We start from the raw sequence: 115,343 nt of genomic DNA, 5'->3' as shown, positions 1-115,343 counted from the left end.
TGAAGAAGCGAAGATCACTGCGTTCAACCGTGTACACCGGGGCTCCGGCCTCACGGCGGAGCAGGCGACGACGGCGCACCTCGGCGAACGGAATCCGCAACGGTGAGATCGACGACCAGTTCGCTTCCCTGGCAGTGCGGAGGTTCTTGCGAGCGTGCGCAATCCGGATCGGGCTGAACGCCACCTGGAAAGCCACAGCGAACTCGCCACCGACAAGACCGGGGTTCTTCGTCGCTACCCGCCAGACCATTCGCGCGATCGCGAGCGGAACGAGGGTCAGCCAGTGCAGCAACACCAGGGCGGTCCGTGCGTAAACGAGCCGACGGTACAGCTGAGCACCGCGGGTCTGACGCGCGCGCTTCCGGTAGGCGCTCGCGCGCCGCGAGCGCGACGGGCCGGCGATGCCGTCGCCTGCCGTGAATACCAGCGCTGACGGCACGACAACGACGCGGTGCCCGGCCAAACGGACCCGTACAGAAAAGTCGAGCGAGTCGTCGGTCGAGCGGAAGGCGGTATCGAAACCGCCGACTTGCTCCCACACAGCGTGACGCACAAGCATGCCCTGGGGTGCAACCCCGAGAACGTCGGACTCGGCGTCGTGCTGGCCCTGGTCGAGCTCTTCACCGACGAGCTCGACGGTTGCGCCGAGTGGCGTGAGGGCCTGGCCGAGGGACACAATGGTGACGCCATCCCTGGCGTCCATGACCTTGGGTCCGGCAGCAGCGACGGAGGGAGCAACCTCGAGTGCGCCCACGAGGCGTTCGAGCGCATCCGGTGCCGGCGTGCTGTCCTGGGCGAGTAACCAGAGGAATTCATCGGGCCCGCCCGACTGAGGAATGATGCGAACACCTTCTGCGAGTGCTGCACTGAAGTTGAGCCGGTCCCCCGCCTCAACGATCCGGTCCACGCCTGCTGCCTCAAGCGCGTGCTTCGCGGACGCCGGAGACGCGCACGCCACGGCGATGATGGCATCGGGGCGTCGCGTCTGGGAGGCCAGGGCGTTCAGGGTGTCCTGCAGGTGGCTTGAGCCGTTGGGGCCGGTGCCATCGTGCACGACAAGGATCGCAGTTACTCGGGGAAACATCGCGTCCAGACTATGTCGGCCTCAGAGACGACAGGGCCGATGGCCTCGGCGTGGCACGGATTCGCTGCTCAACGGCAGAGTTTTCGGGAGCCTCAATCGCGAGCACCCGGAGGGATGGAAGGTTAGACGGCGCGCTTCTTGAGCTTGCGACGTTCACGCTCAGACAGGCCGCCCCAGATGCCGAACCGCTCATCATTCTCGAGCGCATACTCGAGGCACTGGGTGCGGACTTCACAGCTCGTGCAGATGCGCTTGGCATCGCGAGTCGAGCCGCCCTTTTCGGGGAAGAATGCTTCCGGATCGGTTTGAGCACAGAGCGAGTCGGACTGCCACGCAAGCGGGTTGTCGTCTTCGACCGGCTTGCGAACACCAGGAACTCCGAGTTGTACCGGATCAACGAACCAGTCCTCGGGAACACCAGAGCGATATTCAGGCGCCATATCTCTCTCCCCACTTGTTACCCGTGCGCCACGCGGCGCTACACATAATTACACCTGTGTAATTCGGGTACGTCAAGTCGCAGATAGTAAACCCTCAACCCCCAATGGAGGGTTCACCGAGTGTTTACCGGCGTGTCGCGAGCCGACTCAGGCCTGAGACCGAGCGCTCCACGCGCTCGACACCATCTCGGTGAGAGTGTGGCGCATGGTCCAGTCAAGGTCGCGTGCCGCCAGTTCTCCGGATGCCACGATACGCGCGGGATCGCCCGCACGGCGCGGAGCGACCTCGGGCTCGAACTCGATGCCCGTGACGTCGCGCATGGCGGTCATGATTTCGCCCACCGAAACTCCGTCGCCCGAGCCGAGGTTGTAGACCGGCTCGATCGATTCGCCGGCGTCCAGGCGGCGGGCAGCCGCGACGTGCGACCGGGCCAGGTCGGCGACGTGAATGTAGTCGCGCACGCAGGTGCCGTCCGGTGTTGGGTAATCGTTGCCGTTGATGCGCGGGGTGCGCCCGTCGAGCAGCGCTTCGAAGACGAGGGGGAAGAGGTTGTGCGGGCTCGTGTCGTAGACGTCCGGGTAACCGGATCCGACGACATTGAAGTACCGCAGCGAGGTGTGGGCAAGGTTCTGGGCCACGCCCTGGTCGTGGAGCAGCCACTCACCGATCAGCTTGGACTCACCGTACGGGGACTGCGGGTTCTTGGCGGTTGCCTCGGTGACGAGGTCAGTGTCTGGGGTGCCGTAGACCGCAGCGCTCGAGGAGAAGACGATGCGACCCACCCCGGCTTCTTCCATGGCCCCAAGCAACGACAGCGTGCCGGTGACGTTTTGCGCGTAGGTGTGCAGGGGACGCTGCACTGAGACGCCGGCGTACTTGAACCCGGCAACGTGCACGACACCGGTGATGGAGTGCGTGCGGAGTGTGTCGAGGACAAGCTCGCCGTCGAGGATGCTGCCGCGAACGAAGGGAACACCTTCGGGCACGAACGACTCGTGACCGCTGGAGAGGTCATCAAGGATGACGGCGCCGATCCCCTGCTCCGTGAATGCGCGTACAACGTGCGCTCCGATGTATCCGGCTCCGCCAGTGACCAGCCAGGTCATGTTGCCTCCTTCGTGGGGCGCTTTCGCACCCGCAGAAAGCCTAGGGCACGAGCGAAAGCGGAGCGAGTCGGCGGGACCCGCGGAGCGGGACGGTCACGAGGGTCGAGGCACTCGGCGCTCGGGCATAACTGGGTGGAGCGTCACCCCGACCCGGTACGAACGGCGGAGGCACTCGCTGCGCCGGCAGGAATGGCTGAAACACCATGCTGCTCGGGCACTAACGGCGAGGCGTACGTTGCTCGGGCAGGAACGGCTAAGGCACCACACCGCTCGGGCAGAAACGGCGATAGCCCCCGCTCGCTCGGACGCTAATGGCGGAGGCGCTCGCTTGCTCGGGCACTAGTGGCGGATGCGTTTGCTGCTCGGACACTAAGGGTCGAGCCAGCGGGGCTGCTCGGACATAAAGGGTCGGGCAGCTCACTGCTCCGTCAAATTGGGCGAGACATTTGAGTTTTTTGTAACCCATAGTGACGGAGCGACGACGTGCTCAACCACTAGTGACGGAGCAACGACGTGCTCACCCCATAGCGACGGATCAACCAGTCGAAGGGCCTCGCGCTCGCGTCCGGGCGGCGTGGCGAGTGACGGTCGTGCACTGAGGACTCGGCCGATAGCGGTGACGCCGAGCGAGAGGAACGTCCGTGCCACCCACGACCCGGGCCGCAGATCGGGCGAGCGATCAGACGAGATGTCAGGCGCCGAAGGGGCGCCAAGCGCCTGGTGTCCGTCGTGGCCGCAACGCAAAGAACGCCCGCCCCGCGCACCGGGCCACGCACACCGGGGCGAAAGGGGCCCGGGCCGCGCAGGACCCGGGCCGTACATCAGACACGAAATCAGGCAAGGAAACGGTACTTATCCATGGGTCCCGCTGTGCGGGCCGGAACGCGACGATAGCCGTCACGGCGAAGGGCGATCACGCTGGCGGCCGTCGCAACGAGAACCGCGGCCAGGATCAGAATAAGGAAAACCAACATGGCAGTAAATCTAGGTCTTGGTGATTCCTGCCACTAGTGGCAGACTTGCCATCATTCGATACTTTTCTGCCAGACCGGAGCATCCGCCATGTTAAGAAAAATCGCCCTCGTCGCCCTGCCCGACATGGCGCCCTTTGAGTTCGGCGTGATTTGTGAGGTCTTCGGGATCGACCGCAGTGACACCGGCGGTCCCGAATTCGACTTCCATGTCGTCACAGCCGACCCGGGACCGGTGCGCACCAAGCTGGGCTTCGATATCGTGGTGCGCGAGGACCTCTCGAGTGCGGCCGACGCCGACCTCATCGCGATCCCCGCGTACTCGGTGACCGGAGGCAACCCTGACCCCCGGATCCTGCAACTGCTCCGCGACGCGGTCGACCGAGGAGCCTGGGTGCTCTCGGTGTGCAGCGGAGCGTTCGCGCTGGCCGAAGCCGGCATCCTCGACGGTCGGCGCAGCACCACACACTGGATGTACACCGACCAGTTGGCGCGCGAGTACCCGCTCACCGACGTGGACCCTGACGTGCTGTTCGTCGAGGACCGCGGCGTCATCACCGGAGCGGGCACGGCCGCCGGCATCGACGCTTGCCTGCACCTCGTGCGAAAGGAACTCGGCGCCGCGGCCGCGAACGTCATCGCTCGCCGGATGGTGGTTCCGCCCCAGCGCGACGGTGGACAGGCCCAGTTCATCCAGGCGCCGGTGCCCGAACGGCAGAGTGACTCGTTCGCGGCCGTCACCGACTGGATGCTCGAAAACCTGGCCGACGACCTCACGGTCGACGTTCTCGCCGCGAAGGCACTGATGTCCGAGCGCACCTTCGCCCGTCGGTTCCGGGCCGAACTCGGGGCGACGCCGGCCGCGTGGCTCAACCGGCAGCGGCTGATTCGCGCCCAGCACCTGCTCGAGCGCACGGACTACGGCCTCGAGCAGATCGCCGCCGAGAGCGGGTTCGGCTCATCCGCCGTCATGCGACACCACTTTCTCAAGGTCCTGCACACGACGCCATACTCCTACCGCCGCACCTTCAGCTGTGCCGACGGCGACGCCGAAATGGTCGGCTAGCTAGAGCCGCGTCGTGGCGAGGAACAGCTCGCCAGCGCCCGACACCGTGAGCGGCCCCTCATCCGGCGTGACATAAACGACATCGCCGCGGGTGAGGACACGGCGAGCGGATGTTCCGGCGAGCGTCACCTCCCCCTCCGTGATGATCGCTATGGCGGGGCCCGGCAGCCCGAGGCGTGATGACTCACCACCCAGCCCGGTCACGTGCACCAGTTCAAAATCGGGAATGTCCGGTGCGAACCGCGCCGCCCCGGCCCCGGCGGGCTCGGGCTCGAGGTAGGGAATGGGCAGCGGGTGAAAGTCGAGCACGCTGAGCAACTCGGGAACGTCGATGTGTTTCGGCGTGAGTCCGCCCCGCAACACGTTGTCGCTGGCAGCCATAAGTTCAACGCCGAACCCACGCAGGTAGGCGTGGATATTGCCGGCAGGGAGGTACAACACCCCGCCGCGGCGCAGGGTCACGCTGTTGAGCAGCAGCGACACCACGATGCCCGGGTCTCCCGAGTAGAACTCGGCGAGCCGATTCACTGTAGCCACCGCTGGCGTGATCGGAGCGGATGCCGCTGCCTCCGTCACGGCGGACACCAACGCGGTCACATCGTCGGTGAGCAGGTGCTCGACGAGCGCGCGGAGCGCATCAGCGTCTGGGCCGGTCAACCGCGCGCGGAACTCCCGCAGCTGGTTGGTAGCCGCAGCGTCGAGACCGGGTACGTCGAGCAGCCGGTCGACGTCGTCCGCCGCGTCGGCCACAGTGCGGAACCCGCAGAGCGCATCGAACGTGTCACTCAGTGCGACGATGAGCTCGGGTTTGTGGAACGCGTCCTTGTAGTTCCGGTTCGGTGCGTCGAGCGGGATGCCCGCTGCGTTCTCCCGCTCGAACCCGGCGAGCGCCTGCGCCGGCGACGGGTGCGCCTGCAGCGAGAGCGGTGCGTCGGCAGCGAGCAGCTTGAGCAGGAACGGCAGCCGAGGTTCTCGCAAGCCGGCGGCGGCCGGGTCGGCGTCAATCCAGGCGGCCAGGGTGTCCGCTCCCCCGGTGAGCTCCGGCTCCAGGATGCGGGCGGGCGAGCCCGGGTGCGCACCCAGCCATAGCTCAGCCTCGGGTCCGCCAGACGCCTCGGTGCCGAGCAGTTCGGCAATCGCGGTGCGGGAACCCCAGGCGTAGTCGCGCGGAGTATTGGTCAGAGGAATGAACACAGCGAATCCTTCAGCAGAGAGCACGGCATCGAACGCTCACGCAAGGATCGAACGTTCATCGACACCCTACAAGGGCCGAGGCGGAGCATCCGTTCTGAATTGACCCAAACCATAAGCAATTGCGGGCCGCATCACGCCCTCCGTAGGCTGCGAGGCAGAGCGCGACAGCGCACGGCCGACCACAACGCAACGGAGCATGAATGTCGTTTGAACCCCTCGCCAGCGATTTCTACGGATTCGAGACCCTGCTCACCGAGCAGGAAAAGGACGCCCTCATGCGGGTGCGCGCCTACATGGAAACCTCGGTTCGCCCGGTGATCAATGACTTCTGGGAGCGGGCCGAATTTCCGCACGAGCTGATCGCTTCCTTCCTCGAAACGGATGTCGCCCGCTACGCATTCGACGAAGTGGCGCCATTCGACAACTCCGCGGTGTTCCGCGGACTCGTCGCCATGGAAATGGCGCGCGTCGACGCCTCGATGGCGACGTTCATCGGCGTGCAGGAGGGCCTCGCGATGGGCTCGATCAGCGTCTGCGGGTCACAGGAGCAGCGTGGCGAGTGGCTGCCGAAGATGGCGAGCGGCGAGGTGATCGGCGCGTTCGGACTCACCGAGCCGCTGTCCGGAAGTGACAGCGCCCGCGGGCTTCGCACGACCGCGACCCGTGACGGCGACAGCTGGACGCTCAATGGCGCCAAGCGCTGGATCGGCAACGCGACCTTCAGCGACGTGACCATCATCTGGGCGAAGGACACCGCGGACGGGCAGGTCAAGGGCTTCATCGTCCGCACCGACTCCCCCGGCTACTCGGCCACGAAGATCGAGCGCAAAATTGCGCTGCGGCCCGTGCAGAACGCTGACATCACCCTCGAGAACGTCGTTGTGCCCGAGAGCATGCGGCTCGCGAACGCGAACTCGTTCCGCGACACCGCCAAGGTGCTGCGGTTGACCCGCGCCGCGGTGGCCTGGTCGAGCGTCGGAGTATCGATTGGGGCATACGAGGCGGCCGTGAACTACGCCAAGGAGCGCGAGCAGTTCGGCAAGCCGATTGCCGAGCACCAGCTGATCCAGGACCTGCTGGCCAAGTGCCTCGGCAACATCACCGCCTCGATGGCGATGTGTGTCCGGGTGTCGCAGATGCTCGACGAGGGCACCCAGCGCGATGAGCACTCGGCTCTCGCCAAGGGGTTCTGCACGTCGAAGATGCGCGAGACCGTCGGATGGGCACGCGAGGCGATGGGCGGAAACGGCATCGTCCTCGACTACGAGGCGGCCCGGTTCTTCGCCGACGCCGAGGCGTTGTACTCCTACGAGGGCACGCGTGAGATGAACTCGCTCATCGTCGGTCGGGCGATCACCGGCAAGGCGGCGTTCGTCTAGGCGGGTGGCGCGCGGCGGCGCAAGGATTTCGCGCTCAGGCACGGATCCGGAGGCGGTGAAGCTCCGTGCCTCGGCGCTTTCTCCGTGTGCCAGTGCGCCAGGAGACGTGCCGGGAGACGTGTCGGCAGACGTGCCGGGAGACGTGTGAGCCGGATGAGCGCGAGCCGCGCGGGCTGTGCGCCGCAAAGGAGCTCGGGAGGCTACCCGGCCAACTTCTCAACGATTGAGGTGATGCGGCGCTGCCGCGTGGCATCCGTCTTCGCTGTTTCAATGTTCGTCACGTGCGCCTTCCTGGCGCTCGGTGAGAGCTTGTCGAAGGCGGCGAGCGCCGACGGCTCCGCGGCGAGCGCGGTCGAGAAATCGTCGGGCAGCTCAACGGTGCGCGGTTCGGCGTCGAGGGTCAGCTCGACCTCAATCGCATCGCCGCCAGCGATGCCGGTCGCCGCGCGTTTGTCCGAGCTGAACGGGATGAGGAACTTGCCGCCCATCGGCGCGACGGTGCTGCGGTAGGAGTAGCCGTTGACCACTACGGTGACCGGTGGCCGCTTGCCGGCACCGAGCCCGGTCACGACCTCTTCCGGCACCTCGATCCCGGTGTTATTGCCGCTCTGAAACATCGTCGTCGAGAATTTCATGGCCCGAGTATGACATCGTGCGCCGGTGTTTACCACCGTTCAAGCAGGCCTGTAAAGCCGGGGCGAGGTGGGGCGGGTGGCCGGTACAGTTGCGGTCCGGGCAGCACTCTGCCCGCACGCTGCGACGGGAGGGAGCGCACAATTTCACGCATCCGACTGCGCCAGGGCCGCCACTTCGTGATCACCTGGGGAATCTCCGACACCTTTGGCGGCATGACCGGCGCGTTCCTGCACCGGTCCCGCGCGTTCATTCGGCTCGGGGGCGTCAACGTCGATGTGCTGACGTTCGACGCACGCCCGGACTATCCGGCCGTTGAGCGCCAGCTGCGTGCGGGCGGCAAGCTCATCGATGGCATGCGGCTCGTGAACCTGTGGGACTGGCTGCGGGATCATCCGGCGCCCGAAAAATTTGCGCGCGCCGAGGCATCCGTTTCGCCCAGGCTTCGTGCCGTCTTTGAACCGCTCGAGGTGACCGAAGGGTACTTTGCCGGGCGGCGGGACGGTGTGCGGATGAGCCTCACCCGGTACGCGGATGACGGCGTTACCGAGCTGCAGGTTGACCACTACCGGGCGGATGGCACCCTCGCGGTGAGCGACCGGCGCGACACACGGCAGCGTGGGCAGCGCGGTGGCCGCTCGATTGTGCTCTGCGATCGTGACGGGCAACCCGTGAAGGCGTGGGATGGTGCGTGGGCGCTGTATCGCTGGTGGCTTGACCGGATGCGCGACCAGCAGCCCACGACGATGATCGTCGACAGCAAGACGAGCGCGCGGTTCATGGTCGGCTATCGGCGCAAGAACACGCTGATCCTGCACGTTGTGCACGCGTCGCACCTGCAAGGGTCGAATGGCAGGGTCGTGCGTGGATCCCGAGCGGCGGTTTTCGAGAGCCCGGAGTCGTTCGATTCCCTGGTCTTCCTCACCGAGCGGCAACGAACCGAGGCGCTCGCGTTGCTCGGTGATCGGGCGCAGACCGCCGTGATTCCGAACGGGCGTGTGGTGCCCCGGGCCTCAGCGGCGCCACCCGCTCGCGACGTGCACGCCGGCATCATGCTGTCGGCGCTCGAGAAGCGCAAGCGCGTCGATCACTCGGTGCGTGCCGTTGCGTCGGTTCGCTCCGCGGGAACGCTCGTCACGCTCGACATCTTCGGCGACGGACCGGAACAGTCGCGGGTCGAGGCCGCTGTCGCGAAGGCGAACGGCGGGATCACCCTGCGTGGTTATGATCCGGATGCCAGTTCGCACCTGTCCGAGAGCTCCTTCCTTCTCCTCAGCTCGAGAAGCGAGGGTTTCCCGCTTGTGCTCGTTGAGGCGATGGCTGCGGGCTGCCTGCCGATCTCCTATGACATCGCCTACGGCCCGGCTGACATCATTCAGGACGGCGTGAATGGGTTTCTCGTTCCGCCGGGCGACGTCGCCGCCCTGGCCGCAGCGATCGAACGGCTCGTCGGCCTTCCGGCGGCCCAGGTCGAGGCGATGCGCCGCAACGCCATTCGCACGGCGGCGGCCTACTCCGACGAGGCGATCACGAAGCGATGGGCTCGCGAATTTGATCGTGCCGCGAAGCGACGCGGTTTCCTGCCCGCCGCGCCAGTCGATGCGCTGGCATTTCGACTGCGACGTGGAATAGCCAGGCGATGGCGAAACTGGCGGGGATCGCGATAGCAGCGACGAGCGGCCACTGCTCGTCACCGAGCAGGAACGCCACGCTTGCCAGCACGGGCACGTGCACGAGATACAGGCTGAACGAGATCCGGCCGAGCCAGAGCGGCAGCCGCGCTGACAGCATCCGTCCGGCCAATGGCGAGCCAATCGCCACAATGATCAGTCCGGTCGCTCCGGCACCGGCGAGGCCCCAGAGCGCCGCACTGAGTGTTGACCCGGCTGGAGCGAACGGGCGGGCCAGCCAACTGGCCACCAGAAGAACAGCGGATGCTACGGCGAGAGCCGCCCAGATCAGCCCGCTTCCGCGGGCGGTGCGGCGGGCAGCCCACGAGCGCAGTGCGGGCAGGTTGACCGCGAGCATCGTTCCGAGGAAGAAGGTCGGCAGGTAGACGAGCGCGTCGACGTCGAGCACTCGCCCGGCCACCATGAGCGCGATCGAGACCACCGCGGCGAGTGCCCGGTGCCGCCGGACGGCGAGCCCGACAACGATGAACACGGGAAGCAGCACGGAGAACATCACTTCCCAGCGCAGCGACCAGAGCACGTTCACGATTGTGTAGGTCTCGGGCAGCAGCGACGACTCCTCGATCACCTGGCTGACCGTGACGCTCGAGGCCACGCGGTCGGCCAGCCAGCTGTCTGGGGTGATGGCGCCGGGCAGCCGGGGAACCAGGGTGATGAGCGCCACCGCGAAGAGCACTGCCGCGATCACGGGCAAGTAGAGACGCAGCAGTCGGCTCGGGTAGTAGCGGAGCCAGTCGAAGGAGGAGGAAAGCGCCGGAAGCGAGACCACGAGCCCGCTGAGGACGAAGAAGACGAGCACAGCTTCGCTTCCCGCGGTGAGCGGGCGGAGCGGCGACTGGGTGATCCACTCCCACAGGCCCTCTGTCTCTTCGAGCCGCGGCCGGGCCATCAGGGTCAGGTGATAGAGCAGTACGACGACAGCGGCGACCCCGCGCACCCCGTCGAGGGCGTGCATGCGTTCGGCTTCCCCAGTTCCGTGACCCATCCCTCCACGGTATGTCGAGGTAGCTGGGAGTTCGCGGGGTTGCGTTTCCCGTGCCCCGGTGGCAGGCCCGCTTATGGCCTCCGTCGGCGGACCACGAGAAGCACAACACCGAGAATCACGAGCACAGCGGCGACCCCGACGAGAGTGAGAATCGCCGCGTTGTTGGCGCCGCTCTCGGACAGCGAGCTTCGGGTTCGATGCTGGGCGCCGGGGTCGGCGGTTGCGTCGCCCGGGGCTGCGGTCGTCGGCGTCGGGTTCGTCACCGGCGGCGTGGCCGGGCTGGTGGGCGGCGACGTTGCTGGCGGTGTGGTCGGGATCGTCGGTTCGACCGCGAGGCTCGATACCCGCACGTAGTCGAACGTCGAGGTGAACCCGGCTCCGGCCATCGACACCAGCCCGATGCGGGGTGTGACACCGAGCGGGGTGGTCCAGGTGCCCGACTCGTCCCAGGTTTCGCCGTCGAGGCTCGAGTACCCGGTGTAGAGGTTCTCGGTGTCAGTGTGGGTGCGGACAATGCGGAGGATGGTCGCCTCCCCCACCGGTCCGCCGACGCTGTTGCCGTAGACCGGGTAGCCAGCCGGCACCGGGCTCTCACGTTTCGCGAATTCGGTTTGACGGGTTTCCCAGATCGACGACACCGCGTGCTTAATGAAGTTGCCGTCGTCGCTGTAGAGCACGATTCCGCCCTGCACGTAGTTCTGGCAGCAGCCCTCGGCGGGGACCGAGACCGAGAGCCGGGTCTCGACGACATAGTCGCCCACGGGCGCCGGTTCGGTAAGAAGGCCAGCCGCACCCGGGTCAGGACTGAGATCAGCGGCCTGGGTATCGAAGCGGAAAGTGCCGTCCGCGACCCCGTAGGTGGCGGCATCCGGTTCGCGAATCCACGACCATTGTGACGACAGCGACGCCCCATCGAACTCGTCGGAGAGAGCGGCAATTGGGTCGCCCGGCTGCGGCATTTCGACGGGAAGCAACGCTGGCGCTGGGGTGTGATCGGGCTGGGTGGCGGGAGCCGGTTGCGGAGTGTCGGACGGACCGCGACCACCGTTGACCGTCGGCCAACCACTGGCCCAGTCGATGCGGTCCATCAGCGCGGGCCGCTTCGTGTAGGTGCCACCCTCGACGAGGTACGGGTCGGTGCGGTCGACCGCGTGGTAGACGATCCAATCGGTTCCGGCCAGGTCGGTCACGATGGTGTTGTGCCCGGTGCCGATCCAGCGGTTGCCGTTCTGGTGCAGCACCGGGGTACCGCCAACGCGGCCGGCGAGAAGTGACGTGCCGGTGCGGTCCAGGAACGGCCCGGTCGGACTGGTGGACCGGCCCGCGAAGACGCCGTAGCCGGTGAGTGGCCCCGCGCAGCAGTTGGTGGCCGAGGCCAGCAGGTAGAAGTAGCCGGCGCGCTCGACGACATTGGTGCCTTCGTAACGGTTGGAGATGGCCACTTCGACCTGGCTGGCCGGGTCGGTGGTGAGCCCGTCTACACTCAATTCCCGCACCGACAGTCCTCCGAAGTAGCTTCCGAAGTAGAGGTAATTCTGGCCGTTGGCCGTGATCACCTCAGGGTCGTAGACCCAGCGTCGATCATTCGGGCTTCCTGCAGGAATTATTGGTTCAACGACCGGTGCCCCCGCATCCGTCCACGGCCCGGCTGGACTGGGCGCGGTGGCGACGCCAATGGCAGAGCCACCGTTCTCACCGTCGGCATCGACGGTTTCAGTGGCTGTGTAATAGAGGTGGTACTGGCCGTTGAGATAGACGACGTCGGGCGCCCACATGTCTCCGTTACCGATCCAGGCCGGCTTCTGCGGCAGCGCCTCGGCCACGAATGTCCAGTTCACGAGGTCGGTTGAACGGAAGGTCGGGATGCTGTAGAACCGCAGGGACCCATCGGGATTGGTCTCGGTGGAGTCGAGCGCGTCTCGCGTGCAGAAGAGATACCAGGCCGGGTCGGCGGGGTCAGCGGCACGAATGATGTCGGGGTCGGCGCACTGCTCGGATGGGTCACCGCTCGGCAGGGTGAGGGTGAGTGGATTCGAGTACGTTCCGGTGTCGGCAGCTCCGGCAGCGCCCGCTGGGACGAGGCCGATCAGGAGCACGGCTGCAGCAACGCCGGCGGCCAGGGTCGTTCTTCTCATTCTTCCTCCACGGTGAGGTGTGAATCGCGAGTGGCATTCATGATGCCCGAGGGTGGTGCGTTTAGGGAAGGCCGACGACGGGAGTGCTGCCGTTCCAGCTGAGCGGAAGAACGTTCATACCGCGGTAGACGATGGCCGGATCCCACGAGTGGAACACGATATGGTCGGTGCCGTTCGGGCCGGACACAATGTCTTGACCACCCGGCCCGATGTAGCTTTCGTTGGTGAGCGGGCTTGAGAGAAGTGGTCCGTCGGCTTTGGTGTACGGACCCGTCAGCGCCGGTGCGCTTGCGTAGCCGGTGGCGTAGGAGTATCCGCCGTAGTCGTTGGCCGAATAAAAGAGGACGTAGGCGTCGTCGTGCTGAACCAGGACAGGCGCCTCGATCAGCGCGCCCTCCCAGTCCTCGGTCTGCGACAGCAACCGCACCGGCTCCCCCGTCACGGATAACCCATCGGGACTCAAGGTTGAGAGCTGCAACCAGGTGTCGAGACCACAGCAGTTGCCGTCGTTCTTCCAAACCAGGTAACGGGTGCCGTCGGTGTCGGTGAAGCTCGACGCATCGATCGCACCGCCTTCGGCGAGCGGACAGATGAGCGGCGTCTCACTGGCCGAGACGAAGGGACCGGTCGGAGCATCGGCGGCCGCCACACCGATGCATTGCTGACCCGATTGGGCTTCCTGTGCGGTGAAGTACAACGCGAACCGGCCATCGGCCAGTCGAGTGACATCCGGCGCCCAGGTGCGGCCTTCCTCGGCCCAGGCGGGAAGCTCGGGAAAGGCGTCTTCGTCGGCGAGCTCCCACGACTCAAGGTCGTCGGAGGTCGCGAACTGCACATTGGCGATTCGACTGTTGGTCGCGTACGCGTAGTAGGTATCGCCCACGGCGAGCACATCGGGATCCGGGAAGTCCTGGTCGATCGCGAAGGCCGCCTGCGTGACGCCAGCGTCGGTCGCGTCGTCGTTTCCGGGTCCACCCGAGCAGCCCGTGAAGATCAGCGCCCCAGCTGCGGCGAGCGCCACGACACCAGCCCTTCGGCGCGGGAGCGACTCCGCGAGGCGAGACACACTCGCGCCACGGAGCCGCTCGAGGCGGACCATTAGCCCTTCACGCCTGACGAAGCGACGCTCTCGACGATCTGTCGCTGGGCGATGGCGAACAGGATGAGCACCGGCACCGAGGCGATGACCGCGCCGGCCATCACGATCGAGAAGTGCGTGGAGTACGCGCCCTGCAACTGGGACAGTCCCGGCTGCAGCGTGAGGTTTTCCGGGCTCAGTAGGACGTAGATCGGCCAGAGGAAGTCGTTCCAGTTGGCCAAGAAGCTCAGCACCGCGAGGGTGGAGAGCGCCGGCTTCGACAGCGGAATGATGATCTGCATGAAGATGCGGAAGTCACCGGCACCGTCGATGCGAGCGGCTTCCTCAATCTCCATGGGCAGCCCCACAAAGAACTGCCGGAGGAAGAACACACCAAAGGCACTTGCCGCTCCCGGGATCGAGATGGCCCAGATGGTGTCGAGCCAGCCGAGGTTCTGCACGATGAGGTAGTTCGGGATGAGGAAGATCACCGGCGGCACGAGAAGTGTCGCGATGATCAGTCCGAAGACCAACTTCTTGCCGCGGAACTCGAGTCGAGCCAGCGCGTATGCCGCCGCCGAAGCGGTCACCAGGATGATGATCGTCTGCAGAGACGCCGCCAGGAAGCTGTTGAGGAGCCAGCGGAAAATCGGCTGCTGCCCGGACGACAGGGTGGCGTACGCCTCGGTCGAGAACGGGTTCGGGAAGATGCTGTACGGGTTCGTGATGACGTCACCGTCGGTCTTGAACGAGGTGATGAGCACCCAGACCAACGGAAGGACAATGATGAGGGACACCACGACGAGCACGGCGTAGAGCACCATGCCGCGAACCGTGCGCGGCCGAAAGCGACGTTTGCCTGAATCGTGACGAATGGCATCCGTTCGATCATTATTCGGACCGGCGGAATCGCCGTCGCGGGGACGAGTGGGAGTTGAAGTAGTCATCGTCGTCCTTACTCCGCGCGCTCGCGCTGTAGACGGAAGTTGATCACGCTAATGACCGCCAGGAAGAGGAACAGGATGTAGCTCATCGCCGATGCGGCGCCCATGTTGCTCTGGCCGAGGCCCTGGTCGGAGATGTACATGATGGCCGTGCGGGTTGCGTTGCCCGGACCGCCCTTGGTGAGCAGGTAGGACTGGCCGAACATGTTCGCCGACGCGAGGATTGTCGTGGTCGTGACGAAGAGCATCACGGGGCGGAGCCCGGGCAGCGTCACGCTGAAGAACTTGCGGATGGTGCCGGCACCGTCGAGAGACGCGGCCTCATAGAGGTCAGCGCTGATGCCTTTGAGCCCGGCCAGGAGGATGACGGCGTTGAAGCCGAGGGTCCACCAGACGGTGACACCGACGAGCGATACCCAGGCCCAGGGGACGTCAACCGTCCATGGGATGTCGGTCGGCAGGCCGATGAAGCCGAGCAGGTTGTTGAGCATTCCTGACTGGGTGTCGAGGATGTACCGCCAGATCACGCCGATGACTGCGACACCGAGAACGTATGGTGCGAAGAAGATCGCGCGGAAGACGGTGCCGCCCTTGATCTTGTTGTTGAGAAGGACCGCCAGGAGCAGCGGGACCACGAGCATGACCGGCACGCTCAGCAGCGTGAAGATGCCGGTGGCGCCCATGCTCTGCCAGAAGTCACCGAAGGTGATCGAGCCCGGGGTGAAGAGGTCGATGTAGTTCTGGAAGCCGATGAAGGACTGTTCGGCCTTGAATGGGCTCCAGTCGGTGACGCTGATGACCAGTCCGAAGACACCAGGAACGATGACGAACACCGTGAACAGGACGAGGAACGGCGCAAGGAACAGGTACGCCGTGCCGGTGCGGCGGGGTACCCCCGTCGCCCCGACGCGTGAGCGCCGAGACGACGGGGGTACCGCTACACCGGGTGCGGCCGGATTGGGACCGGCAACAGCGCTGACGGAATTAGTCACCGTACTTGGACTTGTTCTGCTTGAGGACTTCGTCGGCCTTCTTGGCCGCGTCGTCCAGTGCCTGCTTCGGGTCCTTCTTACCGGTGACCGCCTCGTTGAGCGCGGTCGTGATGAACGCGTTCGCTGCGGTGATACCGGGGGCGCTGGTCTCGAAGTGCGCGTATTCCAGTGAGTCGAGGAACGGCTGCATGTTCGGGTACTTCTCGACCAGGGCCGGGTCATTGCGGACCTCGTTCGCTGCGGGAAGCTCACCGGTCTCGGCCCACCCGGCCGAGTTGGCGTTCATCCACTTGACGAACGTGGCGGCCGCGGCCGTCTTGTTCTTGTCCTGACCCTTGTTGTTCAGGAACATCCAGTGAGTCGAGCTCGACCAGACAGCTTTCTCGGTGCCGATCTGCGGAACCGGAGCGGCGGTCCAGTCGATGGAGTTGAATCCTTCGTTGGTGGTCTGCCAGATGCCGTTCCAGTTGAACGCGGTCTTGCCGGCAAGCAAGCCCTTGATGTTGCCGTCCTGCGCAACGTTCGCGGGGCTGTAGCCGTTCTTGATCAGGTCGGTCATGTGAGTGAGCGCCTGAACTCCAGCGTCGGAGTTGAAGGTCGCCTTCGACACGTCCTTGTTGTACAGGTCGCCACCGAACTGCCAGAGCAGCGACTCGAACTCGAAGGTGCCCGTGAAGACGTAGCCGTCGACCCATTCACCCTGGATCCCCGCTGTCTTGAGCGCGTCGAGCGCCTTCATGTAGCTGTCACGGTCGGTCGGGACGGTTGCCGGGTCGATGCCGGCCGACTTCAACACGTCGTTGTTGATGTACAGGCCGAGGGGCGTGACGCTCCACGGGATTCCATACTGGGTGCCGGCGTAGTTTCCGGCCTCCATGAGTCCCTCGGGGAAGTCCTCAGCGCTGTAACCGAGTGCCTTCACGATGTCGTCGCCTTTGAGGAGTAGGCCCTGGGCTGCGTAGGTTGCCACGTCGTCACCGTGCGCGACGGCGACGTCCGGCCCCTTGCCTGCCTTCACGGCAAGCGGCAGCTTCTTGGAGATGTCGCCCCATTCCTGAGGGACGTTCTTGACCACGATGTTGTCGTGCTCGCTGTTGAATTTCTCGATGAGCTTCGGCACGAGCACGGGGGCTGCGCCACCGGTCCACCCGTTCCAGAAGCTGATCGAAACCTTCGGGCCGTCGTAATCTTCACCGGAAACGGATGCGCCTCCGCCGGTGCTGCCTGACGACCCGCAGGCGGTGAGGGCCAAGCCGACGCCAAGCGCCAGTGTCGCCGCAAGTGTCTTGCGGGCGATTCCCTTTCTCATGAGTACTCTCCTTTGAGTTTTACGCCCAAGGGGCGGTGCACAGGGTTTACGCCGTCGAGATGACAGGCGCGTTCTGAGAATTTACAGCGCTAGAAGTCTGTCGTCAAGGGCTCCACTTTTTGCCCGTAGCGGTAATCTGGTTTTCGCCGATGTTCCAGGAACGAATTCTGGGGCGGGTGCGACGCCGGCGCCGCTTACCGCCGCACCGAAAACCGGGAGGAAGCATGGCGCGGGTTCGTCTGCAGGATGTCGCGGAGCACGCTGGAGTGTCGATGAAGACAGTCTCCAATGTCGTGCATTCGCACCCCAACGTGTCTGAGAGTATGCGCGAGCGCGTGCAGCGAGCCATCGACGAGCTCGGTTATCGCCCCAACGCGATCGGTCGGCGCCTCGCGACCGGCCGGACGGGGCTTCTGGCACTGGCGTTTGCCGACGTGCGCCTGCCGTATTTCTCCGAGCTCGCCAATGAGGTCTCGAAGGCCGCCGCAGCGACGGGCTCCGGCTACCGACTGCTGCTCGAGGAGACCGAGGGAACGATCGAGGGTGAGCGCGCTGTCCTCTCGGCAAGCGAAGCAGGCCTTGTCGACGGGATGCTGTTACAGCCGTCACAAATGTCGTCTCGCGAGATCGCCGAACGACATGGAGATCTGCCCATGGTGCTCCTCGGTGAAGGACCAGCACCGCTCACCGTTGACCGGGTCATGATCGACAATGTCGCGGCCGCAACGGTCGCGACAGAGCATCTCGCCAATCTGGGTCGCACCCGGATTGCCTTCGTCGGGCACGAAAAATCCGCGATGTCGTCCACCTCCCGCCAGCGCATCATGGGATACCAGGAAGGCCTTGAGCGGCGCGGGCTCCCCGTCGAGCACGACCTTTTGATAGACACGAATGCCATTACCTCGCACGACGCTGCCCTCGCGGTTGGTGCGGCTCTCGACCGCGGCGTCCGGTTCGACGGGTTGGTCTGCCGGGATGACCTGGCCGCGATCGGTGCGCTTCGCGCCCTTCACGAGCGCAACATCAGCATCCCTGATGACGTCGCCGTAATCGGGTGGGACAACATCGCCTTCGCGTCGACGACGTTCCCGAGCTTGTCCTCGGTCGCCCCAAACACTCAGGCCCTGGCGCGAGTCGCCCTGGACATGCTGGCTGAGCGCATCGAGGGATTCGACGGAATCGGACGGCACCGCATTGTTGACTTCGAGTTGGTGCTCCGGGAGAGCGCACCCGCCGCTTTCCCGACCGAGGAACCCGATCTCGCAGCAGCGACCGTATCGGCGTAGCGTAGCCTGCCCTATCCGGCGTCGGGAAAGTACAAAGTTTACAGCGCCGTAAATTACCGGCATGATGTCTGCATGAGCACCAACGACGCCGCCCTCGATGACCAGCCAGCCCGAGCCAGCCGCCAGGACGGCAGCTACCCCCGTCCGCAGCTGATGCGATCCCGCTGGGCTGACCTCAGCGGAACCTGGTCGTTCGCGTTCGACGACGCCAACGAGGGCCTCAGCAACCGCTGGTTCGCCGAGCCGGCCTTCGACCGCGACATTGTGGTTCCGTTCCCCTTCGAGTCCGAGGCGTCCGGCATTCACGATCCGTCCTTCCACCCGGTGATCTGGTACTCCAGGGAACTGACCGCCGATGACCTCGCGACGGCGGGCTTCGATGCTGGTGAGCGGCTGCACCTCCACTTCGGCGCCGTCGACTACCGGGCGCAAGTGTGGCTCAACGGCATTCACCTCGGCGCACACGAGGGCGGGCACACGCCGTTCTCGTTTGACGTCACCGATGTACTCGATTCCTCCCGCGCCACCCAGCTTCTGGTTGTCCGCGCCGAAGATGATCCACTCGACGTGTCTCAGCCGCGCGGCAAGCAGGACTGGCGGCTCGAGCCGCACTCCATCTGGTACCACCGCACATCGGGAATCTGGCAGCCGGTCTGGCTCGAATCGACCAGCGACCTCTTCGTCAGCCTCCTGCACACCACACCGAACGTGCCCGAGGGCACAATCACGCTGCGCGTTGACCTCAATCGACGCCCGTCTTCAGGCGCGCGGCTCGACGTCGTTGTGTCCTTCGAGGGCACCGAGCTGGCTGCCGTGACCGTGACCCCGGGCGACATTTCCAGCACTCTGACCGTGGGCCTCCCCCTGCAGACGAACGGCCAGGCCTACGAAGAGCTCTTGTGGTCGCCCGAACATCCGCGGTTGCTCGACGTGACAGTGACCGTCCGTGAGGGCGTCGACTCAGCCAGCCGCGGCACCGCCGTCGACACCGTGCATTCCTATCTCGGCCTGCGCTCCGCGACCGTTGCGGGCGGGCGCTTCCTCCTCAACGACCGCCCCTACTACGTGCGCAGCGTGCTCAACCAGGGCTACTGGCCCGAGTCGCACCTCGCTGCCCCGAATGCCGCCGCGCTCAAGCGCGAGGCCGAACTCATCAAAGAACTCGGCTTCAACGCCACTCGCGTGCACCAGAAGTTCGAAGACCCGCGTTTCCTCTACTGGGCCGACGTCCTCGGCCTGCTGGTCTGGGCCGAGACGCCGGGAACGTTCGAATTCAGCCCCCGAGCCGTCGCACGAATGAGCTCCGAGTGGACGGCGGTGATCGAACGCGACCTGTCGCATCCGTCCATCGTCACGTGGGTGCCGCTGAACGAGAGCTGGGGTGTTCAACACATCGCCCACGAACCGCGCATGCAGGCCTACGCGCAGTCACTGGTCTCGCTCACCCGCGCGCTCGACCCGTCACGCCCGGTGGTCTCGAATGATGGGTGGGAGCACGTCGACTCCGACATTCTCAGCATCCACGACTACGAGTGGTCAGGCGAAGTCCTGCGCTCGCGTTACCTCGATCGCGAGACCTGCGAAAACCTGCTGGCCGGAATCGGACCTGCAGGACGGCGGATGCTTCTGCCCACCCAGCAGATCGGCGAACGTCCGATCATGGTCACCGAGTTCGGCGGCATCTCGTACGCGTCGAAACAGGTTCCGGACGACGCGTGGGGGTACTCAACCGCCACCAGCTCGGAGGACTTCGTCGACCGGCTGGACGCGGTCATCGGCGCGCTTGACGCCAGCTCGGCCCTGGCCGGTTTCTGCTACACCCAGCTTGTCGACACTTTGCAGGAAACCAACGGGCTCCTCGCCGACGACCGCACGCCGAAGGCGCCGCTCGAGACGCTGCGACGGGTCATCACTCGGTCCGGCACGAGCGCGTAGGCCCGGGCAGCGGGCGCGCCGCCCGCCACGGAGAGGCGCGAGCCCCCACGCGATAACCTGTAACCCATGACGACGTCCACCGTGCTGCCGCCCGTCGCGCTCTCCACCGAGCGCCTCTGGGCCACCGGCATCGGTGCGCTCGCGGTGTTCGTGGCGTTCGCGGGCGACGGCATCCGCAATCTCGTCACGATGTGGGGATTCGGCGCCATCGCCATCCTGGTCGCGATCGGGTGCGTCGTCATGATGCTGCGGCTGAAGCCGAAGCTCGACCGGTCGCGGCTGCCCAAGGTGCTCATCGCCTTCCTCGGCTACGCCGTGCTCTCGGTTGCCTGGTCGGCGTACCCGTCAGCGTCGCTCCTCACCCTCACTGGAACGCTCCTCACGACGATTGTCGGCGTCTACCTCGCCCTGGCCCTGACCTGGACCGAGGTGGTGCACGCTCTCGGCGTCGCACTCAAGTGGGTGCTGGGGCTGTCGATCCTCTTTGAACTGTGGGTTGCCCTCGTCGTTCGGGCACCGGTGCTGCCGCTGTTCGTCGACTTCGGCGGGAAAGAGCCTCCGCTGCTCGCGATGTGGTCGCGCAACGTGTTGCTCGAGGGCGGACGCATCCAGGGCATCCTCGGCAACTCCAACCTGCTCGCGGTCGTCGCCCTGCTCGGCATTCTCGTGTTCGGCCTGCAGCTCGCCGCCGGAACCGTTCGGCGCAGCTGGGGCATCGTCTGGCTGGCCCTCGCGGCAATCATCTTCGTCCTCACCCGCTCGAGCACGATGATCCTCGCCGCGGTCGCCGCCGCCATCGTGCTCGCCGCCGTGCTCCTCATCCGTCGCAGCACGACACCACGGGCGCGCAGCGGCGTGTACGTGGGGCTCGCCGCAATCGGCCTCGCGGGCATCCTCTTCGTCACGGTGTTCAGCAACGTCTTCCTGGCGCTGTTCGGCAAGAGCAGCGACCTCACGGGCCGTTTGGGCATCTGGGACAAGGTCATCGGCCTCGCCCAGGAGCGCCCGTGGTTCGGTTGGGGCTACTCCAGCCCATGGATCCCCTGGGTCGAACCCTTCGACGGATTCATCGTCCGCCGCGGTGTCGAGCAACTCCACGCCCACAACGCGTGGCTCGACGTCTGGCTGCAGCTCGGCGTCATCGGTGTCGTCCTGTTCGCCGCGGTGATCGTGTCACTCACCTGGCGCAGCTGGTTCGCCGCTGTCGACCGGCCGCGCTTCGACCTGCGTGACGACCGGCCATACACGGTGCTGTCCATGCTGCCGATCCTCATCGCCGTCGTGCTCATCGTCCAGTCGGTCGCCGAGAGCCGCATCCTCATCGAATCCGGTTGGGTGCTCGTCGTCGCGCTCGCGTTGAAAACGAAACAATATCCCGTGATGGATGCCACGAAGCGGCCTGACCTCTCCCCCGAAGCCGCCGTCGAAACGGACCGATGACTTCTCCTCGCCCGTTGCCGCACCCGGTCTTCACCGCGCTTGTTCGCGGGCTCGGCAGCGCCCAGGCGGCCGCCGCGCTCAGCCTCACCATCTTCGGCGTCGCATTCGCGACGCCCCTCATCCGGTCAATCCTCGGCTGGAACGGGCTCATCGGCGTCATGGTCGCGCTCGTCCCGGTCGCGATCCTCATCGTGATGGCGCGCTGGGACACCATCGAGTGGCACGGGCTCCTCCCGATTTCGATCCTGGCCTTCATGGGCTGGTGCCTGCTGTCCACGTTCTGGACCGACCACCAGTGGGTCACTCTCTCCAGTGCGCTCTACCAGATTGCTTTCGCCTTCCTCGGGCTCACGGTCGCCCTGACCCGAGACCTGATTCAGATCGTGCGGTCTGTCGGCGCGGTCCTGCGGACGCTGCTCACCGCGTCGATCGCGGTCGAGGTGTTGTCCGGCCTCATCCTCGACATGCCATTCCCGTTCATGGGCGTGCAGGGATCCATCGCGATGGGCGGCCCCATCCAGGGCGTCTTCGGCACCCGCAACATGCTCGGGTTCATGGCGCTGATCGCCGTGGTGACGTTCATCATCGAGTGGCGCACCCGTGCCGTGACTCGGCCCGTGCTGATCTATTCACTCGCGGTTGCCCTTGCCTGCCTCGGCCTCAGCCAGTCCCCCATCACCATCCTCGTCAGCTTCGCTCTCGGGCTCGCCGCTCTCGCGCTCTACGGCCTCCGCCAGGCGCCCAAGGAAACCCGCCGAACCCTGCAGTGGGCGCTGGCCGGACTTACCATCGTCGTACTTTCCGTCACGTACCTGTCACGACTGCGCGTCCTCGCGCTCCTCAACGCCGGCAGCGAGTTCGAGTTCCGGTACCTGCTCTGGTTCCAGACCTGGAAGCTGGTTCCGGTCAACCAGCTCGAAGGCTGGGGCTGGTCAGGGTTTTGGCAGGACGTCGCGCCTTATACCTACATCAACAACTCGCTCGTTCGTGACCACGAGACGGCCCTGAACGCGTTCCTCGATGTCTACCTGCAGGTCGGACTTGTCGGGCTGCTCGCGTTCCTCTCGCTGCTGGTCTTCGCCTTCGTCCGGTCCTGGCTGCTCGCCTCGAACCGCCGCACAGTTACCTACACGTGGCCCGCACTCGTTCTGGTCGCTCTCATCGCGACGAGCGCTGCCGAGAGCTTCGTCCTCGTTGAGGCTGGCTGGCTCCTCCTCGTGGTGTGCACCGTAAAGGCGTCGCAGAACATGAGCTGGCGCACGCGTCTCCGCACCGGCCCGAAACCGCCGGTCCCCGTCGAGTAGTCCGAGCTTATTTCGGTTGGAAAAGGTCTCGCAGAATCTCGGTGTTACCCTGGCTCGTGAAACGGGCGTAGTCGCCGCTTCGAGCTTCTTTCAATACCGGCAGTATCCGCGCAAGACGGTTCTCCGGCAGGTCCGCCCGCATCCGCTCGATGCGCAGCTTCCCGCGCACGGCGGTGAGATCAGCGGGCTTCACGGCGTCGCCAAGCGAGGCAAGTTTTTCAACGAGGATGCCTGTGCGGACCGCAAGATCTCGGTTGCGGTCGCCGCGCGGCTGAAGCACGCGCCGGATCTTGTGACTCAAGCTCGGCTCACGTGCCCCAATTTGATTGCCACGGTGCTGGCGGTAATCAATGAGCGGTTCCTCGAGAAGATCAACCGTGCCCACGGCCGCAGCAAGAATCGTGAGCCACTCATCGTGCACCCACTCAACAGGGAATGGTGCAGCGACGTCGAGTAGGGAGCGCCGGAACGCCATGGTGGCACCGGTCGCCACGTTGCGACGCAGGAGGGTCGAAAACCCATTCCCTGCATGAATCGCTTGGCGATCCGCCGAGCTGATCTCGAGCGCATCGAACAACGAGTACCCGAGGGGCTCCCCCGCTGCATCGACCATCCGCGCATCAGAAAACAGCAGGGTGAGGTCGGGCCGAGCTTCGAACTGAGCGACCGCTCGTTCGAGCCGCGTGGGATGCCAGATGTCGTCCTGATCGCAAAGCACGACGATGTCACCGGAAGTAGCGAGCACAGCCTGTTCGAAGTTCTTGCTCACACCAAGAGCAACCCTGTTCTCAATCACGCGATACGGCAGGCCGGAAGCGATCAGAACTCGGTGAACTTCGGTGATGGTGTGATCCGTCGAGCCGTCGTCTGACACCACTAATTCAGCTGGTCGGGTACTTTGGCTGATGATGCTACGCAGCTGTTCCTCGACGTATCTAGCACCGTTGTACGTGCAAAGTGCAACCGAGCTATCGACCAACTAGATCGCTCCTGCCCGATGAAGCTCGTGCGCGCGCCATGCCGACTCTACGATCTCCTGCACTCCTAATCGGGATTGCCATCCGACGGCGGATCGTATGCGGTCAGGCGACGCGACAACCCATGCCGGGTCACCCTCGCGTCGAGGAGATACCCTCGGCACGATATTGGACTTCGCGACAGACAAGATGGCGGACACCATTTCCTTCACGCTTGTTCCAGTCCCACTACCGACGTTGAAGGTTTCGTGACCGACGTCGCCCCGGCTCTGGAGATAATCAAGCACCGCAGTGTGTGCTTCAGCTAGATCCTGAACATGAATGTAGTCCCGGATGCACGAACCATCCGGCGTTGAGTAGTCATCACCGAAGATCACAGGGGCCTCGCCTTGGTCTATCTTTTCGAAGACCATCGGCACGAGGTTCAACACGGCTCGGTCACCGAGCTCCGGACTTCCAGCGCCCGCCACGTTGAAATAGCGCAGGCTCACAGCGTCCAATTCGAACGCAGCACACGCCCGCGCAATCAGTTGCTCGCCCACCAGCTTTGTCTCACCATAGGGGTTGATCGGAACCGCGGGAGCGTCCTCAGCGATCGCCGCGCCTTCCGTCGATCCGTAGACAGCCGCTGAAGAGGAAAAGACTAGCTTCGCTACTTGGGCAACCTCCATAGCCAACAGAAGGTTCGCCAGCCCTCCTATGTTTTGCTGGTAGTACCAAGCGGGGCGATGAACCGATTCGAGCACTTGCTTACGGCCCGCGAAGTGGATGACGGAATCAATCTCATGCTCCTGCAGCAATGAAACTATTCGATCGACCGAAGTTGGGCTGTGCAAATCGAGCTCTTCAATGAGCGTCCCTGGCACGCGCTCGCGATCGCCGGTTAGAACGTCGTCAACAATGACGACCTGATCTCCGCGGTCCTTTAGAAGTTTAACTACGTGCGATCCGATATAGCCTGTCCCGCCTGTCACAAGAGTATTCACTCTTCGAGTGTACGAGAATCAACCTCGACCCCATCTTCATCAGAGCGTCCATCGCGATTCTCTCGGTTTAGTCCCGTACGCTGGAAAGGATGTCCACGGAGGCGAGAGGCCTACACACTTGTCTATAGCTCAGTCCAATACGCAGGCGACCCGCTTGCTTAGGGTCACCACTATTGTCCGACGCATTTGGGTCCCCCTCCTCCTCATCGTCGCCTCGTTCGCCATGTCGTGGACCGTGACAGCGAATCACTCCGACGCCATGTCTCCGGTCGACGAGTGGGTCTATGTCGACTATCTCGAAAAAGTCCCGGAACAGGGCATCGTTCACCAAGGTGAAGAGATAGGAGAAGAGGCACTCGATCGGATGGCCTGCGACGGGGTGAAACCGTACGGGCCCATGGGCGCGCCATGCGGTGGCGACTACGACCAGGTCGAGAACTTTCCATTCGCAGGCATCACTTCGGCCGACGCATATACGCCAATCTACTTCGCGGTAACTCGCGTAGTCGGCGACGCGATTCACACCGTAACTGGTATCGATCAGCTAGACGGTTGGCGTCTCACGGGATCGCTGTGGCTCGCAGGCACAATGATCCTCTTCTACTGGCTCTTTCGCCTCTGGTCAGTTCCGAAGTTGACGACCCTCGCCCTCGGACTTGCAGTGGTCGGTTCCCCCTTCGCGTGGTGGACATTCACCTACGTCAGCACGGACGCTCCTTCGATGGCGGTCAGCATTCTCATGCTTGTGGCGGCAATGAAGTTGGTTCGCGGGCAATGGTCTGGCTGGTGGCTCGTTGTGTTCTCTGCCCTAGCCGTTCTCATAAAGATCACCAATATCCTTGGGGTCTGCCTCGCCGCGCTTTACTTACTCATTACCTGGATCACGGAGTGGAAACGAACTAACTGGACCGGGATCCGTACACGGCGCCCCGATTTCGTTGAGAAGTCGTCCTGGGCGTTGCCCGGCTTCGGCATCGCCGCCCTTCTTGGAGCGGGGATTGTCGAGGGATTGTGGCTCGTCATCAGGAGTCTGCAATCTACGGGCGATGTTGCCGAACAGGGTGTATCGATTCCGCTCACGAAGATCGAACTGATATCACAGGTGGCAAATTTCCTGCCGGGCACTTTGACTTCGAACGTGAATATCTCGGGGTCAACCTCCTTCGCTTACGCGATCCCCTCTTTTATAGTCGCACCGTTGAGCTGGATCTGCATTGCTGGAGTGATAGGCGCCTTCTGGAGCGCTCGTAAAAATGACGCTCAGAGCAGCATGGTAGTTTCAGTGGCCTTGGCATCATTTTTCTTCGCACCGATGCTGGCGTTAGTGCTTTACATCGCAACGGGGAGTTACTTCCCGCTTCCGCCACGCTATGGGGCGTCCATCCTCGCGGGCATTCTGCTCCTCGCTGGAATAAGCATTCGAAATCGATGGGCCACGTGGATCATCCTCGGGTATAGCGTCGTGCTAATTGGAATTGTCATGGCGACAGCCCCTACCTACGCGCCATAGGGAACACTTGCTCGGCCAGCGATGCGCGGCGGCTACACTTCGCGACGAGGACGGCTAAGCCCGCGTGGATCCTGCCGATTGCGGGGAAACCACACTGAACGCTCCACCCACTCATGCGGACCACAAGTGTCGCGCGTGAAGACACGAGAACGTGACCAAGCGCTCTGGCACTTTATATCGTCGGAAGGCAGAAGAACGAGAACGTCAACGGGAGCGATCCCGCACTGGATCGATAGTCGGTCTACCGCCGCTCACTCCCGCGGCCGGTGTGGCCGGGGGCGTCCGCCAAAGCAACGGCCCTGGCAAGTTGCGTAAGTTCACGCTCCATGTGGCGATTCCTACGAGACGCCGCCAAGGAATTGCCGATGAAGACAACTATGAGACCGTAAAGCAGGAGATCCGTTCCACGTCCCACGCCGACCGCGTTGGCTATCTCATTTATGAGCTGTGGGAACACCACAGCGACGACAGCGACTGCAAACAAGCCAATCATAGAGAGCCGTCGCAGCGCCAAGTGGCGTGCTCCGCTGCCCGGAAGCATCAGAAAGACTGCGAATATCGCGAGCGCCGCAATCAGCGCAATTTTGATGATGATCTGGTTGTCCATGTCTGCGCCCTACTTGAAGATCAAGTCGTTGAGGATGTTGACCAAGTTCCACACGGACTGGCCTTTCGCCCGCGAATAGTCGGTATAGATGATATGGACTGGATGTTCCGCGTAGCGGAGCTTGTTCTGCCCGATCTTCGCCACGATCTCTGAGGCATGGGCCATGCGATTCTGTTCGATCTGAATAGCGCTTGCAGCCGCCCGGTTCATGGCTCGAAGGCCATTGTGCGCATCGGTCAGACGAACCCCTGTGCTCACGTTCTCGAATACAACGGCGAGCTTCAAAACAATCTTCTTGATCTTGCCTGGCTTCGTCCGGCCATCCAAAAAACGGGAACCAATGATGATGTCGAGCGGCTCGTGAGCGAGCCGCTCGACCATGGCAAACGCGTCCTCTAGACCATGTTGTCCGTCTGAGTCAAAGGTAACGAAGAACTCGGCGGATGGGTCGCGCATCGCGTACTCCAGCCCGGTCTGAAGAGCCGCTCCCTGACCGAGATTTATGGGATGTCTAACCACAACGGCGCCGCCGGCAATTGCCTCGGCAACCGAGTTATCCGTGCTTCCATCATCGACGCACACGATGTTCGGGAACACCTCTACAGCTTGACGAATGACGTCACGCACTACCTGAGCCTCGTTGTAAAGCGGCACCACCAGCCAGGATCGATGAGCAATTGTTTCTTGAATGGTGCACTCCTGAGGGTCGAGGACGGGCTGCGTCCAGTTTACGCGAGCGGCGGCAGCGGCTAGCGTGCCCGGAGGTCGGCCACAACGTTCAAGTAGTCACGGCCCCGCTCGCTCCACGACCACTTGCCGAGCATTGTGAGATCGACCTGGGGAGCGGGCCTCGTCAACATCGACTTCATGGCAGCAGCTAAAGACGAAATGTCTCGCGCATCAACCTTGGTGATGGGGGCACCATCGGCAATCAGCTGATCCAATCCTGGAACGGGATACGAAACGATTTGTCCCCCTGCAGCAATCGATTCCAAAAGTGTGGTCTGGAATCCTTCGGACAAGATCGTCGGGTTGACAAGAATCGCGCCCGCGAGTTGTTTCCTAACCTCATCGGGGCGGACCTGACCGTGAACTCGCGTAATTGACCGCAGTCCTAGTTCGTCGATGCGCGCATTGAGCCGCGCCCGGTCGGGTCCGTCACCCATGATATCAATTTTGAATTCTGGAACGTTCGGCTGCCGCCGAACCCTCGCAGCAGCATCCACAAAATCGTCCCATCCCTTGCCATCAACAAGTCGACCCAAGAAACAGAAGGACGGTTTAGTAGCAACTGAGTCGATGTAACCGGCCCAATACCACTCGGCGAGGTCAATCGCGTTATAGAAGAGTCGTCCCTCAACTCCAGCGAGCCTTTTTGCGAAAGCGACTACCTGTTCGGAGACTCCGAGGACGCCATCCGCACTGCGTAAGACCCATCGTCCGACTGTTCTGTCCACCACCCGGCTCGCAATACTGACCAACAGCGAGGAAGATCGAACGAAATCGGACCCATGCTCGGTGTGCAGCAACGGTACTCGCAGCCGCTTCGCGACTCGGGTACCGACTGCGGACATCGGAAAAAAACGTGTGTGAGTGGAAATCACAGTAACCATTTCGTCCTCAAACAACTGGGCAATTCGCCTTGCCGAGCGCAGCGCCGGAAACGATATCACTCCCGCAACAGGAAAGTGCCGTCGTAGCCGCACAACGCGGACTCCGTTCTCTACATCATCGCTGGCAGTCTCCGAGAGCGCGACCACACTCGCTCGGTTGCCAGCAGTTACGATCTCTTTCGCAAGGTGGAACACATGGTTTTCAACCCCGCCCACGCTCGGAGGGTAGTTGTTGACGATGAAGAGGACGTGAATTCCCGAAGGAATGTGCTCGGTCTTTCCTAACTCCATTACTACATGACCAATCTGAGTCGGAACGAGGGCAAGCCGTCAACACCATTTCGGCGGACCGTTGATTGTATCGAATTTATCGACACTGAACCCCCAGCGACGCTTGATAGAATTTTGGGTTTGACCTCGCCCCTTTAGGCGGGCGGCGTCTCGGCTTAGGAGTTGTGTCAGTGGTCTCAGGTGTTAGCGTAATAATCCCAACCGCGAAAGTCGACGAGTGGCTCGATGACGCGGTAAATTCCGTCTTGGCGAGCGGCGGCATTCGCGTTCAGGTGATTGTTGTCCACGATGGGATAGAGCCGGATCGAACTAGAGATTGGGCCGCCGACCCTCGCGTCACGATCGCACACCACCGGGAACGCAAGGGGCCATCTGCTGGCATGGTGACCGGTCGCCGGTTAGCTACTTTCAGTTATATCGCACGACTGGATGCTGACGATCTTTCCTCCCCTGATCGCTTGCGTAGCCAGGCCGCATTCTTGGACGAGCACCCGGCGGCTGTCGCGGTGGGGACTCGAGTCACGCGCATAGACGAAAACGGCCGGTCTACAGGCGAAGTTCGCGGTCCATCTGGACCTGACATCCGATCACATTTTCTGCTCAGCAACGTGTTGGCTCATTCTTCGTTGATGTTCCGTCGTGACGTGCACGACCGCATTGGCGGCTACGACGTTTCGCTCAGACAGATGGAGGATTACCTATTTCTGCTTCAACTGTCTCAACACGGGCCGGTGGCAGTTCTCCCCGATTTTCTCGTCAAATACCGGGTGCATAGCTCGCAGGCGAGCCGGGGCGCAAAGCCCTACGGCTCGCATATTCGTCTAGTGATGCAGGAACGACGTGCGCTCAGTCGGAAACTAGGGGCGAACTCGCTTGTCTCATGGCTGAAGAACGGCGCATGGGTGGGCCTCCAGTACGCCCGATACTTCGGCCCGATGCGTCCAGGGCACGAGCTATGAGCGTCTCGCCAGCAAACCTATTCGCCTAATCCAGTGCGGCAAGAGAGCCGATTTTGGGAACTCGGTTACGCCGGCCCCGACCGATCATCAGCAAGCAGACGAGGTGAATGAAAACGCCCGACACTGGTCCGAGGGTCAGGGCTAACACGGCCCTGGTGGTCAAGTCGCCAGACAAGTTTACGGAGAGTAAAGCGACGACCACCGCACCGATCCAACCCAGGGCGTAACTTGCGTGAGCCCCGCGCGCGAGGACCGCCGGACCCGTAATGTAGAGCGCGGATATTGCGCCGGCGGCAGCCACCAACGACGCCAACACGCCGCCATCAAGGGCGAAAGCAGGCCCGAATAGCGTCTTAAGAATGCCCGGACCGATCCACCAAGCTAACACGGCACCCACAGCACCGATCCCCGCAAGCACGCCTGCCAGCGTCACCACTAATCTCCACTGTGCAGCCGCTTTCTTCGCAAATTGCACAACCAGGAAACCTTGGAAAGCACTCAACGGCATCAGTAACGGCGCGCGCGTGAGCGTAATGGCGAGGATGAGTGGCGCCAGCGCACGTTGCTCGCGGTCAGTTGCGACGATAGCGAGCAATAGCGGGAATCCTGTGATGAGCATGGCCGAACCAGCAGACGCCGTCATCGTCCGTACGACGTTCCAGGAGAGAGTGCGGTACCGGTCGGCAAGTGCCATCGAACCGCGAATGGACCTATGGAACAAGACGCCCGCGACCACGAGGGTGACCGGCAGTGGTGCGACGACCATCCAGGCCAACCAAACCGGATCATCTGTCCAGAGCAGGGCCAGACCGACCGTCCCCAGCCGAAGCAGGCCGTCCAATCCGATGATGAAAGCCACGCCTGTCCATGAGTCACTACCCGCGAGACTGCCATTTACAGTTGCCATGAAGACAAACACGCCGACTCCAAGGAGCAGCGGCAGCGCTAGAGGCAGGTACGCGCTGCCCAGTCCAGAGGGCGCCCATAATGGCAAACTCGCTGCTACGATCACGACGACGGCAACCGACGTTCCTGTGGCGAAACGCCATCCCGATGCGTACGACGCCCCAGGCATGTGATCAGAAGTCGCGACGGATCGCGTCACCTCTTGTTGAACGCCCGCAAGGCAACCAATAACGAGGTAAAGTGCCGACCAAAAAACCGCGAAAACCGCATAAGCATCGGGGCCGGAGATTCTCGCTACGATCCACGTAACGATGAGGCCGGAAATGCCAGCGATCACAGACGCGATTGCAAGCTGGCCAGCGCTCGATAGCCGCGTCACTGTTTGTTCATCAATCTATTGGGAACGACGGAATAGGCGTGAGATCGACAACCTTAGGCCTGCGTAGCGTCGCTGCAGCCGCCGCGTTCGGCTATTTTCGAACAGATCGATTTCTGCCTGCTTTTTCCGATTATCTTCCTCGAGAATCTCGATTGTCCTTCGGGCATCATCCAACCGATGTTCAGAGTATGCCAGCACGAGATCACGATCCCCAAGGACCTGCTGCGCTTGTTGAAGAAGAATACGGTCTCTCGGAAGAGAGGGCACTTCCGATTCGGGCGGGGCGGTTTCCTGAGCCCCGGCACCGCCCAAAAGGTCGCGATATGTTCTAAACGCCTTCTCGATAGCGCGGCGGTCTTCCGCGACCTGTGGCCGGAAATCGAACTTCTCGTTCTCAAGGCGGCGAAGCAGCGTCGTCAGTTGACCTTCATTCGCAACCACGTGATCGGCGAGCTGCCGATCGTCGAAATAGTAGTGAGCCTTCTTCTGATAAACAGAGGCAAACGGGACATTCTGGCTATAGGCGAAAATCGACGCGTGAAGCGAGGAAACGACGACGTACTTCATTTGACCGATCACGGAATGAAGTTCGAGAGGCTCTAATTCATCCAAAACCACCGAATTTGACCAGTCAAACGGCAGAGACTTCATGAAAGATTTGTCTCCGTTGTAGTGAGTGAACGGGATAAACACTTTCTTGTGCGGAATGGCATTGATTAGAGGCGCGAGACGATCGATCAGACGCAGAGAGTGGGGGACCAAATGGATTCCGACCACCGGCTCATCCTTCTCTACCCCGGGGATTTCGAAATGGGGGCTTTCGAGCATCGTAGTGGCGCATGGCATGAGTTCTGCGCCCGGTACGAACTCTTTCAGCACTTGCAGCTCGCGACTAGAGCGCGCCGACACGAAAGCGTAATCATTCAGATACCCAAGATCTGTAGCTGACGTCCAGACGCCCGCTGCGTTGAGTATGTGGTTCCCTTTCCGGCGGAAGCGGTCGTAGAAAGGATCCCCCGTTTCACGGATCAGCTCGCCGCCGCCGATTACCAGCGGTCCGACGTCTCGATCCGAAAAGGGGTCCACGACCGACGAACGGACCCCGAGCCCTTCAAAAAGTTGTTGACCCGCGATCCCAATCGCAATGTCCCCGGTGTTGGGACTAATCGAGTCGTATAGTAGGTTCGCGTGCTCAGCCATGTAATCCTTCGGATACTTGAAAGCGCGGCGACAGGCGAATGAGTCCGTGTCCGACGTCGTCGCGAGGAGATTCAAAAGAGGTCGCGCCAGCAACGCGGTGAAATGTCCGTCCCGCCTGGTCGCCAAGTCCGACGTTAACGAGGTACTGACCCGCACCCAGACGGAGGTCTGGTATCACGACGGATAGCCGATGCCGTCCTCGTGTGTTCGGAAGGGCCACAGAGGACTCGAATGTTGTCATGCTGTAAAGCTTCATCCCCAGCGAAGTTTCAATTGATAGGCCCACGCCCCAGCTCGGCTGAGGATCATTGATCTCAACCTCAAGCTGAATGGTTACTTCATCCCGTGCCGAGTTGCTGATCACCGTTTCTGCAGCTCGAAGATAATATTCCGGAACGCCGCCCGCAGTCGGCTCCGTCTCGGCCACGACCGATTGTTTGCGGTCAGCCTCATATCCCGCGCGTAGGATACGAAGGCCATTAGCCGGATCGCCGTCGTGTTGAATTTCGCCCGCGTGCAGCACGACGACCCGATCGCAAAGTGCGCCAACCTGCTCGGCGGAGTGACTAACCAGAATTATCGTTCTGCCTTCACTCTGAAACTCTGCAATTTTGTCCATGCATTTGCGCTGGAACGGCTCGTCACCAACTGCGAGGACCTCGTCGACGAGAAGCAGATCGGGGTCGACGTGAACCGCCACCGAAAACGCAAGACGGACGTACATACCCGAGCTGTAGAACTTCACCTGGGTGTCGATGAAGTCTTCGATGCCAGAGAATCCGATAATAGCGTCAAAGTGTCGTTCTGTCTCGGACCTAGAGAGACCAAGGATCGCGGCGTTGAGATACACGTTTTCGCGGCCCGTAAGGTCAGGATGAAATCCGGCGCCGAGCTCGAGAAGCGCAGCCATCCTCCCGCGTCGCAATACGTGCCCCGTCGTCGGCTGGATTATCCCGCCTACGACCTTCAGCAGGGTACTCTTCCCAGATCCATTGTGACCAACAAGACCCACGGTGGAGCCGGCTTCGACATCAATATCAATGTCTCGGAGTGCCCAGAACTCATCCGCGTGCTTCGGTTTTGCGGCGTTCACAAGTCGCTCTTTAATCGATTTGTCTTTGTGCATGACGAACCGTTTGGAGACGCCTTGAACGCTGACAATAGTGGGGTGCAGAGTAGTCATGCTTACAGCTCCTGTGCGAAGTCGCCCTGTACGCGCGAAAAAACACGCTGACAGAGCCAAACAAAGACGATCCCGACGGCAAGCGCGATCCAGAGTCGAAGATCTATGTCCGTGGGCCAGTTCAAAGCTGTCGAATCTCGTGACCCTGATAGCCAAAACGCTTTTTGCATTCCGAGCACTCCGAGAGTGATCGGGTTGAGCAGGTATATCTGTTCAATAATCCCACCCTGCAGGAACTTGTGCACATACGAGAACGAGTACACGATGGGCGAAGCCCAGAAGAGAACGACCAAGGCGACTTCCACGAGATGTTCCAGATCTCGGAAGTAAACATTCAGACCGCCGAGCAAGATGGCTAAGCCGGTGCCGTACAGCAAAATCACAAGAAAAGCCGGGACGGCGGTGGCGAGATTCGCGGTCCACGGGAATTGCCCCAGAACTAGGGTCGCGCCGATCAGGATTACGAATTGAACCAGAAAGCTGAAAAGCGCGCTACCTACACTGCTCAGCGGGAAAATTTCGCGCGGAAGGTAGACCTTCTTGACAAGACCGGAGTTCGAGATGATCGACGACGTTCCACTCGACACGATTTCCGTGAACAGAGTCCACGCCGTCAACCCGACGAACACAAAGATCGCGAAGTTTGGAATGCTCCGCGCCACACCCAAAATCTGACCAATAGCGAAATAGTAGATGAGTAACTGAGCGAGCGGGCGGACCAGACTCCACAGGATTCCCAGCGCGCTGTTCTTATAACGCGCCCTTAATTCACGCTTCACCAGCAACGAAAGGAGACCCCGTTGAGCCCAGATCGCTCGGTAGGACTGCGTGGTCCCACGGACGAAACCTTCGGACCGCCCAAAGGCTTCTAACGGCTGTGCCGCGAGACTCCGGGCACGCTCACTTGAAATCGAACCGGCCATACGCTGCTTTCCGTTATAAGTAGAACTCCCCAATTGTAGGCGATGCCCTCCTGCACATTGGCTGCGGTGTGTATCCAGGCACCAGTTCGCAGATAGTATTCAGGGAGGTCAACGCCTGAGGAGGGCGAGGTCTTCAATCGTGCTGCGAAATGGACCTTGGCATGACCGCATGAACTGAGGGAAAAATGCGCGCTCGAACTGCCCGCGTCATTGCGTTGTTCGCGATGACCATACTCCTGTGTGCCGGATTTGTTGCATCGCCATTTGCTTCGAGCGGGACGCCTGCTGCGGCTGCTACCGCCTCGAACTTCAATCCTGCGAACATCATCAGCGATGCTGTGTTCTTCAACGGAGCTGATATGGATTCGGCGGGCGTGCAGGATTTCTTGAACAAGCAGTACCAAGGGTGCACATCCGGTTACACGTGCCTCAGGGACTTCAAACAAACCACTCCGGACCGCGGCCGCGACGCGATGTGCAATAACTACTCCGGTGGAGCAAACGAGAGCGCGGCAACGATCGTTTCGAAAGTCGGCTTGGCCTGCGGCATTAATCCAAAGGTTCTGCTGGTCACACTCCAAAAAGAACAGTCCCTTGTAACCCACACAAGCCCTTCGCAGGCGAGGTACAACATAGCTATGGGCTATGCGTGCCCAGATACAGCCGCGTGTGACGCCCAGTATTTCGGCTTCTTCAACCAAGTTTACAAGGCCGCGTGGCAGCTGAAGAGATATGGCAACCCGGCTGGCACGTCTGAATATTTCACATGGTTTCCTGTGGGAAAGTCGGCTCCCGTCCGATATCACCCGAACGCCTCATGTGGGTCGGCATCGATCACCGTCCAAAATAAGGCCACTGCGGCCCTGTATTACTACACTCCCTACCAGCCCAACGCGGCCGCCCTGAACAACCTGTATGGCACTGGAGATTCTTGCTCCGCTTACGGGAACCGAAATTTCTGGCGGATGTTCTCCGACTGGTTCGGGGACCCGACCGCGGCATCAAACCTCGTCCGCACTGCAGACAACCCGACCGTGTACCTCGTATCGGATGGCACGAAGTACCCGGTCCGCGACTACTCCATGCTGGATGCGCTCTACCCACTCGGAACGGTCGGGTACGTTTCACAACAGTTCCTCGACTCGAAGTCGACCGGCGCAGACATGAAACGCATCGTCCGATCTGCTTCGGGCAAGGTTTATTTCTTCGATGTCGGTGCCAAGTTCCAATTTATGACTTGCGATGATGTCCTCGCTTATGGAGTGGATTGTGGCTCATCAATTCTTCTCACAGACAGCCAGCTGGCCGCTTTCCGTAATTCGCAGTCGATGACGCGCCTATTCGAGACGACCACCGGCAAGAAATTCCTTATTGAGGGAGGAAAGAAGCGCGAGGTGGCAGACCAGGCTTCGCTGGCAGCGGTCGATCACCCCGACCGAAGCATGGTGTTGTTCGAGGCCGCGATCGCGTACCTCCCCTACGGGTCTCCGATCGTGCGAAACTCTGTATTCGCTAAGAAGAGAGGCGGCGACTGGCAGGGCTTCCTGAGCGGAGCAACTATTTCGCCCATATCCTCCGGAGTGGCCACTCAGACCGGCCTGCAAAGCGCTTTTGACCAGGTCGTGTTGGACGAGCAAAGCATCGGAACTTTCACTCGCGCTGGCGCAATCTCCGGTTTCGTCCGAGACGGGTCCGGGCAGACTTTTGTGTTGACTCAGGGCGGACGCTTGAAAGTCGCCGCAGCGTCCTATCCTGGCATCGAGTTCGTCGGTGCTCCCGCCCCGTTGCTCAGCAAGCTTCCCGTACTGGCAAGCGCAAATAAGAAACACTTCTTGAAGGGGGTGTCGTCGCCGTCTGTCTACCTCATCGAGGCCGGCGTCAAGCGGAAAGCATGGAGTTGGGCCGCAATTTCATCTGCGGAGAAGTCCACGGATGTCAGCAGCGGGATTTGGACGGTAGCCGATGAGACTGTCGCATCTCTCTCAGATGGTCGGCCGCTCCTGGACCCCGGAACGCTGGTCAAACGAGCTTCATCTCCGCGTGTATTTCTAGTAGACGGCTCGACGCGCCTCCTCTCGATCATGTCTTTCGATGTGACGATGGCGCTCGGCCTTGGGGCTTCCGTTACGACGATGCCGGACGGAGCTTTGGACAGCTTTGAACAATCCAAGTCCCTTTTGTCGCCGGCTGTCACCTGCAACGGACGTTCTCTCGTGGGGCTTGACGGGAAGCTCCTGCCGACGGATGCTGCCACTCTTTCTGCCTATGGTTGGGTGTCCACCACGTTGGATCCCAACACCTGTGCTCTGATGAAAGTGCAGGAGCAGCCGCTTACCAAATTCCTCCGCGGCCCGGACGGCAAAATCTACTGGGTCGATGGCGGAAAACGGCACGCGCTCAACAGCTGGGCTGCTCTGGTGACTCTGGGCGGTGTCGACAAATGGATTCAGGCGAGCCCGAGCGCGTTGAATCTGATCCCTCTGGGAGATCCCATCTCATAGACAGAGTGATGAAGGGGCCGGAGCTTGATTGCTCCGGCCCCTTCATCATTTTTGCTAGTTTCGCCGAGCACACAACCTAATATCAGCCCATTCCAACGGGTTCTCCTCTTAGCTGGGGGCCAGGTCCCTAGGAACTCGAACACGCACGCAGCGACCAGGACTATGCAGAGGCAGGCGTCATAAGAGCACAGTCTCGACGCTGAACGGGCGTTAGGCCGATTACCGAAGTCCCAGGTCTTACTTTTTCCGAGAGTGTTCCAACGAGCCTGAACGCAACTTTTCCTCGTCGAGCAGATCCACCGTGGTCGATTTTCGGTAGCTGCTCCATTTGCGAATTTGGAAGGCGGGATTGATTGCGAGCCAGTACAGACGCCGTTTCCAGCTGTATTCAGGGTCGCGTGCGATCCTCACGGTGTCGCCTAAGATGCCACGCAAGGTCAGGCGCACCTGATCGCGCGTGGTCATCACCGGGATGGTAGTACCAATGCCTCGAAGGCCGACCGTCTCATCAAAGATACGTTTGCCATACTCGCTCAGGGTGAGATCGTTCGAATGCTCGACCGCTCCTCGGGGAGCATAGGCCTTCATGTATCCGGCCAGTACCACGTCCTTACCAAAAAGCTGGTCCTCGGCATAAGGCACATCTCGGTAGGGGATGGTCTCGACTAGGAAACTTCTTCGTGCTACTGAATTCACGTCCGAGTAAAAGCTCACCGCTCCGAGGACACCTTCGTCCTTGATGAATTCATCGTTGTAGAAAACAGACGTGCCAAAGTCCGGGCCAAAGCCGGCGAACATGCCTTGAATTTCGTACTTCAGCAAGGGGAAACATCCTGCTCGGGGAACTTGCTTGCCCATGACGGCAACGATCTGCGGAGACATGGCAAACGGCGCGATCAATTCCCGCGCCCAAGTTGCCGTAAGTGGTATTGCGTCATGAGTCAGAAACGCTACATATTTGCCCCGCGCCAGGTTAGCGGCGAGGTTTCGCGTTCGACCGTGTCCGAACTCGCTGTTGGGGATCTGATGTAGGCGCACCTCTGGGAACTTCCGGACAATGTCCAATGTGCCGTCCGTCGACCCAGAGTCCACTACGAGCACTTCGATGCCGCCAGATAGATCCTGATGCTGGAGCTGCGAAAGAATGCGGTCCAAATAGGTTTCACCGTTATACGTCAGCACAGCAACTGTCAGCAACGGCTGGGTTTGTTTCACCGAATCAGGCATGAGCGCCCTCCAAGATTTCTCGCCATGTGGCGTCTACACCCGCGTCGAGCCGTGTGAGCTGTCGATGGCCAAACTCGTTTGTCAGCCGAGACGTGTCGAGGACGACCTTGTCAACGAATGTGCTCGGCTTCGGACGGACGTCCACATCAAAGTCGACGCCCGTGACGCGACGAAGAGATTCGAGAATTTCAGAGACGGTCTGGCCTTCGCCACTGCCTAAGTTATATAGCCGGTGGCGAGTAGGGGTTTCCACCATTGGAAGAATCATGCGAACCAAATCTTCTACGAAAACGTAGTCGCGAATCATTGTGCCATCACCGTATTGAAGAACCGGCTGCCCCATAGAAATCTGCCGAAGCGCGATGGGAATGAGACCCTGCCGCCTGTTGGGGTGTTGTCGAGTTCCGTACGGATTTGAGATCCTCAGGATTGTGGATTGCAGACCATGGCGGGTTTGGAAGTAGCTCAGGTAATGCTCAATCGCGAGCTTCCCAATACCGTATGGCGAGATAGGCAGGGCGCGATCGTCCTCGGAGTAACGTTCTTTCCCCTGTGGACCGTAAATAGCGCCCCCGGTCGAGGCGAAGTAGAAATGGTCGACTCCAGCTGCGACACACGTTTCCAACAGTTCGACGGTCTGGGCGATGTTCGTGCGAATGTCCAGTGTGGGATCGCTTTCCGCGGTCGCCGGTGATGTTGTGGAGAGAAAATGGAATACGATCTCCTGGCCAGCAACGACTTCCTCGAGATCCGATCGGCTCAAGAATTCACCACGAACCAGGGTCACGTCCTCCGAGCGAAAAGTCGGCTTCTGAGAACTGAACCGGTCGAAAGCGGTTACTGCGTGCCCGGCGGACGCCAATGCGTCCACTAAGTGGGAGCCGATGAATCCGTTTGCTCCGATTACGAGTGCCCTAGCCACGCATTGCCCGCTCGAGTGCGTCATTGAACTGTGTTCCAGAGTCTTCCCAATTTACATTGGCAACAGACGCTGCCATTGCGACGGATCGATCGACGGCGTCGGGTCGATCCAAAACCTCGACAAGGCGCCTCGCCAAAGCTTTCGGGTTCGGCTGAACGTACTCGATATAAGGATTGTTCGAAACCATACGGTTGTTGGGACCATCATTGACTACCGGTGCCACTCCGCTTGACATTAACTCCAGCGGAAGCAAAGACATGTTGGTGAGTGACAGGACCAAACCGGCGGCGCATCGGTTATACACGGAATTGAGCTGTGTGAGGTCGAGGCTTGCTAGGTTCCGGTACTTGAACGGAATATCCCAGTTCGAGACGTCCCATCCCGCCAGGTTGATAGTGATATCTGGCCGCATCTGCGCGAAATCGGTAAGCGCTACGATGCCGAGCTCGAACGCACGGCGCGCTGTCACAGGTCGGGCATAGAAAAAGACTTCATTGCGCTTGCGTAGATTTGTGACCGAGTAGTGCGACTTATCAACAGCGAAATTGAACGAGTCGCAAACCATCCCATACTCGGTGCTGAGCTTGTGAGAAAGCCAGCCGCCAGCAGTAATACCGTGAAAGCCGAACTTATAGGTGTTCTCTGCAAGAATCGCCTCGGAACCGAGCGGATAAAAGCTGGGCTCAAAATCCTGCACAAAATAGAAGCGACGCGCATTTGAAGGATCGAGGTAGGCGGGGTACGCCGTCTCCCATCCGGTAGCGAACAAAGCGTCGGTGCCGGCTTTGACACCGACGCTTCGGTCGTAGTTCTGCATCGTCGCCGCGACTTTCGCGTACGCAGTTGATTCGGCGACCATGGCCTTCGTGTCGCGAATGCTCGGGGCGAGCTCTTGAGTCGTATAGAAGTAGATCGAGCACTTATGACCAGCGTCTTCCGCATACTTGATGAACCGAAAGAGGTTTTGGTGCCCGCCGCTTTCACGCCCGGGAGGGGACATTATCCAAGCGATCTCCAGAGGCCGGTCAGTAACCGTCACGGGATTGGCGAGCCTCGGTGCCGGTTCGGTCCAATCGACAAGGGCTGCGTCCTGAATGTCTACCAACATCCCACCAACCGAACCGTTGTTTTTTGCGACAGTCTGACGAATCAGCATTGACGACAATTTTGCGAAGACACGTCCCGTGAATGTAGCTAAGCCTTCGTCGCGGACCAAGCGCCAAGATCGTCGTGCTGTCCTCAGGATGTTGACCACTATCTTCGATGTCCTCACTGGTAGAGGGAGACCACACGGAATGCGCGTTAACTAGTCGCCCAGCGCAACAGTTTAGCAACGCCCGCACGCATGAGCCTGAAGGTACGCCCCGCGGTGCTAACAGGGCGCGGCTAGACTTGAGCGGATGTCAAACACGCCTATCGAGTCGACGGCTATCGTCACCGTGACCTACAACTCGGCTAACCAGCTTCCAGCCTTCCTCGAATCCGTGGCCGACTCCGAAACCGTCTCGCTTCCTGTTTACGTCGTTGAGAACGACTCGCCTGCCAAAAGCGAGACCGCTGAAATTGCAAAGGCTCATGGTGCTCGTTTCATCAGTTTGCCGAGTAACCTTGGGTATGGTGGAGCGGTGAACGCTGCGGTTCGTGAACTTGATCCCGCAGTTAGTTTCGTGTTGATATCCAACCCGGACGTAGCGTTTAGCACGGGCCTGGTCAGTGAGCTGAGCGCTTGGTTGGCCGAGCACCCATCAACGGGAGCAGTTGGGCCGCGAATACTCAACACCGATGGCACGACGTATCCGTCAGCCCGGGCGTTGCCTTCGTTGCGGACGGGTGTCGGCCACGCTGTCTTCTCGCGAATTTGGGAAAGCAATCCTTGGTCACGTCATTACCGGGCAGAGGGCATTACCAACGACGCAGCGCGGCACGCGGGCTGGCTTTCGGGATCATGTTTGATGGTGCGCAGGACCGCCTTCGATGCCGTAGGTGGTTTCGACGAAAGCTACTTCATGTACTTCGAGGATGTTGATTTGGGGTATCGCCTAGGAAAAGAAGGTTGGAAAAATGACTACCTTCCTACAACGGCAGCAACCCATTTCGGGGCACAGTCAACCTCTTCTGATCCCTCGCGAATGCTCCATGCGCATCACGAAAGCGCACTCCGTTACCTGAACCGCAAGTACTCGCAGCCATGGCTGGCACCACTCCGCACCGCAATCCATTTAGGGCTGAGTGTCCGCTTAAAACTAGTCCTGCGGCGCGGACGGCTCTAAGGCGTTTTCGCCGCGGCCAGCAGAGTCTGCAGATAGGCTCCGTACCCACTCTTGACCAGGGGAGCGGCCAAGGTAGCGAGCTGACTGTTGTCGATCCATCCGGCTCGCCAAGCGATTTCCTCAATGCACCCCACTTTGAATCCCTGCCGGTCTTCTATGACGCGCACGTACTCGGAGGCTTGCATCATGGACTCGAAAGTCCCCGTGTCAAGCCAAGCCGTTCCTCGGTCCAACACCTGAACTTGAAGCTTGCCGGCGTCAAGGTAGCGCTCGTTCACCGTTGAAATTTCGAGTTCCCCGCGGGCACTTGGCTCAATCGTCTTCGCAATCTCCACCACCGAGTTGTCATAGAAATAGAGACCCGGAACCGCGTAATTGCTCTTCGGCTCTTTCGGTTTCTCTTCGATAGACTTCGCGACAAATTTGTCGTCGAACTCCACCACGCCGTAGGACGTCGGGTCGGCTACGTGATAGGCAAAGATTAAAGCGCCGTCGATGTCTCCATGGTTACGAAGCGCAGAGCCAAGGCCCGTACCGTGGAAGATATTGTCCCCGAGCACCAATGCGACGCTTTCATCGCCAATAAATTCTTCACCGATGATGAACGCCTGAGCCAAACCATCCGGTGAGGGCTGCTCCGCGTACTCAAGACGGATGCCAAGGTCGCTGCCGTCTCCAAGCAGGGCTCGGAACTGGTCGTTGTACTCGGGCGTCGTGATGACGAGGATTTCCCTGATGCCCGCCATCATCAACGTCGACAGCGGGTAGTAAATCATGGGCTTGTCATAGATTGGCATCAACTGCTTCGAGATGCCCTTCGTGATCGGCCACAGTCGGGTTCCCGATCCTCCGGCCAGAATGATCCCGCGCATATTTAGTTTCCCCTCCGAAGCGATTCATAATATGCCCTGCTGACGTCCCACTCTGGGAGAAGACCGTCCGCCGCGGCCTCGATAAGACCCGGAGCGTCTGTGTCTTTCGCTGACAGTAGAGGCGCGCCAGCTTCCGCGGGAAAGACAAGTCCAATTTCCGCATCTAAGGGGTTGATTCCATGTTCGCGGTCGGGCCGATAAACGTCGCTGACCAAATAGGTCACGGTGGCGCCCTCCGTGAGCGCCACAAAACAATGCCCTAGTCCTTCAGACAAGAAGATCGCTTTGCGCTCGATATCATCGAGAAGAACGGAATCCCATTCGCCGAAAGTCGGGGATCCCACGCGGATATCGACGACGTAGTCGAGCACGGCCCCATGTGTCGCGGTGACATACTTTGCCTGGCTTGGCGGGACATCCGCGAAATGGATCCCGCGGACCGAACCCCGCTTAGATACCGAAGTGTTTGACTGCGCAAGCTGGATTGATCGCCCTGTCGCTTCCTCAAGCTTGTCGAATCGGTACCATTCGAGGAATGTGCCTCGATCATCTCCGAATTGTTGGGGCGTGATTTCGTAGCTATCTGGGATCTTCAGTTCGCGGATCTGCACTCGGGCAGTCTACCAAGGCGCTGAATACAACGCGTGAACGTCCGTCGTGAGCAAATAGAATCAATCCGACCCTCACAAAGGAAATATCGTGCGCTATCTCATCACCGGAGCATCCGGAATGCTCGGCAACGACTTGCAGCTTGCACTCCAGGGCCGGGAGGTCACTGCTTTAGGAAGGTCCGACCTTGATATAACCGACCTCCACGCCGTTCGGCGTGCGGTCGCCGGACATGACGTGGTCATCAACGCTGCCGCCTACACGAAAGTAGACGATGCGGAATCGCATGAAGATTCTGCTTACGCAGTGAATGCGGTCGGACCGAAGAACTTAGCGGGCGCGGCCCGGGAAGCATCGGCCAAGTTTGTCCAGATCTCGACTGATTATGTCTTTCGGGGCGACGCCTCGTCTCCCTATACGGAGGACGCCCCGCGGGACCCGTTGTCCGCATACGGGCGGACGAAGGCTGCGGGCGAGGTCGCTGCAGTCGCCGAGCACCCCGGCGGCACGTTCATTGTTCGTACCGCTTGGCTGTACGGGAAGAACGGTCCGAATTTCGCAAGCACGATGATCCGTTTAGCCGAAGCGCACCCTACGGTCAGCGTGGTCAACGATCAGATCGGGCAGCCGACATGGACTGCAGATCTGGCCGAACGGATCGTAGCGCTCGTTGAATCACAGGCCCCGGCAGGGATTTACCATGCGACGAATTCAGGAACGGCATCGTGGTTCGACTTCACGAAGGCAATCTTCGAGGAGGTCGGACTCGACCCAGAACGCGTGCAAGCCACAGACTCGTCAGCGTTTGTTCGCCCAGCACCACGCCCTGCCTATTCCGTTTTGGGGCACGATGCCTGGACCGCTGCCGGACTCGCTCCGATGAGGCATTGGCGTGAAGCCCTCGCTGAAGCTGTTTCGACTGGGGCGGTCAAACGCCCCACCCCAGCGGAATAGGAGAACGTCATGGCAACAACCCTTCGAATCATCGTGGATCAAATGGTGACGCCCCTTCCCAACGGAATTTCTCGATACGCGGAAGAGCTCACACGGGCATTAATCCAGACGGCTCCGAAGGGGTGCACGGTCGAAGGGATCGTTTCAGCGTTGCCGCCGGAAAAGATCACTGCCATAGAGGAGGCGCTGCCTGGCCTCGCCGAGCTGCACCGGACTACTCTCCCCAGGCGCGAACTCTCCGCTGCATGGCAGCTTGGAATCGTTCCCTCGTTTGGGACGGGGATGATTCACTCCCCCAGCCTTCTCGCACCCTTGCACCGGCATGACAGGGAATTCGATGCAACGCAGATAGTGGCGACCATCCACGACACCTTGGCCTGGACACATCCGAAGTCATTCACACCGACGAGCGTTGCGTGGCACAAGGCGATGCTCAAAAGGGCAAAGAAACATGCCGATGCAATCGTCGTCCCGACTCACGCCGTGGCTGAACAACTGTCAGAACTCGCCGACTTCGGCGACCGGGTGCGAGTGATTCCGGGCGCCGTTGCCTCAGGACTGAAACTGCCAGCCGACGCGGAGTGGCGAGCAAGCAAGTTGGATCTGCCGAAGGATTACATTCTCGCGGTCGGTTCGCTCGATCCGCGCCGTGGCATTACGCCGCTGATCCATGGCTTGGGTGATGCTGGCGCCCCGGACTTACCTCTCCTCGTCCTCGGCCCTGACACATGGGGCGAACTGTCGCTCGCGGTTGTGGCTGACGAGGCCGGACTGCCCGAGGACCGCGTACGCGCTCTCGGATATCTGTCTGATGAGGATCTCGCGGTGGTACTCGACCGCGCTTCGGTATTCGTCTACCCCAGTCTTCAGGAAGGCTTCGGCCTTCCCCTCATCGAGGCGTTCTCCTTCGGAACTCCTGTTGTGCACTCTGACGACCCCGCTCTGATGGAAGTCGCCGGCGGTGCTGGAATCGCTGTTGAGCGAGGCAAGAAGGGGTACGGCGAGCGGCTGGCCGACGCTGTGGCTTCTGTCCTCTCTGACTCTGAGCGCGCGGGACGGATGCGGATCGTCGGTCAAGATCGTGCGCGAGCGTTTAGCTGGCGCGATTCGGCTGAGCGCGTTTGGGCGCTGCACGCCGACCTGTAGCGTTGTGAGCCCGCCGGCTCCCTTAGGAGAGCTGACTCGACGCTGGTGTAGCGAGCTCTCGAATCAAACGTTCGAGAGCGGCCAACCCGGCGGACCCGGCGATCTCGTCACCGATTCGGGCACTCGCTTCGCGAAAGCGCTGGTTAGCGAGAACCTCGTGCACCCCCTCCCGGATCTGCTTTGGGGTAGGCCGGTTTGTTCGCAGGTTCACTCCGACACCCGACCATTCGACGCGCGCGGTGACCTCAATCTTGTCCTCCGTCTTACCGGCGACGACAAGCGGCACGCCATGTTCCATTGCGAAGTGCACTCCCCCGTACCCGCCGTTGCTTACGTAGACGTTCGTCAACGGCAGCAAGCGTTCGTAGGGCAGATACTCCGCTGCACGAACGTTCGTGGGCAAAGGCTGAGGCAGCGTGAATACAGGGCGACCGCCCGTGCTCACCACAAGGAGCACATCTTCGTCCTCGAGCGCTCGCATCGTGGGTGCGATCAGTTCCTCGTAGTCCTTGTTCGCCACCGTCCCCTGGGTCACGTGGACGACGGGTCGGGTCCCATCCAGGTCCGACCACCAGGTCGGAAGCGGCCCGTCAGAGGATGTGGTGCGCGACACCGGTCCGACAAAGTGCACGGTTGAGAGCAGATCCCGCCGCGGGTATTCGAACGACGGAACGGTGAATTGGACAATGGCATCCGCCAGTGAAGCGCCGTTCATGAAGAAGGCAGACAGTTCCTCGCCGGTCAGCTGTTTTACGACCTGCTCCGCCTCTTTCTGCAGCGAACCAAAAAAGCCTTTCTCGGCAACGAGCCTCAGCACCCGATTACGCATCCGCCCGAGCGGGCCTTCCATCGGGAGAACGCCAAGCCCGAACGGCGCGGTGTCGACACTGGTGAGACCGAGCGGAATGATCCCGAGGTTAATCACCGGCGGCCGCGATGTACGAGAGAGCAGGGCAATCGCGCCGACGAACATGCTCTCCACCAGCACGACATCGACGTGCTCTGCAGCGAGAGCATCGTCAACCGCGGCCAGCTGGGCGCCGGCCGGCTGGAGGAAGATCGTTGACAGGTCGTACCGGATCCCGTCCGGCCCGGATCGTCCGACGCGACCGGGAAAGGCGGCGTCCATATCAGTGTCGTCGTAGTCGGCTTCAGCGGGGAGGGGCAGGTACGTCGCGCCCGTAGCCTCAACGGCCGCTCGATAACGAGCACCGGTCAGAAAGCGAACGCGATGGCCGTGCTCGACCAGAAATCGCGCGACAGCGAGCAGCGGGGTGACGTGGCCGTGGACAGGAGTACTACACAGAAGAACGGATGCCATGAGAGACCTTCAGAGTGAGCTAACGTTGAATGTACTGTGAAAGTATTCACTACCTCGGAAGGATGGTCAATATGTCGACTGCCCCGACTTCTTCGTCGCGCTCGTACACGTCGTCGCTCCGCTCTGAGCAAGCTGCTCAAACGCGGCAGCGCATTCTCGATTCCGCGGCAGAGTGCTTTGCCACCAATGGGTATGCAGGGACTTCTCTCGCCGACATCGCTCACGGGGCGGGTGTCTCCGTCGAGACCGTCAAGCTGAGCGGGCCTAAGCGCCAGCTGCTCCTGAGCGCGTTCGAGCAGCGTTTCTCGGGCTCCGAGGGGCGCGAGCCGCTCACGGATCGTGCAGACGCACGCGCCGTACTGGAAATCGCCGACAACGACGAATTCCTCCTCGCTCTTGTCCGGTTCATCGCCCAGGCCAATGCCCGAACGAGCGGGCTGTGGAGCGCCTATGTCAGCGCTGCCACGTCCGACGCGGTCATTGGCGAGTCGTTGTTGGAGCTGCTGAAACGTCGACGGAACGAGTATCGGGCGGCGATCACAACGTTCGACGATCGGAGAATGCTCTCGACAGACGTCAATCGGCACGAACTGGCCGACGCCTTGTCTTTCTTGATGTCGCCCGAAAGCTACGCCGAGCTCGTCGAGCAGGCCGGCTGGTCGACCAAGAGGTACGTGGACTGGCAGGTGCACGCGATCCGACGAATCGTTCTCGAGGCGTAGGCGACGCCCCTTCTATCCGGCGGGGGTCTCCGTCGGCGTCGGCGGGTACAGATCGGCCCGAACGAGTTCGCGAATCGCCGAGAAGTCCGGATCGTCCTGATCGACACCGTTGGCGGGCGTCAGTTCCACCGAGCTGACCGGCTGCTCCTTCGACTTCATCGCAAGGTTCGTGAAATAGCCCAGCATGTCCTGGGGCACATCCGTCTTCACCACTTGGGTTCCGGCTTGGGCGATCGCCTGAAATTTGGTCAGCACGTTCGCCGGGGTGAACTGCTGCAGGATGGCCGTCTGGAGCTCCCGTTGACGGACCATACGGTCGAAGTCACTGGTGGAGTGCCGCGAGCGCGCGTACCACTGCGCGTGATAGCCGTCGAGCGTCTGCTCACCCGGTTCAATCCACTCCACCACGCCGACGAGCTGCTCGTCGCCGCCGATCGGCAGTCGCTTGTGGACGTTAATCTCGACGCCACCGAGCGCATCGATCAGGTCAGCGAAGCCCTGCATATCGATGAGGGCGTAGTACTGGATGGTCAGCCCGGTGACACCTTCGGCTGCTTCCTTGGTTGCCTCGATACCCGGTGTTGAGCCGGTGTCCTTGGCGTTCGGGTAGAGGTCCTGGTGCCGCAGCTCCGCCTCCGTGTACACGGCGTTGAGCTTGCACGCGCTCACGTCACACTTGCGGAAACCGTCAGGGTAGAGCTCGCCCATCGGCGACCCCTCGGAGAACGGGACCTTTCGCATGTCTCGCGGCAGCCCGATCATGGTCACGCGCCCGCTATCCGCGTCGATCGAGACGACGGAGAGGCTGTCCGGTCGCAGCCCGTCGCGGTCAGGCCCGGCGTCGCCACCGAGCAGAAGAATGTTGTAGCGACCGTCGACGGGCGGAACGGAGGCCGCTCCCCCACCAAAGATCGAGTTGAGCGTTCCGCGTGCCACCCCGGCGTAGTACGCCCCAGCAGTTGCTGTGCCGACGGATGCCACGAGCAGAATGACCGTGAACGCCGCGATCCAAAACCGTGAATTGGGCCGCGCGCGAATGAGTCGCACCAGCCGAAGCGTGTCGATCGTGAGCACCAGCCAGAGCACCGCATACCCGGCCAACAGCGCCTGCGCGGCCGTGAGCGCGAACGAGTTTGTCACGATCGACAGCGTGGCCGTGCGCCAGAGCGAGTAGGCGACGCCGACGAGCGCAGCGAGCAGCCACATCACCAGGGTGGCGCCGAGGCCGAACCGGCCGAGCTTACGGTTGCCCGCGAGCACCTGGGTTGAGCCGGGAATGAGGAAGTTGAGGACGACGAGCCACCAGGCTCGCCGGGTCATCAGTGCGGGCGCCCCCACGTCCGGGTAGCGGATGGGGCTCGCGGTATAAACGCTCATAGTTTGAGGTGAAGAGCCCGATTCTTGGCCTCCACCTGAACGGCGAGGTCAGCCTGGTACTCGGTCATTTTGTCGACAAGTGCGGCGTCGGCGATGCCGAGCATCTGCACGGCGAGGAGCGCGGCGTTCTTGGCCCCGCCGATCGACACGGTGGCCACCGGTACGCCAGCGGGCATCTGCACGATGGAGAGCAGGGAATCCATGCCGTCGAGCCGAGCGAGAGGAACCGGAACCCCGATCACGGGAAGCGGAGTCACCGCAGCGAGCATGCCGGGCAAGTGCGCCGCACCGCCTGCCCCCGCGATGATGACCTGCAGGCCGCGAGCGCGAGCATCCCGACCGTAAGAAATCATCTTTTCGGGTGTGCGGTGCGCGCTGACGACCTCGACCTCGTGGTCGACGCCGAATTCGGTGAGCATTGCCGATGCATCGGCCATGACCGACCAGTCGGAGTCGCTGCCCATAACGAGGCCGACGCGCGGGCGCTCTGAAGCGGAGAAAGGCATGGGGTTCATGTTAGGTCTCAGTCCTGAAAAAACGCCGCTGCGGCACGCGCCTGGTAGACAACATCATCGAGGTCATCTCCACCGGCGTTGATATGTCCGACCTTGCGACCCGGCCTCGGGTCCTTGCCGTAGTTGTGGATCTTCACGGTCGGGTGGGTCGCCATGGCCTCGGCGTAGCGGTCGGCCAGGCTGCCCTCGGTCGGGCCGCCGAGGATGTTGACCATCACGGTGTGCGGGTCGCGGCAGCCGGTCGCACCGAGCGGCAGGTCGAGCACGGCACGCAGGTGCTGCTCAAACTGGCTTGTGGTGGAGCCGTCCTGGGTCCAGTGCCCGGAGTTATGCGGCCGCATGGCCAGTTCGTTGACGAGCAGGCGGTCGTCTGTGGTCTCGAAAAGTTCGACAGCGAACACCCCCGTCACTCCCAGACCGGATGCCACGTCGTTCGCAATCCCTGCGGCCACGTCCGCAATCCGCCCGGCTGATGCCGGGGCCGGGGCGATCACTTCGGCACAGACGCCGTCGCGCTGCACGCTCTCGACGACCGGCCAGAAGACCAGTTCACCGGAGGGGCGGCGGGCCGCCAGTTGCGCGAGCTCGCGCCGGAACTCGACGAGCTCCTCGACCAGGAGACCGTCGGTTGCACCGTTCTCGGCAACCGCGGCGAACCAGTCGCTCGCCTCGTGGCCGGCCGACACGACGCGCACGCCCTTGCCGTCGTAACCGCCGCGCGGGGTCTTGAGCACGGCGCGGCCGCCGTTCTCGTCGAGGAACGCCTGCAACTCGTCTTCGGTCGTCACGCGCGCCCAGATCGGAACGGGCAGCCCCAGGTCACTGAGCTTCTGGCGCATGAGCAGCTTGTCCTGGGCGTAGAGCAGGGCGTCTGGACCCGGGTGCACGGGCACTCCCCGCTCGACCAGCCGGTGCAGGATCTCCTGCGGCACATGCTCGTGGTCGAACGTGATCACGTCGACGTCCTCGGCGAACGCCAGCACGGTGTCGAGATCGCGGTAGTCGCCCACAGCGGTCGCCGCGAGTGCGGCAGCCATCCCGTCGGCCTCGGCGAGCACCCGAATGTCGATGCCGAGGTTCACAGCGGGTGGGATCATCATGCGAGCGAGCTGCCCGCCGCCAATTACGCCAACACGAACCACGGGTCATCTCCAACGGGATAGGGCGGGATAGGAAGGGCGGGCTGTCGCATAAACTGCCTACGCGCATCTATCTTCCCGCATGCGCGAGTGAGCGCCCAACTTGAGGACAGTGATGAGCCCAGCACGCGAAGGCCGCCTGGCCGGCCTCATCCTGCAGCTCGCCCAATTCGGCCTCGTCGGCGCCGCCGGGTTCCTCATCGACATCACCGTGTTCAACGCGCTCCGGCTCACCGTGCTCTCCCCCGAGGTGCTGCACACCGGCCCGCTGCTGGCGAAAGTCATCTCAACGGTGCTGGCGATCGCGGCCAACTGGCTCGGCAACCGCTACTGGACCTTCCGCAACCATCGCCAGGCCTCGACCGCCCGCGAGGGCATCGAGTTCTTCGCGGTGAGCCTCGTCGGCATGGGCATCGGTCTGCTCTGCCTCTGGGTGTCGCACTACGTGCTCGGCTTCACCTCGGTGCTTGCCGACAATATCGCGGCGAATGTCGTTGGCCTGGCGCTCGGCGCCGTGTTTCGATTCACGCTCTATCGGTACTGGGTTTTCGCACCGAGCCGACAGGCATCCGCTGGTGTGATGGTGACGGATGCGTCGGCGAATCAGAAAGCGGTCGTCGCGGTGCCCACCGAACCGGCGTGAGGCGACAGGACGACCTGATTCTTCTCGACGAGGTCGTGCAGCGTCTCCAGCACGGCGTTGGCGCCAGGCACATCGCGGAGCACGAGTGGTTTCTCAACGCCTGAGCTGATCACGATGTCGCCGGAACGGAACGCGCTCTGCAGCCAGGTGCGCTTGAGGGCGATGTGGTAGCCGCGGCTGTGGAAGACCTCGCGACGTTCGCGCACGAAGAACCCACGGCGCACGATGATGCGGCGAGTGGTCAGGGTGCTGCGGCGGTTGAGCCACAGGATGTAGGGCAGGAGCACGAGGAAGAGGAAGGCGAGGGTCGCCAGGATGCCGATGAGGGTGTGCTGCCAGCGCTCGGTGAAGACACTGAACGAGTAGAAACTCACGCCGGGCAGCGCGATGAAGATGAGCGCGGGCCAGAACAGGATGCGGGCGTGCGAGCGCAGCCGGGCGACCACCCGTTCGGTGGGAACGCTCGGCCGTGAGCCAATTTCCGGCGGCATGCCACCGGGAGCGTTCGGAGAGTCGACCATGTTCCATTCTTATCATTTCGCGGCACCGAGTTTCGCCAGCAGCGCCGCCGGACGCCTGATCGGTGGGGACTCGGATGTGCACGATGGTCGGTCGTGTCGACGTGCCAGGTTTCTTCGGTTGACGTGACTCTTGCCACTGTGTCGCCCGGCAGACATACTTTGCCAATGGCGACCGACACCCCGAGACGCACTTCCGTTCGAGCCGCCGACAGCGACGCGGGCCGCCGGGCGCTCGAGTTGCTCGTGGCCGGCCTCCGGCTCGTGTTCGCGGCTGCCACCGTGGCCGCCGTGTTCTCGACCTTCGCCCGGACGGCGTCACGGGGCCCGGTGAACCCGTTCAACTTCTTCGGCTACTTCACCATCCAGTCAAACCTGCTCGGCGCGGTCGTGCTTGGCACCGCGGCGGTTGTCGGACTCCTCGGCATGCGCCAGAGCCTCGGGCTGCAGCTGGCACGGGCGTCGATCACGAGCTACCTGATCGTCGTGGCGCTCGTCTACAACACCCTGCTCACCGGGCTCGCCGGCGGCGTGGATCTGGCATGGGCGAACACGATCATGCACGTCGTGTTCCCGCTGTATTGCCTCATCGACTGGGTGCTCGTCGCCGATCGGCGAGCGCTTCCGTTCCGGTTGCTGTGGGTCGTTGAGTTCTATCCGGCGGTGTGGTGCATCGTCGTGCTGCTGCGCGGCGGGCTCGACGGCTGGGTGCCGTATCCGTTCTTCGATCCGGCACAAGGCTACGGAACTGTCGTGCTGTACGTGCTCGCCATCGCGGCCGCGTTCATCCTCGTTGGGGCGGCCGTGTTCGCGGCGTCCCGGCTGCGGGTGCTGGGCTCAGAGCCCGTGCTGGGTGCGCAGGTGGGTGATGTCCCCCGCCGAGATCGGCGTGAGGTCGGGTGAGCCGTCGGCCTGGACGACGATCCGACCGCTCGCGTCGATCCCGCGAGCAATGCCGGTGAGGATGTTGCCCGCCGGCAGTTCGACCTGCACCCGTTCACCCACCGTCGAACAGGATTCGGTGACCGCTTTCTGCAGGCCGCTGGACGCGGCATCCCCTCGCGCATCGAAAAGGGACTCGAGCAGTGAGGCCAGTTCGGTCAGGTAGTCGGCGAGGACGCGGTCGGCGTCGGGGTCCGGCACGCCAGCGATGACGAGGGAGGTCGCCGTGGGAACGGGGAGGTCCTCATCGACGATGCTGAGGTTGACGCCTGCGCCGATCACGACGGCACCGGTTGCCGGGTCGACGAGTTCGGAGAGCACGCCGCAGATCTTGCTTCCGTCGACGAGCACGTCGTTGGGCCACTTCACTCGGGCGGTGGCGCGGTCGCCGAGCGTCGCGTTGATGGCACGCGTCATGGCGAGGCCCGCGGCAAGCGGCAACCAGCCGAGCGCGTCGAGCGGGAAAGTGGGGCCGGGGCGCACGAGTACCGACACGGCCAGCGAGGTGCCGGGTGGGGCGGTCCAGTGTCGCCCCAGTCGTCCACGCCCCGCGGTCTGGGTGCCGGTCACCACGACCGAGAAGTGCGGCTGCTCGGCGGGTCCGCGGCCGGCGCGAGCGACGAGTTCGTCGTTGGTCGACGGGCTCGACTCGAGCACATCGAGCTGTGATGCGACAGCTGAAGCGAGCGGGAATTCGGCCGGAAATGTCGTCATGTCCCTCACAGTACGCGCCGACTTCCGACAAGGCGACACCCGGCGCTCTGTAGACAATCACCAACGGTATGGCCCTATCCGTGCACAGTAGAGTGAAACAGTGATCGAAGACGCAGCAGATTTGACCGATTCCGACGCCCCCGACATGTACACGACGGCGGGCAAGCTGGCCGACCTGAAACGGCGTTACCACGAAGCCGTGACCGCCTCCGGCGAGGCGGCAATCGCCAAGCAACACGCCAAGGGCAAGATGACCGCCCGGGAGCGGATCACCGAACTGCTCGACCCGGGCAGCTTCGTCGAGCTCGATGAATTCGTTCGGCACCGCACCCACGCCTTCGGCATGGAGAAGTCACGGCCGTACGGTGACGCCGTCGTCACGGGAACCGGAACTATCCACGGTCGCCAGGTCGCCGTTTACTCGCAGGACTTCACCATCTTCGGTGGGTCGCTCGGCGAGGTGGCCGGCGAGAAGATCATCAAGATCATGGACCACGCGCTCAAGACGGGTGTTCCCATCATCGGCATGCTCGACTCCGGCGGGGCCCGCATTCAGGAAGGCGTCGTCGCGCTCGGTAAGTACGGCGAGATCTTCCGTCGCAACACGGCCGCGTCCGGTGTCATCCCGCAGATCTCGATCATCATGGGCCCGGCGGCCGGTGGCGCGGTCTACTCCCCCGCACTCACCGACTTCGTCATCATGGTCGACAAGACCAGCCAGATGTTCGTCACGGGGCCGGACGTCATCAAGACGGTCACCGGAGAGGACGTCGGCATGGAGGAGCTCGGTGGTGCACTCACGCACAACACGCGTTCCGGTGTCGCCCACTACCTGGCCAGCGACGAGTCGGACGCCCTCGACTACGCCCGTACCCTCATCGGCTTCCTCCCGGACAACAACCTGGCCGAACTGCCCGAGTACGAGAGCGACGTGGAGCTCGAAACCACAGACTCCGACCGCAAGCTCAACACGATCATCCCCGACTCCCCCAACCAGCCCTACGACGTGAAGACGGTCATCGAGCACGTGGTCGATCACGCCGACTTCCTCGAGGTCCAGCCGTTGTTCGCGCCGAACATCGTCATTGGCTTCGCGCGGGTCGAGGGTCGCACGGTGGGAATCATCGCTAACCAGCCCAACGCCATGGCCGGCACGTTGAACATCGAAGCCGGGGAGAAAGCGTCACGCTTCGTGCGCTTCTGCGATGCGTTCAGCATCCCGATTCTGACGCTTGTCGACGTGCCGGGTTACCTCCCGGGAACCGACCAGGAGTGGACCGGTGTGATTCGTCGTGGCGCGAAGCTGCTCTACGCCTACGCGGAAGCCACCGTGCCGCTCGTGACGGTCATCCTGCGCAAGGCCTATGGCGGAGCGTACATCGTCATGGGTTCGAAGCAGCTCGGTGCCGACATCAACCTGGCCTGGCCCACCGCGGAGATCGCGGTGATGGGTGGCCAAGGTGCCGTCAACATCCTCTACCGCGGCGAGATCAAGCGCGCTGAGGCTGCAGGTGAAGATGTCGCGGCCGTGCGCACCAAGCTCGCGAACGAGTACACCTACAACGTGGCCAGCCCGTTCCTCGCCGCAGAGCGCGGCGAACTCGATGGGGTCATCGAGCCCGCCGCCACCCGTGTGGCCGTGATCAAGGCGCTGCGGTCACTCAAGGGCAAGCGCGCCAACCTGCCGCCCAAGAAGCACGGGAACATCCCGCTGTGACCGGCGAGCGGAGAAGTGCCGCGCGTCACGACGAGTCCGCGCGGCCGTCGGACGCGTTCTCAACAGAGGATGGGACCGAGCGCGGGCTCGACGTGCGGGTGTTGCGCGGCTCACCGACGCCCGAGGAGATCGCGGCCGTGACCGCGGTGCTCAGCGCCGCCGTGGTTGAGGAAGCCGCCAAGGCACCGGAACCCCACCGGGCGCCGTCGGCGTGGCAGCGGTCGCAGCGCTCAATGCGCGAGCCGCTCACGCCCGGGCATGGTCGCTGGCGCTGAGGTTCACGGCTCCTTGGTGGAGGCGAACGGGAATCTATCGCACACGGGCCGGTTCTCCGGTCCCCCAAAGAGCCGACTAGTAACCGCTTGCCAAGACCTGCACAATAAATAACGCAGGTGTCTCTCCATTCTTGAGAGTTACACCACCAGATAGTTCGCCTGACTAGGGTAAGGGGCGGGTATTTGGGGGCGGGTCAGGTCACTATTCGGGTTAGTGCCCTGACCCGGGGCTTCAGAAGGGCCGGCTCACACGAGTCGGCCCTTCTGCTTTAACCTGGGTCGCAGATCGAGTCGTCGCTTGGTGTCGGCTGGCTCAGGGTGCGTCAGCTGGCGCTAGCGTGCGTCGGCGGACTCCATGCGCGGAATCTCCAGCCACAGCCGCACACTATCGCCCGGCTCGGCGGGGTCCGTCGACGGCCCCAGCGCCACGAGCGTCACGGCGACGTCGGTGTCGGACGGAGCGGTCCGGATGATCATTTTCGTGGCCTCGGTCGAGTCGACCGCCTCGGCGACCCGGTCAAGGATGCGGGTGAGTTCGTCGTCAGGCAGGCCGTCGATGGTGCCCTCGTCGAGGAGTGACACCGTCGTGCCGCGTCGACGAGCGGCCAGCACGCTGTCGCGCACACCGTCATTGAGCAGCCCGCGACCACGGATTTCGTCACGGAGCCCGGCTTCAAGCACCCGGCTTTCCACCCGCTGCTCTTCGCTCAGCTCGCCACCGGAGAGGATGATCTCGCGGAGCATCGGGAGGGCCCGTACAGCGGTCTGGTCGAGACGGCGACGTCGCTCCCCCTGATGCGCCTCTTGCGCGGTCTGCCACTTGGCTGCTTCCCGCTCAGCGGTCGCGAGGTTCTCAGCATCGCGTGACACCTTCACCAGCGACCGGGTGAGCACGCTCGCGATGATGACCCACATGAGGCTGCCCGTAATGCCGATCTGCACGCTCGTGCCGACGCCACACCAGACGATCGACTGAACGGTGAGGAAGATGACGCCGATCCACCCCACGAGCTCCTGGCGGCGCACAACGGCGATGGTCATCAGTGTGCCGATCGCGGAGACGTGCCAGGTGGCATAGCCGTTGTTCACTAGCGGGTCGAGTTCACTCGTGACAAGCAGCGGGACGCTCACGGCCGTGGCGAGGTTGAGGGCGGCCAGCCACGCCGGCATCGCGGTCGGGCTCGTCGGCCAGAGGCTGATCACCGTTGCCACGAGGTACAGCGCCATTGCCGCGATACTCGGCCACGGAGATCCCGCCTGGCCGAGCGTCATGATGCCGCGGACGACGTGGTAGAGCGAGAAGGCGGCCGCGAGGGCGAGCATGGCCCAGCGGTTGAGGGAGATCACGATCGGGCTCCCTCCTTCGCCCGGGCTTCAGCGGGAGTCCAGCGGATGCTGATCCGCGTGCCCTGGCCCGGCGCCGAGTCGAGATCGACGGTTCCGCCAACGGCGACGACGCGTTCGATGATCGACACTCGCAGTCCGAGGCGGTTCGGCTCGATTGACTGCCGGTCGAAGCCGATCCCGTCATCGCTGACCTCGAGTTCGACGCCGTCACCATCGCACACCGTGACGGTGACCGACCGGTGGACCGGCACCGAAACATCCGCCCCGCCCGCGTGCTGAGCGCTGTTGGCCATCGCTTGCGTTGCGGCCAAGTAGAGATTTTGGGCGACCGGGTACGCGATCTCGAGGTCGGTGTTCGAGTCGAGGGTGATGTCGAACGGCACGTCGAGCGCTGCGGCATAGCGCTCAAGGCCGGAAACGAGGCCACGCAGGGAAGCGGTTTCGGCGGCGTCGGTGATCGGCTCGTCCATGGTGGCCAGACGTTTGATAGCGTCGCTGGCCATCGAGACGGCCAGCGCGGCTTCCTCGGGGCGACGCGCGCGATCGGCGGCCTGCAGCGAGGCAAGCACGGTGTCGTGGATGAGCGCGTCGACCTCGATGCGCTCGACCTCGCGGGCGTGCTGTCGGATGGCATCGTCATAGCGGGCGAAGGCCGCGATGCGGGCCGTGTCGACGAGCTTTGCGGCATGGCGAAAGGTCATGAGCAGTGCGAAGATGACGAGCCCGATCATCGACCCGTAGAGCGCGTTCTGCAGCGCGATGTCGGCGCGGACAATGCGCCAGGACTCGTCGAGCACCCCGGTAACGCCATAGATGGCGGGGGTGACGAGGATGTACGCGACGGCGATCGCTGGCCGAAATGCCTGCGATGCTGAGGCGCAGGCGATGGCGCAGAGGTACCAGGTCCACGGTTCGTCGGCGTCGCCTGCTGTGCTTCCCCCTGTGGCCAGTGGCCAGAGCGCGACTCCGACCAGGTAGACGATGGCGAACACGGTGTTGGCGATGCGCTGGGCGCGCGGGTTGAACCAGAGCAGGATGACGATGCCCAAAATGCCGAGGAACGCGACCATGTACGCGGTGCCGATCACACCGGGTGCCTTGACGCCGGCTCCGAGCGCGATGCTCAGCGTCTGGGCGCCGAAGACCAACCCGATGATGCCGATCGATGTGGCGATGAGCTTCTCGATGCGGGCGAGGCTGAACCGAGAGTCGGTCGTGGTGCGGCTGAGTGTGCTGCGGTCGAGACCATCGAGCACGGCTCCCCGGGGGACCGGGGAGAACAGCGGCCCCGGGCGGACCGGTGGGTCAGTTGTCATCGCCCGTGTTGAGCTCGGGCAGGATGCCGTCTTCAACAGCCCTGCGCAGCAGGTCAACCTTGGTCGGTGCCGGTCGGCCAATCTCGACGTACTTGCCGCGGATCCGGTCGAGGTACTCCTTGACCGTCGACTGGGCGATGCCGAGCTGAACGGCGACGTCTTTCATCGGAAGGCCGGATGCGTACAGGTGCAGCACATCGCGTTCACGCCGGCCGAGCTGCGCCCGCGAAAAATCGCCGTCAGCGTCGATCGCGCTCGCCCATTCGAGGTTGTTGAGCGCCTCACCGCTCGCGACGGTTTCGATGGCGGCCACGACAGCATCCGTTGGGGCAGATTTCGGAATCACGCCGGCCGCACCTGCGGCGAGCGCCTCACGAACGGAGGCCACGCGATCGGCGATGGAGTGGATGAGAACCGCGGACCCCGAACCGTGCACGGCCCGAACGTTGTCGGTGATGTTGCTGCCGTCGCCCAGGTTGAGGTCGAGGACGACGACGTCGCACGCGACACCGTCTGACTGGTCGAGGAACTCCTGCACGGTCGACGCGCTGTGCGCGACGGTGTGCCCGGCCGACTCACAGACCGCACGCAGGCCCATTCGCACGGACTCGTGATCGTCAATTACAGCTATGCGCACCACTGGGCCAATCGTCGAGAAACAGCGTTGGAACTGAGCTTAGTCCCGCGTGAGCAGGGCCACCGATTCGAGGTGGTGGGTGTGCGGGAAGAGGTCGAACGCCCGCAGCGAGGCCAGCGAGTATCCGAGCGGCGCAAAAAGCCCGATGTCTCGAGCCAGCGCGACCGGGTCGCAGGCCACGTAGACGAGCTGGGCCGGCCGGAGCTCGGCGAGGCTCGACACGACCTCCTTGCCGGCGCCCGAGCGGGGCGGGTCGAGAACGACGGTGGCCGCTTCAAGCCGGCTGCGGTCGGCAGCGCTCGAGTTGGCCACGAGGGAGCGGAGGTACGCGTCCACCCGAGCGGTGACGCTCTGCGCGCCGATCCAGTCGGAGAGGTTCTCGCTGGCGTGGTCGGTCGCCCGTGACGAAGACTCGACGCTCGTGATGCGGGTGGTACTGCCGAACTTGTCACCGATCGCAGCGGCGAGCAGGCCGACTCCACCGTAGAGGTCGAGGTTGGCGGCACGCGGGTCGAAGAGCGCCTCGTCAACGGTCGACTGCACGACCTCGGTCAGCAGTTGCGCAGCCGAACGGTGCACCTGCCAGAAGCCGCCCTCGTCGAGCTGGAACTCGCGGTCGCCGACGCGCTCGACGATGGTCTGGTCGCGGCGGTGCGCCACACTCGTGCCCTTTTTCACGGGCTCGCGCACCACGATGCGGGCACCGTCCGTGCTGCTCGGCGCGACGATGTCGACGGACTCTGCACCCCGGAACAGCTGGTCGAGAGGGGCAGCGGATGCTACGGCGTCGGTCGCGAGCGGAAGGTCGCCCACCGGAATCACCCGGTGCGACCGGGCCGCGTACGGCCCGACAACACCGTCGGCGTCGACGTGCAGGCTCACCCGGGTGCGCCAGGCCAGGCCCTCACGCTCGTCGTCACCCGGGGCGGACTCGACCTGGACGTCGCTCTCGACGCCCGCAAACCGCTGCAGCGCGTCGGCGAGCACCTGGCGCTTGAGCTCACGCTGGTGCCCGAGCTCGATGTGGCCGAACTCGGCACCACCGGCGCGGTCCGACGGGTCAACGTCGATCGACGACGACGCCCAGACGTGCGACTGGCGGTGCGGCGACGCGTCTAGCACCTCAACGGTCTCGGCACGCCAGAAGCTCTTCTTCGAGCTCTCGGTAATGCGGGCGCGCACCCGCTCCCCCGGAACGGTGTCTGCGACGAAAACGACCCGGCCCTCGAGCCGGGCCACGAACACACCACCGTGGGCTACGTTGGTTATCTCAAGCTCGACATCTGCGGGGGTGTTCGTTTGTACATTCACCCCTGAATCGTCCCATGGATGCTGCCGGCCCGCACATCCGGGCCCGTCGGGCACACAACCCCGCTGGAGTTTCGTTGCAGCTGTACCTCGCATCCACCTCCCCCGCCCGGCTCATGTTGTTGCGGCAAAGCGGCATCGAACCGGTGCTCGCGCCGAGCGAGCTCGACGAGGACGCCGCCGTAGCTGCGGCCTCGACGGCCGGGCCGCTCTCGGCCGATGAGACCGTACAACTCCTCGCCCGCGCCAAGGCCGAAGCTGTGGCCACCGCGCACCCCGAGTTTGACGGCCTCATCCTCGGCGGCGATTCGGTCTTCGTGGTCGACTGCACCATTTATGGCAAGCCGCATACACCCGAGGTGGCCCGCGAGCGCTGGCAGACCCAACGCGGTCGCACCGGTCGGCTCTACTCGGGCCACTGGCTCATCGAACAGACTCCGGGCGCCGAACCCCGCGCAGTCGGAGCCCTCGCGCACGCCGACGTCACCTTTGCGTCTGACATCTCCGATGACGAGCTCGACGCCTACATCGCCACGGGCGAGCCCCTCTTCGTCGCCGGCGCGTTCACCATCGACAGCCTGGGTGCCGCGTTCATCGACTCGATCGCGGGTGATCCGTCGACGGTGGTCGGCTTGTCGCTGCCGACGCTGCGACGCCTGGTGCGCGAGCTCGGTCATTCCTGGCCGTCGTTATGGAACCGACCGGGCGCTCTCTAGGCGGCCGGGCGCTGGCATCCGCTCGCCTTTTTGCAAGAACGGATGCTGTGTGACGATTTTGTAGGAATCCGCACTTTTGTAGGCATCGCCAGTGCATTGCCGTGCATTTTTGTGTGCACCGACCAAATCGGACGCCCGGTTGGGTTCTAGGCTAGGGAACTGTGTCGCGTATAACGAAGGTTCTCATAGCAAACAGAGGCGAAATCGCCGTTCGAGTGATTCGCGCGGCGCGCGACAGTGGGATCGCCTCGGTCGCCGTCTACGCCGACCAGGACCGGGACGCCCTGCACGTTACCCTCGCTGACGAGGCGTACGCGCTTGGCGGCTCCACGAGCGCCGAAACCTACCTCGTCATTGACAAGATCCTCTCTCTCGCCCGCCGCTCCGGAGCAGACGCGATCCACCCCGGTTACGGCTTCCTGGCCGAGAACGCCGACTTCGCGCGGGCCGTCATCGGCGCCGGCATCACCTGGATCGGCCCCTCTCCCGAGGCCATCGAACAGCTCGGCGACAAGGTTTCCGCACGCCACGTGGCGCAGAAGGTCGGCGCCCCGCTCGCCCCCGGAACGCTCAACCCGGTGTCCGGGGCCGACGAGGTGCTCGCGTTCGTTGAGGAGCACGGGCTGCCCGTCGCCATCAAGGCGGCATTCGGCGGCGGCGGTCGTGGGCTCAAGGTCGCCCGTGAACTGTCCGAGGTGCCTGAAGCGTTCGAGTCCGCGACCCGTGAGGCGATTGCGGCGTTCGGTCGGGGCGAGTGCTTCGTCGAGAAGTACCTCGACCAGCCGCGACACGTCGAGACCCAGTGCCTCGCCGACGCGCACGGCAACGTTGTTGTTGTCTCCACCCGCGACTGCTCGCTGCAGCGTAGGCACCAGAAGCTCGTGGAAGAGGCACCGGCGCCGTTCCTCAGCGACGAGCAGGTTGAGCTGCTCTACAGCTCGTCCAAGGCCATCCTCAAGGAGGTTGGCTACGTCGGCGCCGGCACCTGCGAGTTCCTCATCGGCAAGGACGGCACGGTGTCGTTCCTCGAAGTCAACACACGCCTGCAGGTGGAGCACCCGGTCTCCGAGGAGATCACGGGCATCGACCTGGTGCGCGAGCAGTTCCGTCTCGCCGAGGGCGGCACGCTCGACTACGACGACCCGAAGCCGCAGGGCCACTCCTTCGAGTTCCGCATCAACGGTGAAGACCCGGGCCGCGGGTTCCTGCCGCAGCCGGGACCGATCCACGTGTTCAAGACGTTCGGCGGACCCGGCATCCGCCTTGACTCCGGCGTCACGGCTGGCGACGAGATCTCCGGCGCGTTCGACTCGCTGCTCGGCAAGATCATCGTCACCGGCAAAGACCGCACCGAAGCGCTCGAGCGCTCGCGTCGCGCCCTTGATGAGTTCGAGGTCGCCGGCCTCCCCACCGTCATCCCGTTCCACCGCAAGATCGTGCGCGACCCGGCGTTCACGGCCGAGGATGGCACCTTCGGCGTCTACACCCGCTGGATCGAGACCGAGTTCGTCAACGACATCGAGCCGTGGAACGGTGAAGCCGACGCTCCCAAGCCGACGATGAATCGCCACAGTGTTGTCGTCGAGGTCGAGGGCAAGCGCATCGAGGTCAGCCTGCCGACGAGCCTCCTCCCCGCCGCGGCCGGGAGCCGCCAGCTCACCGCCGCGCCGCGTCGGCACGGCGGCAGCGGCGCGGTGTCAAGCGCGACCGGTGACTCGGTGGCCTCGCCCATGCAGGCTACGGTGATCAAGCTCGCGGTGGAGGCCGGCCAGCGCGTCGTCAAGGGTGACCTCGTCGTTGTGCTCGAGGCCATGAAGATGGAGCAGCCGATTACGGCGCACAAGGATGGCACGATCGGCGACATCAGTGCGACGGTTGGCACGACGGTGTCGAGTGGACACCAGCTGCTGACGATCACCGACGCGTAGATATACATACACACATTCGCAGAAGCCGGTTCCGCCCAGGGGGCGGGCCGGCTTCTGTCGTTCACCGATGGGGCTCCACGGCGAGACTCCCCACCGTGTTATTCAGACAGAACCGGTCGCTTTCCTCCGCAGTCGTCCAGCACGACGGTCGGAGTCTCGTTGGTCAGACACAAACGGTCGTTGGCTCAGATTTGCTCGGACGGAAACGGCGGAACACCCGATTGCTCGGGCAGAACCGGTCGTTCGCCCCCGATTTGCTCGGACACAAACGGCGAGACGCCCATTGCTCGGTCAGAACCGGTCAGTCAAATCGACCTCCTCGGCCACAAACGGTCAGTCGCCCAATTGCTCGGTCATTTTGGGTCGAGTTTTTGCTCAAAGTCCAGCCCGAAATGCCCGAGCAACGATGGGGCGACCGTTACTGGCCGAGCAACAGCGCGAACAGCCATAACTGGCCGAGGAATAGGCCGCACCGCCGTACCTGCCCGAGCAACCATGGGGTCCACCGAAACAAGCTAAGCAATGGGACGCAGCGCCAGTTGGGGCCGAGCGATAACCGCGCTTTTCGCCCCGAGACGTTGGCAGTGGCGAGGGACATGTCTCGCCCGAAGCGCAGAGCCCAGCATTGAGCGTGAGCAGCGGGCTTCGACGCCAGCTGTCAGCGGACGCAGTCGTCCAGCGGCTCACTGTTGTCGCGGTCGAGAAGCGCATCCGACCAATCGATGAGTTCAGGGAGGAACTTCGACTTCGGTTGCAGGATGCGCAGGTGACCGTAGCCGGGATATTCCGCCCACCGCACCCGTTCGCCATTCGCGCACTGCTGGGCGACGAAGTCCCGCTGCAACGAGGTGGGCAGCACCTCATCCTCAGCACCCCATGCCACGAACAGCGGTGTGCCGAACGGGCCGGTGGCCGCGTTCTCCTGCAATCGACGACCCAACGCTCCATCGGTGAGATCACCGACATACAGCGGTCGGTCGACCTCCACACCGAGCGCGGTGAACACTGACACCAGCACCCCCGGCTCGGTCGGACACCGCTGCGTCATCTCGCGCACGAGCAATCGACCGCTGGTCGCGACATGCTCACGCAGGTCGATCTCTGCGTAGGTCTCCGAGTACGGCACAAGGACCCAGGAGATCAGCAATGTCAGTTGCGGGGAGGCGGAGCCCCGGGTGAACTCTTCGCCGAGCGCATACGGGTCGGCCGCAGGCGCCAGAGCAGCCGTCCCAAGAATCGTTAGTCCCGGCGTGTACTCCTCGGCAATCTGCGTCGTCCACAACGCGGCATGACCGCCTTGGGAGTGACCCCATACGAGCGTGTCTGGCGACAGCACAAGGTCCTCAAGTTCGCCCGCTGCCAGCACCGCGTCCAACGACGATCGCGCTTCACCGCGGCCGATCAAATAGGGGAACTTCCCGGGCGCACCCTGACCGGAATAGTCGGACGCAACAACGACCCATCCACGATCGAGCGCTTCTTCCACGGCCGGGATGTCCCACTCGGTTGCCGCTTTCCTCCGCAGGCTCGGGGCGCAGGCTTGCGCGACACCCGTGGTGCCGTGATTCCAGATCACGACCGGCCGGGGACCCGGTGGCGGATCGGTGGGACGAATGACCAGACCGCTCGCAACCGCATCCCCGCCGTTGGCGTCCCGCGTCGTATACAGGATTCGTTGCACCGTCCCGCCCTCGGGAATTTCACCGGCGTAGTTGTCTGAGCGGATGAGCCTACCGTGACCATCCGGGACGTTGGACGGCGGGTAGTAGAACGCGTCGACGACGATCGCACCGCCAGAGAGCCAGTCGTTGACCCACCAGCCCGCCGAGGCCGTGATGACGAGGACGAGCGCGAGGACCCCGCGGCCACAGTCGGCCAGCAGGGTTCGCCGGCGGTCGACCTTCGGCGACGGTACTGGCAAAGCTTCCGGGCTGGCCGCCCGCGCCCATTCTCGGCCACCGCGGACCAGCAACGCGGCTCCGAACCCAATTGTGCGCACGCCAAAGACGACCGCGACCACCAGCAGGGTGGCATCCGGCCAGCTCAGGGACAGGAACCCGAAGACCATTTGGGCGCCACCCCAGCAGGCCGCGAGCACCCGCTGCGTGATCCGGCCCCGAGACACCGCGTCACCGAAGGAGGCTAGGCCGCCGACGAGGAGCAGCAGCGCGAGCGCCCTCGGCAACAACTCGAGGCTGCGGCCAAGCCAGACCAGCACAACCACGCCGCCGAGCACCCACAGCACGGCGAGCGGCCACCGCCACCACCGGGGTGGCCAGCCGTCGGCGAGCAATGTGGCGATGCCGGACACCACGGCGCTGATGCCGACGTAGAGCCCGAGCAGGAACAACGAGGTGAGCGGCCGTAACACGATGAGTGCCCCGAGGACAGCCACGGCCAGACCGACGATGAGGATCACGGCGGGCGGCGCAGAGGCAAGCAGCCGCGGCAACGCGCTGAGGTGCCAGCCGCGCCATCGAGCGGGAACCCGAGCGGTCACCCGCCGAGCGAAATCCTGGCGACTAGCCATCACGAGACATCGACGTCGTGAAAATTAGTGGACGATGTGCATGGCCTTTGCAGCATCAGTGATGCTGCCCGACAGTGACGGGTACACCGCAAACGCGCGCGCGACCTCGTCGACGGTGAGCCGGTGCTCAACCGCGAGGGCGAGGGGGAAGATGAGCTCACTGGCCTTCGGCGCCACAATCACTCCACCGATGACCGTGCCGGACCCGGTGCGTGCGAAGAGTTTGACGAAGCCGTCCTTGATGCCCTGCATCTTCGCGCGCGGGTTGCGCGAGAGCGGCAGCTTGTAGATCTCACCCTGAGCTATGCCCTCTTCGATCTGCTTCTGCGTCCAGCCGACCGTGGCGATCTCGGGCTGCGTGAAGATGTTGGCGGCCACGTTGCGCAGTTCGGTGGGGTTCACGGCATCGCCCATCGCGTGGAAGATGGCTGCGCGACCCTGCATTGACGCGACGGATGCCAGTGGCATGAAATTCGTGCAATCTCCGGCCGCGTAAATGTTCGGTATCGAGGTGCGAGCCACCCGGTTCACCCGAATGTGCCCGGACTCGGTCATCTGCACACCGGCCTCTTCGAGGCCGATGCCGGCCGTGTTGGGAACGGCACCGACCGCCATGAGGCAGTGGCTGCCCTCAACGGTACGGCCGTCGGACAGGGTGACGAGCACACCGGTCTCCGTGCGCACGACGCTCTGCGCGCGGGACTTGTTGAGCACAGTCATGCCGTTGCGCTTGAAGACCTTCTCGATCACGGCCGCGGCATCGACGTCCTCGCCCGGCAGCACCTGGTCACGGCTCGAGATGAGGGTGACCTCGGAGCCGAGCGCCCGGTAGGCCGAGGCGAACTCGGCACCGGTGACGCCCGAACCGACCACGATGAGGTGCTCGGGGTTGGATTTGAGGTTGTAGAGCTGGGTCCAGCTGAGGATCCGCTCGCCGTCGGGCCGAGCGGATGGCAGTTCGCGGGGGCTCCCCCCCACGGAGATCACGATGGTGTCGGCCTCGATGCGGTCGAAGTCGGTGCCCCGGCCGCCGCCCTCGGTGGAGACGATCACGGCGTCACGCCCGTCGAGGCGACCGTCGCCCTGGACGATGCGCACCCCGGCGTGCTCGAGGTTGGCACGCATGTCTTCTGACTGCTGCCGAGCGAGGCTCAACAGCCTCTTGTTCACGGCCGCGAGGTTGACGGTGACTTCAGGCTTCACGGCCTTGCCCGCGTCGTTGCGGTTGAAGAACTGCACACCGAGTTCGGGTGCGCTGCGCACGGCGTTCGTCGCCTCGGCCGTAGCGATGAGGCTCTTCGACGGAACGACGTCGGTGATCACCGCTGCGCCGCCGACACCCTGGCGTTCGATGAGGGTGACCTCGGCGCCGAGCTGGGCTCCGGCCATCGCGGCGTCATACCCGCCTGGTCCGCCTCCGAGTACAGCGATCCGGTGTTTGCGCTCGAACTCGTAGGTCATTACTCCATTCTCTCAGGTGAGGAGAGCTCAGCCAAAACCGTCACACACCGGCGCAACGCGCCAAAACGCACCCCTCTCGCTCACGCGCGCTCAGCCGTGGGCTGGCGCGACGCATCCGTTGGAATATCGGTCGAAAAGTGTGGCGGCGAATAGGATGGCGGAATGTCAGAATCCACAGTGAACCCGCTCGACGACCCGAGCGCGAACCCCTTCGACGTCGCAGCAACGGCCGCCGCGGAAATCGCCGCAGCGACGGGCTTCGCCCAGCACGACATCGCCCTCACCCTGGGCTCCGGCTGGGGCAAGGCCGCCGACCTGCTCGGCGAGACGATCGCCACCATTCCCGCCGACGAGATCACCGGGTTCTCGAAGCCCGCACTCGACGGCCACGTCGGAACGCTCCGCTCCATCCTGCTCGAAAACGGCAAGCGCGCGCTCGTCATCGGCGCCCGCACCCACTACTACGAAGGACACGGCGTTCGCCGGGTCGTGCACAGCGTACGTACCGCTGCGGCGACCGGCGCGAGCACCATGATCCTCACCAACGGCGCCGGCGGCATCAAGGAGACCTGGTCACCAGGAACCCCCGTGCTGATCAGCGACCACATCAACCTCACCGCCGACTCCCCGCTCGAGGGCGCGACCTTCGTCGACCTCACCGACCTCTACTCCAGCCGCCTGCGCGACGTTGCCCGCACGGTCGACGCTGACCTCGACGAGGGCGTGTACTGCCAATTCCGCGGTCCACACTACGAGACGCCGGCCGAGGTGCAGATGGCGAAGACTCTCGGCGGCCACATCGTCGGAATGTCGACCGCGCTTGAGGCCATCGCCGCCCGCCAGGCCGGCATGGAGATCCTCGGCATGTCGCTCATCACCAACCTGGCCGCCGGCATTCAGAAGACGCCGCTCAGCCACGAAGAAGTGATCGAGGCCGGCCGCGCAGCCGAGCACCGCATCTCCGGCCTGCTCGCGAGCATTGTGGCGGCGATCTGATGGCCGATATCGAAACAACGGATGCCACGGGCACCGAAAATCAGGACGTCATCACCACCGCACGTGCCTGGCTCGCGCAGGACCCCGACGCCGAGACCCGCGCCGAGATCGAGGCCCTGCTCGCCGCCGTTAACGCCGGCTCGGCCGACGCCGTCGCCTACCTGCACGACCGGTTCGACACCCGGCTCGCCTTCGGCACGGCCGGACTCCGCGGCCGAATCGAAGCCGGGTCGGCCCGAATGAACCGGGTGCTGGTCTCGCAGGCCGCCGCCGGGCTCGCCGCCTACCTGCTCGAGCGTGACCCGAACCCGAGCATCGTCATCGGCTACGACGGTCGGAAGAACTCGAGCGTGTTCGCCCGCGACACCGCCGAGATCATGGCCGGCGCCGGTGTGCGCGCCGTGCTGCTCCCCCGCCTGCTGCCGACGCCGGTCCTCGCGTTCGCCGTTCGGCACCTCGATGTGTCGGCCGGTGTCATGGTGACGGCAAGCCACAACCCACCCGCAGACAACGGCTACAAGGTGTACCTCGGTGGCGACGATCAGGGCTCGCAGATCGTGTCGCCCTCCGACGCCGACATCGCCGCGCACATCACCCGGGTGGCTGCCGAGCGAAACGTGCTCGAGCTGCCGCGGAGTGACGCCTTCGAGACCGCGGGCGACGACGTCCTCGACGCCTACGTTCGGGAGACCGCCCGTGTGATGACCGCAAAGCCGGTCGAGCTCAACGTCGTCTACACGGCGATGCACGGCGTCGGTTGGGAGACTTTCTCCCGCGTCGCCGCTGAGGCGGGCCTCACGACGATCACCCCGGTCACCGAGCAGCAGTTCCCCGACGCGGCGTTCCCGACCGTGTCGTTCCCGAACCCCGAGGAACCGGGCGCGCTCGACCTCGCCTACGCGACGGCTCGGGAGGCGGGCGCGGAACTCATCATCGCCAACGACCCCGACGCCGACCGGCTCTCGATAGCAATCCCCGATGCCTCGAAGGCCGAGGGCTACCGCCAGCTCTCCGGCAACGAGGTGGGCTGGCTCCTCGGCTGGCGCGCCGCCGTGAACAACGCCGAGCAGCCCACCCTGGGCGGCGCCCTCGCCTGCTCGATCGTCTCCTCCCCCGCGTTGGCCGCTGTGGCCGAGGCCTACGACCTCGACTTCGTCGAGACCCTCACCGGCTTCAAGTGGGTCTCCCGCGTTCCGAACCTGCTGTTTGGTTACGAGGAGGCCCTCGGCTACCTCGTTAACCCGACAACGGTGCGGGACAAGGACGGTATCTCGGCGGCGATCGACTTCCTCTCGATGGTCTGCTTCCTGAAAGACCAGGGCGTCACGGTTGAACGTGCGCTCGAGGCGTTCGCCGAGAAGTTCGGGTACTTCGCGAGCGACCAGCTCTCGCTCCGGGTCACCGACCTCAGCGACATCGCGACGATTATGGCTCAGCTCCGCGCCGAACCGCTGCAGGAGCTCGGCGGCGTGAAGGTCGACGAGATCGATGACCTCTCCGACGGGTTCGGTGAGCTCCCGCCCACCGATGCACTCCGGTTCCTGCTCGCCGACGGTTCACGCGTGATGGCCCGGCCGAGTGGTACCGAGCCGAAGATTAAGTTCTACCTCGACGTGCAGCGTCCGACCGAGAAGCGCGCCGAAGCATCCGTCGTTCTGGCAGCGATCAAGGACGACCTGGCCGCGATCGCGAAACGCGCAACCGCCTAACTACCGAACCGGGCGAGAGCTCGGCGGGGTGCTCTAACCGAGCGCCTTGTCGAGCTTTCGCTCGAGCTCCTCAAGATCAAAGTAGTTCTCGATCACGACGATGTCGGCGAACGTCTTGCCGATTTTGTCGACGAGCTCGGGTGAGGTGAGGATGACTTGCGCCTGCGCGGCTGACGTGGCAATGCTGGCAACATCGGATGCCGTCACCTCCGCATCGATCCCCAGTCGGTCGAGAACCCGCTCGGCATTCACCTTGAGGATGCCCGACGTACCGACGCCGGCTCCACAGATGGCAACAATTTTCACGCGGCAGCCTCCTCGGTTGCGCCGAGAACGGCGCGCACGGCGTCGGGGGTGGTGGCAGCGGCGACCGCCGGGATCGCCGAGGCGTCATTGAACACGTTGGCGAGGGCCGCGACACTGGTGACGTGGCTCTCGGGAGTGGTGACCGCGAGGCCGAGGATGACGCTCACCGGGTCGTTGTGCGGGTGCCCGAACGGCACCGGGGTGGCGAGTGTCACAACCGCGAGCCCTTCACGGTGCACGTCATTACCGGGACGAGCGTGCGCGAGCGCGAGCCCGGGCGCGATCACAATGTACGCGCCGAACTCCTCGATCACGTCGACCATGCGGTCGGTGTAGCTCGCGTCGGCCACTCCGCTGTCCACCAGGGCCGCACCGGCAAGCCGAATCGCCTCGCGCCAGTCTGCAGCGCTTTGACCGAGGGCGATTGCGGAGTTGGGCAGTGGGGGCAGTGTCATCGTGAGCTCGTTTGTTCAGCGGGTGGGAGTTCGATCAAGACCAGTGTCAGGCTACTCGCACTACCTGAAAAAACGGGTGCGAGCGGAGCCTGACTAATTGGGTGTCGCTCAGCCTCGCGCCGACTCGAAACCCGCTGAGATGATCTCGGCGAGTTCCTCACGGTCTTCGAGCGGGAGGAAGGCTGCTGCTGCCGCGTTCTGCTGGAACACCTCGAGGTCGTCGAGATCGTAAGCGAAAGCATCCGTCAGCAGGCTGATCTCACGGGTGAGGCTCGTTCCGCTCATGGTGCGGTTGTCGACGTTGATGGTGTTGCGGAAGCCGAGCTGGTAGAGCAGGTCGAACGGGTGGTCGACGAGGCCGGTGCCCCACTGGGCGATGGCGCCGGTCTGCAGGTTGGACGAGGGGCTGAGCTCGAGGGCGATTTCCCGGTCCTTGACCCACTGGGCGATCGGGCCGAGCGAGACGTAGATGCCCTCGTCGTCGCTGCGCTCGATCGTGATGTCTTCGGCGAGGCGGACGCCGTGGCCGAGCCGGAGGGCGCGACCGTCGAAGAGGGCGCTGTCGATCGAGTCGAGGCCGTCGGCTTCGCCGGCGTGCACGGTGACCGGGAAGTGCTCCTTGGCCAGGAAGTCGAAGGCCAGGCGGTGGCGGCTGGCTGGGAAGCCGGCTTCGGCGCCGGCGATGTCAAACCCGACGACGCCGCGGTCGCGGTGGCGAACGGCGAGCTCGGCGATCTCGAGCCCGCGGTCGGCGTGACGCATGGCTGTGATGAGCTGGCCGACCTGGATCGAGGTGCCCGCCCGCTCGGCGTCGTCGATGGCCTGGTCGATACCGTCCTGCACGGCTTCGACGGTCTGGTCGAGGCTGAGCCCCCGGGTGAGATGCTGTTCGGGAGCCCAGCGAATCTCGCCGTAGACGACGCCGTCGGCGACGAGGTCCTCAACGAACTCGCGCGCGATGCGGGTGAGTCCCTCTGTCGTCTGCATGACGGCCGTTGAGAGGTCGAAGGTCTTGAGGTAGTCGACGAGGTTGCCTGCATCGCATTGGGTGAGGAACCACTCAGCCAGGCGGTCAGCGTTCGACTCGGGAACGTCGTAACCGATGGCATCCGCAAGTTCAATAATGGTTTGCGGACGCACGCCTCCATCGAGGTGATCGTGGAGCGAAACTTTGGGGAGGCTCGCGATGTCGACGCCGTGCGGAAGCTGGTACTCGTTGGCTGAATTCACCCGACCAGACTACCGCGCCAGCGGACCTGGGACAGGGCGGATTCGGCCGGGCACACGCGCTTAGGCTGGGGACATGCCCCAGAAGATCATCCTCGACTGTGACCCCGGCCATGACGATGCGATCGCGCTGCTGCTCGCGCACGGGAATCCGGACATTGACCTCGTTGCGGTGACAACGGTGATGGGTAACCAGACGCTCGAGAAGGTCACCCGGAACGCGCTCTCGGTGGCCCGGGTCGCCGGCATCACCGGTGTGCCGTTCGCGGCCGGGTGCGTGCGTCCGCTCGTGCGGCCGATCGAGACGGCACCGACGATTCACGGTGAATCCGGGCTCGACGGGCCGGTTCTGCCCGAGCCCGTTCTGCAACTCGACGACCGGCACGCGGTCGACCTCATCATCGACACGGTGATGGCCGCTGAGCCCGGCAGCATCACGCTCGTGCCGACCGGTGCGCTGACCAACATCGCGCTCGCTGCGCGGAAGGAGCCGCGGATTGTGTCGCGGGTGAAGGAGGTCGTGCTGATGGGCGGCGGAGTGGCCACCGGCAACTGGTCGGCTACTGCGGAGTTCAACATCGTGATCGACCCGGAGGCCGCGCACATCGTCTTCAACGAGAGCTGGCCCGTGACGATGGTGGGGCTCAACCTCACCCACCAGGCGCTCGCAACGCCTGAAGTGGCCGAGCGCATCGCTGCCGTCGGAACGGCCCCCGCCCGGTTCGTCGGCGAGCTGCTCGAGTTCTTCGGGCACACCTACCGAGAGGCTCAGGGGTTCGACGCTCCTCCGGTGCACGACCCGTGCGCCGTCGCCTATGTCATCGACCCGAGCATTATGACCGTGCAGCGGATGCCCATCGACGTTGAGCTCCGCGGATCGCTCACGCTCGGCATGACGGTCGCGGACTTCCGGGCGCCGGCACCCGCTGACTGCAGCACCCAAGCCGCGATCGACCTCGACGTCGACCGTTTTTGGGACCTCATCGTCGATGCTCTCGAGTGGATCGGCGACCCGGCGTAGGGTGCGAGGGCGACGAGGTCGGCTGGCTGCGCCGTGACATCCGCTCGTCGTACTCCACAGAGGCGGGTGACGCTGATGTTCTCCGCGGATTGCGAGGAGCGGATCGCTCGCGTTTGCGGGTGAGCAGAGTGGGATGATGACGTTTCGGCGACCGCTCCCTCAGAATTTGCCCCGCTCGTTCTCGGTGAAAGATGCGTACTCGAATGGTCTGTCGCGCGGGCAATTGCGCAATGCTGAGTTCTATCGACCATTCCGTGGAGCGCGGATGGCCCCGGGGGTTAGCGTCACCCTGCTCGACCGATGTGTGGCCTTCTCGAGCCGCACGGCCCGGCCACACGCGTTCAGCCACGCCACCGCCGCGCTGCTGCATGGGATGCCGTTGCCCGAGACACTGGAGTCGGGTCCGCTGCACGTGATGTTCGAGCCGTCGGCCCGCGCTACCCGAGCGATGGGCACGATTGGGCACAGTGCGACCCTCCGGATCGACGACACCGTAGCGCTGCAGGGAATTTATGTCACGAACGTCGAGCGCACCTGGTGCGATCTGGCGTCGATTCTGGGGTTTGCGGATCTCGTGGCGGCTGGGGACAGCCTGCTCTGGCACAAGAACCCGGCGACGACCCGGGAGCGGTTGCGCGAGACCGTCGCGCAGTACCCGTCGCAGCGGGGACGCGTACGGATGCGAGCCGCACTCGAGGCGCTCAGCGATCGCTCGCGGTCTCGGCCCGAGACTTTGGTTCGGCTCGCGCTCGTGGCGAGTCACTTGCCGAATCCAGAACCTAACTATGGGGTTCGTCTCGAGATCAGTGGACGGAATATCGAGATCGATCTTGCCTATCCGGAGTATCTGATTGGGCTCGAATATCAGGGGGACCACCACCGAACGGACCGTCGGCAGTGGCGCAACGACGTGCGGCGAGGGAACGATGCCGTCGACGAGAACTGGAGCATGGTGTACTTCACCGGCGATGACCTTGTCGACCTGGACAATGTCATCGTTCGGACCGAGCGTCGATTCCGTATGCGCGGATGGCCCGGGCCGCCGTCCATACCGAGCGCGGGTGGCTCGGCGGGTTCGAGGCGTCGTTAAGGGTCGTTCGCCGGTTCGAGGCGTCGGTTGGGGTCCTACAGATCGAATCGAAGAACCCTTATCGACGACTCGATGCCCCCCGCGCCCTGAGCGACGTCTGGGCGCGGCGCATCAACGGCCGGTGGAGGCTCGGTCCATTGGTCGATAAGGGCTGATCCTCGAATTGAGCCGTCGATAAGGGTCCCCTCGATGCGAGAAAAGAGCCCTTATCGACGGCTCGATCAGCGAATGACCTTTACCGACGAATCGACCGGCGCGCGAGGCGCTAGTTCACGAGCGGTCGGCTCGAACTACTCGATGCGGGCGCGCACCAACGGCTCAGGCGTGAACGCGGTATCGGGAGCAGCCAACTCGAACGCACCCTCGAGTGCTTCGAGCGCGCGCGGGAACCGCCCAGCGTCGTCGGCCGAGAGCGTGAACAGCGGGTCTCCCGCGCGCACAACGTCGCCCGGCTTGGCGTGCAGGTCGATGCCCGAGGCGTGCAGCACCGGGTCCTGCGCACGAGCCCGGCCAGCGCCGAGTCGCCACGCGGCAATGCCGAAGGGCAGCGCGTCCTGTCGGACCAGGATGCCGTCGGCCTCAGCGGTCACGGTGTGGGTTTCGCGCGCCATTGGGAGCGCCGCGTCGGGGTCGCCGCCCTGGGCGAGAATCGAGCGACGCCAGGTGTCCATGGCGCGACCGTCCTTGAGCGCTTCCTCAACATCAGCGTCCGGCTGGCCAGCGAGGGTCAGCATCTCGCGCGCGAGCGCAACGGTGAGTTCGACGATGTCGGCTGGACCGCCACCGGCGAGCACCTCAACCGACTCGCGCACCTCGTTGGCGTTACCGATGGCACGTCCGAGCGGCACGCTCATGTTGGTGAGCAGCGCCGAGGTCTTCACCCCGGCGTCCTGGCCAAGCGACACCATGGTGCGCGCGAGCTCCTCGGCCTTGGAATAGTCCTGCATGAACGCGCCGGAGCCGAACTTCACGTCGAGCACGAGCGCAGCGGTGCCCTCGGCGATCTTCTTCGACATGATGCTGGAGGCAATGAGCGGGATGGCCTCGACGGTTCCGGTGATGTCGCGCAGTGCGTAGAGTCGCTTGTCGGCCGGAGCCAGTCCCTTGCCCGCGGCGCAGATGACACCGCCGACGTCGCGGAGGATGTCGAACATCTGCTCGTTGGAGATGTCAGCGCGCCAGCCGGGAATCGACTCGAGCTTGTCGAGCGTCCCGCCGGTGTGGCCGAGCCCACGGCCCGAGAGCTGCGGAACGGCGACACCGAACGACGCGACGAGGGGCATGAGCGGCAGGGTGATCTTGTCACCGACGCCACCGGTCGAGTGCTTGTCGACGGTGGTCTTGCCGAGGCCGGAAAAGTCCATGGTCTCGCCGGACGCGATCATCGCGAGGGTGAGGTCACGGATCTCGCGACGGCTCATGCCGTTGAGAAGAATGGCCATGGCCAGCGCGGCCATTTGTTCGTTACCGACATATTCACGCGTGTATGCGTCGATCAGCCAGTTGATGGCATCCGTCGTTAATTCGCCTTTATCGCGCTTCGTGCGGATGAGGTCAACCGCGTCGAACGCCTCGAGCGTTGCATCAGTCATTGTGCGTTTCTCCCGCGTATTCGTTCAGGGTGCGCGGGCCGAAGGCGTCGGGCAGGACTTCGTCGATGGTGCGGATGCCGGAGACGGTTTCGAGCATCATGCCGGGAACGGCGTGCTCGAACAGCAGCTGGCGGCAGCGGCCGCACGGCATGAGCGTGTTGCCGTCGCCGTCGACGCAGGTGAAAGCGACGAGCTGTCCGCCACCGGTGAGGTGCAGCGTCGACACGAGCGCGCATTCGGCGCACAGCGTCAGGCCGTAGCTGGCGTTCTCGACGTTGCAGCCAGTGATGATCCGGCCGTCGGTGACGATCGCAGCGACGCCGACCGGAAACTTCGAGTAGGGCACGTATGCCTTGGTCATGGCATCCGTCGCCGCTTCGCGCAGCGCGCCCCAGTCGATTGAATCTGTCATTCGTTTACGCCTTTATATATGGTTTGCCGGATGCTGCGGGGCCGCGTACGTATCCCACCAGGCCGGCGACGGCGAAGATGGTCACGACGTAGGGCAGCATGAGGAGGAACTCGCTCGGAACGCCCGAGCCGATCGCGCCGAGCACGTTCTGCAGGTTCGTGGCGAACCCGAAGAGCAGCGCGGCAAGGGTGGCCCGGATGGGGTCCCAGCGACCGAAGATGACGGCGGCCAGGGCGATGAAGCCGGCACCGGCGGTCATTTCCTTGGTGAAGCCACCGACGCTACCGAGCGTGAAGTACGCGCCACCGAAACCGGCGATCGCGCCGGCGAGGGCGACATTCCAGAACCGGGTGGCGTTGACCTTGATGCCGACGGTGTCTGCCGCCTGCGGGTGCTCGCCGACCGCGCGGAGGCGCAGCCCCCATTTGGTGTGGAAGAGCGCCCACCAGACGACGATCACGGCCACGTACATGAAGTAGATGATGACTGTCTGCCGGAACAGGACAGGACCGAGGATGGGGATTTCGCTGAGGATCGGGATATTGATCCGCGGGAACCGTGGCGGCGAGTTGAACAGCGGCGTGTTGCTTGTGAGCACCGTGGAGTACAGGAAGCTCGTGAGTCCGGCGACGAGCACGTTGAGAACGACACCGACGATCACCTGGTCGACGATGTACTTGATGCTGAACGCGGCGAGCAGGAAGCTGACGAGCACGCCGGCAACCATGGCCGCCACGAGGCCGACCCAGGCATTACCGGTGACGGATGCCACGAACGCCGAGAGGAAGGCGCCCGCGAGGAGCTGCCCCTCAATGGCCACGTTGACCACACCGACGCGCTCGGAGATGACACCGCCGAGGGAGCCGAAGATGAGCGGCGCGCTGAGGGCGACGGTGCCGAGGAGGAGACCGGTGACCGGAATGCTCTCGCCAGCGGCGGCCCAGGTGAGGAACGCCCACATGAACGCGGCTGCAAAAATGATCGTCAGCCACAGCGGAACCCGCTTGGCCTGGCTGGACAGCCAGGTGGCATAGGCCGTGATGGCGAGAAGCAGAACAACGACGACCACACAAGTCAGTCGGGTCGGTGCGTCGATCGCCGGGAGCTGAATGACATCGGCGTCGGACGAGAGACGGAAACGGCTGGTGCCGTCACGCCCATTCACGACGAACAGGATGATCGCGATCAGGCTGAAGATCGCGTACGCGATCGGGGCCTTCCAGCTCTTGATCGTCGCCGTTTCCAGGCTGGCGGAGACGGATGCTTCGGCGGTTGTCGAGGTCATTTCGCCGCCACCTCCTTGGAGACGTTGAGCTTGAGCTTCGTGGACTTCTTCCCCTGGGGCAGGAAGAACACCGCGCGGATGAGTGGGGGCGCCGCAATGAAGAGAACAATGAGCGACTGCACAACGGTGACGATGTCGATCGGGATGCCCTCGGCAGCCTGCATGGCGAAACCACCGGCTTTAAAGGCGCCGAACAGCACACCGGCCGCGAAGATGCCCCACGGTCGGCTGCGACCGAGCAGGGCGACCGTGATGGCGTCGAATCCGATGCCCGCGTCGATACCGGCCGAGAACCCGGTGGTCACCGTGCCGAGCACCTGCATGACACCGGCGAGGCCGACGAGACCACCGGAGATGAGCATGGCCTGCACATAGGTGTTCTTGACGTTGATGCCGGCAACCCGTGCGGCGTTCGGGTTCTCACCGACGGCACGGAACTGGAAGCCGAGGCTCGAGCGGTTGAGCAGCCACCACGCGAAGATGGTCGCCGCGATCACGAAGACGAAGCCGAGGTGCAGGTTGTACTTCGGGCCGAGAATGTCGGGGAACACCGCCGTGTCCATCATCGGCGGCGACTTGGGGTTGACCGAACCGGGGGCCTGCAGCAGGCCGGGCGTGCGGAGCATCCAGGAGATGAGATAGAACGCCACGTAGTTGAGCATGATCGTGAGGATCACCTCATGCGCGCCGGTGCGAGCCTTGAGGAATCCGACCAGCCCGCCCCAGATCGCTCCACCGGCGATACCGGCCACGACGGCGATCACGAGGTGAACACCCCACGGCAGTTCGAAGGAGAAGCCCACCCAGCCGGCGCACGCAGCGGCGATGAGCATCTGGCCACGGCCACCGATGTTGAACAGGCCGACGCGGAAGGCGATACCGATACCGAGCGCAGCAGCGATGAGCGGAGTAGCGAAGGTGAGGGTGTCGGTCAGCGGCTTGATACCGTCGACGAAGGAATCACGCCGGAAGTTGTAGATCGCACCCTGGAACAGTGCTCCGTACGCACCGGAGACGGCCTGCCAGACTGCGCCCAAGGTGTCGCCGGGCGCCGCGAAGAAGTAGCCGGATGCTTTCTGCACGTCTTCGTTGGTGACCGCGATGAGCACGGCACCGATGATCAGGGCGAAGACCACCGCGAGGATCGTGATGACGAAGTTGCCGTTGAGGATCTCGGAGAGAACCTGGTTGCTCCGAGGCGTTTCCGGCTTGGCTGCCTTCTGCGGTTCGTTCGCGCTCGGTGCCGTTGTCGCTGTTGTGTCGCTCACGCGGCCACTCCCGTCGGGGTTTCCCCGGCCATCATGAGGCCGAGAATGTCCCTCGGGGTGTTCCCGGGGACGATCCCGACAATGGATCCTCTGTACATCACTGCAATCCTGTCTGCGAGAGCGACGACCTCGTCGAGCTCCGTCGATACGACGATGACCGGAATGCCGGCATCGCGGGTCGCGACCATCCTCTTGTGCACGAATTCGATCGATCCGACGTCGATACCGCGGGTGGGCTGTGACGCGACGAACAACTTGAGTTCGCGGCTCAGCTCGCGAGCGAGCACCACCTTCTGTTGGTTACCACCGGACAAGCGACCGGCCATCGTGGTGATCGACTGGGCGCGGATGTCGAACTCGTCTTTCTTCTCCTGCGCGAACTCGGCCAGGTAGCCGAGCTGCAGGTTGCCGTTCTTGACGAACGGAAGCGAATCAGAGCGGTCGAGCATGAGGTTCTCGGCGATGGTGAACTCGCCAACGAGCCCATCCTCGGTGCGGTCCTCGGGGACGAACCCGACGCCAGCATTGAGAATCCTGCGAACACTGAGGCCGGTGAGCTTCTCACCATTCAGCGAGATCTCCCCGCTCACGCGCGGTTGGAGGCCCATGATCGCCTCGGTAAGTTCAGTCTGGCCGTTGCCCTGCACTCCGGCGATGGCGAGGATCTCGCCCTCGTGCACCTCGAAGCTCACGTTGTTGACGACCTTGAGGCCGAGCGGGTCGATGACGTCAAGATTGCGCACAACGAGGCTCGCGGCACCGGGACGAGCGGTCTCCTTGTGAACGGTGAGCTCAACGGCTCGACCGACCATGAGGGCAGCGAGTTCCGAGTTCGATGCCGTCGGCGACGCTTCGCCCACAACCTTTCCCAAACGGATGACCGTAATGCGGTCGGCCACTTCGCGCACTTCCCGCAATTTGTGGGTGATGAACACGATCGACGTTCCCTCATCGCGCAGCTGGCGCATGATGTTCATCAGCTCGTCGGTCTCCTGAGGCGTGAGCACAGCCGTCGGCTCGTCGAAGACGAGTACCTTGGCGTCGCGGGAGAGCGCCTTGATGATCTCGACGCGCTGCTGAACGCCGACCGGGAGGTCACCGACGATCGCGTCGGGGTCGACGTGGAAGCCGAACCTCGCGGAGATTTCGCGCACCTTTGCGCGAGCGGCGTCGAGGTCGAGCTTGCCGGCCAGTCCGGTCTGTTCGTGTCCGAGCATGACGTTCTCGGCGACCGTAAAAACAGGGATGAGCATGAAGTGCTGGTGCACCATGCCGATACCGGCGCGCATCGCGTCGCCGGGGCCAGCGAAACGCTGGACTACGTCGTCGAGCAGAACGTCTCCCTCTTCAGCCTGGTAGAGGCCGTAGAGAACGTTCATGAGCGTGGACTTACCGGCTCCGTTTTCGCCGAGGAGGCAGTGAATCTCTCCGGGTTGAACCACCAGATTGATGTGATCGTTGGCGACGAGAGATCCGAATCTCTTCGTGATGCCGCGAAGTTCGAGCTTCATGGGTGAATCCTACGTTCATACAGAGCGGGGAGACCAACCGAAGCTGATCCCCCCGCGCTGGGAGTGATGTGAGTCGAAAATTACTCAGCTGCCGGCGACGACGGCGAGGTGACCTTGATGGACCCGTCGACGATGCCTGCCTTGATTTCATCCAGTTCAGCCTGGAGCGTGTCGTTGACCTTGCCCTCGAAGTCGTGGAACGGCGCGATGCCGACTCCATCGTTCTCCAGCGTTCCGACGTACGGGGTGGCGTCAAAGTTGTCTTTGCCCGCTTCGGTAACGACGTCAAAGACACCGGACTTCATCTGCTTGAGGATCGAGGTGAGGAAGAGCTCGTTGCCCGAGTCAGCGGTCTCGTACAGGTCAGCGTCAACACCGATCATCGCGATGTCCTTGCCAGAGTCTGCGATGGCCTCGATGGCGCTGAGGAAGATCGGTCCACCGACCGGGAGGAGCACGTCAGCGTCCTGTCCGATGAGGGTGGTTGCGAGCTGCTTGGCCGTGTCGTTGGCCTCAAAGCCACCGGTGAACGAACCGGTCTGGCCAGCGACGTCCCATCCGACAACCTTGACGTCCTTGCCCTTCTGCTCGTTGTAGTACGCAACACCGTCAGCAAAACCATCCATGAAGATGGTCACTGTTGGGAACTGCATGCCACCGAAGGTGCCGACAACGCCGGTCTTCGAGTAGTCCGCAGCGGCGTAGCCCGCGAGGAAGGCAGCCTGAGCCGTGTCGTAGATGATCGGCTTGACGTTGTCGAGCTCGATCGAGTTGTCGTCGAGCATGACGAAGTCCACGTCGGTGTTCTCTTCAGCAGCGGCCTTCGTGGCGTCGGCGAGTGCGAAGCCGATGGTCGCGACGAGGCTGCAGCCCTGGTCGACGAGGCTCGTGATGTTCGGAGCGTAGTCGTCTTCGGTGTCGCTCTCGACCTCCTTCATGTCGACGCCGAGCTTGTCAGCTGCCTCGACCATGCCCTCGTAGCTGGACTGGTTGAAGGACTTGTCATCGAATCCACCGGCATCCGAAACGATGCAGGGAAGGAAGTCGGATGCGGCTTTCTCCGAGTCGCCACTGCTGGCGGGAGCCTGTCCACAGCCAGCGAGCAGTGCGATAACGCCTGCACTGGCAAGGCCGGCGAAAACGGCCTTACGGGTGTTGATTGTCAATGTGTCCTCCAGGGTGCTGCCCTGCGGGGCTCGCGAGGGCGGTATTGGCTTACGTTACCGAAAGTTACGAAGCCCACGACGCCGTGGGCATCTCTCGAAACAGAAGCGTTACATAGCTGTTTCACGCAAGGCTAAACCGAGATGCCTCGCTGCGGTTTCCGCTGCTCACATGAGCAGGCGAAAGCGCGGATGCACACAAATGCGCACCGCTTCAGCGGCTCGACACCCCACCTTTTCGGCACACCGTGCCAGAATCGGCAGATGACCGGACCACTGATGCTCCTCGATACGGCTTCGCTGTACTTCCGCGCCTTCCACGGACTGCCGGACACGCTGCGGTCACCTGACGGCACCCCCGTCAACGCCGTGCGTGGGCTGCTCGACTTCATCGCGAAGCTCGTTACCGACTACCAGCCATCCGAGCTCATTGCGTGCTGGGACGACGACTGGCGCCCGCAGTGGCGGGTCGACCTCATCCCGAGCTACAAGGAACACCGCGTCGTCACCGTCTCGGCTGACGGCCCGGACGTCGAGGAGACACCCGACCTGCTCGTCGCGCAAATCCCCCTCATCCGTCGGGTGCTCACGGCCTTCGGCATTCCGATTGTCGGTGCACCGGAACACGAAGCAGACGACGTGATCGGCAGTCTCGCCTCGCAGGCGACCGGACCCGTGGACGTGGTCACCGGCGACAGGGATCTCTTTCAGGTGGTCGACGATGCGCGCGGCATCCGTGTGATTTATACGGCACGGGGAATGAGCAAGCTCGAGGTTCTCACCGAGTCGGTGGTGCGGGAGAAGTACGGCGTCGACGCGGCGCAGTACGCCGACTTCGCGGCAATGCGCGGAGACACGTCGGACGGGCTGCCCGGTGTCGCCGGTGTCGGCGACAAGACCGCTGCCGGACTGCTCGCCACGTTCGGCACCCTCGACGCGATCATCAAGGCATCGGCGACACGCGGCGACGGGATGTCCGAGTCCGTGCGGGCGAAACTACTGCGGGCCGCGGACTACCTCGCGGTAGCGCCGACGGTCGTCGCAGTGGTGTGCACCCTTGACCTCAACGCGCCGGATGCTCACATTCGACCGCTCTCCCCCGAGAAACTCGCGGCCGCTCGAGAGCTCTCGGTCAGCCTCGGCCTCGGCGGCGCGGCTGACCGGGCGCTGCGTGCGCTCGGCAACGACCTGCCGCAGGCCGAGGCCGCGACGGTTTAGAGAACATCGTCGCGACCCGACAGCTTGAGCGCGTCAACGACGCTCTTCACCCGCTGCGCGTTCGCGCTCGTGGTGACGAGGAGGGCGTCCGGGGTGTCAACAACGACGATGTCTTTGACACCGATGAGGCTGATGACCCGGCTGGTCTGGCTGACCACGATGCCGCTCGACGCGTCGGAGAGGATGCGCGCGCTTTCGCCGAGGATCGCGAGGTCAGTCTTGCGTCCGCCGGAGTTGAGTTTCGCGAGCGATGCGAAGTCGCCGACATCGTCCCAGTCAAAGTGGCCAGGCACGACCGCGAGTCGACCGGCGGCAGCGGCGGGTTCGGCGACGGAGTAGTCGATGGCGATCTTCTCGAGCGTCGGCCAAATGCGGTCCACCGCGGGGCCGCGCAGTGCAGGATCATCCCAGACGGATGCCAGTTCCATCAGTCCCGCATGCAGTTCCGGGCGGTTCTTCGCCAGCTCTTCGAGGAGCACATCGGCCCGGCTGATGAACATGCCCGCGTTCCACAGGTGCGCTCCCCCTGAGACGTACTTTTTGGCCGTCGCCAGGTTGGGCTTCTCCACGAACGAGTCGACGAGGAGGGCGGAATCGGCGCCGGGAACGTCGAGCGCTCCCCCACAGTGGATGTAGCCGAAGCCGATCGCGGGCTCGGTGGGCTGGATGCCGATGGCCGTGATGTAGCCAGCGTCGGCCGTTGCGATGGCCTGGGTGACCGCGGCGCGGAACAGCCGGTCGCCGCGAATGACGTGGTCGGCCGCAAAGGAGCCGATGATGACGTCGGGCTCGCGTTTCATCAGGATGGCGGCGGCGAGGCCGATGGCGGCAGATGAGTCGCGCGGGTCGCTCTCGAGCACGACGTTGGGGTCGGTGAGGTTCGGCAGCTGAGACTCGACGGCCGCGCGGTGCGCACGCCCGGTGACCACCATGATGCGCTGCTCACCAGACAAGGGGGCCAACCGATCCCAGGTTGCGCGAAGTAATGTACTGCCGGACCCGGTGAGGTCATGCAAAAATTTGGGGGCATCCGCTCGCGATAAAGGCCACAGTCGCGAACCGATACCGCCCGCGGGAATCACACTGTAGAAGCGTTCGAGTGCACTAGTCATGCCCCTCAGGGTATCGGGCGGAGAGAACGGGCGTATTGTGCACCCGATTTGTCTTGACGTCGAGATACTTAGGTTCGCCTTACCGGCGAAATTCCGGCGGTGAACGTAGACTGTCGTAACGCGCCGTTGTGACGCACGGCCGCCTGTGGAGGCGGTTATGACGCTTCAATCAGGGAGGGCCGTTCGTGTCAGTGCAGACTGAAAAAAGAACACCGCCGTTGAGTACGACCACTTCCAAACGCCCAGCTGGAACCCTGTACCGGGGTCGCGAAGGTATGTGGTCGTGGGTTCTTCACCGCATCACCGGTGTTGCAATTTTCTTCTTCCTTCTCGTGCACATCCTCGACACCGCACTGGTCCGAGTGTCACCCGAGGCGTACAACGCGGTAATCGGCACCTACCAAACCCCGATCATGGGACTCGGTGAAGTTGCCCTCGTCGGCGCGATCGTGTTCCACGCCTTCAACGGTGTGCGCATCGTGCTCATCGACTTCTGGTCGAAGGGCACCCGCTACCAGAAGGTCATGTTCTACGTGGTCATCGCCCTCTGGGTGATCACCATGCTCGGCTTCGTGCCTCGCCACCTCATCAACGTCTTCAGCCACTAGAAAGGGGAGAACTCCATGTCACAAACAATTGAAGCTCCCCGTACTCCGGTACGTCCCGCTCGCAACAAGGGAATCAACTGGGAAAAATGGGGCTGGATCTACATGCGCGTCTCGGGTGTGATCCTCGTGGTGCTCATCTTCGGGCACCTCTTCATGAACCTCATCGTCGGTGATGGCGTCAGCGCCATCGACTTCGCCTTCGTCGGCGGTAAGTGGGCCGACCCGTTCTGGCAGTGGTGGGACGTCGCGATGCTCTGGCTCGCTCTCATCCACGGCGGCAACGGCATGCGCACCATCGTGAACGACTACGCCCGCGGCAAGATGACCCGCAGCATCCTCAAGGGGGCAATCTTCGCTTCCGTTGCGATCCTCATTCTCCTGGGCACCCTCGTGGTCTTCACCTTCGACCCGTGCCCCACCGGCCAGCCCGCTGACCTTCTCCCTTCGTTCTGCGCTGCGTAACGAACAACTGAACATTTTGGATACATCTGTGACTCAGGACCCAAGCGACTCCACCATCATCGATGGAGTTCACTACCACCAGTTCGACATCGTCATCGTCGGCGCCGGCGGCGCCGGAATGCGCGCGGCCATCGAAGCAGGCCCCGGCGCGAAGACGGCCGTTATCTCCAAGCTCTACCCGACGCGCTCCCACACCGGAGCAGCTCAGGGCGGCATGGCCGCAGCCCTCGCCAACGTCGAGGAAGACAGCTGGGAGTGGCACACCTTCGACACCGTCAAGGGTGGCGACTACCTCGTCGACCAGGACGCTGCCGAGATCCTCGCGAAGGAAGCCATCGACGCGGTCATCGACCTCGAGAACATGGGATTGCCGTTCAACCGCACGCCCGAAGGCAAGATCGACCAGCGTCGGTTCGGTGGCCACACCCGCGATCACGGTAAGGCACCGGTTCGCCGTGCATGCTACGCCGCTGACCGCACCGGCCACATGATCCTGCAGACGCTGTTCCAGAACTGTGTCCGGCTCGGCATCAACTTCTTCAATGAGTTCTACGTTCTCGATGTCATCATGAGCGAGGTCGACGGCGTCGAGCAGCCCGCCGGTGTCGTTGCCTACGAGCTGTCAACCGGTGACCTGCACGTCTTCCATTCGAAGGCGATCATCTTCGCCACCGGCGGCTTCGGCAAGATCTTCAAGACCACCTCGAACGCACACACCCTCACCGGCGACGGCGTCGGCATCATCTGGCGCAAGAAGCTTCCCCTCGAGGACATGGAGTTCTTCCAGTTCCACCCGACCGGCCTCGCCGGACTCGGCATCCTCCTCACCGAGGGCGCTCGAGGCGAAGGCGCGATCCTCCGCAACGCGAGCGGTGAGCGGTTCATGGAGCGCTACGCTCCGACCATCAAGGACCTCGCCCCGCGTGACATCGTTGCGCGCTGCATGGTCAAGGAAGTGGCCGAGGGCCGCGGTGCTGGTCCGAACAAGGACTACGTCTACCTTGACTGCACGCACCTCGGTGCCGAAGTTCTCGAGACCAAACTGCCGGACATCACCGAATTCGCCCGCACCTACCTCGGTGTTGACCCGGTCACCGAGCCGGTCCCGGTGATGCCAACGGCTCACTACGCGATGGGTGGTATCCCCACCAACAACAACGCCGAAGTGCTGCGCGACAACACCACCGTTGTCCCCGGCCTCTACGCCGCCGGCGAGTGCGCCTGTGTCTCCGTGCACGGCTCGAACCGACTCGGCACGAACTCGCTGCTCGACATCAACGTCTTCGGCAAGCGCGCCGGAAACAATGCCGTCGCCTACGTGAAGAACACTGAGTTCCTCCCGTTGCCCGAGGACCCCGCCGCATTCGTGCGCGACCTCATCGAGGGCGTCCGCAACAACCCGGGAACCGAGCGCATCTCCGTCCTCCGCAAGGAACTGCAGGAGGAGATGGACACGAAGGCCCAGGTCTTCCGCACCGACGAGTCGCTTGCAAGCGTCACCGAAACCATTCACGGCCTGCGCGAGCGGTACATGAACATCGGTGTGCAGGACAAAGGCCGCCGCTACAACACCGACCTGCTTGAAGCCGTCGAGCTCGGCTTCCTGCTCGACCTCGCCGAGGTTGTCGTCTTCTCGGCCCGTAACCGCAAGGAAAGCCGCGGCGGACACATGCGTGACGACTACCCCGACCGCGACGACGAAAACTACATGAAACACACAATGGCGTACCTGACCGGCGACCCGCATTCTTCGGATGCCGCCGACCACATCCGCCTGGATTGGAAGCCGGTCGTGATGACCCGCTACCAGCCGATGGAGAGGAAGTACTAACCCATGTCGACCGCCACTCTTGACGCCCCGACGAACACCGACGACGCTCTCAAGCCGTTCGTCGTCACCCTCATCATCCGCCGGTTCAACCCGGAACTGGACGATGAGCCCCGCTGGGTCGATTACGACGTCGAAATGTTCTCGACCGACCGCATCCTCGACGCGCTGCACAAGATCAAGTGGGAGCAGGACGGCAGCCTGAGCTTCCGCCGTTCCTGCGCACACGGCATCTGTGGATCCGACGCCATGCGCATCAACGGCCGCAACCGCCTGGCCTGCAAGACGCTGATCAAGGACCTCGACATCACGAAGCCGATCTATGTCGAAGCGATCAAGGGCCTTCCGCTCGAGAAGGACCTCATCGTCGACATGGACCCGTTCTTCGAGTCCTACCGCGAAGTCCAGCCGTTCCTCATCCCCGCCAAGAAGGCTGAGCCCGGCAAGGAGCGCGTCCAGTCGGTCGCCGACCGCGCCCGCTTCGACGACACCACCAAGTGCATCCTCTGCGCAGCGTGCACCTCGTCGTGCCCCGTCTTCTGGACCGACGGCCAGTACTTCGGCCCTGCAGCGATCGTCAACGCGCACCGCTTCATCTTCGACTCGCGTGACGATGCAGCCAAGGTTCGCCTCGACATCCTCAACGATAAAGAGGGCGTGTGGCGTTGCCGCACCACCTTCAACTGCACGGATGCCTGCCCTCGCGGCATCCAGGTCACGCAGGCAATCGCAGAGGTCAAGCAGGCCCTGATGCGCGGCAAGGCGTAACGACAGGTTTCCCTAACGACACCCCCGCTCCTTTCGGAGCGGGGGTGTCGTCGTTGGGCGGTCACCGTCACTACTGAGCGCAGCGACTTATGGGCACGCGTAATCAGCAGGGCCGACTACCAGGTGTGGCATCGTGAACGCCGACGGCCGGTTGCCAGACGCCGTTACCCGTTGCCACACACCTCAACGCTCCTCAATACTCCTCAACGCTCCTCAACGCTCCTCAACGCTCCGAGACACGGAAATCAGCGCCACAGAAGGCAAGTATTCCTTCGCCGATCCTTTCCTCGGCGCGAGTTCCGTGCCTGGCCGCGCGATCTCCGTGCGCGGCGCCACAAATTCCGTGCACGGCGGCAAAGATGACGTGCCACTCCAACGTCCCGAGACACGGAAATCAGCGTCGTATATGGCAAGCGGACGGTCGCCGATCCTTCTCCCGGCACGATTTCCGTCCGCGGCGGCGCGGAATGCTCCGGGAGGCGTCACTCGCGGACCAGGGCCCGGGCTTCCGCGGCCGTCGACGCAGCCAGCGCCCGCACCGCCAAAGCGCGGGCGTGCTCGAGCGTGTGCTGGCGCAACTCGGTGCGCACCGCCTCAAACGCCGTCGGCGCCATCGACAGGCTCGACACTCCGAGCCCCACGAGCACAACGGCGAGCAACGGATCTGCGGCGGCTTCCCCACACACTCCAACCGGTCGCCCGGACTGCGCACCCGCGTCGCCGAGCATCTTTACGAGCCGCAGGACCGCGGGGTGCCACGGGTCGGCGTACGAGGCCACCGAGCCGAGCTGCCGGTCGGCGGCGAGGGTGTACTGGGTGAGGTCGTTGGTACCGATGGAGACGAAGTCGGCGATGCCGAGCACCTGCCCGGCCATGAGCGCACACGACGGCACCTCCGCCATCACCCCGGCGACCTGGACACCCATCTCACGCGCGAGGCTGACGAAGTAGCCGGCCTCCTCGGCGTCGGCCACCATGGGCGCCATCACCCAGACTTCAGCGTCGGTCTCTGCATCGGCCGCAGCGAGGGCCGCGAGCTGGTCGCGCAGCACGTCCTCATGCATCCGGGTCGCGCGGATACCGCGCAACCCGAGCGCCGGGTTCTCTTCGGGGCCGGTCGGGAGAAATTCGAGCGGCTTGTCCGACCCGGCGTCGAGCGTGCGAACGACCACCCGTTTGCCTGGGAACATCGCGAAGAGTCGACGGTACTCCGCCTGTTGCTCGGCCACCGTCGGCGCTATCGTCGCCCCCATGAACATCAGCTCGGTGCGGACGAGCCCGACGCCCTCGGCGCCGAGGTCACGCGCGACCGCCGCTTCACTCGGCCGCCCGATGTTGGCGAGCAGCGGAATCCGGGTCCCGTCCGCGAGAGTCCCCGGTCCCATCGGCACGGCCACGCGCCGGGCGACGAGTCGCTCGCGCGCCGCAGTGATTTCCTCGGCCGTTGGCTCAACGGTGACAGTGCCCTCCCCCGCGTCGAGAAGGACCGTCGTCCCTGGGACGATGCCCGTGGCATCCGTCACACCGACGACCGCGACGATACCCTTCGAGCGCGCGAGAATCGCGGTGTGCGAGGTCGGCCCGCCACCGAGCGTGATGAGGCCGAGCACCTGCCCGATGTCGAGTGCGGCCGCGTCGGCGGGGGCGAGGTCACCGGCGATCAGCACGAACGGACCCTCGACGTCCGGCACGCCGGGCGGCTCGACACCGCGCAACCGGGCGATCACCCGCTGGCCGACATCGCCGATGTCGACGGCGCGGTCGGCCGGGCTGCCTCCGAGCGCCAACAGCATTTGTCGCACACTCGAGAACGCTTCGAACACGGCGCGCTCCGCCGTGCCGCCCGCGTCGATGCGCGAGTGAATGTCGTCGATCAACGCGGGGTCCTGCGTCATCATCGACTGCGTGAGAATGACTCCCTCCGCTTCACCGCCAGCACGACGGGCCCGCTCGGTGAGGTCGCGGGACACATCGCCGAGCGCCGCGAGGGCACGGGAGAATTCGACATCGGCTGCAGCGGTGCGCGGCTCGTCGACCGGCTCCGGCAGCGGATCGGGCATCCGAACGACGGGTCCGACGGCAATCCCCCGGCCCACTCCGACGCCGCGCAACAGCATGTCGTGCCTCCCTCGAATTCGACACTACCGGCTTGCCCGATGGCCGTGCCGAACCCTAGCGGGAGCGGCGCGGTGCGATGCCGAGTGACCGCAGAGAGGTTGCCGCCTGAAGTCGCTGGCGACGCGTGCGGCCCCGCCCCAGCGATGAGCGCAGGTCGTCCACCGCTGCCCACACCCGGTCGGCGTCTTCGTCACTCGGTCGTTCGGTCGAGAATGTTGCCCGGTCGGCAACGGATGCCAGTGCGAGCGCGCGCTTACCGCCCACCGTTCGCGCCACTTCCCGACGCGTCGCCGAAGCGGGCGGCTCGATGCCGAAGTCGATGGCACTGTCCTGAAACTCCTGCCAGCCGGCCCGAATGCGTTCGGACGGGGTCCGGCGCGACCGGCGCAGTGCCCGGCGTCGTGCCTTCGCGGCCATCACGGCGAGAAACGGCGACGCGAGCACGGCGAGGCCGAGGAGCGTCCAGCCGAGCACCTGCGCAACGAGGAGCAACGCCGCCAGCAGCGGGTCGAGCGGCTCGTCGTCGTTGTCGACGCTGTCGTCGGCCGGGATCTGCTCGCTGTCGGACTCGCTTTGCTCGAGCGGCGGCTGCACGACCGACTGCGGACGCGACACCTTTGTCGGCTCGTCGAGCTCCTTCTCGGGAATCTCGCGGAGCGGCGGGGTCGTGTCGACCGTCAGCCAGGTGCCGTCGCTCGACTGCACCTCGATCCACGCACTGATGTCGGTACTCGACACCGTTGCGGTGTCTGACGCCGGGTCCGCGGTCGGCACGAAGCCCATGACCACGCGCGCCGGGAAGCCGAGCTGCCGGGCCATGAGTGCGGCGGCCACCGCATACTGCTCTTCGTCGCCGATCATGGGTCGCTCGGTGAACAGGGTAGTGATGCGGTCCAGACCGTGCCCGGAGAGGCTCGTCGGCTCGTTCTCACCGACGCCGTGGCTGATGTACCCGTCGTTCTTGAGCCCGTCGAGCATCGACACGAGCCGCTCCCCCGCTCCAGTGATGCCCTCGGTATAGAGCTCGAGCCGCTCGGTCATCACGTTCGGCAGGTCGACCGTCGATGACGGGCTCGCTGACCCCGGCCGAATCTCGGTCAGCTCGTCGAGCGTCGGTGTGGCGGCCACGACGGCTTCCATCTGGTAGCTGTCGCCATCGGTCAGGCCGGTGACGACCGCGGAGGTGCCGGTGACGTCATTGTAGAAGTACTGGCTCGACAGCGCACCAGCGCGCGGTCCGTCGAAATCGATCTGCCGCAGCTGCCCTGCCCCTGGCAACCAGATGCCCGAGTACCCACGGATGGTGACGTCGAGCGTCACGATCTGCCCGCTCGCCTGCTGGTCGAGCCGGTATGGCACCCGCACAAACGTGCCGGAACCCGCCGCCACGTCCTCGGTGCCCACCGTGTAGACCACACCGTCATAGGTGTCGAGCGTGGCGAGTCGCAACCGCCCCTCGGACGGCAGGCCGGAGACGGTGAGCATCTCCTGCCCCGCGGCGTCGGGCAGGTGGAAACTCCGGAAACCCGACAGCGGACTCGGATATGACCGCGGGTTGAACGGCTGCTCGATGTGCGAGCGAATCACCTGCCGTTCGGTCGTCGCCGGAGAAACCGATGCCATCACCGCGCCACCGCAGGCCGCTAGCGCGAGGATCAGGCTCGCGCTCACAACGCTCACAACGGCCGCTCGTCGACGCTCACGCCGCGACGGGCTCACGGTGGCGATGGCGTCGGTGTGGGAGTGTGCCCGAGCACGGTGCCGCGACCGGCCGAGCCAGACCAGCCAGATGAGGGCGACAACGGGAACGGCGAGCCCGAGCGCAACGGACTGCCAGCCGACCGCCGGACCAAACGCGATTCCGAGCACGGCGAGCAGCATCGGCCAGACGACCGCCAGTTCCGGGCGGCGGGTGCGCAACGCGATCGACAGGGTGATCACGGTGATCGACAGTATGCTGACGAGCGGCGGGATCAGCAGGCCCTGGTAGGTGCCCACCGGCAGGAGGATGGTGACCAGTTGTTTCCAGCTCGACGCCGTTCCTTGCACGAGGTCAACGAGTCCCTGCCAGGTTGGCAGCACACCGAAGAGGGCGGCGTCCGGCATCGCGAGTGGCACCCCGACGATCAGATACACGCCGACCGTGATGCCGAGCACCGCGACGCCGGGCAGTCGAAACCGGCTGCCGAGCGCCGCAATCGTCACGCCGAGCGCCAGCGCGACAGCGGCGAGAAGCACGAACTGGCCGACTTGATAGATCGGCCACCAGAGAGCGGATGCCACGACAACCGCAAGGATCGTAAAGGTGGCGTTCCAGAGAACGTACCGAATGGCATCCGCTCGATCGGTCATGCTGCGGCCCGCGCCATCGCCTGCTGAAGGTCCTCGAGAAAGCCAATGGTGAGAACGGAGAGTTCGCCGGCGGTACGGAAGCTCGGCACAATTTCGGGGTCGCAGACCACGGCGATCACTTCGACGCCAGCCGGGAAGTGGCGGGAGGCCGAGCGGAGGGTGGCCGGCGAGACCGCCGAACCGCAGACCAGGAAGGCCAGCGAGATGCCCGCGATCGAATCGGCGGCGACGCGGGCCAGGTCGGAGAGACCGAGCGCGGTGGCAGAGGGGTCGACACTGCTGAGGTCGTCAAGCAAACGGGTGGGGCTGATGGCGGCGAGGCTCCTCATGGCAAAGACCTTGCGCTTGGCGAACTCGGGCGTCGACTCGCTCACCACAACGGACACGGTGCGTGCATCGCGGATGGCACGGACGCCGAGCGAACCGGCAACGCTCACGGCCATCTCGAAGTCGTCGTCGCCGGCGTAGTCGGCTTCGGCGAGGCTGAGCGCAACCATGAGGTGGCTGCGGCGGGTTTCCTCAAACTGGCGCACCATGAACTGGCCGGTTTTCGCCGTGCTCTTCCAGTGGATCGAGCGGCGTTCGTCGCCCGGCATGTACTCGCGCAGCGCATGAAATGAGACGTCGTTCGCGGTGAGGTCCCGCGTCGGGTTGCCCTCGAGGTCACGCACGAATCCGGTGCTCAGGCTCGGCACCGAGATGGTGCGCGGGTGGACAAAGAGGTCGATCCGCTCGTTCCACTCGCGTTCGCGGCGCACGAGCCCAAGCGGGTCGGCACGCACCACGCGCACCGGTCCGACCGGAATCACCCCACGGTGCAGGGCCGGAACGGTGAACACGTCGTCATACGAGCCGCCGGCCGCGAGCGCTGGCACCTGGAAGTCGGCGAGTCCGTTGCCAACGGGGACCTCAAGTCGGGCACCGGGCAGCAGCCGCTTCGACGGGTTGATCACGTCGAGCTGCCCGACCGCGCTCTCGCCGGCGACGATCCGGTTGACCGGCAGGCTGAGCGTCGCTTCGTGCGTCGTTCGACCGATGAGGAACAGGGCTGCGGCGACCACGACAATGATGCCGGCCCACGCCCCTGCGACGAGTTCCTGCCAGCCGAGCCCATAGCCGAGCACGAACGCCACCACCACGGTGAGGGCGACCGACCAGCCGAGCCAGGTCACCACACTCGTCGCGCTTGCCCACCAGCGGGCGAGAACGGCGCGCACCGATCGACCGGCTCGTACGGTCCAGATCACCGCCTCAGCAAGGGCGCCTTGCCGCGAGCCGACCAGTCGGGTACGCGCGTTGTTGAGCTCGGTCGACCCCTGGGCGGTGTTCGAAACCGTACGCGTCAGCGGAATCGTTTTCTGTTGCGTCGTCCCCCCTCGAACGTCGCCCGGTTTGGCCATGCTGCTGCGCTCCTAAGCTGCGGCGGTATCGCGCGGCGGAGGCGTGTCGATGAGCACCTGGGCGATGACGTTCGACGGGTTCACGCCGTCAAACTCCGCCTCGGCATCGAGAATGAGCCGGTGCGCGAGCACCGTGTCAGCCAGCGACTTCACGTCGTCCGGAATGACAAATGATCGACCGGATGCCGCTGCGAACGTCTTCGAGGACCGAATCAGTGCCAGCGCACCGCGAACGCTCGCTCCGAGGCGCACTTCGCTGGCCTGCCGGGTGCCGTCGATGATTCGCGCAACGTAGTCGTTGATCGACGGGTCCACGTGCACCGTGGTCGCCATGCGGGTCATCTCGGCGATGGTGGCGGCCGGAACGACCGGGCTGAGTACCGTCGCAACCGGGGATTCGGATCCCTCAAGGATCCGAATGGTGGACTGGTGGTCGGGGTAACCAATCGACGTTTTCATCATGAACCGGTCGAGCTGCGCTTCGGGCAACCGGTAGGTGCCGGCCTGCTCGATCGGGTTCTGGGTGGCGATCACCATGAACGGCTCACCGACGGGGTGAGTGACGCCGTCAACGGTGACGTGTCCTTCCTCCATCACTTCGAGCAGCGCCGACTGGGTCTTTGGGCTCGCCCGGTTGATCTCGTCGGCCAACACGATGTTGGCGAAGATAGGGCCCCGGTGAAAGTCGAAGTTCTTGCTGCGCTGGTCGTAGATGCTCACGCCCGTGATGTCGCCGGGGAGCAGGTCCGGGGTGAACTGCACCCGGCTCGCGGCGCCATTGATGCTCTCGGCCATCGCGCGGGCGAGTGACGTCTTGCCGGTTCCCGGCACGTCCTCGAGCAACAGGTGGCCACGGCTCAGCAGTGTGACGAACGACAGCCGGATGACGTGGTTTTTACCGAGAAGCACCTGCTCGACGTTCTCGACGAGCTGGTCGCACACTCCCGCAAACCACGTAGCCTGCTCCGGTGTTATTGTCATCGAGTGGGTGCCTTTCGTGCGTGGTGTACTGGGCAGAGTTTCCGTCGACTCCATCATGGCCTGAGGAAGCGTTTCTGGTGACCATTCACCGTCACGTCGAGCCAGACCTGACCGTCCAGCGGAGCCGCGCTGAGCACGCAGGTGTTGCCGGTCCAGATGCCCGTGATGGCCGGGTCGTTCACAGCGCCGCAACTGTAGCTCGCGGGGAGCGTGCCGTTGTCCGGGTTCGCGGCCCAGCTCCAGGTGGCCACAATATCGTCATAAGCGAGCGAAATCGGGGCCAGCGTCACCGACGGCTCCGCCGCAGTGATCACACCGGATGATGGACCACAACTGCCTCCCGGGTAGGTGTTGCACGCCCGGAGTTCGAACGCCACCGTCTGGCCGTAGACGAACCCGAGCATTTCCCGAGGGTATCCCGTTCCGCTGAATGGCAGCCAACTCTCGCTTCCCGGCGTCTTGATTTGATAGTCGAAACCTGCGGGAGAGACAGAAGGCACGTAGACGTCGAATATCGTCTCCTCAACGTCCTTGAATCGCATGACGGGATTCGCGGACGCTGCCGGTGGCGTGGACCGGACGACGGCTTCAGCCACGTTGCTCGCCTTACATCCCGCACCGTTGTAGCCCCAGACCACGAAATGGTACGCCGCGTCTTCGTTGGTCAGTTTGGAGAAGGTATAACTCGACGTTCCGGGCCCGACCTCGACGACCTCGTCGATCGAACCGCCGGTCGTCGGTCCATTCACCGTGCCGGGAGCGGGCGAGGACACGGTGCAGGCGTTCGGTGACACCGAGCCCGAGCTCAACCGGCCGACGTAGTAGCCGCGGATATCGTCGCCTCGACCATCGAAGCCCGACCACGAGACTGTCGCGCTTCCACTTGCGGCGTCGGTCACTACCGAGGCCGCGCCGCCACCGGGTGCGCCGAACGGCGTGCCCTTCCCGGAGGCGGAGTTCCAGGTGGTGAGCGCAGGGTAGGCGTCGTTCCGCGCGGAGACGGTGAACTCGACCGAGGTGCCGTTCGAGAGCCCGCTGACCTCCGCCGAACAGCGCGAGCCGGAACACCGGGACGCCGGAATTTCACCACGGCTCGAACCGCCAACGGCCAGCGCATAACGGTCGACCGCGCTGCCGGATCCGGGTCGAGGAACGGCGTCCCAGCTGAGCAGCAGTCCGCCGTCGAGCGGTGCAGCCGCGAGGCCGGTGGGTGCCGCCGGGATGACGTCCGACCAGACCGATTCGCCGAACCGAACCGGATCGGACACTCCGCGGGCGTTCCGTGCCGACACCGCCACTCGAACCGCGTTCGCCGAACCGTTGCCGCCGGTCGCGACGTCACACGTCGTCGATGCACAACTCGTCACGCCGAGCGACGAGCCGTTGCTGACGCGGAACAACTCGACGTCGAAGCCCGTGATCGCCGAGTTGTTCGCAGCCCCCGGCGCCCAGGTCAGCGAGATCCGACGGTCGGCAAAACCGGTGACCCGCAGGTTCGACACCGGGTCCGGCCTGTCCTGCACCGAGATTCGCACGGTCCCCCAGGTGTACCGCGCCGGGTCGTTCGTGGCGTCGGCCACCTGGTACTGCAACGAGGTATCGATCGCCGCGGCGTCGGCCGAGACCGTCACTGTGAGGCGGGACTTGTCTGCACTCGGCACCACACTCACACCGGCAGGCAGATTGCCGCCGTCGAGCCCGCGCACGTCCACGACGCGCAGCGGCGTTCCCGGGAACGGGTTCGTTGCGCCGTCGTTCGCGAGAACATCGATGGGCGTCGTGGTGCCGCGTTGCGCGATGGCCGTGTCGGTGGCCGGTACAGCGAGCGGCCGGGTCGACGGCACAACCCCGAGCTGGATGCGCCCGGCGACTCCCTCGTTCACAGCGTCGCGCACTGCGACGAGAATGCTGGGGGTTGAGCCGCGCGCCACATCGGCACTTGCGCTCACCGTCAGCTGTTGTCCCTTGACCGCGACGCTGAAACCCGTCGGCCGCGGGTCGAGCACCCGATAGGTCAGTTCGTCGACGTCGTCCGCATACGGGTAGGTGGTGAGCTTGACCAGGTCAATGGTCCTCTCCTGCCCCGGTTCAAAGTCGATCGAGCCGCCCGTGAACACCGGCGGCTGGTTCTCGCGCGACGACACGTCGATCGGCAGCACCAGGGTAGCGACACGTCCGTTCGGGTCCCCAGCGCTCTCGCCATCGGTCACCTCGAACGAGATCGACGCCGGACCGAAGTACAGCTCAGTGCTCCGGAACGTGAGGGTCGTGGCGTTCTCGACGAGGTTCGAGCCGTCGGAGTGCGTCGCCCGCACGTTCGCGGAGTCGGTCAGCTGCACGGTGCGATCCCCCGACGCGACCACGTAGTCGTTGAGGGCGATGGTTACCGACTCACCGCTCACCACGGAGATCGGTTTGACCCCGCTGCGCAGCTGCGGCAGCGCGTCGTCGAGCCCGGGCACCCAGATGAACGCCAGCGCATTCACCGACGTGTCCTCGGGGTTACTCACCGAGAACGGAACGATCTGCGACCGTGCGCCCAGGGTCAGGTGCACCCGCTTTGACGCGGTCACCGTCGCTCGGTCGTCGAAGTCGTCCGGAATCGACACGTCGAGCTCAGAAGCTGGCCCATCGGCCCAGAACACACTGCGCAACACGTTGACGTCGATCGTCGATCGACCGGCGATGTCGTCGATCGTTAAGACGATGTCGGATGCCACGGGGCGCGCCAGCGGCGCGTCGGCACGAACCACGACGGTCAGGAAGGTGCTCGAAGTATTGCCGTATCTGTTCTCGATCTCGTAGATGAACCCGTACCGGCCCTCACCGCGCGGCACGGTAACCCGGATGACGTCGTCGTCGATGATCGCTTCGGCCCCCTCACCGGTTGGTTCGACCGAGGTGATGGACAGCGTGCCGCCGTCGGGATCTGAGTCGTTGGCGAGCACGCGAACGGCGACGGTCGACGACGGTCGGGTCACCACTTCATCCGGCGTTGCCACCGGCACGCGTGAGCCGTCGAGCTTCGCGCTGATGCCGATGCGAACGAGCCCGGTGGCCTGTTTGCCGAGCGCGTCAACAACGGTGTACTCGAAGCTGTCGGTTCCGGTGGAGTACGCGCCCGCTTCATAGTCGAACCAGTCGCTGCCGGCCCCGGTGACCGCTCCCTTGCCGGGGTTCGAACTCTGGCCAATGAGTTGCACGGAGTCGCCGTCGGGGTCGATGCCGCCAAGTGGAATCGAGATGCGCACCCGTTCACCGCTGAGAACGCGCGAGATGACGGTCTTGGGCACCGGAGCGGCGTTGGAGGCCGTGTCGACCTCGCGCACGTTGAGTGCCACCTGCGCGTCAGACCACTGGCCGTCAGGGGCAATCGCCCGGTAGGTCGCCGTGTAGTTGCCCGGCTTGTCTGGGGCAAGGTAACGCAGCACGTTGCCCGCCGCGAACAGGAGTCCACCACCGGGTGGCAGTGGGCTCGACAGCTCGGGCGCGAGTGTCAGCGTGTCCCCGTCTGGGTGGGTGTCGTTGGCGAGCACCGGTACGTCGATCGCGTCACCGACGCGCACAGACACGGTGTCGCCGAATGCGACCGGCGGCTGGCGTTTCACCGGGTTCGGAATTTCGACGACCGTCACCGTGCCCTCGGCGTCGGCGACCCCGTTCGAGACGCGGTAATTGAAGGAGACCGGAGCATCGAGCGGATTTGTGAGGGTGATGCGGAGCATCCGCTGTTCAAGAATTTCGGCTCGAATGCCCGACAGCGGTGGGATGTTCGAGACGCCGGTGAGCACGAGGACGCCGCCGGCCGGGTCGAAGTCGCCGGCGAGCACATCGACAGTGTCGCTCGACTGTTCGCGGATGAACACGGTGTGCGGAACGGTGACGGGCTTGGCGCCGGCGTCGGGCGGGGCGATGACCTGCACGCGCACGAAGCCGATCCGGGTGAGGGTGCCGTCGGTGACCGAGTAGTCGATGAGGTGGTCGCGCACCTCGGTGCTGGAGAAGCGGAACGTGCCGCCGTCGTAGTCGGGCGTGATGGTGGCGCCCGCCTTGGCCGGCACGTTGGCGAGCCGGAGGGGGGCTGACCCGCCGCGGGCATGGCTGAGCGGAGTGACGACGATTTCTTCGCCGGCGTGTGCGATCACCGGGAACGGTTCGAGGATGATCGGCACGCTGCCGACCGGTGAGACGGTGATCGCGAGGACACCTGTGCCGTCCGCTGACCCGTCGGAGACGGTGAGGCCGACCTCCTTGAGCTCCCCGCCGAGCCCGGCGTCGGTGTAGATGACCGTGCCGTCTGGGGTGTGCTGCACCGAGTCCGGTGCGTTCACGAGAGCTGAGGTGAGGAAGAACGGGTCGCCGTCGGGGTCGACCCAGTCGCCGAGCACGGCCATCGAGAGCCGGGCGCCGCTCGCAACGGAACCCTTGGTGGTGCGGGTTTGCACCGGTGGCCCGTTCTCGCTGGGCTGGCGCACCGTGAGGGTGACCGTTGCCGATGCCGTTCCGCCGCGGCCGTCGGTGATGGTGTAGTCGAAGCGGTGCACGCCGACAGCGGTCGGTTCGAGGGTCACCTGCAACTGCTGGTTGTCATTCACGGCTTCGATGCGCCCCGCACTGTCGGCCAGTGGCGTGAACGAGCTGATCATGAGCGCGTCCCCGTTGGCGTCAAAGTCGTTGAGCAGCACGGGAAGCGGCGACGTCCGGCCCGGGCGGGCGCCGAACTCGTCTGCGACAGCGGTGGGCGGTTGCTGGGCTTCGTCGTACTCGGGTGGAGTGTCTTCGTCGTTGTCTTCCACCTCTTCCTCGTCGTCATCGAGGGCAACGAGGTCGTCCCAGTTGTTGATCACCCGGTTGCCTGACTGCACGGCCCAGGCGGCTCCGCCCGCGACGTCGTTGAGCAGAACGTGGTCGCCGTTGGCCCGGAAGACCAGGTCGCTTGCGCCCCCGAGGCCCTCGATATCCGACATCGCGGGTTCGGCCGAGCACTCGCTATACACCGACCCGTCGGTCCAGGCGCCGAACGAGCAGTCCGCCACCTGGGTCGGTCGCGCCGCGGCGCCCGTGGCGTCCTCGGTGAGAACGGTGGGCTCGGTACGACCACGATTCAGCGCAACGAGTCCGTCGTCGACACCAATCAGTGCCCGGTCGCCGGAGACCGATGGCAGCTGCAACCGCGCGCCGGAACTCCCCTCGGGCAGCGGCACCGTCCGGCCGGCGTAGCGCACTGTCGACTCGGCCTCGTCGAGCAGCACAAAATCGTCGCCGACCGAACTCAACTGCACGCCGCCGGCGGGCAGGGCAACCTCAGTGGTCTCCGCAACCGCGTCAGCCGAGGCAGGGACGCGATAGACGCTGCTGGTACTCGGGGCGAAGACGAAAAGATCGCCGTCGCTGTTCACTGAGGCGACAGCATCCGCCCCCAGGGAGAGATCGGGATCCGACTCAGCATCAAAGCTGGTGAGGTCAGCCAGCGGAATGAACCAAACGTCACCGCCGGTCTCAACGACGACGCGGTCGCCGCCGAGGGCTACCGTGCCCGAGCCGGGCGGCAGTGGAACGCTCTCGGTCACCGCCGAAGTGGATGGGTCGACGATGTCGAGGGTGCTTCGCGCTGCATCGACGAGCAGCACGGTCTCGCCCGACTGCAGCACGTCGATCTGGGCGGAGGTGCTGCGCACCGCCGTGTTGAGTTCGAACACCTGGGTGTTCGCGCGGCCGATCGCCTGGCGGGTCTCGTTGACCACCCAGACGGCGCCATCACCGAGGTCAAGGCGCTGGGCACTGTAACCGTTCGACACCACAGCGATCGTGGCGATCACGGCGCAGATCACGGTGCCGCTCGTCACCGTCGCGATGGCTGATCGACGCGAGCGGAACCATGCGCGGATCATCAGCCGGTTCCTGCCGGGATATCGACGCATTTCTCGCTCGACGCCGGTCCGAGGCTGCCGTCACGGCTGACCCGCACGGTGACGCAGACGCGGTCGCCCGGATTCGCGTCGATCGTGAATTCCGTCGATTTTTGAACGGATGCCACACCGTCAGCGGTCCTGATCTGGTACGAATCCGTCGCCCCGATCCCGGGGTCAGCCCAGCTGAACACCACACCGGAATCGCCGAGCTCGGCGGAGACGTTCGCGACGGCAGGGATGCCGTCCGAGCCGGAGATGCGCACGAGCACGAACACCGTGGTGGCGGCGAGGAGCAGGACGAGCACACTGCAGACGACGATGGCCGTGACAAAGGCGCGGCCGCGTTCGATTCGCGGGCGTGCCCCCGAACTGCGGTCATCGCGCGATCCGGAGTCCTTGACGGCGGCGCGCGTTGCGCCCGGGCGCGACGACGAGTCTTCCGCCGTGCGACGGCGGCGCTTGCCCGGATCGACGGTTCGGATGGCCTGGACCCGGGTCTTGTCACCCGAGTCGACCACCGCTGCCTGCGCCCACGCCGACACGGCGACGTCGGGTTGAGTCTGCGTGAAACCCAGCTCGGCTTCGACGGCCTGCAGTTCTCGAATCAGTTCCATGGCGCTTTGTTGTCGCTGCGCCGGCTGACGTGACATGCTCCGCGCGAGCACTCGCTCAAGCCGCTCGGGCACGTCGGCCCGGCCGATCGGCTGCGGTTTGCCGCGGCTGGCCCGGGAGATCAGGCTCGCCGAAGAGTTGTCGGAGTGCGGGTGCTCGAACGGTGCGCGCCCAGCCAGCAGCGAGTAGATCGTCGCCCCGAGGGAAAACACCTCGCTGGCCAGGGTGCCGTTCGTCTCGCTGTGCAGCACCTCGGGCGCTGACCAGGGAATCGACATGCCGACCGTGTCGTCGAGCACCGATTCGCCGAGCGTTCCGGCGATGCCGAAGTCACTGAGCACCGGGTTGCCGTATGCGGTCATGAGGATGTTCGCCGGTTTGATGTCGCGGTGCAACACCCCGGCTTCATGGGCGGTCTCGACGGCGCTGGCAATCTTGATGCCGACCCGCAGCGCCTCTGACACCGACAGTGGCACGTCACGGTAGGTCTCACCGATGACGGCTGAGCAGAGTTCCATCACGAGGAACGGGCGGCCGTCGGCCGCGACGCCGGACTGGTACACGGTCAGGATCGCGGGGTGGGCACTGAGCTGGGCCATCAAATCGGCCTCAGCCTGGAACATCCGCCGGACTTCGACATTGACGTACTCGCTCAGCATGACCTTCACGGCAACCTGGCGGCGCGGGCTGTCCTGCTCATAGAGGAAGACGTCGGCGAATCCTCCTGAGCCGAGGATGCGCACAAAAGAGAACCCGGGAAGAGCGGGCGGCTGTGACGGAAGTCGCCGGGCCACGGGGCCCTCCTTCCTGGATTCTGCTCATCGAAGGACGGCTCGCGAGCGCGAGGAACCGCCTGAAATGCCCCCCGGCCGTCTTTTCCATTCTAGAGAAGAATGAAAATCTCTATACCCCCGGCCAGGGGGGCAAGATCTCGATGACGTTGCCGTCTCCAATGTCGATAAACGACCCGGGAACGACCACAACGCTCTCCCCCGCGCGCAACCGCTGCCAGTGGCTCTGCGGGGCGATCACCGAGGTGCCGTTGGTCGATTTGAGGTCGGTCGCGACGATCGAGTCGCCGATCTGCTTGATCTCGAGGTGGGTGGCCGACACCGATTTGGTGGCGGAAACGACGGGCACAAGCCGTGACGGGTCCGGCAGCGGAATCCGCGGCTGGCGCGGGTTGCGACCGAAGTAGTGCACGGCATCGAGCGGATACGCTTGGCCACCGTTGATCCGGAACCCGTAGAGCAGCGTCTTCGGGTCGTTCGGAACGAGCGGTGCCTCGCGCAGCACGGTCTCGTCTTCGATGGGCGGTGCGATGTCCCGCCGCAGCACGGTCTCACCGTCGTGCCGCATCATCGGATCGTCCTGTGCCTTCACGCGCTGCACCGGCGGGCGAATGATGGTCTCGGTTTCCGCGGGCGTGAACCGCGGGGCGTCCGCTGCAGGGCGATGGGTCAGCGACGGGGTGTTCGCGGAGCCGGCCGGTGGGGTAGGGGCGACCAATGCGGCGGCTGCGGCGATCGAAACGTCGGCGGGCGGCACAGGTGACGATGCAGGCGCGACCGCGTCTGCGATGACCGAGGTTCGATGTGAAACGGATGCCGCCGCATCCGTCGCGAGGGACGATGCAGACAACCAATCGATGCGGTTGGCCACGATGACGCCCGAGCCGAGTGGAAAAGAGACGCCTCCTGGCGCCGTGCCCGGGCCGCCGGTGAGGCCGCCGGCGGCGAGCGCCGAGACGCGCGCGATGGAGTCGCGGAGCCACGGCGAACCGGTCGGTACGACCCGGCGCCAACCTTCCGGGGTGCGGAGGTCGAGGACGGCGTCACCATGAACGAGCACGTTCACTGTCGTCTCGTCGGAGTTTTCTTCGCTGCGCTCAACGGCCACGAACGCGGTCGGCGCGCCAGCCGATGTATGCGGAACGGCGGCGAGGATCTCGTCGAAGGAGGCGGTTCCGCCGTGGACGAGGGCCCAGAGGGTCTCGACGACAGCCGGTTCGGATGGCGTGCGGATGGCCACGAGTATCGAGTCACCGACGATGTAGATCCAGGGAGTTCCCTGGTTTGTCATCGCATAGCGGTAATGCGCCGGGGTACGTACTCGCTCGGTTGTCGTCACTTCGTCCCTCAAACCGTTGTAGAACTGCACAGGCCGGTTACACCGCACTGCCGCAGCGCGCCTGTCGCTCCATTCTGCCCCTTCGCTCGAGTTTTCGGCTATTCGGCTTTTCGTCGACAGTGGTGACGGCGCGCTCGGACCACCCGCGCGCCGGGTCGGTGTCGGAGGCCTGACCTAAACTGGAGCAATGCCTTCTTCCTCTCCCGTTCGCATCGCCTCGGTCAACGTCAATGGCGTTCGCGCCGCGTTCCGTAAGGGCATGGGCGACTGGCTCGACGCGTCGAACATCGACATCCTCGCCCTCCAGGAGGTGCGTGCGGCGACGAGCGACCTCGAGAACCTGCTCGGTCCGGAGTGGGACATTCTGCACGACCCGGCCACGGCAAAGGGTCGGGCGGGCGTGGCCATCGTCAGCCGCTCGAAGGCGCACATTCACCGGGTGGAGTTTGGCGCCGAAGACTTCGACAGTGCCGGCCGGTGGCTCGAGGCCGACTACGAGGTGGGCGACTCGATCATCACCGTCGTGTCGACCTACGTGCACTCGGGCGAAGACAACACACCGAAGCAGGTTGAGAAGTACAAGTTCCTCGACGCCATGAGCGAGCGACTGCCCGAACTTGCCGCCCACTCGCCGTATGCCGTTGTGCTCGGTGACCTCAATGTCGGACACCGAGAACGCGACATCAAAAACTGGAAGGGCAATCGTAAGAACGCCGGCTTCCTCCCGAAGGAACGCGCCTACTTCGACCGGTTCTTCGGCCCGCGCGGCGAGCAGGTCGACTGTGTCGACGGCACAACGGGCACCGGGCTGGGCTGGGTCGACGTCGGCCGAAAGTGGGCCGGCGAGGTGGAAGGGCCGTACACCTGGTGGTCACAGCGCGGTCGCGCATTCGACACCGACACCGGCTGGCGACTCGACTACCACGCCACCACTCCCGAACTCGCCGCAACGGTCACCGACTACCGGGTCGACCGTGCCGCCAGCCACGCCGAACGCTGGAGCGACCACGCTCCCGTCATCGTGGACTACGCCATCTAGGTAACCCCGCTCGAGAGACGCCCACGCGCTATCGTGGGCCGATCGGGTTGCGTGCCCCAGAACATCCGCTGTCCGAAATTTCTTCACCCAAAGGATTCTCATGACCAAGCCCGTGCTGTTCTCCGGAATGCAGCCGTCGAACGATTCGCTGCACCTTGGCAACTTCGTGGGGGCGCTGCAGCAGTGGGTGGCTCTGCAGGCCGAGTACGACGCGTACTACTGCGTGGTCGACCTGCACGCGCTGACCAGTTCACCAAACCCGGTCGAGCTGCGGGCGCGGACGCGATCGACCGCTGCCCAGTACATCGCGGCGGGTATCGACGCGTCGCAGAGCACGCTCTACGTGCAGTCGCACGTGCCGGCGCACGCCCAGCTGTCGTGGGTGCTCAACAACATCACGGGGTTCGGCGAGGCCGGGCGGATGACGCAGTTCAAGGACAAGTCGGCTCGATTCGGGGCGGACTCCACCTCGGTGGGCCTCTTCACCTACCCGGTGCTGATGGCGGCCGACATTCTGCTTTACCAGACCAATGTGGTTCCGGTCGGCGAGGACCAGCGCCAGCACCTCGAGCTGACCCGCGACCTGGCCGGACGATTCAACAGCCGGTTCGGCGACACGTTCACGATGCCCGAGCCTGTGATCCTCAAGGAGACCGCGAAGATTTACGACCTGCAGCACCCGGAGTCGAAGATGTCGAAGTCGGCCGAGAGTGAAGCCGGGCTGATCAAGCTGCTCGATGAGCCGTCGGTCAACAAGAAGAAGATCATGCGGGCGGTCACCGATGACGAGGCGTCGATTCGCTTCGACCGAGAGAACAAGCCCGGTGTCTCGAACCTGCTCACGATTTTCTCGGCGATGTCGGGCCAGTCGGTGGAGTCGATCGTCGACGAGTACGCGGGCCGGGGCTACGGCGACCTCAAGAAGGGTGTCGTCGAGGCCGTGAATAGCGTGTTCGAGCCGGTGCGTGCGCGCACCCTTGAGCTGCTCGATGACCCCGCCGAGCTCGATCGCCTGCTGGCCGTCAACGCGGCGAAGGCGAACGAGGTTGCCGAGAAGACGCTGGCCGTTGCGTACGAACGGGTCGGGCTTCTGCCGCGGTCGTAGCGTCCCGCTGCGCCGGAACCGTTCAACGGAAGAAGCACGCCCGTTAGGCTTGCGTGATGGACGTAGTGCGACTCGAAACCGACAGGCTGATCCTCGACGAGCCGACGGACGCCGACATTCCGTTCATCTACGCCTACTGCCAGGACCAGCTGATCTCGGACTTCACCACGGTGCCGCAGCCCTACCGTTTGCGCGACGCCGAGAACTTTCTCACTAAGGTCGTGCGTCCGGGATGGGTGAACGGCACGGAGCTGACCTGGGCGCTGCGGCGAAAGTCCGAGCCCACGATCCTCGGCGTGGTGTCGCTGCGTGCGTGGAACGACGCGCAGGCCATGGTCGGATTCTGGCTCGGCGCTCCCTGGCGCGGTCAGGGCTACATGCCCGAGGCGACCGCCGCGGTCTGCGACTGGGCGTTTGACAGCACCTGGTTCAGCGACGCAACGCCGCCGAAAAGCACCATCGTCTGGGAGGCACTCGTCGGCAATCCGGCATCCGCGCTCGTCGCCCGCAAGGTGGGCTTCCGCTACACCGGAACCGGCCGCGGTGAGGTGGCACGCTTCGGCGAGTTCCCGCCCAGCCATCGCGCGGAGCTCACCCGATCCGACCGACCCGGCCCCGGTGACAACTGGCCAACGGAGGCGTTCTCGAAGTGAGCACGTTCGACCTCGTCCTGTTCGACCTCGATGACACGTTGCTCGACCACCGCGGTGCGGTGTCGCGCGGCATCCTGCGTCACGTCGACCTCTCCCCCGGCCACCTCGTCGTCGACGACCGGGCGGCAGCCGTCACGCTCTGGCACGAGCTTGAGGAACAGCACTACCACCGCTACCTCTCCGGCGAACTGAGCTTCGCGGGCCAACGGCGTGCTCGGGCCCTCGACTTCGCGGCGGCGCACGGCGTGACGCTCGAAGACCTCGACGCTGACTCCTGGTTCGACACCTACTTTGAGCGCTACCGCGAGAGCTGGCAGCTGTTCTCCGACGCGCTCCCCTGCCTCGATCGGCTCACCGCGACCGGCACTCGCATCGGGGTGATCACGAACGGCGAACCCGACTACCAACAGGTCAAGCTCGACCGCACGGGCCTTGTCGGCCGGTTCGAACACGTTGTCGCCTCAGGGGGCGTCGGTGTCGCGAAGCCCGACCCCCGTATTTTCCTCGAGGCGTGCGCTCGCTTCGGCGTCGACCCGTCGAAGGCCGCCTACGTTGGTGATCGTTTAGAAACGGATGCCATCGGCGCAGCACACGCTGGCCTCACCGGCATCTGGCTCAATCGGTTCGGCGACGACGTAGCCACCGGTGCGCTCGGGCACGGCACACCGGTCGTTGGCAGCGCCATCGCCGCGGCGCGCGAGGCCGCTGCTGCGGCCGGCGTGCGCATCATTGGGTCGCTCGACGAACTGTAGGCCACTCGGATGGATCGACTTACTGGCCGACGACGCCAAGTTCATACGCCCGGATCACCGCTTCGACCCGGTTGCGAAGGTCAAGCTTGGCGAGCACCCGACCGACGTGGGCATTCACTGTCGACTCGCTCAGGTAAAGCCTGGTAACAATCTCGCCGTTCGTCTCGCCGCGACCAATGAGGATGAATATCTCGCGCTCGCGAGCGGTGAGTTCATCGAACGCCTCGTCCGCACGTGTCGGGCCGCGGCGGACTCCGAGGTGTGGAGCGGCTACCTCGATGAGCTTTGCGGTGATTCGTGGTGAAACGACGGCGTCACCCGAGTGCACGGCGCGAATGGCGGCAATGAGGTCGTCTGGTCTGGTGCCCTTGAGCAGAAAACCGGCGGCACCGGAGCGAGCGCGCCGAAGGCATAGTCGTTGAGGTCATACGTGGTGAGAACGAGAACCTCGTGCTGAGCTGTGATCCGTTTCGTCGCCTCAATCCCGCCGATACCGGGCATGCGGATGTCCATTAACACGACGTCCGGTTTCAGGCGTTCCGCCACCAAGGGAGAACCCGCCGACACGTTTCCCGGCGACTGAGTCGAGCCCGGCGAGACCGATGACTTCGCGCACTCGGGCGGCCCCGATACCGTGAGTGGCCGCGATGGAGAGCAGGTGCTTGTAGGCCGAGCGGCCCTTGTTGGCCGCCTTCGCATCGAGCAGCACACCGACTTCCGTAAAGGGGCGGTGTGGTCCTGGTACTGCCGTCCGTTGACCTTCACTCTGCCGGAGGTGGGACGGTCGAGACCGACGATCATTCTCATGGTTGTCGACTTCCCGGCGCCGTTGGGGCCGAGGAAGCCCGTCACTTGACCGGGCCTGACGGTGAAGTCGATCGCGTCAACCGCGACCTTGTTTCCGTAGTTCTTCACGAGCGCCTCTGCTGTAATCATGAACGTTCCTTTCGCATACTGACGAGCCTAGGAAGCCGCAGATCAGAGCGCATCGGACGGCAGTCTCGCATTCGCTCGGGCACCAGTACCCGGGTACTGGTGCGGGTTCGCCGAAGGAAGAATGCGTGTTTGCACGCTGTTGATGCACCTCCACCGCCGCCGGAGGGGATACGCGGTATCGACCCGTCGGTCAGGGCTGCTCGCGCATTCGACCCGTCGATAAAGGTTGCTCGTCAGCTCATCAACGACCCTTGTTGACGTCTCGCCGCCACAGAACGTTTGGCGACGCCTCGATCAACGACCCACGACCCTTAGGGACCGCGACAGGGCCGTCGCACCGCCCGCACATGAGAAAGGGCCCGCCCTCCGAAGAGAACGGGCCCGTTACCAAGGTGAAACTACTGAACGTCTTCGTCGACCCAGTCGAACGACTTCGTCACTGCCTTCTTCCACAACCGCAGTGTGCGGTCACGGTCTTCGGCGTCCATCTTCGGCTCCCAGCGCTTGTCTTCCTGCCAGTTGCCGCGCAGGTCGTCGAGGTTCTCCCAGAATCCGACCGCCAGCCCGGCAGCGTACGCCGCGCCGAGCGCCGTGGTCTCCGCGACGACCGGTCGAACGACCGGCACGTTGAGGATGTCGGCCTGGAACTGCATGAGCGCATCGTTCGCGACCATACCGCCGTCCACCTTGAGTTCGGTCAGGTCGACACCGGAGTCAGCGTTGACAGCGTCGAGCACCTCCCGGGTCTGGAACGCCGTCGCCTCGAGCGCAGCACGAGCGATGTGCCCCTTGTTGACGTACCGGGTGAGACCGACCATGACACCACGAGCCTCCGGCCGCCAGTACGGCGCGAAGAGTCCGCTGAACGCGGGCACGATGTACACGCCACCGTTGTCCTCGACCGTCCGCGCGAGCGCCTCAACTTCTGGGGCCGAGTTGATGATGCCCAGGTTGTCGCGCAGCCACTGTATCAGCGATCCGGTCACGGCGATCGATCCCTCGAGCGCGTAGTGCGGCTTGGCGTCACCGAGCTTGTAACCCAGCGTCGTTAGCAGCCCGTTCTTCGAGTGCACGATCTCTTCACCGGTGTTGAAGATGAGGAAGTTACCCGTGCCATACGTGTTCTTCGACTCGCCGGTGTCGAACGCCGCCTGACCGAACGTCGCGGCCTGCTGGTCACCCAGGATGCCGGCGATCGGCGTCTCGCGGAGCAGGCTCGAGCTGTGCGCGTGACCGTACACCTCACTCGACGACTTGATCTCAGGCAGCATCGACTTCGGCACATTGAACACCGAGAGGATTTCGTCGTCCCACTGCAGCGTCTCGAGGTCCATGAAGAGCGTCCGGCTGGCATTGGTCACGTCGGTGACGTGAACGCCGCCGTCGGTTCCACCGGTGAGGTTCCAGAGCACCCAGCTGTCCGTGGTGCCGAAGAGCAGGTCACCGGCCTCGGCCTTCTCGCGGGCTCCGTCGACGTTCTCGAGAATCCAGACGATCTTGGTTCCGGAGAAGTACGTCGCGAGCGGCAGGCCGACCTTCGGCTTGAACCGCTCGACGCCGCCGTCCGCCGCGAGCCGGTCGACGATCGACTGGGTGCGCGTGTCCTGCCAGACAATGGCGTTGTAGACCGGCTTGCCCGTGGTCTTGTCCCAGACCACGGCGGTTTCACGCTGGTTGGTGATTCCGATCGAGGCGATGTCGTGACGGGTCAGGTTTGCCTTCGAGAGCGCCTGGCCGATGACTTCACGGGTGTTGTTCCAGATTTCTGCAGGGTCGTGTTCGACCCAGCCTGCCTTCGGGAAAATCTGCTCGTGCTCGAGCTGGCCGGTCGAGATGATCGATCCGGACTTGTCGAAGATGATGGCCCGGGAGCTTGTGGTTCCCTGGTCGATTGCGATGACGTAATCCGCCATGTCGTACTCCTTCGTATGCATTTTTTCGGGATTAAAGCGTTACGGATGCCACGGGGTGGCGACGGCAGACGCCGTCACCGCCCGCGTGAACTAAAGGACCGGCAGCAGGGCCAGTGAGGCCCAACCGGCAAGGGCACCACCGATGAGGGGTCCGACAACCGGAACCCAGGCGTAGCTCCAGTCGCTCGACCCCTTGCCCCGGATGGGCAGGATGGCGTGAGCGATTCGAGGTGCGAGGTCACGAGCCGGGTTGATGGCGTATCCGGTCGGTCCACCGAGCGAGATACCAATCGCCACAACGACGAGAGCGACGGGCAGGGCGCCGAGGGCAGCGAGACCGGCGGTCTCCCCCTGGCGTCCGAACGAGACGACGGCGAACACCAGCACGAAGGTGCCGACGATCTCCGTGATGACGTTCCAGGCGTAGCCACGAATGGCGGGCCCTGTGGAGAACACGGCGAGCTTCGCTGCCGGGTCATCTGAGGCGTCGAAGTGCTGCTTGTAGGTGACGAACACGAGAACCGCACCGATGAACGCACCGACCATCTCACCGCCGAAGTAGGTGAAGGTCGACGCAAAGTCCACGGGGATTCCTTCGACGAAGTTCTCGTTGCCGGCCGCGATGAGACCGACGGTAACCGCCGGGTTGAGGTGGGCACCCGAAATGTAGGCCGCGAGCACACCGACGAAGACAGCAAAACCCCAACCGAAGTTGATCAGGAGCCAGCCGCCATTGAAACCTTTCGTCTTGGCCAGCACGACGTTAGCGACGACGCCACCACCGAGCAGGATGAGGAGCGCCGTACCGACGACCTCCGAGAGAAAGATGTGACCTAAAGTAATGTCCACGTTGACCTTCCTTGTTTAACTTCTCGGTCGCGATTGCTTTCGAGAAGTGGCGATTTTCGATCCCCTGTGAAACGTACCGACGAAGCGAGGTACGAAACAAGAGCACCGCGTGAGAATCCGTGCAGTTATCGCCGGTCTCGGCGCTGAATTTATGCGTTCGCCACCGTTTCAGCCGCTTCCAGTTGCACGCCGTGCTCGGTGCTGAGGATCTCGGCAGCAGCACGAACCTCGGCACGCGTCTCGTCTTCGGTCCAGGAAAGGACCGTTGAGAGGATGCTGGCAAGCTCGGTGAGAAGCTCATCCGACGCACCGCCCGTGAAGGCGATGCTCGTCCGGCGCTGGAGGACGTCGGTCAGGTGCACCACCGCTTCGGTGCGAGCGATGTGCTCAATTTCCTGTCGGCTGTAGGCCGGCGCGAACTGCAGCGGGGTGTCGCCGGACTCGGCGAGCTCGGTGATGATGGCCGACGCACGGGTGCCGTACCGCTCGAGGAGTTGGGCAGCGCGTTCCTTGCCGACCTCCCGGGAGTTGTCTGCCACCCAGACGGTGAGGGCGCCGTCTGTGGTCGGGAACCCGACCCCGCCGCCGATCGGCCGGCCGAGGGTCTCCACGGTGCGCTCCCGCTTGAGCAGCGCAAGCGTGTCATTGGTGAGGTGCTCGGCGAGCGCACGGAACGTGGTCCACTTGCCACCAACGAGGCTGAGCATGGTCGATGCACCGAGGGGCGTTGGAACGATCCGGTAGTCACGGGAGACGAAACCGGGGGCCAGGTCGCCGTGGCCGGGCAGCGGGCGGATGCCCGAGAACCGGTAGACGATCTCCCTACGGTCGACCGCGATGTCGGGGAAGACGTGCTGAATGAGGTCGAAGAAGTAGTCGACCTCTTCCTCGGTGCAGACAGCCTTGTCGCGCGGGTCTGCCTCGAGGTCGGTGGTTCCGACCATGACCTTGCCCTTGAGCGGGTAGATGAGGACGATGCGGCCGTCTTCGTGCTCGAAGAAGATCTCGCGACCGCCGGTCGCTGCGAGGAGTTCCGGGTTATCGAGCACGATGTGCGAGCCCTTGGTCCCGCCCATGAGGCTGGTCGGCTGACCGAGGGCCGCGTTGGTGAGGTCAGTCCACGGCCCGGAGGCATTGATGACCACGTCGGCGGTCATCACGAACTCGTCGCCCGAGACGGTGTCGCGCAGCCGCACCGAACCGCCGTCGACGCCAACGGCCTCAACGTAGTTCGAGGCCCTGGCGTGCGGGCCGGCGGCGAGGCCGTCCTGCAGCACGTCAAGGGCGAGCCGCTCAGGGTCGTGCACCGATGCGTCGAAATAGGTGGCCGTGTACTTGATGCCCGGGTTGAGCTTCGGCAGGGCCGCGAGGCCCTTCTTCTTGCCGACAAACTTGTGGCGAGGAACACTGCCGCCATCACGCGAGAATGCGTCGTACAGGCTCAGTCCGACCTTGATGAGCAGAGCGCCGCGTTCCTGAGGCTTGCCCGACTTGTGGGTGAGGAAGCGCAGCGGTGCGCTGACGATGCCGGAGAAGGTGGAGAAGATCGGCACGGTGGTCTCAAGCGGCTTCACGTAGTGCGGGGCGATCTTGATGAGGCCGTTGCGCTCGGTCACCGACTCCTTGACCAGCCGGAACTCACCATTCTCGAGGTATCGGATACCGCCGTGGATCATGTGGCTCGATGCGGCTGACGCGCCGGAGCAGTAGTCGTTGCGCTCGACGAGCGTGACGTCGACGCCCTGCAGGGCCAGGTCACGGAAGGTGGCGATCCCATTGATGCCGCCACCGATGATGAGAACCTGCGAATTGGGGTGCGCCCGGAGCGCCTCAACGGTGGCCCGGCGGGATTCTGGCTGCGTCGCCTGATCGATCATGCTCGCTCTCCTTGTGCTGTCGCGACCGGAACCCGCGTGTCGCGGCGCTTTCCGACCTCCATCGATTGTTGGACTATATTCACTTGTGTGCAAACCCGATGCACAAACGTGCAAGGAGATTTCATGAGTACGTCATCAGCCGCGAGCCTGCCAGCCAAAACCCGGGACGCCCTCACCGCGGCACAGCTCTACTACCTGCAGGACCTGACGATGGATGCCATCGCTCACGAACTGCACACGTCGCGATCGTCGGTCTCCCGGCTTCTCGGACATGCCCGCGAAACGGGGCTGGTGGAGATCCAGGTGAAATCGCCGCTGGACATGCCTCGCCAACTCGAGGGAGACATCCGCAGTGAATTTGGTGTTGTGGCGCACGTTGTGCCAGTCCCCGACCAGACGAGCGACGTTGACCGACTCGAACGCGTCGCCCTCACCGCTGCACGAATTCTCGGCGGGTTCTTCGACTCGAACATGTCAATGGGAGTGGCCTGGGGCTCGACCATGAGCGCGCTGTCGCGGCACCTCCTGGCGAAGCCGACCCACAACTCGTCGATCGTGCAGCTCAACGGAGCGGCCAATCCGCGCACGACGGGGCTGCTTTACGCGAGTGAGATTTTGCAGCGGTTCGGTGCGGCGTATGGTGCGGCTGTGCAGCAGTTTCCGGTGCCGGCGGTGTTCGACGACCCGGCCACGAAGGCCGCCCTGTGGCGCGAGCGCAGCATCAGCCGGGTGGTGGAGATGCAAAACAGCCTCGACATCGCCGTCTTCGGCCTGGGCTCGCCGTTCGCGGGCGTGCCCAGCCACGTCTACATTGGCGGGTACCTCGATGACGAGGACTTCGGACAGTTGCGCGCGGCCGGTGCCGTTGGCGACGTCGCCACCCGGTTTTACCGTGAAGACGGCTCCACAGACGGCATCGCACTCAACGAGCGCTCGAGCGGCCCCAGCATGGAGGTGCTCACCACGATCGCGCGCCGGGTGTGCGTTGTCGCTGGAGAAACCAAGCTGCAAAGCCTCCGCGGTGCCTTGGCTGCGGGCCTCGTCACCGACCTCATCGTTGACTCCGGCACCGCTCGGATGCTCGTCGGCCACTGAACGCCTCGGCCCCGCATACAGAATCGACACAGTTCGTCAGGAATAGAACCGCTCGCGCTGCGTTGAGCCTACGATAGACACAAGAAACGTGCTCCGGGGTCGGTGAAAGTCCGAACCGGCGGTGATAGTCCGCGAGTCGTTCGCAGCAGTGCGAATGGTTGAGCTGGTGAAATTCCAGCACCGACGGTAATGGGTTGCTTAGGCAACGCTCAGTCCGGATGGGAGGCAGCACGCGCGACGGTCGGCACGCTCAGGTGTGCCGGGTGGCGCGGCTCGAACGGCGCTCTGCGCCGGTCGCGGCTACCCCGGAGCTCGCCTGAAAACGAGAGAAGTTCCGACATGGGTACGAGCGACACCACCGCAGCGGCTCCCGTCGCGCGCGTCGCCGATCAGGCGACGCTCATGCGCCGGGCGTTCGGACTTGCCCGCCGCGGTCCCGCGCGCGGCGTGAATCCGCAGGTCGGCTGTGTCATAACGGATGCAACGGGCACCGTGATTGCCGAAGGCTGGCATCGTGGCGCTGGGACGGCTCACGCTGAAGTGGATGCTCTGTCCGCACTGGGCGGCGTGGTTCCGCCCGGCTCCACGGCCATCGTCACGCTCGAACCGTGCAACCACACCGGGCGCACCGGGCCATGCGCCGAGGCGCTCATCGACGCAGGAATCTCGCGCGTCGCTTACTCGGTGTCCGACCCGGGTCAGCACTCGGGCGGAGGTGCCGAGCGGCTGCGTTCAGCGGGAGTCGACGTCGTCGCCGGGGTGCTCGACGACGAGGGGGAAGCCCTGCTCGGCGACTGGCTGCGCGCCGCACGCCTCGGTCGACCCTGGGTGATCGCCAAGTGGGCGCAGTCCCTCGACGGCCGGGCGGCGGCGGCCGATGGCTCGAGCCAGTGGGTCACTGGCCCCGCCGCGCGCGCCGATGTGCACCGCCGGCGGGCCGCCGCCGACGCCATCGCTGTTGGCACGGGCACCGTGCTGGCCGACGACCCGGCGCTCACCGCTCGCGACGAAACCGGTGCCCTCTGTCCAGACCAGCCGATCCCCGTGGTGTTTGGCCGACGCGAACTGCCGGCGAGCGCCCGACTCCGCGAGCACCCACACTCCCCCATTGCGCTGAGCGGCGGCGACCTGGCTGCCGACCTCGACAACCTGGCGAAGCGTGGCATCCGCTCGCTGTTTGTTGAAGGAGGTCCGACGCTCATCAGTTCGCTCGTTGCGGCCGGCCTGGTCGACGAATACCTCATCTACCTTGCCCCCGCACTCCTGGGGGGCCCACGCACGGCACTCGGCGACATTGGCGTCGCCTCGATCGGCGAGATCCGCCGACTCGAGATTGCGTCCGTGCAGCCTCTTGGCGACGACCTCGTGATCGTCGCACACCCGAAAGGAAATGACTGACCCGTGTTCACCGGAATCATTGAAGAAATTGGCGAGGTCACCGCTGTCGACCGCACGGCAGACGCTGCCCGGATCACCGTGCGCGGCCCCCTCGCCGTGACCGGCGCCCGGCACGGTGACTCGATCAGCGTGTCGGGGGTCTGCCTCACCGTCGTCGACTGGACCACCGAGAGCTTCACGGTCGACGTGATGGCCGAGACCCTGCGCATGTCGACCCTCGGCGACGTCGTTCCGGGCCGCACGGTGAACCTCGAGCGCGCGGCGGAGGTCGGCGACCGGCTCGGCGGGCACATCGTGCAGGGCCACATCGACGGTACCGCCACTCTCCTCAGCATCACCGAGGGCAGCGCCTGGCGGGTCCTGCGGTTCAGCCTCGCACCCGAGCTCGCACCGCTCGTCGCCCGCAAGGGGTCGATCGCCGTCGACGGCATCTCGCTCACGGTGAGCGCGGTCTCCGACCCGGCCGAAGCGGAGCAGTGGTTCGAAGTCTCACTCATTCCGGAGACCCTGACCGCGACCACCCTCGGTGCACGCGGCGAGGGCGACACCGTCAACATCGAAACCGACATCGTGGCGCGGCACGTGGAGCGTATGCTCGCCCTCACCTCACTGAATGAACGGATGCCTGTGGGCAGCGAAAGGAGCGACGCATGAGCATCGCCACCATCCCCGAAGCGCTCAAGGCGCTGCGCGCGGGCAAACCGGTGCTCGTTGCCGACGATGAAGGACGCGAGAATGAGGGTGACATCATCCTCTCCGCCGAACTCGCCACCCGCGACTGGATTGCCTGGACCGTGCGCCACTCGAGCGGGTACATCTGCGCGCCGATGTCGAATGAACTCGCCGACCGGCTTGAGCTGCCGATCATGGTGGCCGCCAGCCAGGACATTCGCCACACGGCATACACGATCACCGTGGACGCCGCTGAGCACGTCACCACGGGCATCAGCGCGGCCGACCGCGCCACCACCCTGCGGGTTCTCGGCAACCCCGGTGTGCTGCCGACCGATCTCATCCGCCCGGGACACATCGTTCCGCTCCGCGCCGTCGATGGCGGAGTGCGCGAACGGGCCGGGCACACCGAGGCCGCCGTCGACCTGATGAAACTCGCCGGGCTCAGCCCGGTCGGGGCCATCTGTGAGGTCGTCACCGAGAACGGTGACATGATGCGGTTGCCCGGGCTCATTGAGCTCGGCGCGGCACACGACCTCCCGGTCATCACGATCGCCGCGTTGATCGAGTACATCACCGAGCACCCTGACGCCTCGAAGGTCTGCGACGGTGACCACGCTGAAGACGAGGCTGTTGCCCAGTCCTCCCCCGTGCTCTTCGAAGTGGAAACCAACGTGCCCACGACCCACGGCACCTTCCGTATTCGGGCGTACCGCGACCGCAACACCGGGGCCGACCACGTGGCCATCATCGCGGGCACCCCTGAGAACGGCGCACTCGTTCGCGTGCACTCCGAGTGTCTCACCGGCGAGGCCCTCGGCTCGCTCAAATGCGAGTGCGGGCCACAGCTGGATGCAGCCCTCGACACCATCCAGCGGCACGGCGGAGTCGTGGTCTACCTCCGCGGCCACGAAGGCCGAGGCATCGGCCTGATCAACAAACTGCGTGCCTACCGGCTGCAAGAAGAAGGACTCGACACCCTCGACGCCAACCTGGCGCTGGGGCTCCCGGGCGATGCGCGCAGCTACCTGGCAGCATCCGCAATTCTTCATGATTTGGGTCTGGACGAAATTCGTTTGCTGACCAATAACCCGGAGAAGGCGCGGCAGCTCGAAGAGTTCGGCGTTGCCGTGAGCGAGCGTGTGCCGCTCGTGGTCGGCGTTGGCGCCTTCAACGCGTCGTATCTCGAAACCAAGCGTGACCGGATGGGCCACGAATTCACCCCAACAGCAATCGCGGCCTCTGGCCAGGAAGCAGGAACACATTCATGAGTGGACACGGATCCCCCGACCTCGCCGTGGACGGCAGCGGACTGAACGTCGTCGTGATCGCCGGGTCGTGGCATGAGGAGATCAGCAACGGCCTCATCGCCGGGGCGACCCGC

At 64.1% G+C, this 115,343-nt stretch carries 96 protein-coding genes, 2 pseudogenes and 1 riboswitch (1 of these 99 running past the window's edge); of the genes and pseudogenes, 37 read left to right on the top strand and 61 right to left on the bottom strand.

Going from position 1 to position 115,343, the window contains the following annotated elements; translation table 11 throughout:
• From L1277_RS08905 to L1277_RS08890, 4 genes are all read right to left on the bottom strand, one after another.
• A protein-coding gene (locus tag L1277_RS08905; protein WP_253376024.1) for a glycosyltransferase crosses the window boundary here: on the bottom strand, positions 1-1,084 show its beginning. 2,066 nt of this gene lie to the left of the window's left edge; 1,084 of the gene's 3,150 nt are visible here — the first part of the coding sequence; the start codon lies at positions 1,082-1,084; the stop codon falls past the left edge of the window.
• A gap of 122 nt (positions 1,085-1,206) precedes the next feature.
• A complete protein-coding gene (locus L1277_RS08900; protein WP_253376023.1) occupies positions 1,207-1,524 on the bottom strand; it encodes a WhiB family transcriptional regulator in 318 nt (105 codons plus the stop codon).
• Positions 1,525-1,671: 147 nt separating this feature from the next.
• Positions 1,672-2,631: a UDP-glucose 4-epimerase GalE gene (gene galE, locus L1277_RS08895; protein ID WP_253376022.1), complete on the bottom strand. Its 960-nt coding sequence runs from the start codon at positions 2,629-2,631 to the stop codon at positions 1,672-1,674.
• 833 nt (positions 2,632-3,464) lie between these two features.
• Entirely contained in the window at positions 3,465-3,605 is a 141-nt protein-coding gene (locus L1277_RS08890; protein WP_253376021.1) for a hypothetical protein, read from the bottom strand.
• An 88-nt stretch (positions 3,606-3,693) separates the two neighbouring features.
• On the opposite strand from L1277_RS08890, the gene L1277_RS08885 reads away from it, so the two are divergent.
• A complete protein-coding gene (locus L1277_RS08885; RefSeq protein ID WP_253376020.1) occupies positions 3,694-4,668 on the top strand; it encodes a GlxA family transcriptional regulator in 975 nt (324 codons plus the stop codon).
• Here L1277_RS08885 and manA read toward each other — a convergent pair whose 3' ends face one another.
• Positions 4,669-5,862 (bottom strand): mannose-6-phosphate isomerase, class I, encoded by a 1,194-nt coding sequence (gene manA / locus L1277_RS08880; protein ID WP_253376019.1) that lies wholly within the window; start codon positions 5,860-5,862, stop codon positions 4,669-4,671.
• Positions 5,863-6,062: 200 nt separating this feature from the next.
• Between manA and L1277_RS08875 the strand changes: the two genes are divergently transcribed.
• Positions 6,063-7,241: an acyl-CoA dehydrogenase family protein gene (locus L1277_RS08875; RefSeq protein ID WP_253376018.1), complete on the top strand. Its 1,179-nt coding sequence runs from the start codon at positions 6,063-6,065 to the stop codon at positions 7,239-7,241.
• A gap of 200 nt (positions 7,242-7,441) precedes the next feature.
• On the opposite strand, the gene L1277_RS08870 is transcribed toward L1277_RS08875, so the two are convergent.
• Positions 7,442-7,876: a YdeI/OmpD-associated family protein gene (locus tag L1277_RS08870; RefSeq protein WP_253376017.1), complete on the bottom strand. Its 435-nt coding sequence runs from the start codon at positions 7,874-7,876 to the stop codon at positions 7,442-7,444.
• 9 nt (positions 7,877-7,885) lie between these two features.
• On the opposite strand from L1277_RS08870, the pseudogene L1277_RS15785 reads away from it, so the two are divergent.
• A pseudogene (locus L1277_RS15785) lies at positions 7,886-9,355 on the top strand (glycosyltransferase); the annotation flags it as partial.
• A 46-nt stretch (positions 9,356-9,401) separates the two neighbouring features.
• Here the strand turns inward: L1277_RS15785 and L1277_RS08860 are convergent.
• From L1277_RS08860 to L1277_RS08835, 6 genes are all read right to left on the bottom strand, one after another.
• On the bottom strand, positions 9,402-10,550 hold the full coding sequence (locus L1277_RS08860; RefSeq protein ID WP_253376016.1) for an acyltransferase: 1,149 nt from the start codon (positions 10,548-10,550) through the stop codon (positions 9,402-9,404).
• A 71-nt stretch (positions 10,551-10,621) separates the two neighbouring features.
• A complete protein-coding gene (locus L1277_RS08855) occupies positions 10,622-12,685 on the bottom strand; it encodes a family 43 glycosylhydrolase (protein WP_253376015.1) in 2,064 nt (687 codons plus the stop codon).
• A 61-nt stretch (positions 12,686-12,746) separates the two neighbouring features.
• Positions 12,747-13,784, bottom strand: coding sequence for a glycoside hydrolase family 43 protein (locus L1277_RS08850; RefSeq protein WP_253376014.1), 1,038 nt, complete (start codon positions 13,782-13,784; stop codon positions 12,747-12,749).
• Positions 13,784-14,710 (bottom strand): carbohydrate ABC transporter permease, encoded by a 927-nt coding sequence (locus L1277_RS08845; RefSeq protein ID WP_253376013.1) that lies wholly within the window; start codon positions 14,708-14,710, stop codon positions 13,784-13,786. Before L1277_RS08845 ends, L1277_RS08850 begins: the two co-directional genes overlap by 1 nt.
• A gap of 8 nt (positions 14,711-14,718) precedes the next feature.
• Entirely contained in the window at positions 14,719-15,699 is a 981-nt protein-coding gene (locus L1277_RS08840) for a carbohydrate ABC transporter permease (RefSeq protein ID WP_253376012.1), read from the bottom strand.
• Positions 15,692-17,008: an ABC transporter substrate-binding protein gene (locus tag L1277_RS08835; RefSeq protein ID WP_253376011.1), complete on the bottom strand. Its 1,317-nt coding sequence runs from the start codon at positions 17,006-17,008 to the stop codon at positions 15,692-15,694. The genes L1277_RS08840 and L1277_RS08835 overlap by 8 nt, the downstream gene beginning before the upstream one ends.
• A gap of 224 nt (positions 17,009-17,232) precedes the next feature.
• Between L1277_RS08835 and L1277_RS08830 the strand changes: the two genes are divergently transcribed.
• The 4 genes from L1277_RS08830 (at position 17,233) to L1277_RS08815 (ending at position 22,973) form a co-directional block, all read left to right on the top strand.
• Positions 17,233-18,294, top strand: a complete 1,062-nt coding sequence (locus L1277_RS08830) for a LacI family DNA-binding transcriptional regulator (protein WP_253376010.1) — start codon at positions 17,233-17,235, stop codon at positions 18,292-18,294.
• Positions 18,295-18,366: 72 nt separating this feature from the next.
• Positions 18,367-20,229, top strand: a complete 1,863-nt coding sequence (locus L1277_RS08825; protein WP_253376009.1) for a glycoside hydrolase family 2 protein — start codon at positions 18,367-18,369, stop codon at positions 20,227-20,229.
• A 66-nt stretch (positions 20,230-20,295) separates the two neighbouring features.
• Positions 20,296-21,669 carry an O-antigen ligase gene (locus L1277_RS08820; protein WP_253376008.1) on the top strand — a complete coding sequence of 458 codons (1,374 nt, stop codon included), beginning with the start codon at positions 20,296-20,298 and terminating at the stop codon, positions 21,667-21,669.
• Entirely contained in the window at positions 21,666-22,973 is a 1,308-nt protein-coding gene (locus tag L1277_RS08815) for an O-antigen ligase (protein ID WP_253376007.1), read from the top strand. The genes L1277_RS08820 and L1277_RS08815 overlap by 4 nt, the downstream gene beginning before the upstream one ends.
• Positions 22,974-22,980: 7 nt before the next feature.
• Here L1277_RS08815 and L1277_RS08810 read toward each other — a convergent pair whose 3' ends face one another.
• Entirely contained in the window at positions 22,981-23,952 is a 972-nt protein-coding gene (locus tag L1277_RS08810) for a glycosyltransferase family 2 protein (protein ID WP_253376006.1), read from the bottom strand.
• Positions 23,953-24,936 carry a UDP-glucose 4-epimerase GalE gene (galE, locus tag L1277_RS08805; RefSeq protein WP_253376005.1) on the bottom strand — a complete coding sequence of 328 codons (984 nt, stop codon included), beginning with the start codon at positions 24,934-24,936 and terminating at the stop codon, positions 23,953-23,955.
• 154 nt (positions 24,937-25,090) lie between these two features.
• Between galE (L1277_RS08805) and L1277_RS08800 the strand changes: the two genes are divergently transcribed.
• A complete protein-coding gene (locus tag L1277_RS08800) occupies positions 25,091-26,446 on the top strand; it encodes a hypothetical protein (protein ID WP_253376004.1) in 1,356 nt (451 codons plus the stop codon).
• A gap of 241 nt (positions 26,447-26,687) precedes the next feature.
• Here L1277_RS08800 and L1277_RS08795 read toward each other — a convergent pair whose 3' ends face one another.
• The 3 genes from L1277_RS08795 to L1277_RS08785 all read right to left on the bottom strand — a co-directional run bounded on the left by L1277_RS08795 (position 26,688) and on the right by L1277_RS08785 (position 28,957).
• The gene (locus tag L1277_RS08795) at positions 26,688-27,053 is read right to left on the bottom strand and encodes a DUF2304 domain-containing protein (protein ID WP_253376003.1); all 366 of its coding nucleotides are present in this window, start codon (positions 27,051-27,053) and stop codon (positions 26,688-26,690) included.
• Between the two features lie 9 nt (positions 27,054-27,062).
• Positions 27,063-27,707, bottom strand: coding sequence for a glycosyltransferase family 2 protein (locus tag L1277_RS08790; RefSeq protein WP_308215088.1), 645 nt, complete (start codon positions 27,705-27,707; stop codon positions 27,063-27,065).
• Between the two features lie 95 nt (positions 27,708-27,802).
• Positions 27,803-28,957 (bottom strand): glycosyltransferase family 4 protein, encoded by a 1,155-nt coding sequence (locus L1277_RS08785; protein ID WP_253376001.1) that lies wholly within the window; start codon positions 28,955-28,957, stop codon positions 27,803-27,805.
• A 164-nt stretch (positions 28,958-29,121) separates the two neighbouring features.
• On the opposite strand from L1277_RS08785, the gene L1277_RS08780 reads away from it, so the two are divergent.
• On the top strand, positions 29,122-29,916 hold the full coding sequence (locus L1277_RS08780) for a glycosyltransferase (RefSeq protein WP_253376000.1): 795 nt from the start codon (positions 29,122-29,124) through the stop codon (positions 29,914-29,916).
• 25 nt (positions 29,917-29,941) lie between these two features.
• Here L1277_RS08780 and L1277_RS08775 read toward each other — a convergent pair whose 3' ends face one another.
• From L1277_RS08775 to L1277_RS08760, 4 genes are read right to left on the bottom strand one after another with little or no spacing between them, the layout of a single operon-like run.
• Positions 29,942-31,159 carry a hypothetical protein gene (locus L1277_RS08775; protein WP_253375999.1) on the bottom strand — a complete coding sequence of 406 codons (1,218 nt, stop codon included), beginning with the start codon at positions 31,157-31,159 and terminating at the stop codon, positions 29,942-29,944.
• A 57-nt stretch (positions 31,160-31,216) separates the two neighbouring features.
• Entirely contained in the window at positions 31,217-32,401 is a 1,185-nt protein-coding gene (locus L1277_RS08770; RefSeq protein ID WP_253375998.1) for a polysaccharide pyruvyl transferase family protein, read from the bottom strand.
• Positions 32,394-33,584, bottom strand: coding sequence for an ABC transporter ATP-binding protein (locus L1277_RS08765; RefSeq protein WP_253375997.1), 1,191 nt, complete (start codon positions 33,582-33,584; stop codon positions 32,394-32,396). The genes L1277_RS08770 and L1277_RS08765 overlap by 8 nt, the downstream gene beginning before the upstream one ends.
• Before the next feature lie 2 nt (positions 33,585-33,586).
• Positions 33,587-34,507 carry an ABC transporter permease gene (locus L1277_RS08760; protein WP_253375996.1) on the bottom strand — a complete coding sequence of 307 codons (921 nt, stop codon included), beginning with the start codon at positions 34,505-34,507 and terminating at the stop codon, positions 33,587-33,589.
• A gap of 185 nt (positions 34,508-34,692) precedes the next feature.
• Here L1277_RS08760 and L1277_RS08755 point away from each other — a divergent pair, with 185 nt between their 5' ends.
• Positions 34,693-37,008, top strand: a complete 2,316-nt coding sequence (locus L1277_RS08755) for a hypothetical protein (protein WP_253375995.1) — start codon at positions 34,693-34,695, stop codon at positions 37,006-37,008.
• A gap of 237 nt (positions 37,009-37,245) precedes the next feature.
• Here the strand turns inward: L1277_RS08755 and L1277_RS08750 are convergent, their stop codons facing one another.
• From L1277_RS08750 to L1277_RS08740, 3 genes are read right to left on the bottom strand one after another with little or no spacing between them, the layout of a single operon-like run.
• Positions 37,246-38,235: a glycosyltransferase family 2 protein gene (locus L1277_RS08750; RefSeq protein ID WP_253375994.1), complete on the bottom strand. Its 990-nt coding sequence runs from the start codon at positions 38,233-38,235 to the stop codon at positions 37,246-37,248.
• A complete protein-coding gene (locus L1277_RS08745; protein ID WP_253375993.1) occupies positions 38,228-39,181 on the bottom strand; it encodes an NAD-dependent epimerase/dehydratase family protein in 954 nt (317 codons plus the stop codon). Before L1277_RS08745 ends, L1277_RS08750 begins: the two co-directional genes overlap by 8 nt.
• The gene (locus L1277_RS08740; RefSeq protein WP_253375992.1) at positions 39,150-40,313 is read right to left on the bottom strand and encodes a glycosyltransferase family 1 protein; all 1,164 of its coding nucleotides are present in this window, start codon (positions 40,311-40,313) and stop codon (positions 39,150-39,152) included. Before L1277_RS08740 ends, L1277_RS08745 begins: the two co-directional genes overlap by 32 nt.
• 244 nt (positions 40,314-40,557) lie before the next feature.
• Here L1277_RS08740 and L1277_RS08735 point away from each other — a divergent pair, with 244 nt between their 5' ends.
• The gene (locus L1277_RS08735; protein WP_253375991.1) at positions 40,558-41,427 is read left to right on the top strand and encodes a glycosyltransferase family 2 protein; all 870 of its coding nucleotides are present in this window, start codon (positions 40,558-40,560) and stop codon (positions 41,425-41,427) included.
• On the opposite strand, the gene rfbA is transcribed toward L1277_RS08735, so the two are convergent.
• Together rfbA and L1277_RS08725 are read right to left on the bottom strand one after the other, a co-directional pair.
• On the bottom strand, positions 41,424-42,299 hold the full coding sequence (gene rfbA / locus L1277_RS08730) for a glucose-1-phosphate thymidylyltransferase RfbA (RefSeq protein WP_253375990.1): 876 nt from the start codon (positions 42,297-42,299) through the stop codon (positions 41,424-41,426). The two genes, L1277_RS08735 and rfbA, sit on opposite strands and share 4 nt — an antisense overlap.
• A gap of 2 nt (positions 42,300-42,301) precedes the next feature.
• Positions 42,302-42,910: a dTDP-4-dehydrorhamnose 3,5-epimerase family protein gene (locus tag L1277_RS08725; RefSeq protein ID WP_253375989.1), complete on the bottom strand. Its 609-nt coding sequence runs from the start codon at positions 42,908-42,910 to the stop codon at positions 42,302-42,304.
• A gap of 85 nt (positions 42,911-42,995) precedes the next feature.
• On the opposite strand from L1277_RS08725, the gene rfbD reads away from it, so the two are divergent.
• Positions 42,996-43,862 (top strand): dTDP-4-dehydrorhamnose reductase, encoded by an 867-nt coding sequence (rfbD, locus tag L1277_RS08720; RefSeq protein ID WP_253376298.1) that lies wholly within the window; start codon positions 42,996-42,998, stop codon positions 43,860-43,862.
• A gap of 9 nt (positions 43,863-43,871) precedes the next feature.
• Positions 43,872-45,008: a glycosyltransferase family 1 protein gene (locus tag L1277_RS08715; RefSeq protein ID WP_253375988.1), complete on the top strand. Its 1,137-nt coding sequence runs from the start codon at positions 43,872-43,874 to the stop codon at positions 45,006-45,008.
• 22 nt (positions 45,009-45,030) lie between these two features.
• On the opposite strand, the gene L1277_RS08710 is transcribed toward L1277_RS08715, so the two are convergent.
• A complete protein-coding gene (locus tag L1277_RS08710; protein WP_253375987.1) occupies positions 45,031-46,329 on the bottom strand; it encodes a glycosyltransferase in 1,299 nt (432 codons plus the stop codon).
• A gap of 71 nt (positions 46,330-46,400) precedes the next feature.
• Between L1277_RS08710 and L1277_RS08705 the strand changes: the two genes are divergently transcribed.
• Positions 46,401-47,051: a TetR/AcrR family transcriptional regulator gene (locus L1277_RS08705; protein ID WP_253375986.1), complete on the top strand. Its 651-nt coding sequence runs from the start codon at positions 46,401-46,403 to the stop codon at positions 47,049-47,051.
• A 12-nt stretch (positions 47,052-47,063) separates the two neighbouring features.
• Here the strand turns inward: L1277_RS08705 and L1277_RS08700 are convergent, their stop codons facing one another.
• The 3 genes from L1277_RS08700 to L1277_RS08690 are packed head-to-tail and all read right to left on the bottom strand — an operon-like array spanning position 47,064 to position 50,085.
• Positions 47,064-48,428 (bottom strand): LCP family protein, encoded by a 1,365-nt coding sequence (locus L1277_RS08700; protein WP_253375985.1) that lies wholly within the window; start codon positions 48,426-48,428, stop codon positions 47,064-47,066.
• Positions 48,425-48,943 carry a 5-(carboxyamino)imidazole ribonucleotide mutase gene (gene purE, locus L1277_RS08695; RefSeq protein WP_374110192.1) on the bottom strand — a complete coding sequence of 173 codons (519 nt, stop codon included), beginning with the start codon at positions 48,941-48,943 and terminating at the stop codon, positions 48,425-48,427. Before purE ends, L1277_RS08700 begins: the two co-directional genes overlap by 4 nt.
• A gap of 8 nt (positions 48,944-48,951) precedes the next feature.
• The gene (locus L1277_RS08690; protein WP_308215087.1) at positions 48,952-50,085 is read right to left on the bottom strand and encodes a 5-(carboxyamino)imidazole ribonucleotide synthase; all 1,134 of its coding nucleotides are present in this window, start codon (positions 50,083-50,085) and stop codon (positions 48,952-48,954) included.
• A 112-nt stretch (positions 50,086-50,197) separates the two neighbouring features.
• Between L1277_RS08690 and L1277_RS08685 the strand changes: the two genes are divergently transcribed.
• The gene (locus L1277_RS08685) at positions 50,198-50,725 is read left to right on the top strand and encodes a GtrA family protein (protein WP_253375983.1); all 528 of its coding nucleotides are present in this window, start codon (positions 50,198-50,200) and stop codon (positions 50,723-50,725) included.
• On the opposite strand, the gene L1277_RS08680 is transcribed toward L1277_RS08685, so the two are convergent.
• Positions 50,686-51,246, bottom strand: coding sequence for a PH domain-containing protein (locus L1277_RS08680; RefSeq protein WP_253375982.1), 561 nt, complete (start codon positions 51,244-51,246; stop codon positions 50,686-50,688). The genes L1277_RS08685 and L1277_RS08680 overlap by 40 nt on opposite strands.
• A gap of 165 nt (positions 51,247-51,411) precedes the next feature.
• Between L1277_RS08680 and L1277_RS08675 the strand changes: the two genes are divergently transcribed.
• The gene (locus tag L1277_RS08675) at positions 51,412-52,146 is read left to right on the top strand and encodes a Pr6Pr family membrane protein (protein WP_253375981.1); all 735 of its coding nucleotides are present in this window, start codon (positions 51,412-51,414) and stop codon (positions 52,144-52,146) included.
• Here the strand turns inward: L1277_RS08675 and L1277_RS08670 are convergent.
• Positions 52,081-52,899 (bottom strand): biotin--[acetyl-CoA-carboxylase] ligase, encoded by an 819-nt coding sequence (locus L1277_RS08670; protein ID WP_253375980.1) that lies wholly within the window; start codon positions 52,897-52,899, stop codon positions 52,081-52,083. The genes L1277_RS08675 and L1277_RS08670 overlap by 66 nt on opposite strands.
• 145 nt (positions 52,900-53,044) lie before the next feature.
• Between L1277_RS08670 and L1277_RS08665 the strand changes: the two genes are divergently transcribed.
• Positions 53,045-54,616, top strand: coding sequence for an acyl-CoA carboxylase subunit beta (locus L1277_RS08665; protein WP_253376296.1), 1,572 nt, complete (start codon positions 53,045-53,047; stop codon positions 54,614-54,616).
• Positions 54,613-54,891 (top strand): acyl-CoA carboxylase subunit epsilon, encoded by a 279-nt coding sequence (locus tag L1277_RS15780; RefSeq protein WP_253375979.1) that lies wholly within the window; start codon positions 54,613-54,615, stop codon positions 54,889-54,891. The genes L1277_RS08665 and L1277_RS15780 overlap by 4 nt, the downstream gene beginning before the upstream one ends.
• A 333-nt stretch (positions 54,892-55,224) precedes the next feature.
• On the opposite strand, the gene L1277_RS08655 is transcribed toward L1277_RS15780, so the two are convergent.
• Genes L1277_RS08655 through L1277_RS08640 form a run of 4 tightly spaced genes read right to left on the bottom strand, consistent with a single transcriptional unit; the run spans position 55,225 to position 59,502 of the window.
• Positions 55,225-56,238, bottom strand: coding sequence for a hypothetical protein (locus tag L1277_RS08655; protein WP_253375978.1), 1,014 nt, complete (start codon positions 56,236-56,238; stop codon positions 55,225-55,227).
• Entirely contained in the window at positions 56,235-57,554 is a 1,320-nt protein-coding gene (locus tag L1277_RS08650; protein WP_253375977.1) for a sensor histidine kinase, read from the bottom strand. Before L1277_RS08650 ends, L1277_RS08655 begins: the two co-directional genes overlap by 4 nt.
• Positions 57,544-58,194, bottom strand: coding sequence for a response regulator transcription factor (locus L1277_RS08645; RefSeq protein WP_253375976.1), 651 nt, complete (start codon positions 58,192-58,194; stop codon positions 57,544-57,546). Before L1277_RS08645 ends, L1277_RS08650 begins: the two co-directional genes overlap by 11 nt.
• Positions 58,195-58,230: 36 nt before the next feature.
• Positions 58,231-59,502: a class I SAM-dependent RNA methyltransferase gene (locus tag L1277_RS08640; RefSeq protein ID WP_253375975.1), complete on the bottom strand. Its 1,272-nt coding sequence runs from the start codon at positions 59,500-59,502 to the stop codon at positions 58,231-58,233.
• Positions 59,503-59,516: 14 nt separating this feature from the next.
• Here L1277_RS08640 and L1277_RS08635 point away from each other — a divergent pair, with 14 nt between their 5' ends.
• Positions 59,517-60,215, top strand: a complete 699-nt coding sequence (locus L1277_RS08635; RefSeq protein WP_253375974.1) for a nucleoside triphosphate pyrophosphatase — start codon at positions 59,517-59,519, stop codon at positions 60,213-60,215.
• A 161-nt stretch (positions 60,216-60,376) separates the two neighbouring features.
• Positions 60,377-62,143 carry a biotin carboxylase N-terminal domain-containing protein gene (locus L1277_RS08630; RefSeq protein ID WP_253375973.1) on the top strand — a complete coding sequence of 589 codons (1,767 nt, stop codon included), beginning with the start codon at positions 60,377-60,379 and terminating at the stop codon, positions 62,141-62,143.
• Between the two features lie 658 nt (positions 62,144-62,801).
• On the opposite strand, the gene L1277_RS08625 is transcribed toward L1277_RS08630, so the two are convergent.
• A complete protein-coding gene (locus L1277_RS08625) occupies positions 62,802-64,673 on the bottom strand; it encodes a lipase family protein (protein WP_253375972.1) in 1,872 nt (623 codons plus the stop codon).
• A 24-nt stretch (positions 64,674-64,697) separates the two neighbouring features.
• Positions 64,698-66,134 carry an NAD(P)H-quinone dehydrogenase gene (locus tag L1277_RS08620; protein ID WP_253375971.1) on the bottom strand — a complete coding sequence of 479 codons (1,437 nt, stop codon included), beginning with the start codon at positions 66,132-66,134 and terminating at the stop codon, positions 64,698-64,700.
• A gap of 162 nt (positions 66,135-66,296) precedes the next feature.
• Between L1277_RS08620 and L1277_RS08615 the strand changes: the two genes are divergently transcribed.
• Together L1277_RS08615 and L1277_RS08610 are read left to right on the top strand one after the other, a co-directional pair.
• On the top strand, positions 66,297-67,130 hold the full coding sequence (locus tag L1277_RS08615) for a purine-nucleoside phosphorylase (RefSeq protein WP_253375970.1): 834 nt from the start codon (positions 66,297-66,299) through the stop codon (positions 67,128-67,130).
• Positions 67,130-68,839: a phospho-sugar mutase gene (locus L1277_RS08610; RefSeq protein ID WP_253375969.1), complete on the top strand. Its 1,710-nt coding sequence runs from the start codon at positions 67,130-67,132 to the stop codon at positions 68,837-68,839. Before L1277_RS08615 ends, L1277_RS08610 begins: the two co-directional genes overlap by 1 nt.
• 33 nt (positions 68,840-68,872) lie before the next feature.
• On the opposite strand, the gene L1277_RS08605 is transcribed toward L1277_RS08610, so the two are convergent.
• The 3 genes from L1277_RS08605 to L1277_RS08595 form a co-directional block, all read right to left on the bottom strand.
• Positions 68,873-69,145: a PTS sugar transporter subunit IIB gene (locus L1277_RS08605; RefSeq protein WP_253375968.1), complete on the bottom strand. Its 273-nt coding sequence runs from the start codon at positions 69,143-69,145 to the stop codon at positions 68,873-68,875.
• Positions 69,142-69,600, bottom strand: a complete 459-nt coding sequence (locus L1277_RS08600) for a PTS sugar transporter subunit IIA (protein WP_253375967.1) — start codon at positions 69,598-69,600, stop codon at positions 69,142-69,144. The genes L1277_RS08605 and L1277_RS08600 overlap by 4 nt, the downstream gene beginning before the upstream one ends.
• A gap of 108 nt (positions 69,601-69,708) precedes the next feature.
• Positions 69,709-70,830, bottom strand: coding sequence for an adenosine deaminase (locus L1277_RS08595; RefSeq protein WP_253375966.1), 1,122 nt, complete (start codon positions 70,828-70,830; stop codon positions 69,709-69,711).
• Positions 70,831-70,903: 73 nt separating this feature from the next.
• Between L1277_RS08595 and L1277_RS08590 the strand changes: the two genes are divergently transcribed.
• Positions 70,904-71,848: a nucleoside hydrolase gene (locus L1277_RS08590; protein ID WP_253375965.1), complete on the top strand. Its 945-nt coding sequence runs from the start codon at positions 70,904-70,906 to the stop codon at positions 71,846-71,848.
• A gap of 265 nt (positions 71,849-72,113) precedes the next feature.
• On the top strand, positions 72,114-72,938 hold the full coding sequence (locus L1277_RS08585) for a hypothetical protein (RefSeq protein WP_253375964.1): 825 nt from the start codon (positions 72,114-72,116) through the stop codon (positions 72,936-72,938).
• 290 nt (positions 72,939-73,228) lie between these two features.
• On the opposite strand, the gene L1277_RS08580 is transcribed toward L1277_RS08585, so the two are convergent.
• The 6 genes from L1277_RS08580 to L1277_RS08555 all read right to left on the bottom strand — a co-directional run bounded on the left by L1277_RS08580 (position 73,229) and on the right by L1277_RS08555 (position 80,172).
• On the bottom strand, positions 73,229-74,530 hold the full coding sequence (locus tag L1277_RS08580; protein WP_253375963.1) for a thymidine phosphorylase: 1,302 nt from the start codon (positions 74,528-74,530) through the stop codon (positions 73,229-73,231).
• Positions 74,523-74,942, bottom strand: coding sequence for a cytidine deaminase (locus tag L1277_RS08575; RefSeq protein ID WP_253375962.1), 420 nt, complete (start codon positions 74,940-74,942; stop codon positions 74,523-74,525). Before L1277_RS08575 ends, L1277_RS08580 begins: the two co-directional genes overlap by 8 nt.
• Before the next feature lie 4 nt (positions 74,943-74,946).
• Positions 74,947-76,227, bottom strand: coding sequence for an ABC transporter permease (locus tag L1277_RS08570; RefSeq protein WP_253375961.1), 1,281 nt, complete (start codon positions 76,225-76,227; stop codon positions 74,947-74,949).
• Positions 76,224-77,495: an ABC transporter permease gene (locus L1277_RS08565; protein ID WP_253375960.1), complete on the bottom strand. Its 1,272-nt coding sequence runs from the start codon at positions 77,493-77,495 to the stop codon at positions 76,224-76,226. Before L1277_RS08565 ends, L1277_RS08570 begins: the two co-directional genes overlap by 4 nt.
• Positions 77,492-79,006 carry an ABC transporter ATP-binding protein gene (locus tag L1277_RS08560; protein ID WP_253375959.1) on the bottom strand — a complete coding sequence of 505 codons (1,515 nt, stop codon included), beginning with the start codon at positions 79,004-79,006 and terminating at the stop codon, positions 77,492-77,494. Before L1277_RS08560 ends, L1277_RS08565 begins: the two co-directional genes overlap by 4 nt.
• Positions 79,007-79,086: 80 nt before the next feature.
• Complete coding sequence (locus L1277_RS08555) at positions 79,087-80,172, bottom strand: BMP family protein (protein ID WP_253375958.1); 1,086 nt, start codon at positions 80,170-80,172, stop codon at positions 79,087-79,089.
• Positions 80,173-80,433: 261 nt separating this feature from the next.
• Between L1277_RS08555 and L1277_RS08550 the strand changes: the two genes are divergently transcribed.
• The gene (locus L1277_RS08550) at positions 80,434-81,387 is read left to right on the top strand and encodes a 5'-3' exonuclease (RefSeq protein WP_253375957.1); all 954 of its coding nucleotides are present in this window, start codon (positions 80,434-80,436) and stop codon (positions 81,385-81,387) included.
• On the opposite strand, the gene L1277_RS08545 is transcribed toward L1277_RS08550, so the two are convergent.
• Positions 81,384-82,499 (bottom strand): mannose-1-phosphate guanylyltransferase, encoded by a 1,116-nt coding sequence (locus tag L1277_RS08545; protein ID WP_253375956.1) that lies wholly within the window; start codon positions 82,497-82,499, stop codon positions 81,384-81,386. The two genes, L1277_RS08550 and L1277_RS08545, sit on opposite strands and share 4 nt — an antisense overlap.
• 218 nt (positions 82,500-82,717) lie before the next feature.
• Here L1277_RS08545 and sdhC point away from each other — a divergent pair, with 218 nt between their 5' ends.
• Genes sdhC through L1277_RS08525 form a run of 4 tightly spaced genes read left to right on the top strand, consistent with a single transcriptional unit; the run spans position 82,718 to position 86,165 of the window.
• Complete coding sequence (sdhC, locus tag L1277_RS08540; RefSeq protein WP_256481588.1) at positions 82,718-83,107, top strand: succinate dehydrogenase, cytochrome b556 subunit; 390 nt, start codon at positions 82,718-82,720, stop codon at positions 83,105-83,107.
• Positions 83,108-83,122: 15 nt separating this feature from the next.
• Positions 83,123-83,569, top strand: a complete 447-nt coding sequence (locus tag L1277_RS08535; protein WP_253375955.1) for a succinate dehydrogenase hydrophobic membrane anchor subunit — start codon at positions 83,123-83,125, stop codon at positions 83,567-83,569.
• 28 nt (positions 83,570-83,597) lie between these two features.
• Positions 83,598-85,400, top strand: a complete 1,803-nt coding sequence (sdhA, locus tag L1277_RS08530; RefSeq protein ID WP_253375954.1) for a succinate dehydrogenase flavoprotein subunit — start codon at positions 83,598-83,600, stop codon at positions 85,398-85,400.
• 3 nt (positions 85,401-85,403) lie between these two features.
• On the top strand, positions 85,404-86,165 hold the full coding sequence (locus L1277_RS08525) for a succinate dehydrogenase iron-sulfur subunit (protein ID WP_253375953.1): 762 nt from the start codon (positions 85,404-85,406) through the stop codon (positions 86,163-86,165).
• A 482-nt stretch (positions 86,166-86,647) separates the two neighbouring features.
• On the opposite strand, the gene ptsP is transcribed toward L1277_RS08525, so the two are convergent.
• The 7 genes from ptsP to L1277_RS08490 all read right to left on the bottom strand — a co-directional run bounded on the left by ptsP (position 86,648) and on the right by L1277_RS08490 (position 100,899).
• The gene (ptsP, locus tag L1277_RS08520; RefSeq protein WP_253375952.1) at positions 86,648-88,282 is read right to left on the bottom strand and encodes a phosphoenolpyruvate--protein phosphotransferase; all 1,635 of its coding nucleotides are present in this window, start codon (positions 88,280-88,282) and stop codon (positions 86,648-86,650) included.
• 55 nt (positions 88,283-88,337) lie between these two features.
• The gene (locus L1277_RS08515; RefSeq protein WP_253375951.1) at positions 88,338-90,635 is read right to left on the bottom strand and encodes a transglutaminase domain-containing protein; all 2,298 of its coding nucleotides are present in this window, start codon (positions 90,633-90,635) and stop codon (positions 88,338-88,340) included.
• The gene (locus tag L1277_RS08510) at positions 90,632-92,035 is read right to left on the bottom strand and encodes a DUF58 domain-containing protein (RefSeq protein WP_253375950.1); all 1,404 of its coding nucleotides are present in this window, start codon (positions 92,033-92,035) and stop codon (positions 90,632-90,634) included. The genes L1277_RS08515 and L1277_RS08510 overlap by 4 nt, the downstream gene beginning before the upstream one ends.
• A gap of 12 nt (positions 92,036-92,047) precedes the next feature.
• Entirely contained in the window at positions 92,048-93,016 is a 969-nt protein-coding gene (locus L1277_RS08505) for a MoxR family ATPase (RefSeq protein WP_253375949.1), read from the bottom strand.
• Between the two features lie 53 nt (positions 93,017-93,069).
• Positions 93,070-98,907 (bottom strand): Ig-like domain-containing protein, encoded by a 5,838-nt coding sequence (locus L1277_RS08500; RefSeq protein ID WP_253375948.1) that lies wholly within the window; start codon positions 98,905-98,907, stop codon positions 93,070-93,072.
• Positions 98,907-100,334 (bottom strand): serine/threonine-protein kinase, encoded by a 1,428-nt coding sequence (locus L1277_RS08495; protein WP_253375947.1) that lies wholly within the window; start codon positions 100,332-100,334, stop codon positions 98,907-98,909. Before L1277_RS08495 ends, L1277_RS08500 begins: the two co-directional genes overlap by 1 nt.
• A 109-nt stretch (positions 100,335-100,443) precedes the next feature.
• A complete protein-coding gene (locus tag L1277_RS08490; RefSeq protein ID WP_253376294.1) occupies positions 100,444-100,899 on the bottom strand; it encodes an FHA domain-containing protein in 456 nt (151 codons plus the stop codon).
• A gap of 958 nt (positions 100,900-101,857) precedes the next feature.
• Between L1277_RS08490 and L1277_RS08485 the strand changes: the two genes are divergently transcribed.
• The 4 genes from L1277_RS08485 to L1277_RS08470 all read left to right on the top strand — a co-directional run bounded on the left by L1277_RS08485 (position 101,858) and on the right by L1277_RS08470 (position 105,219).
• Positions 101,858-102,709 carry an exodeoxyribonuclease III gene (locus L1277_RS08485; RefSeq protein WP_253375946.1) on the top strand — a complete coding sequence of 284 codons (852 nt, stop codon included), beginning with the start codon at positions 101,858-101,860 and terminating at the stop codon, positions 102,707-102,709.
• A 100-nt stretch (positions 102,710-102,809) separates the two neighbouring features.
• Entirely contained in the window at positions 102,810-103,814 is a 1,005-nt protein-coding gene (gene trpS / locus L1277_RS08480) for a tryptophan--tRNA ligase (protein ID WP_253375945.1), read from the top strand.
• A gap of 56 nt (positions 103,815-103,870) precedes the next feature.
• On the top strand, positions 103,871-104,467 hold the full coding sequence (locus tag L1277_RS08475) for a GNAT family N-acetyltransferase (protein WP_253375944.1): 597 nt from the start codon (positions 103,871-103,873) through the stop codon (positions 104,465-104,467).
• Entirely contained in the window at positions 104,464-105,219 is a 756-nt protein-coding gene (locus tag L1277_RS08470) for an HAD family hydrolase (protein ID WP_253375943.1), read from the top strand. The genes L1277_RS08475 and L1277_RS08470 overlap by 4 nt, the downstream gene beginning before the upstream one ends.
• A gap of 19 nt (positions 105,220-105,238) precedes the next feature.
• Here the strand turns inward: L1277_RS08470 and L1277_RS08465 are convergent, their stop codons facing one another.
• From L1277_RS08465 to L1277_RS08445, 6 genes and pseudogenes are all read right to left on the bottom strand, one after another.
• Positions 105,239-105,547: a response regulator transcription factor gene (locus L1277_RS08465; protein WP_253375942.1), complete on the bottom strand. Its 309-nt coding sequence runs from the start codon at positions 105,545-105,547 to the stop codon at positions 105,239-105,241.
• Positions 105,490-105,720, bottom strand: a complete 231-nt coding sequence (locus L1277_RS15845; RefSeq protein ID WP_374110190.1) for a hypothetical protein — start codon at positions 105,718-105,720, stop codon at positions 105,490-105,492. Before L1277_RS15845 ends, L1277_RS08465 begins: the two co-directional genes overlap by 58 nt.
• 37 nt (positions 105,721-105,757) lie before the next feature.
• Positions 105,758-106,155 (bottom strand): annotated as a pseudogene (locus L1277_RS08460) (ATP-binding cassette domain-containing protein); the annotation flags it as partial.
• Positions 106,156-106,553: 398 nt separating this feature from the next.
• Entirely contained in the window at positions 106,554-108,068 is a 1,515-nt protein-coding gene (gene glpK / locus L1277_RS08455) for a glycerol kinase GlpK (protein WP_253375941.1), read from the bottom strand.
• Positions 108,069-108,158: 90 nt separating this feature from the next.
• On the bottom strand, positions 108,159-108,911 hold the full coding sequence (locus tag L1277_RS08450) for an MIP/aquaporin family protein (RefSeq protein WP_253376293.1): 753 nt from the start codon (positions 108,909-108,911) through the stop codon (positions 108,159-108,161).
• Between the two features lie 155 nt (positions 108,912-109,066).
• Positions 109,067-110,794 (bottom strand): glycerol-3-phosphate dehydrogenase/oxidase, encoded by a 1,728-nt coding sequence (locus tag L1277_RS08445; RefSeq protein ID WP_253375940.1) that lies wholly within the window; start codon positions 110,792-110,794, stop codon positions 109,067-109,069.
• A 123-nt stretch (positions 110,795-110,917) separates the two neighbouring features.
• Between L1277_RS08445 and L1277_RS08440 the strand changes: the two genes are divergently transcribed.
• From L1277_RS08440 to ribB, 4 genes are all read left to right on the top strand, one after another.
• Entirely contained in the window at positions 110,918-111,889 is a 972-nt protein-coding gene (locus L1277_RS08440) for a sugar-binding transcriptional regulator (protein ID WP_253375939.1), read from the top strand.
• Between the two features lie 84 nt (positions 111,890-111,973).
• A riboswitch (FMN riboswitch) is annotated at positions 111,974-112,125 on the top strand.
• Positions 112,126-112,228: 103 nt separating this feature from the next.
• Positions 112,229-113,287, top strand: a complete 1,059-nt coding sequence (gene ribD, locus L1277_RS08435; RefSeq protein WP_374110189.1) for a bifunctional diaminohydroxyphosphoribosylaminopyrimidine deaminase/5-amino-6-(5-phosphoribosylamino)uracil reductase RibD — start codon at positions 112,229-112,231, stop codon at positions 113,285-113,287.
• A 3-nt stretch (positions 113,288-113,290) separates the two neighbouring features.
• Positions 113,291-113,941, top strand: a complete 651-nt coding sequence (locus tag L1277_RS08430; protein WP_253375938.1) for a riboflavin synthase — start codon at positions 113,291-113,293, stop codon at positions 113,939-113,941.
• Positions 113,938-115,230 (top strand): 3,4-dihydroxy-2-butanone-4-phosphate synthase, encoded by a 1,293-nt coding sequence (gene ribB / locus L1277_RS08425; protein ID WP_253375937.1) that lies wholly within the window; start codon positions 113,938-113,940, stop codon positions 115,228-115,230. Before L1277_RS08430 ends, ribB begins: the two co-directional genes overlap by 4 nt.
• Positions 115,231-115,343 lie beyond the last annotated feature (113 nt).

The sequence above is a fragment of the Okibacterium sp. HSC-33S16 genome (genome assembly GCF_024171565.1).
In the GTDB taxonomy this organism is placed as follows: Bacteria; Actinomycetota; Actinomycetes; order Actinomycetales; family Microbacteriaceae; genus Mycetocola_A.
Note: the sequence above shows the minus strand (reverse complement) of the source record. Positions and strands in the feature narration are given on the sequence as shown.

Bases quoted from the DNA above. Each gene is read 5' to 3' on its own strand.
- L1277_RS08900 (WP_253376023.1), bottom strand. From the start codon at position 1,524: ATGGCGCCTGAATATCGCTCTGGTGTTCCCGAGGACTGGTTCGTTGAT.
- galE (WP_253376022.1), bottom strand. From the start codon at position 2,631: ATGACCTGGCTGGTCACTGGCGGAGCCGGATACATCGGAGCGCACGTT.
- L1277_RS08890 (WP_253376021.1), bottom strand. From the start codon at position 3,605: ATGTTGGTTTTCCTTATTCTGATCCTGGCCGCGGTTCTCGTTGCGACG.
- L1277_RS08885 (WP_253376020.1), top strand. From the start codon at position 3,694: ATGTTAAGAAAAATCGCCCTCGTCGCCCTGCCCGACATGGCGCCCTTT.
- L1277_RS08875 (WP_253376018.1), top strand. From the start codon at position 6,063: ATGTCGTTTGAACCCCTCGCCAGCGATTTCTACGGATTCGAGACCCTG.
- L1277_RS08870 (WP_253376017.1), bottom strand. From the start codon at position 7,876: ATGAAATTCTCGACGACGATGTTTCAGAGCGGCAATAACACCGGGATC.
- L1277_RS08860 (WP_253376016.1), bottom strand. From the start codon at position 10,550: ATGGGTCACGGAACTGGGGAAGCCGAACGCATGCACGCCCTCGACGGG.
- L1277_RS08855 (WP_253376015.1), bottom strand. From the start codon at position 12,685: ATGAGAAGAACGACCCTGGCCGCCGGCGTTGCTGCAGCCGTGCTCCTG.
- L1277_RS08850 (WP_253376014.1), bottom strand. From the start codon at position 13,784: ATGGTCCGCCTCGAGCGGCTCCGTGGCGCGAGTGTGTCTCGCCTCGCG.
- L1277_RS08845 (WP_253376013.1), bottom strand. From the start codon at position 14,710: ATGACTACTTCAACTCCCACTCGTCCCCGCGACGGCGATTCCGCCGGT.
- L1277_RS08835 (WP_253376011.1), bottom strand. From the start codon at position 17,008: ATGAGAAAGGGAATCGCCCGCAAGACACTTGCGGCGACACTGGCGCTT.
- L1277_RS08830 (WP_253376010.1), top strand. From the start codon at position 17,233: ATGGCGCGGGTTCGTCTGCAGGATGTCGCGGAGCACGCTGGAGTGTCG.
- L1277_RS08825 (WP_253376009.1), top strand. From the start codon at position 18,367: ATGAGCACCAACGACGCCGCCCTCGATGACCAGCCAGCCCGAGCCAGC.
- L1277_RS08820 (WP_253376008.1), top strand. From the start codon at position 20,296: ATGACGACGTCCACCGTGCTGCCGCCCGTCGCGCTCTCCACCGAGCGC.
- L1277_RS08815 (WP_253376007.1), top strand. From the start codon at position 21,666: ATGACTTCTCCTCGCCCGTTGCCGCACCCGGTCTTCACCGCGCTTGTT.
- L1277_RS08795 (WP_253376003.1), bottom strand. From the start codon at position 27,053: ATGGACAACCAGATCATCATCAAAATTGCGCTGATTGCGGCGCTCGCG.
- L1277_RS08785 (WP_253376001.1), bottom strand. From the start codon at position 28,957: ATGGAGTTAGGAAAGACCGAGCACATTCCTTCGGGAATTCACGTCCTC.
- L1277_RS08770 (WP_253375998.1), bottom strand. From the start codon at position 32,401: ATGGCTGAGCACGCGAACCTACTATACGACTCGATTAGTCCCAACACC.
- L1277_RS08765 (WP_253375997.1), bottom strand. From the start codon at position 33,584: ATGACTACTCTGCACCCCACTATTGTCAGCGTTCAAGGCGTCTCCAAA.
- L1277_RS08760 (WP_253375996.1), bottom strand. From the start codon at position 34,507: ATGGCCGGTTCGATTTCAAGTGAGCGTGCCCGGAGTCTCGCGGCACAG.
- L1277_RS08755 (WP_253375995.1), top strand. From the start codon at position 34,693: ATGCGCGCTCGAACTGCCCGCGTCATTGCGTTGTTCGCGATGACCATA.
- L1277_RS08750 (WP_253375994.1), bottom strand. From the start codon at position 38,235: ATGCCTGATTCGGTGAAACAAACCCAGCCGTTGCTGACAGTTGCTGTG.
- L1277_RS08745 (WP_253375993.1), bottom strand. From the start codon at position 39,181: ATGACGCACTCGAGCGGGCAATGCGTGGCTAGGGCACTCGTAATCGGA.
- L1277_RS08740 (WP_253375992.1), bottom strand. From the start codon at position 40,313: ATGCTGATTCGTCAGACTGTCGCAAAAAACAACGGTTCGGTTGGTGGG.
- L1277_RS08735 (WP_253375991.1), top strand. From the start codon at position 40,558: ATGTCAAACACGCCTATCGAGTCGACGGCTATCGTCACCGTGACCTAC.
- rfbA (WP_253375990.1), bottom strand. From the start codon at position 42,299: ATGCGCGGGATCATTCTGGCCGGAGGATCGGGAACCCGACTGTGGCCG.
- L1277_RS08715 (WP_253375988.1), top strand. From the start codon at position 43,872: ATGGCAACAACCCTTCGAATCATCGTGGATCAAATGGTGACGCCCCTT.
- L1277_RS08710 (WP_253375987.1), bottom strand. From the start codon at position 46,329: ATGGCATCCGTTCTTCTGTGTAGTACTCCTGTCCACGGCCACGTCACC.
- L1277_RS08705 (WP_253375986.1), top strand. From the start codon at position 46,401: ATGTCGACTGCCCCGACTTCTTCGTCGCGCTCGTACACGTCGTCGCTC.
- L1277_RS08700 (WP_253375985.1), bottom strand. From the start codon at position 48,428: ATGAGCGTTTATACCGCGAGCCCCATCCGCTACCCGGACGTGGGGGCG.
- purE (WP_374110192.1), bottom strand. From the start codon at position 48,943: ATGAACCCCATGCCTTTCTCCGCTTCAGAGCGCCCGCGCGTCGGCCTC.
- L1277_RS08685 (WP_253375983.1), top strand. From the start codon at position 50,198: ATGAGCCCAGCACGCGAAGGCCGCCTGGCCGGCCTCATCCTGCAGCTC.
- L1277_RS08680 (WP_253375982.1), bottom strand. From the start codon at position 51,246: ATGGTCGACTCTCCGAACGCTCCCGGTGGCATGCCGCCGGAAATTGGC.
- L1277_RS08675 (WP_253375981.1), top strand. From the start codon at position 51,412: ATGGCGACCGACACCCCGAGACGCACTTCCGTTCGAGCCGCCGACAGC.
- L1277_RS08670 (WP_253375980.1), bottom strand. From the start codon at position 52,899: ATGACGACATTTCCGGCCGAATTCCCGCTCGCTTCAGCTGTCGCATCA.
- L1277_RS08665 (WP_253376296.1), top strand. From the start codon at position 53,045: ATGTACACGACGGCGGGCAAGCTGGCCGACCTGAAACGGCGTTACCAC.
- L1277_RS08650 (WP_253375977.1), bottom strand. From the start codon at position 57,554: ATGACAACTGACCCACCGGTCCGCCCGGGGCCGCTGTTCTCCCCGGTC.
- L1277_RS08635 (WP_253375974.1), top strand. From the start codon at position 59,517: ATGGATGCTGCCGGCCCGCACATCCGGGCCCGTCGGGCACACAACCCC.
- L1277_RS08625 (WP_253375972.1), bottom strand. From the start codon at position 64,673: ATGGCTAGTCGCCAGGATTTCGCTCGGCGGGTGACCGCTCGGGTTCCC.
- L1277_RS08620 (WP_253375971.1), bottom strand. From the start codon at position 66,134: ATGACCTACGAGTTCGAGCGCAAACACCGGATCGCTGTACTCGGAGGC.
- L1277_RS08615 (WP_253375970.1), top strand. From the start codon at position 66,297: ATGTCAGAATCCACAGTGAACCCGCTCGACGACCCGAGCGCGAACCCC.
- L1277_RS08610 (WP_253375969.1), top strand. From the start codon at position 67,130: ATGGCCGATATCGAAACAACGGATGCCACGGGCACCGAAAATCAGGAC.
- L1277_RS08600 (WP_253375967.1), bottom strand. From the start codon at position 69,600: ATGACACTGCCCCCACTGCCCAACTCCGCAATCGCCCTCGGTCAAAGC.
- L1277_RS08590 (WP_253375965.1), top strand. From the start codon at position 70,904: ATGCCCCAGAAGATCATCCTCGACTGTGACCCCGGCCATGACGATGCG.
- L1277_RS08585 (WP_253375964.1), top strand. From the start codon at position 72,114: ATGGCCCCGGGGGTTAGCGTCACCCTGCTCGACCGATGTGTGGCCTTC.
- L1277_RS08580 (WP_253375963.1), bottom strand. From the start codon at position 74,530: ATGACTGATGCAACGCTCGAGGCGTTCGACGCGGTTGACCTCATCCGC.
- L1277_RS08575 (WP_253375962.1), bottom strand. From the start codon at position 74,942: ATGACAGATTCAATCGACTGGGGCGCGCTGCGCGAAGCGGCGACGGAT.
- L1277_RS08570 (WP_253375961.1), bottom strand. From the start codon at position 76,227: ATGACCTCGACAACCGCCGAAGCATCCGTCTCCGCCAGCCTGGAAACG.
- L1277_RS08560 (WP_253375959.1), bottom strand. From the start codon at position 79,006: ATGAAGCTCGAACTTCGCGGCATCACGAAGAGATTCGGATCTCTCGTC.
- L1277_RS08550 (WP_253375957.1), top strand. From the start codon at position 80,434: ATGACCGGACCACTGATGCTCCTCGATACGGCTTCGCTGTACTTCCGC.
- L1277_RS08545 (WP_253375956.1), bottom strand. From the start codon at position 82,499: ATGACTAGTGCACTCGAACGCTTCTACAGTGTGATTCCCGCGGGCGGT.
- L1277_RS08535 (WP_253375955.1), top strand. From the start codon at position 83,123: ATGTCACAAACAATTGAAGCTCCCCGTACTCCGGTACGTCCCGCTCGC.
- L1277_RS08525 (WP_253375953.1), top strand. From the start codon at position 85,404: ATGTCGACCGCCACTCTTGACGCCCCGACGAACACCGACGACGCTCTC.
- ptsP (WP_253375952.1), bottom strand. From the start codon at position 88,282: ATGCTGTTGCGCGGCGTCGGAGTGGGCCGGGGGATTGCCGTCGGACCC.
- L1277_RS08515 (WP_253375951.1), bottom strand. From the start codon at position 90,635: ATGACCGATCGAGCGGATGCCATTCGGTACGTTCTCTGGAACGCCACC.
- L1277_RS08510 (WP_253375950.1), bottom strand. From the start codon at position 92,035: ATGGCCAAACCGGGCGACGTTCGAGGGGGGACGACGCAACAGAAAACG.
- L1277_RS08505 (WP_253375949.1), bottom strand. From the start codon at position 93,016: ATGACAATAACACCGGAGCAGGCTACGTGGTTTGCGGGAGTGTGCGAC.
- L1277_RS08500 (WP_253375948.1), bottom strand. From the start codon at position 98,907: ATGATCCGCGCATGGTTCCGCTCGCGTCGATCAGCCATCGCGACGGTG.
- L1277_RS08490 (WP_253376294.1), bottom strand. From the start codon at position 100,899: ATGCGGCACGACGGTGAGACCGTGCTGCGGCGGGACATCGCACCGCCC.
- L1277_RS08485 (WP_253375946.1), top strand. From the start codon at position 101,858: ATGCCTTCTTCCTCTCCCGTTCGCATCGCCTCGGTCAACGTCAATGGC.
- trpS (WP_253375945.1), top strand. From the start codon at position 102,810: ATGACCAAGCCCGTGCTGTTCTCCGGAATGCAGCCGTCGAACGATTCG.
- L1277_RS08475 (WP_253375944.1), top strand. From the start codon at position 103,871: ATGGACGTAGTGCGACTCGAAACCGACAGGCTGATCCTCGACGAGCCG.
- L1277_RS15845 (WP_374110190.1), bottom strand. From the start codon at position 105,720: ATGCCCGGTATCGGCGGGATTGAGGCGACGAAACGGATCACAGCTCAG.
- glpK (WP_253375941.1), bottom strand. From the start codon at position 108,068: ATGGCGGATTACGTCATCGCAATCGACCAGGGAACCACAAGCTCCCGG.
- L1277_RS08445 (WP_253375940.1), bottom strand. From the start codon at position 110,794: ATGATCGATCAGGCGACGCAGCCAGAATCCCGCCGGGCCACCGTTGAG.
- L1277_RS08440 (WP_253375939.1), top strand. From the start codon at position 110,918: ATGAGTACGTCATCAGCCGCGAGCCTGCCAGCCAAAACCCGGGACGCC.
- ribD (WP_374110189.1), top strand. From the start codon at position 112,229: ATGGGTACGAGCGACACCACCGCAGCGGCTCCCGTCGCGCGCGTCGCC.
- ribB (WP_253375937.1), top strand. From the start codon at position 113,938: ATGAGCATCGCCACCATCCCCGAAGCGCTCAAGGCGCTGCGCGCGGGC.